The organism is Roseateles aquae (assembly GCF_032337115.1).
GTDB classification, from domain to species: Bacteria; Pseudomonadota; Gammaproteobacteria; order Burkholderiales; family Burkholderiaceae_C; genus Roseateles_C; species Roseateles_C aquae.
This window is the reverse complement of record NZ_JAVXZY010000008.1, coordinates 1-112,186: the sequence shown is the minus strand read 5'-3', so window position 1 is coordinate 112,186 and position 112,186 is coordinate 1. Positions and strand designations below refer to the sequence as shown.

At 65.7% G+C, this 112,186-nt stretch carries 104 protein-coding genes and 2 tRNA genes (1 of these 106 cut by a window edge); 45 read left to right on the top strand and 61 right to left on the bottom strand.

Annotated features, from left to right (window positions below; translation table 11 throughout):
• Window positions 1–171 carry the 3' portion of a twin transmembrane helix small protein gene (locus RQP53_RS18180; RefSeq protein WP_315652096.1) on the top strand. The gene continues 51 nt to the left of window position 1, outside the view, so only the last 171 of its 222 coding nucleotides appear in the window; the start codon falls outside the window, past its left edge; its stop codon occupies window positions 169–171.
• 86 nt (window positions 172–257) lie between these two features.
• Here the strand turns inward: RQP53_RS18180 and RQP53_RS18175 are convergent, their stop codons facing one another.
• The 7 genes from RQP53_RS18175 to RQP53_RS18145 all read right to left on the bottom strand — a co-directional run bounded on the left by RQP53_RS18175 (window position 258) and on the right by RQP53_RS18145 (window position 6,294).
• Entirely contained in the window at window positions 258–1,142 is an 885-nt protein-coding gene (locus tag RQP53_RS18175; RefSeq protein WP_315652095.1) for a cytochrome c oxidase subunit 3, read from the bottom strand.
• A gap of 44 nt (window positions 1,143–1,186) precedes the next feature.
• Window positions 1,187–1,426: a DUF2970 domain-containing protein gene (locus RQP53_RS18170; protein WP_315652094.1), complete on the bottom strand. Its 240-nt coding sequence runs from the start codon at window positions 1,424–1,426 to the stop codon at window positions 1,187–1,189.
• Entirely contained in the window at window positions 1,423–2,037 is a 615-nt protein-coding gene (locus RQP53_RS18165; protein WP_315652093.1) for a cytochrome c oxidase assembly protein, read from the bottom strand. Before RQP53_RS18165 ends, RQP53_RS18170 begins: the two co-directional genes overlap by 4 nt.
• Before the next feature lie 17 nt (window positions 2,038–2,054).
• Window positions 2,055–2,168 carry a cytochrome oxidase small assembly protein gene (locus RQP53_RS18160; protein WP_315652092.1) on the bottom strand — a complete coding sequence of 38 codons (114 nt, stop codon included), beginning with the start codon at window positions 2,166–2,168 and terminating at the stop codon, window positions 2,055–2,057.
• Window positions 2,169–2,179: 11 nt separating this feature from the next.
• Window positions 2,180–3,802: a cytochrome c oxidase subunit I gene (gene ctaD / locus RQP53_RS18155; protein ID WP_315652091.1), complete on the bottom strand. Its 1,623-nt coding sequence runs from the start codon at window positions 3,800–3,802 to the stop codon at window positions 2,180–2,182.
• A gap of 27 nt (window positions 3,803–3,829) precedes the next feature.
• Complete coding sequence (gene coxB / locus RQP53_RS18150; protein WP_315652254.1) at window positions 3,830–5,008, bottom strand: cytochrome c oxidase subunit II; 1,179 nt, start codon at window positions 5,006–5,008, stop codon at window positions 3,830–3,832.
• Window positions 5,009–5,364: 356 nt separating this feature from the next.
• Window positions 5,365–6,294, bottom strand: coding sequence for a biotin synthase (locus RQP53_RS18145; RefSeq protein WP_315652090.1), 930 nt, complete (start codon window positions 6,292–6,294; stop codon window positions 5,365–5,367).
• 365 nt (window positions 6,295–6,659) lie between these two features.
• Between RQP53_RS18145 and RQP53_RS18140 the strand changes: the two genes are divergently transcribed.
• Both RQP53_RS18140 and trmL read left to right on the top strand, forming a co-directional pair.
• Complete coding sequence (locus RQP53_RS18140) at window positions 6,660–7,064, top strand: ComF family protein (protein ID WP_315652089.1); 405 nt, start codon at window positions 6,660–6,662, stop codon at window positions 7,062–7,064.
• 21 nt (window positions 7,065–7,085) lie between these two features.
• Window positions 7,086–7,556: a tRNA (uridine(34)/cytosine(34)/5-carboxymethylaminomethyluridine(34)-2'-O)-methyltransferase TrmL gene (gene trmL, locus RQP53_RS18135; RefSeq protein ID WP_315652088.1), complete on the top strand. Its 471-nt coding sequence runs from the start codon at window positions 7,086–7,088 to the stop codon at window positions 7,554–7,556.
• Between the two features lie 12 nt (window positions 7,557–7,568).
• Here trmL and RQP53_RS18130 read toward each other — a convergent pair whose 3' ends face one another.
• The 8 genes from RQP53_RS18130 to RQP53_RS18095 form a co-directional block, all read right to left on the bottom strand.
• Window positions 7,569–8,567: a Bug family tripartite tricarboxylate transporter substrate binding protein gene (locus RQP53_RS18130; RefSeq protein ID WP_434064120.1), complete on the bottom strand. Its 999-nt coding sequence runs from the start codon at window positions 8,565–8,567 to the stop codon at window positions 7,569–7,571.
• Window positions 8,568–8,571: 4 nt separating this feature from the next.
• Window positions 8,572–9,597, bottom strand: a complete 1,026-nt coding sequence (locus RQP53_RS18125; RefSeq protein ID WP_315652087.1) for an NAD(P)H-dependent glycerol-3-phosphate dehydrogenase — start codon at window positions 9,595–9,597, stop codon at window positions 8,572–8,574.
• 121 nt (window positions 9,598–9,718) lie between these two features.
• Entirely contained in the window at window positions 9,719–10,189 is a 471-nt protein-coding gene (secB, locus tag RQP53_RS18120) for a protein-export chaperone SecB (RefSeq protein WP_315652086.1), read from the bottom strand.
• A gap of 84 nt (window positions 10,190–10,273) precedes the next feature.
• The gene (gene grxC / locus RQP53_RS18115; protein WP_315652085.1) at window positions 10,274–10,534 is read right to left on the bottom strand and encodes a glutaredoxin 3; all 261 of its coding nucleotides are present in this window, start codon (window positions 10,532–10,534) and stop codon (window positions 10,274–10,276) included.
• A gap of 35 nt (window positions 10,535–10,569) precedes the next feature.
• Window positions 10,570–10,983, bottom strand: coding sequence for a rhodanese-like domain-containing protein (locus RQP53_RS18110; RefSeq protein ID WP_315652252.1), 414 nt, complete (start codon window positions 10,981–10,983; stop codon window positions 10,570–10,572).
• Window positions 10,984–11,104: 121 nt separating this feature from the next.
• Window positions 11,105–12,592: a methyl-accepting chemotaxis protein gene (locus tag RQP53_RS18105; RefSeq protein WP_315652084.1), complete on the bottom strand. Its 1,488-nt coding sequence runs from the start codon at window positions 12,590–12,592 to the stop codon at window positions 11,105–11,107.
• 101 nt (window positions 12,593–12,693) lie between these two features.
• The gene (locus tag RQP53_RS18100) at window positions 12,694–13,125 is read right to left on the bottom strand and encodes a type 2 periplasmic-binding domain-containing protein (RefSeq protein WP_315652083.1); all 432 of its coding nucleotides are present in this window, start codon (window positions 13,123–13,125) and stop codon (window positions 12,694–12,696) included.
• A gap of 14 nt (window positions 13,126–13,139) precedes the next feature.
• Entirely contained in the window at window positions 13,140–14,351 is a 1,212-nt protein-coding gene (locus RQP53_RS18095; protein ID WP_315652082.1) for a porin, read from the bottom strand.
• 585 nt (window positions 14,352–14,936) lie between these two features.
• Between RQP53_RS18095 and RQP53_RS18090 the strand changes: the two genes are divergently transcribed.
• Entirely contained in the window at window positions 14,937–15,095 is a 159-nt protein-coding gene (locus RQP53_RS18090; RefSeq protein ID WP_315652081.1) for a hypothetical protein, read from the top strand.
• Window positions 15,096–15,276: 181 nt separating this feature from the next.
• Here RQP53_RS18090 and RQP53_RS18085 read toward each other — a convergent pair whose 3' ends face one another.
• The 9 genes from RQP53_RS18085 to RQP53_RS18045 all read right to left on the bottom strand — a co-directional run bounded on the left by RQP53_RS18085 (window position 15,277) and on the right by RQP53_RS18045 (window position 23,138).
• Window positions 15,277–16,164, bottom strand: a complete 888-nt coding sequence (locus RQP53_RS18085; protein ID WP_315652080.1) for a ribose-phosphate diphosphokinase — start codon at window positions 16,162–16,164, stop codon at window positions 15,277–15,279.
• Between the two features lie 3 nt (window positions 16,165–16,167).
• Complete coding sequence (locus RQP53_RS18080) at window positions 16,168–17,736, bottom strand: thymidine phosphorylase family protein (RefSeq protein WP_315652079.1); 1,569 nt, start codon at window positions 17,734–17,736, stop codon at window positions 16,168–16,170.
• A gap of 159 nt (window positions 17,737–17,895) precedes the next feature.
• On the bottom strand, window positions 17,896–18,432 hold the full coding sequence (locus tag RQP53_RS18075; protein WP_315652078.1) for a hypothetical protein: 537 nt from the start codon (window positions 18,430–18,432) through the stop codon (window positions 17,896–17,898).
• Between the two features lie 6 nt (window positions 18,433–18,438).
• Complete coding sequence (locus RQP53_RS18070; RefSeq protein ID WP_315652077.1) at window positions 18,439–19,179, bottom strand: lysophospholipid acyltransferase family protein; 741 nt, start codon at window positions 19,177–19,179, stop codon at window positions 18,439–18,441.
• A gap of 1 nt (window position 19,180) precedes the next feature.
• Window positions 19,181–20,503 carry a dihydroorotase gene (locus RQP53_RS18065; protein ID WP_315652076.1) on the bottom strand — a complete coding sequence of 441 codons (1,323 nt, stop codon included), beginning with the start codon at window positions 20,501–20,503 and terminating at the stop codon, window positions 19,181–19,183.
• Between the two features lie 48 nt (window positions 20,504–20,551).
• Entirely contained in the window at window positions 20,552–21,514 is a 963-nt protein-coding gene (locus tag RQP53_RS18060) for an aspartate carbamoyltransferase catalytic subunit (RefSeq protein ID WP_315652075.1), read from the bottom strand.
• Between the two features lie 126 nt (window positions 21,515–21,640).
• On the bottom strand, window positions 21,641–22,135 hold the full coding sequence (gene pyrR / locus RQP53_RS18055) for a bifunctional pyr operon transcriptional regulator/uracil phosphoribosyltransferase PyrR (protein WP_315652074.1): 495 nt from the start codon (window positions 22,133–22,135) through the stop codon (window positions 21,641–21,643).
• Window positions 22,135–22,563 (bottom strand): Holliday junction resolvase RuvX, encoded by a 429-nt coding sequence (gene ruvX / locus RQP53_RS18050; protein WP_315652073.1) that lies wholly within the window; start codon window positions 22,561–22,563, stop codon window positions 22,135–22,137. The genes pyrR and ruvX overlap by 1 nt, the downstream gene beginning before the upstream one ends.
• A complete protein-coding gene (locus RQP53_RS18045; protein WP_315652072.1) occupies window positions 22,560–23,138 on the bottom strand; it encodes a YqgE/AlgH family protein in 579 nt (192 codons plus the stop codon). The genes ruvX and RQP53_RS18045 overlap by 4 nt, the downstream gene beginning before the upstream one ends.
• A 32-nt stretch (window positions 23,139–23,170) precedes the next feature.
• Between RQP53_RS18045 and RQP53_RS18040 the strand changes: the two genes are divergently transcribed.
• On the top strand, window positions 23,171–24,631 hold the full coding sequence (locus tag RQP53_RS18040; RefSeq protein WP_315652071.1) for a cryptochrome/photolyase family protein: 1,461 nt from the start codon (window positions 23,171–23,173) through the stop codon (window positions 24,629–24,631).
• A 15-nt stretch (window positions 24,632–24,646) separates the two neighbouring features.
• Here RQP53_RS18040 and RQP53_RS18035 read toward each other — a convergent pair whose 3' ends face one another.
• From RQP53_RS18035 to RQP53_RS17995, 9 genes are all read right to left on the bottom strand, one after another.
• On the bottom strand, window positions 24,647–25,324 hold the full coding sequence (locus RQP53_RS18035) for a hypothetical protein (protein WP_315652070.1): 678 nt from the start codon (window positions 25,322–25,324) through the stop codon (window positions 24,647–24,649).
• 203 nt (window positions 25,325–25,527) lie between these two features.
• Complete coding sequence (locus RQP53_RS18030; protein WP_315652069.1) at window positions 25,528–26,586, bottom strand: alpha/beta hydrolase family protein; 1,059 nt, start codon at window positions 26,584–26,586, stop codon at window positions 25,528–25,530.
• A gap of 158 nt (window positions 26,587–26,744) precedes the next feature.
• On the bottom strand, window positions 26,745–27,782 hold the full coding sequence (locus RQP53_RS18025; protein WP_315652068.1) for a GGDEF domain-containing protein: 1,038 nt from the start codon (window positions 27,780–27,782) through the stop codon (window positions 26,745–26,747).
• Window positions 27,783–27,896: 114 nt separating this feature from the next.
• Window positions 27,897–34,847, bottom strand: a complete 6,951-nt coding sequence (locus RQP53_RS18020) for a hybrid sensor histidine kinase/response regulator (protein ID WP_315652067.1) — start codon at window positions 34,845–34,847, stop codon at window positions 27,897–27,899.
• Window positions 34,848–34,887: 40 nt separating this feature from the next.
• Window positions 34,888–37,194: a methyl-accepting chemotaxis protein gene (locus RQP53_RS18015; protein ID WP_315652066.1), complete on the bottom strand. Its 2,307-nt coding sequence runs from the start codon at window positions 37,192–37,194 to the stop codon at window positions 34,888–34,890.
• A 55-nt stretch (window positions 37,195–37,249) separates the two neighbouring features.
• Window positions 37,250–37,777 carry a chemotaxis protein CheW gene (locus RQP53_RS18010; RefSeq protein WP_315652065.1) on the bottom strand — a complete coding sequence of 176 codons (528 nt, stop codon included), beginning with the start codon at window positions 37,775–37,777 and terminating at the stop codon, window positions 37,250–37,252.
• Between the two features lie 4 nt (window positions 37,778–37,781).
• Window positions 37,782–38,162, bottom strand: a complete 381-nt coding sequence (locus RQP53_RS18005) for a response regulator (RefSeq protein ID WP_315652064.1) — start codon at window positions 38,160–38,162, stop codon at window positions 37,782–37,784.
• 55 nt (window positions 38,163–38,217) lie between these two features.
• On the bottom strand, window positions 38,218–38,619 hold the full coding sequence (locus RQP53_RS18000; protein WP_315652063.1) for a response regulator: 402 nt from the start codon (window positions 38,617–38,619) through the stop codon (window positions 38,218–38,220).
• Window positions 38,620–38,679: 60 nt separating this feature from the next.
• Window positions 38,680–38,832, bottom strand: a complete 153-nt coding sequence (locus tag RQP53_RS17995) for a rubredoxin (protein WP_133604594.1) — start codon at window positions 38,830–38,832, stop codon at window positions 38,680–38,682.
• Between the two features lie 204 nt (window positions 38,833–39,036).
• Between RQP53_RS17995 and thiD the strand changes: the two genes are divergently transcribed.
• The 19 genes from thiD (at window position 39,037) to RQP53_RS17900 (ending at window position 57,588) form a co-directional block, all read left to right on the top strand.
• On the top strand, window positions 39,037–39,996 hold the full coding sequence (gene thiD, locus RQP53_RS17990; protein ID WP_350340394.1) for a bifunctional hydroxymethylpyrimidine kinase/phosphomethylpyrimidine kinase: 960 nt from the start codon (window positions 39,037–39,039) through the stop codon (window positions 39,994–39,996).
• 73 nt (window positions 39,997–40,069) lie between these two features.
• A complete protein-coding gene (hemL, locus tag RQP53_RS17985; protein ID WP_315652062.1) occupies window positions 40,070–41,356 on the top strand; it encodes a glutamate-1-semialdehyde 2,1-aminomutase in 1,287 nt (428 codons plus the stop codon).
• Window positions 41,357–41,378: 22 nt separating this feature from the next.
• Entirely contained in the window at window positions 41,379–42,050 is a 672-nt protein-coding gene (locus RQP53_RS17980) for an HAD family hydrolase (RefSeq protein ID WP_315652061.1), read from the top strand.
• A 20-nt stretch (window positions 42,051–42,070) separates the two neighbouring features.
• Window positions 42,071–43,450 (top strand): UDP-N-acetylmuramate:L-alanyl-gamma-D-glutamyl-meso-diaminopimelate ligase, encoded by a 1,380-nt coding sequence (mpl, locus tag RQP53_RS17975; RefSeq protein ID WP_315652060.1) that lies wholly within the window; start codon window positions 42,071–42,073, stop codon window positions 43,448–43,450.
• Between the two features lie 137 nt (window positions 43,451–43,587).
• Window positions 43,588–44,382 (top strand): flocculation-associated PEP-CTERM protein PepA, encoded by a 795-nt coding sequence (pepA, locus tag RQP53_RS17970; protein WP_315652059.1) that lies wholly within the window; start codon window positions 43,588–43,590, stop codon window positions 44,380–44,382.
• Window positions 44,383–44,785: 403 nt separating this feature from the next.
• The gene (locus RQP53_RS17965) at window positions 44,786–45,871 is read left to right on the top strand and encodes a porin family protein (protein ID WP_315652058.1); all 1,086 of its coding nucleotides are present in this window, start codon (window positions 44,786–44,788) and stop codon (window positions 45,869–45,871) included.
• A 19-nt stretch (window positions 45,872–45,890) separates the two neighbouring features.
• Window positions 45,891–46,325 (top strand): type 2 periplasmic-binding domain-containing protein, encoded by a 435-nt coding sequence (locus RQP53_RS17960; protein WP_315652057.1) that lies wholly within the window; start codon window positions 45,891–45,893, stop codon window positions 46,323–46,325.
• 41 nt (window positions 46,326–46,366) lie between these two features.
• Entirely contained in the window at window positions 46,367–46,951 is a 585-nt protein-coding gene (locus RQP53_RS17955; RefSeq protein WP_315652056.1) for a YqiA/YcfP family alpha/beta fold hydrolase, read from the top strand.
• A 42-nt stretch (window positions 46,952–46,993) separates the two neighbouring features.
• On the top strand, window positions 46,994–49,042 hold the full coding sequence (locus RQP53_RS17950; protein ID WP_315652055.1) for a ribonuclease catalytic domain-containing protein: 2,049 nt from the start codon (window positions 46,994–46,996) through the stop codon (window positions 49,040–49,042).
• A gap of 6 nt (window positions 49,043–49,048) precedes the next feature.
• Complete coding sequence (locus tag RQP53_RS17945; protein ID WP_315652054.1) at window positions 49,049–49,900, top strand: TonB family protein; 852 nt, start codon at window positions 49,049–49,051, stop codon at window positions 49,898–49,900.
• Window positions 49,897–50,748: a shikimate dehydrogenase gene (aroE, locus tag RQP53_RS17940; protein ID WP_315652053.1), complete on the top strand. Its 852-nt coding sequence runs from the start codon at window positions 49,897–49,899 to the stop codon at window positions 50,746–50,748. Before RQP53_RS17945 ends, aroE begins: the two co-directional genes overlap by 4 nt.
• Window positions 50,749–50,762: 14 nt before the next feature.
• A complete protein-coding gene (locus RQP53_RS17935) occupies window positions 50,763–51,503 on the top strand; it encodes a transglycosylase domain-containing protein (protein ID WP_315652250.1) in 741 nt (246 codons plus the stop codon).
• Between the two features lie 33 nt (window positions 51,504–51,536).
• The gene (locus tag RQP53_RS17930; protein WP_315652052.1) at window positions 51,537–52,139 is read left to right on the top strand and encodes a hypothetical protein; all 603 of its coding nucleotides are present in this window, start codon (window positions 51,537–51,539) and stop codon (window positions 52,137–52,139) included.
• Window positions 52,136–52,660: a TlpA family protein disulfide reductase gene (locus RQP53_RS17925; protein WP_315652051.1), complete on the top strand. Its 525-nt coding sequence runs from the start codon at window positions 52,136–52,138 to the stop codon at window positions 52,658–52,660. Before RQP53_RS17930 ends, RQP53_RS17925 begins: the two co-directional genes overlap by 4 nt.
• A 136-nt stretch (window positions 52,661–52,796) precedes the next feature.
• Window positions 52,797–53,258, top strand: a complete 462-nt coding sequence (aroQ, locus tag RQP53_RS17920) for a type II 3-dehydroquinate dehydratase (RefSeq protein WP_434064117.1) — start codon at window positions 52,797–52,799, stop codon at window positions 53,256–53,258.
• Window positions 53,259–53,340: 82 nt separating this feature from the next.
• On the top strand, window positions 53,341–53,805 hold the full coding sequence (gene accB, locus RQP53_RS17915; RefSeq protein WP_315652049.1) for an acetyl-CoA carboxylase biotin carboxyl carrier protein: 465 nt from the start codon (window positions 53,341–53,343) through the stop codon (window positions 53,803–53,805).
• A gap of 132 nt (window positions 53,806–53,937) precedes the next feature.
• Window positions 53,938–55,287: an acetyl-CoA carboxylase biotin carboxylase subunit gene (accC, locus tag RQP53_RS17910; protein ID WP_315652048.1), complete on the top strand. Its 1,350-nt coding sequence runs from the start codon at window positions 53,938–53,940 to the stop codon at window positions 55,285–55,287.
• 131 nt (window positions 55,288–55,418) lie between these two features.
• Entirely contained in the window at window positions 55,419–56,327 is a 909-nt protein-coding gene (gene prmA, locus RQP53_RS17905; protein ID WP_315652047.1) for a 50S ribosomal protein L11 methyltransferase, read from the top strand.
• Window positions 56,328–56,415: 88 nt separating this feature from the next.
• Window positions 56,416–57,588 carry a zinc-ribbon and DUF3426 domain-containing protein gene (locus RQP53_RS17900; RefSeq protein WP_315652046.1) on the top strand — a complete coding sequence of 391 codons (1,173 nt, stop codon included), beginning with the start codon at window positions 56,416–56,418 and terminating at the stop codon, window positions 57,586–57,588.
• A gap of 103 nt (window positions 57,589–57,691) precedes the next feature.
• On the opposite strand, the gene RQP53_RS17895 is transcribed toward RQP53_RS17900, so the two are convergent.
• Together RQP53_RS17895 and RQP53_RS17890 are read right to left on the bottom strand one after the other, a co-directional pair.
• The gene (locus tag RQP53_RS17895; protein ID WP_315652045.1) at window positions 57,692–58,345 is read right to left on the bottom strand and encodes a histone H1; all 654 of its coding nucleotides are present in this window, start codon (window positions 58,343–58,345) and stop codon (window positions 57,692–57,694) included.
• Window positions 58,346–58,576: 231 nt separating this feature from the next.
• Complete coding sequence (locus RQP53_RS17890; protein ID WP_315652044.1) at window positions 58,577–59,776, bottom strand: ribonucleotide-diphosphate reductase subunit beta; 1,200 nt, start codon at window positions 59,774–59,776, stop codon at window positions 58,577–58,579.
• A gap of 15 nt (window positions 59,777–59,791) precedes the next feature.
• Between RQP53_RS17890 and RQP53_RS17885 the strand changes: the two genes are divergently transcribed.
• Window positions 59,792–60,010: a hypothetical protein gene (locus RQP53_RS17885; protein ID WP_315652043.1), complete on the top strand. Its 219-nt coding sequence runs from the start codon at window positions 59,792–59,794 to the stop codon at window positions 60,008–60,010.
• 156 nt (window positions 60,011–60,166) lie between these two features.
• On the opposite strand, the gene RQP53_RS17880 is transcribed toward RQP53_RS17885, so the two are convergent.
• The 6 genes from RQP53_RS17880 to RQP53_RS17855 form a co-directional block, all read right to left on the bottom strand.
• Entirely contained in the window at window positions 60,167–63,088 is a 2,922-nt protein-coding gene (locus RQP53_RS17880; RefSeq protein WP_315652042.1) for a ribonucleoside-diphosphate reductase subunit alpha, read from the bottom strand.
• A gap of 735 nt (window positions 63,089–63,823) precedes the next feature.
• Window positions 63,824–64,414: a 1,6-anhydro-N-acetylmuramyl-L-alanine amidase AmpD gene (gene ampD / locus RQP53_RS17875; RefSeq protein WP_434064116.1), complete on the bottom strand. Its 591-nt coding sequence runs from the start codon at window positions 64,412–64,414 to the stop codon at window positions 63,824–63,826.
• The gene (locus RQP53_RS17870; protein ID WP_315652040.1) at window positions 64,407–65,990 is read right to left on the bottom strand and encodes a sigma-54-dependent transcriptional regulator; all 1,584 of its coding nucleotides are present in this window, start codon (window positions 65,988–65,990) and stop codon (window positions 64,407–64,409) included. Before RQP53_RS17870 ends, ampD begins: the two co-directional genes overlap by 8 nt.
• Window positions 65,987–67,888 carry a sensor histidine kinase gene (locus RQP53_RS17865; protein WP_315652039.1) on the bottom strand — a complete coding sequence of 634 codons (1,902 nt, stop codon included), beginning with the start codon at window positions 67,886–67,888 and terminating at the stop codon, window positions 65,987–65,989. The genes RQP53_RS17870 and RQP53_RS17865 overlap by 4 nt, the downstream gene beginning before the upstream one ends.
• Entirely contained in the window at window positions 67,875–68,144 is a 270-nt protein-coding gene (locus tag RQP53_RS17860; protein ID WP_315652038.1) for a PP0621 family protein, read from the bottom strand. Before RQP53_RS17860 ends, RQP53_RS17865 begins: the two co-directional genes overlap by 14 nt.
• Complete coding sequence (locus tag RQP53_RS17855) at window positions 68,145–68,987, bottom strand: cytochrome C assembly family protein (protein WP_315652037.1); 843 nt, start codon at window positions 68,985–68,987, stop codon at window positions 68,145–68,147.
• Window positions 68,988–69,037: 50 nt separating this feature from the next.
• On the opposite strand from RQP53_RS17855, the gene ffh reads away from it, so the two are divergent.
• Entirely contained in the window at window positions 69,038–70,423 is a 1,386-nt protein-coding gene (ffh, locus tag RQP53_RS17850) for a signal recognition particle protein (RefSeq protein WP_315652036.1), read from the top strand.
• 405 nt (window positions 70,424–70,828) lie between these two features.
• Here ffh and RQP53_RS17845 read toward each other — a convergent pair whose 3' ends face one another.
• Window positions 70,829–72,211 (bottom strand): 3-oxoacyl-ACP reductase, encoded by a 1,383-nt coding sequence (locus RQP53_RS17845; protein WP_315652035.1) that lies wholly within the window; start codon window positions 72,209–72,211, stop codon window positions 70,829–70,831.
• Window positions 72,212–72,302: 91 nt separating this feature from the next.
• Between RQP53_RS17845 and RQP53_RS17840 the strand changes: the two genes are divergently transcribed.
• Window positions 72,303–73,583, top strand: coding sequence for an acetyl-CoA C-acetyltransferase (locus RQP53_RS17840; protein WP_315652034.1), 1,281 nt, complete (start codon window positions 72,303–72,305; stop codon window positions 73,581–73,583).
• Between the two features lie 60 nt (window positions 73,584–73,643).
• Here the strand turns inward: RQP53_RS17840 and ftsY are convergent, their stop codons facing one another.
• On the bottom strand, window positions 73,644–74,900 hold the full coding sequence (ftsY, locus tag RQP53_RS17835) for a signal recognition particle-docking protein FtsY (protein WP_315652033.1): 1,257 nt from the start codon (window positions 74,898–74,900) through the stop codon (window positions 73,644–73,646).
• 175 nt (window positions 74,901–75,075) lie between these two features.
• Between ftsY and RQP53_RS17830 the strand changes: the two genes are divergently transcribed.
• The 3 genes from RQP53_RS17830 (at window position 75,076) to RQP53_RS17820 (ending at window position 77,851) form a co-directional block, all read left to right on the top strand.
• Window positions 75,076–75,152: transfer RNA gene (locus RQP53_RS17830), tRNA-Met, on the top strand.
• Between the two features lie 177 nt (window positions 75,153–75,329).
• Entirely contained in the window at window positions 75,330–75,839 is a 510-nt protein-coding gene (locus RQP53_RS17825) for a hypothetical protein (protein WP_315652032.1), read from the top strand.
• Window positions 75,840–75,847: 8 nt separating this feature from the next.
• Window positions 75,848–77,851 (top strand): alkaline phosphatase, encoded by a 2,004-nt coding sequence (locus RQP53_RS17820; RefSeq protein ID WP_315652031.1) that lies wholly within the window; start codon window positions 75,848–75,850, stop codon window positions 77,849–77,851.
• Between the two features lie 63 nt (window positions 77,852–77,914).
• Here RQP53_RS17820 and RQP53_RS17815 read toward each other — a convergent pair whose 3' ends face one another.
• The 7 genes from RQP53_RS17815 to RQP53_RS17785 form a co-directional block, all read right to left on the bottom strand.
• Window positions 77,915–78,952, bottom strand: coding sequence for an ABC transporter ATP-binding protein (locus RQP53_RS17815; protein ID WP_315652030.1), 1,038 nt, complete (start codon window positions 78,950–78,952; stop codon window positions 77,915–77,917).
• Window positions 78,922–79,710, bottom strand: coding sequence for an ABC transporter permease subunit (locus RQP53_RS17810; protein WP_315652029.1), 789 nt, complete (start codon window positions 79,708–79,710; stop codon window positions 78,922–78,924). Before RQP53_RS17810 ends, RQP53_RS17815 begins: the two co-directional genes overlap by 31 nt.
• A gap of 22 nt (window positions 79,711–79,732) precedes the next feature.
• Window positions 79,733–80,566, bottom strand: a complete 834-nt coding sequence (locus tag RQP53_RS17805; RefSeq protein ID WP_315652028.1) for a hypothetical protein — start codon at window positions 80,564–80,566, stop codon at window positions 79,733–79,735.
• Window positions 80,563–81,372, bottom strand: a complete 810-nt coding sequence (locus RQP53_RS17800; protein WP_315652027.1) for an alkaline phosphatase family protein — start codon at window positions 81,370–81,372, stop codon at window positions 80,563–80,565. The genes RQP53_RS17805 and RQP53_RS17800 overlap by 4 nt, the downstream gene beginning before the upstream one ends.
• Window positions 81,369–82,436: an ABC transporter substrate-binding protein gene (locus RQP53_RS17795; RefSeq protein ID WP_315652026.1), complete on the bottom strand. Its 1,068-nt coding sequence runs from the start codon at window positions 82,434–82,436 to the stop codon at window positions 81,369–81,371. The genes RQP53_RS17800 and RQP53_RS17795 overlap by 4 nt, the downstream gene beginning before the upstream one ends.
• Window positions 82,437–82,440: 4 nt before the next feature.
• Window positions 82,441–83,622, bottom strand: a complete 1,182-nt coding sequence (locus RQP53_RS17790; RefSeq protein WP_315652025.1) for an alkaline phosphatase D family protein — start codon at window positions 83,620–83,622, stop codon at window positions 82,441–82,443.
• A 72-nt stretch (window positions 83,623–83,694) separates the two neighbouring features.
• Window positions 83,695–85,977 (bottom strand): TonB-dependent receptor, encoded by a 2,283-nt coding sequence (locus tag RQP53_RS17785; protein ID WP_315652024.1) that lies wholly within the window; start codon window positions 85,975–85,977, stop codon window positions 83,695–83,697.
• A gap of 255 nt (window positions 85,978–86,232) precedes the next feature.
• Between RQP53_RS17785 and RQP53_RS17780 the strand changes: the two genes are divergently transcribed.
• From RQP53_RS17780 to miaB, 3 genes are all read left to right on the top strand, one after another.
• Window positions 86,233–87,000, top strand: a complete 768-nt coding sequence (locus RQP53_RS17780; RefSeq protein WP_315652023.1) for a DeoR/GlpR family DNA-binding transcription regulator — start codon at window positions 86,233–86,235, stop codon at window positions 86,998–87,000.
• Window positions 87,001–87,119: 119 nt separating this feature from the next.
• A complete protein-coding gene (locus RQP53_RS17775) occupies window positions 87,120–87,500 on the top strand; it encodes a hypothetical protein (RefSeq protein ID WP_315652022.1) in 381 nt (126 codons plus the stop codon).
• Window positions 87,501–87,616: 116 nt separating this feature from the next.
• A complete protein-coding gene (miaB, locus tag RQP53_RS17770; RefSeq protein WP_315652021.1) occupies window positions 87,617–88,960 on the top strand; it encodes a tRNA (N6-isopentenyl adenosine(37)-C2)-methylthiotransferase MiaB in 1,344 nt (447 codons plus the stop codon).
• Here miaB and RQP53_RS17765 read toward each other — a convergent pair whose 3' ends face one another.
• The gene (locus tag RQP53_RS17765) at window positions 88,961–89,233 is read right to left on the bottom strand and encodes a hypothetical protein (protein ID WP_315652020.1); all 273 of its coding nucleotides are present in this window, start codon (window positions 89,231–89,233) and stop codon (window positions 88,961–88,963) included.
• A gap of 155 nt (window positions 89,234–89,388) precedes the next feature.
• On the opposite strand from RQP53_RS17765, the gene hemA reads away from it, so the two are divergent.
• From hemA to RQP53_RS17735, 6 genes are all read left to right on the top strand, one after another.
• Window positions 89,389–90,693 carry a glutamyl-tRNA reductase gene (gene hemA / locus RQP53_RS17760; RefSeq protein WP_315652019.1) on the top strand — a complete coding sequence of 435 codons (1,305 nt, stop codon included), beginning with the start codon at window positions 89,389–89,391 and terminating at the stop codon, window positions 90,691–90,693.
• A 77-nt stretch (window positions 90,694–90,770) separates the two neighbouring features.
• The gene (prfA, locus tag RQP53_RS17755) at window positions 90,771–91,850 is read left to right on the top strand and encodes a peptide chain release factor 1 (protein ID WP_315652018.1); all 1,080 of its coding nucleotides are present in this window, start codon (window positions 90,771–90,773) and stop codon (window positions 91,848–91,850) included.
• Window positions 91,850–92,683: a peptide chain release factor N(5)-glutamine methyltransferase gene (gene prmC, locus RQP53_RS17750; protein ID WP_315652017.1), complete on the top strand. Its 834-nt coding sequence runs from the start codon at window positions 91,850–91,852 to the stop codon at window positions 92,681–92,683. The genes prfA and prmC overlap by 1 nt, the downstream gene beginning before the upstream one ends.
• A 148-nt stretch (window positions 92,684–92,831) precedes the next feature.
• The gene (locus RQP53_RS17745; protein WP_315652016.1) at window positions 92,832–93,452 is read left to right on the top strand and encodes a hypothetical protein; all 621 of its coding nucleotides are present in this window, start codon (window positions 92,832–92,834) and stop codon (window positions 93,450–93,452) included.
• A 129-nt stretch (window positions 93,453–93,581) separates the two neighbouring features.
• Window positions 93,582–93,896: a Grx4 family monothiol glutaredoxin gene (grxD, locus tag RQP53_RS17740; protein WP_315652015.1), complete on the top strand. Its 315-nt coding sequence runs from the start codon at window positions 93,582–93,584 to the stop codon at window positions 93,894–93,896.
• A 6-nt stretch (window positions 93,897–93,902) separates the two neighbouring features.
• Window positions 93,903–94,478, top strand: a complete 576-nt coding sequence (locus RQP53_RS17735; protein ID WP_315652014.1) for a UbiX family flavin prenyltransferase — start codon at window positions 93,903–93,905, stop codon at window positions 94,476–94,478.
• Between the two features lie 115 nt (window positions 94,479–94,593).
• On the opposite strand, the gene RQP53_RS17730 is transcribed toward RQP53_RS17735, so the two are convergent.
• On the bottom strand, window positions 94,594–95,226 hold the full coding sequence (locus RQP53_RS17730) for a lytic transglycosylase domain-containing protein (RefSeq protein WP_315652013.1): 633 nt from the start codon (window positions 95,224–95,226) through the stop codon (window positions 94,594–94,596).
• Between the two features lie 6 nt (window positions 95,227–95,232).
• Complete coding sequence (locus RQP53_RS17725) at window positions 95,233–96,978, bottom strand: proline--tRNA ligase (protein WP_315652012.1); 1,746 nt, start codon at window positions 96,976–96,978, stop codon at window positions 95,233–95,235.
• 125 nt (window positions 96,979–97,103) lie between these two features.
• Here RQP53_RS17725 and RQP53_RS17720 point away from each other — a divergent pair, with 125 nt between their 5' ends.
• Window positions 97,104–97,772 carry an RNA pyrophosphohydrolase gene (locus RQP53_RS17720; protein ID WP_315652011.1) on the top strand — a complete coding sequence of 223 codons (669 nt, stop codon included), beginning with the start codon at window positions 97,104–97,106 and terminating at the stop codon, window positions 97,770–97,772.
• A gap of 55 nt (window positions 97,773–97,827) precedes the next feature.
• On the opposite strand, the gene proB is transcribed toward RQP53_RS17720, so the two are convergent.
• The 4 genes from proB to rplU form a co-directional block, all read right to left on the bottom strand.
• Window positions 97,828–98,982, bottom strand: coding sequence for a glutamate 5-kinase (gene proB, locus RQP53_RS17715; RefSeq protein ID WP_315652010.1), 1,155 nt, complete (start codon window positions 98,980–98,982; stop codon window positions 97,828–97,830).
• A complete protein-coding gene (cgtA, locus tag RQP53_RS17710) occupies window positions 98,979–100,055 on the bottom strand; it encodes an Obg family GTPase CgtA (protein ID WP_315652009.1) in 1,077 nt (358 codons plus the stop codon). The genes proB and cgtA overlap by 4 nt, the downstream gene beginning before the upstream one ends.
• 166 nt (window positions 100,056–100,221) lie before the next feature.
• Window positions 100,222–100,479 carry a 50S ribosomal protein L27 gene (gene rpmA, locus RQP53_RS17705; RefSeq protein WP_315652008.1) on the bottom strand — a complete coding sequence of 86 codons (258 nt, stop codon included), beginning with the start codon at window positions 100,477–100,479 and terminating at the stop codon, window positions 100,222–100,224.
• A 34-nt stretch (window positions 100,480–100,513) separates the two neighbouring features.
• Complete coding sequence (gene rplU / locus RQP53_RS17700) at window positions 100,514–100,825, bottom strand: 50S ribosomal protein L21 (protein ID WP_315652007.1); 312 nt, start codon at window positions 100,823–100,825, stop codon at window positions 100,514–100,516.
• 316 nt (window positions 100,826–101,141) lie between these two features.
• Here rplU and RQP53_RS17695 point away from each other — a divergent pair, with 316 nt between their 5' ends.
• The 5 genes from RQP53_RS17695 to RQP53_RS17675 all read left to right on the top strand — a co-directional run bounded on the left by RQP53_RS17695 (window position 101,142) and on the right by RQP53_RS17675 (window position 105,657).
• Window positions 101,142–102,071: a polyprenyl synthetase family protein gene (locus tag RQP53_RS17695; protein ID WP_315652249.1), complete on the top strand. Its 930-nt coding sequence runs from the start codon at window positions 101,142–101,144 to the stop codon at window positions 102,069–102,071.
• 80 nt (window positions 102,072–102,151) lie between these two features.
• A tRNA-Pro gene (locus RQP53_RS17690) sits at window positions 102,152–102,228 on the top strand.
• A gap of 623 nt (window positions 102,229–102,851) precedes the next feature.
• Window positions 102,852–103,154, top strand: coding sequence for a helix-turn-helix domain-containing protein (locus tag RQP53_RS17685; RefSeq protein ID WP_315652006.1), 303 nt, complete (start codon window positions 102,852–102,854; stop codon window positions 103,152–103,154).
• 10 nt (window positions 103,155–103,164) lie between these two features.
• Window positions 103,165–104,523 (top strand): HipA domain-containing protein, encoded by a 1,359-nt coding sequence (locus tag RQP53_RS17680; protein ID WP_315652005.1) that lies wholly within the window; start codon window positions 103,165–103,167, stop codon window positions 104,521–104,523.
• Window positions 104,524–104,943: 420 nt separating this feature from the next.
• On the top strand, window positions 104,944–105,657 hold the full coding sequence (locus tag RQP53_RS17675) for a 4'-phosphopantetheinyl transferase family protein (RefSeq protein ID WP_315652004.1): 714 nt from the start codon (window positions 104,944–104,946) through the stop codon (window positions 105,655–105,657).
• 12 nt (window positions 105,658–105,669) lie between these two features.
• Here RQP53_RS17675 and RQP53_RS17670 read toward each other — a convergent pair whose 3' ends face one another.
• From RQP53_RS17670 to RQP53_RS17655, 4 genes are all read right to left on the bottom strand, one after another.
• The gene (locus RQP53_RS17670) at window positions 105,670–107,316 is read right to left on the bottom strand and encodes a cyclic peptide export ABC transporter (RefSeq protein WP_315652003.1); all 1,647 of its coding nucleotides are present in this window, start codon (window positions 107,314–107,316) and stop codon (window positions 105,670–105,672) included.
• A 44-nt stretch (window positions 107,317–107,360) separates the two neighbouring features.
• Window positions 107,361–109,073, bottom strand: coding sequence for a hypothetical protein (locus RQP53_RS17665; protein WP_315652002.1), 1,713 nt, complete (start codon window positions 109,071–109,073; stop codon window positions 107,361–107,363).
• Window positions 109,070–109,939, bottom strand: coding sequence for an ATP-binding cassette domain-containing protein (locus RQP53_RS17660; protein ID WP_315652001.1), 870 nt, complete (start codon window positions 109,937–109,939; stop codon window positions 109,070–109,072). Before RQP53_RS17660 ends, RQP53_RS17665 begins: the two co-directional genes overlap by 4 nt.
• A gap of 8 nt (window positions 109,940–109,947) precedes the next feature.
• The coding region (locus tag RQP53_RS17655; RefSeq protein ID WP_315652000.1) for a thioesterase domain-containing protein at window positions 109,948–112,186 on the bottom strand (2,239 nt) is incomplete at its 5' end.

Sequence of the window (112,186 nt, the reverse complement as noted above, 5' to 3'; positions counted from 1 at the left end):
GCCGCCGGCCTGTTCATGCTGAAACGCGGTGGCAAGACGCCCGGCAGCAAACCCAATATGGCCCGCGCGCTGACCGTGCGCATCGGGCTGTCGGTGGCACTGTTCCTGTTCATCCTCGTCAGCTATCTGATGGGCTGGATACAGCCCACCGGACTGCCGGTCGGACACTGAGCAAAGCCCTCAGCCCGGCCTTGCACCACGAAAAAAGCGCCGCAGATGCGGCGCTTTGTCTTTGGCGGGCCAGGCCCGACACCGTCTTACATCCAGTAGACGATGATGTACAGGCCCAGCCAGACCACGTCCACAAAGTGCCAGTACCAGGCGGCGCCTTCGAAACCGAAGTGGCGATCGGCGCTGAAATGGCCCTTCATCAGACGCAGCGTGATGAACAGCAGCATCAGCATGCCCACGAACACGTGGAAGCCGTGGAAGCCAGTCAGCATGAAGAAGGTCGAGCCGTAGATGCCCGAGCTCAGCTTCAGGTTCAGCTCATGGTAGGCGTGCGCGTACTCATAGCCCTGGAAGCCCAGGAAGACGATGCCGAGGATCACCGTCAGCCACATGAAGGCGATGGTCTTGCCGCGGTTGCCGGCGATCAGTGCGTGGTGGGCGATGGTCAGCGTCACGCCCGAGGTCAACAGCAGCGCGGTGTTGATGGTCGGGATCGGCCAGGGGCCCATGGTCTGGAAGGGCTCAACGGTACCGGCCGGCGACGCCGTCATGCCGGCCGCCGAACTGGGCCACAGGGCCTTGAAGTCGGGCCACAGCAGTGCGTTGTCCAGGCTGCCCAGCATCGGCACCGAGTGCTGACGCGCCCAGTAAAGCGCGCCAAAGAAGGCGGCAAAGAACATCACTTCCGAGAAGATGAACCAGCCCATGCTCCAGCGGAAGGACAGGTCGATGCGGTCGCTGTACAGCCCGCCTTCGCTTTCGCGGATGGCGTCGCCGAACCACTGCTTGAGCACAAAAGCCCACCACAGCAGACCGAAAATCAGGGAGTACATGCCCCAATGGTGATCGTTGATCCACTGGCCTGCGCCCAGGATCACGAAGAACAAGCCGATCGCGGCCATCACCGGGTGCCGCGAAGGACCGGGCACAAAATAGTAGGGAGTCTTCCCGTGAGTCGTCGCTGCCGACATGCTTATCTCCTCGAACTCGAACGCTACCGTTCTAACCAATTGCTTCAGTTGCCGGCTACGCCGCTGCCAATCACCCAATTGACCAGCAGCACCAGCACCACCACAAACATTGCCGCCCCGATCACCCCGGCGATGATCACATGCACCGGGTTGAGCTGAGCCACATCTTTCTCATACGCGGCACCCTTGCGAATGCCGAAAAACGACCAGGCCACGGCCTTAAAGGTCTGCAGAAAAGAACCCTTGCGGGCCACGGCCTGCTTGATGTCTTCGCCAGCCTTCATGCGCCGGCTCCCGGCAAGGCCTTGACAGGCGCCTGCGCTGCCTTCTTGCCGGCCACCTCAAAGAAGGTGTAAGACAAGGTAATGGTTTTCACATCCTTGGGCAGCTTGGGATCGATCACGAACACCACCGGCCACTGCTTGGACTCGCCCGGCGCCAACGTGTACTCGTTGAAGCAGAAGCACTCCAGCTTGTTGAAGTGCGGTGTGGCCTGCTTCGGCGCGTAGCTGGGAATGGCCTGGGCCGACATGGTCCGGTTCTGCACATTCTTGAACTCGTACATCACCGTCGTCAGCTCGCCCGGATGGACTTCCAAGTGGCGCACGGCCGGCTTGAAGTCCCAGGGGCCGCGGGCATTGGCATCGAACTCGATGCTGATGCTGCGGCTCCGGTCCACCTGGGTGTTCTTCACATCCTCGGCACGCACCGCATGGTTACGCTCCGACAGCGACAGCACGTTGATGCCCAGCGCCGTACAGACGGCGCGGTACAGCGGCACCAGGGCGTAGGCGAAGCCGAACATCAGCGCCGCCACGACAACGAGCTTGCCGACCATCTGCAGGTTGTCCCTGCGCAAGGCCGTGGCAAAACTCCAGCCGCTGTTACTGCTCATCTTTGCGTCCGACGGGCTCAGAAGCCCAGATAGGCGATCTTGGCCATGAAGCCAATCGCGAACATCGCCGCGACCGAGGCCAGGATCAGCGCCAGCCGGACGTTGCTCTTGCGTTGCACGGGCGTCGTCATGGCCAGGCTCCTCAGCCGATCACCTTGGTGGCGCTGGCATTGAGCTTGGGCGGCTCTTCGAAGGTGTGGAAGGGCGCCGGCGACGGCACTTCCCACTCCAGGCCTTCAGCAGCTTCCCAAGGACGCTGCGGTGCCTTCTCACCCTTGCCGCGCATCATCGGGATGACGACAAAGAAGAAGAAGTAGACCTGCATCAGACCGAAGGCAAAGGCACCGATGGTGGCGATTTTGTTGAAGTCGGCAAACTGCATCGGGTAGTCGGCATAACGACGGGGCATGCCGGCCAGACCCAGGAAGTGCATCGGGAAGAAGGTCACGTTGAAGGCGATCAGCGAGCCCCAGAAGTGGATCTTGCCGCGAGCTTCCGAATACATCACACCGGTCCACTTCGGGCCCCAGTAGTAGACACCGGCGAACAGTGCGTACAGCGAGCCGGCCACCAGCACGTAGTGGAAGTGGGCAACGACGTAGTAGGTGTCCTGGATCTGGATGTCGATCGGCGCCATCGCGCAGATCAGGCCGGTGAAGCCGCCCATCGTGAACACGAAGATGAAGCCCACGGCCCACAGCATCGGCACTTCGAAGGTCATCGAACCGCGCCACATCGTGGCCAGCCAGTTGAAGATCTTCACGCCGGTCGGCACCGCGATCAGCATGGTCGCGTACATGAAGAACAGCTGGCCCGTCACCGGCATGCCGGTAGCGAACATGTGGTGAGCCCAGACGATGAAGGACAGGATGGCAATCGATGCGGTCGCGTAGACCATCGAGGCATAGCCGAACAGGCGCTTGCGGGCGAAGGCCGGCACGATCTGGCTGATGATGCCGAAGGCCGGCAAGATCATGATGTAGACCTCGGGGTGACCGAAGAACCAGAAGATGTGCTGGTACATCACCGGGTCACCGCCGCCAGCCGGGCTGAAGAAGGAGGTGCCGAAGTGGCGGTCGGTCAGCGTCATCGTGATCGCGCCAGCCAGCACAGGCATCACGGCGATCAGCAGATAGGCGGTGATCAGCCAGGTCCAGGCGAACATCGGCATCTTCATCAGCGTCATGCCAGGGGCGCGCATGTTGAGGATGGTGACGATGATGTTGATCGAGCCCATGATGGACGAGGCGCCGAGGATGTGCATCGCGAAGATGCCGGCATCCATCGACGGGCCCATCTGCAGCGTCAGCGGCGCGTACAGCGTCCAGCCGGCAGCAGGAGCACCGCCAGGCATAAAGAACGAGGCGACCAGCATGATGGCGGCCGGGATCATCAGCCAGAAGCTGAAGTTGTTCATCCGGGCAAAGGCCATGTCCGATGCACCGATCTGCAGCGGAATCATCCAGTTCGCGAAGCCGACGAAGGCCGGCATGATGGCGCCGAACACCATGATCAGACCGTGCATGGTCGTGAACTGGTTGAACAACTCCGGATTGAAGAACTGCAGGCCGGGCTGGAACAGCTCGGCGCGGATGCACAGGGCCAGCACGCCGCCGATCATCAGCATCGTGAAGGCGAACAGCAGGTACAGCGTACCGATGTCCTTGTGGTTGGTCGCAAACACCCAGCGACGCCAGCCCGTCGGGGCATGGTGGTCGTGGTGGTCATGAACGTCATGACCGTGGTGGTCAAGCACAGCACTCATGTTGATTCCTTCTCTGACGTCCAGTGATTACTTGCGAGCGGCCACGATTTCGGCGGGCTGCACCACTTGACCGGTCTTGTTCGACCAGTTGTTCTTGGTGTACGTGATCACCGCGGCGATCTCGGTGTCCGACAGGGCCTTCCACGCGGGCATGGCACCGTTGTTGCGGCCATTCAAGAGCACGCTGATCTGGTCTTCATGCTTGTCCGACAACACGATGGCCGAGCCGTCCAGCGCCTTGATCGGGCCAGCGCCCTTGCCGTCGCCCTTGTGGCAGGCCGCGCAGTTGGCGTTGTAAACCTTCTCGCCACGGGCCAGCAGCTCTTCGAGCTTCCATTCCTTGGTCGGATCGTCAGCCTTGGCGGCCAGCTTCTTCTTCTCGCCATCGACCCAGGCGCTATAGGCTTCGGCCGACAGCACCTTCACGTGGATAGGCATGTAGGCGTGTTCCTTGCCGCACAGCTCGGCACACTGACCGTAGAAGTCGCCGGTTTGCTCGGCCTTGAACCAGGTGTCGCGCACGAAACCGGGGATGGCATCCTGCTTGACGCCGAAGGCCGGCACCATCCAGGCGTGGATGACGTCGTTGGCGGTGGTGATGATGCGCACCTTCTTGCCCACCGGCACGACCAGCGGGTTGTCGACCTTCAGCAGGTAGTTGTCAACGTCTTGCGGCGTGCCCGAATCCGAGGCCACACGTTGAGCGACATCCAGCGTGGACAGGAAGTTGATGCCCTCGCCTTCACCCTTGATGTAGTCGTAGCCCCACTTCCACTGATAGCCGGTGGCCTTGATGGTCAGGTCGGCGTTGGTGGTGTCCTTCATCGCGACAACGACCTTGGTGGCCGGCAGGGCCATCAGGATCACGATGATGAAGGGCACGACGGTCCAGGCAATTTCAACCTTCACGCTTTCGTGGAAGTTGGCCGAGACGGCGCCCTTGGACTTGCGATGCTTGATGATCGAATAGAACATCACGCCGAAGACCACCACAAAGATGCCCAGGCAGATGATCAGCATCATGTTGTGCAGCCACATCTGCTCGGCAGCGATCTTGGTGACCGGCGGATGCAGGTTCAGCTGGTTGACCGCCGGACCACCCGGCAGGTCACTCACCGCCAGGGCCGCATGGCTGGCTAGCGTTGCACCCAAGGTCAACGCCAGCTGGCTGATACGGCGCCCCAGCTGATGCACACGTGCGTTCATCATCTTCATGGTCGTCACTTCTGTTTCGGATTCAAGCCATGGGCTTTGCGGCAAGGACCTCTTGATCCCTGCCGCAAGGCCCCAATATGTCAATCAGCCAGGATTCCACCCGCAAGCGCAGCGCTTGCCCATACTGACAAGCCCCCGGTCGCGCCATCGTCAGCGTCTTTGATACACCGCAACAGCGATGTCAGCAAAGTTTGACCATGCTCAAGCCCTCTGAGCAAAGCCGGGCTTATGCTCGAAGCGCTGGGAATCCAACCGGCCGCGGATTTTAGCCCAGGGGTTGAGCCTCGCTGTGGTCTTTGTGCGTCGCCGATGCGGCGAAAAGCGTGCTCAGCGCGCCAATTCGGCGTTCACTGGCCTCCAGGGGGCGCGGTCTTGCCTCGGATCATCTCGCGCATCTGCTCCAGACTGAATTCGGTCTGCGCCGCCAGCGGTACACGCGGCACCGGTTTGAAGGCGTGACCGTAGACCAGTTCGACCGTCAGGTACAGGCGCCCGTCCGCCGCACGCAGGCGCTTGTTCAGCGCCGCTTCCAAGCGGTGGCGCCAGGCCGGCGTGCGCAGCGCCGCATAGCGCTGTGGCGCGGTATTGCCACCCAAGGCACGCAGATCGCGCAACAAGGCCGGCGCATCGGCCCAACTGAGCTTCAGGCGCTCCTGGTCCATCACCGGATCGGCAAAGCCGGCCGCCACCAATTGATCGCCAATATCGTGCATGTCCTGCCAGGCCGGCATCGGCTCGCCCCAGCCCTGCTCACGAAACAACGCGCGCAGCTCGACCAGACTGTCAGGCCCGAAGCAGGAGAACATCACAAAGCCATCAACGGCCAGCAGGCGCTGCCAGGTGGCGAAGGTCGCCGGCAGGTCAGCGCTGGCGTGGAGGTTCATGTTCGACCAGAGCAACTGGGCGCCGCCAGCAGGCAGCTCGCCCGGCGCATGGACAGCTAGCTCTGGACCGGCGCGCCACTTCTGCCACCAGGGGCGGCGCAGCGCATGTGCCGAGCGCTGCCGCAAGCCCGGCTCGCCGTCGACCAGCCACTGGACCGCCTGCGGGTAGGCCTGTTGCAGATGCTCGTGGCTGCCCGACAGCGCCGCGCCCCAGTTCAGCACGGTCGCCGGCTGCAGCTTGATATAGGCCAGCCGCTCAGCCATACGCGCCGACACCTCGGCATTCAACCAGGGCGCTGCCGTCTCGGCAGCCAGGCGGCGCGATTGGCGCTTGACAGCCAGGGCATCAACAGCGGGGGGCGGCGGGGCCGCGGACTCAGGCGAAAAAGACATCGCGGCAGTATATTGAGCCGATGGCCGCCCTGCCCTCCAGCGCAGCAATCCCCTCCATCCGAGCCAGGCTGGGACCCTGGCCACGCCCGGGCCTGTGCCCGCTGTGCGGCAGCTGGACGGCGTCTGCCCTCTGCCACGACTGCCTGGAACTGCACACATCCCGCATCGCGCGCTGCCGCACTTGCGCCCTTCCCCTGGCCGCGAGCCCGGCGAGCCAATATGGCACTGGCAGCGCGCAATGCATCGATTGCCGCCGCCAGCCCGGGCCGCTAAGCCACTGCATAGCCGCCCTGCCTTACGCCTTCCCCTGGAGCACGCTCATTCAGGCGTTCAAGTTCCAGCAACGACTCGAGCTGCTGCCGGCCTTGCTGTCGCAGATGGAAGCGGCGCTGGACGCGGCTCAAGTTCATCCGCCCAAGCTGCTGCTCTGCGTCCCTTTGTCCGCAACTCGTCTGGCCGAACGCGGCTACAACCAGGCCCATGAGCTGGCTCGCCGCCTGGCCGCGCGGCGAGGGCTGGCCTATGCGCCGATGGCGCTTGAACGCATCAAGGATCAGCACAAGCAATCGTTGCTGGACCGCGAGGCCCGCGCCAGCAATGTGCGCCACGCCTTTCTGGTCAACCCGCAAGCGACTGGGCTGCTGCAGGGCCAGCGCGTGGCCATCGTCGACGACATCATGACCACCGGCGCCACGCTGAACGAGCTGGCCCGGCTGCTGCGCCGTGCCGGCGCGAGCGAGGTCCAGGCCTGGGTGCTGGCCAGGGCCTAAGGCAGCACTAAACTTGACGCCATGTTCAATATCGTCCTGGTCCATCCCGAGATTCCGCCCAACACCGGCAATGTGATCCGTCTGGCGGCCAATACCGGCTGCCAGCTGCATCTGATCGAGCCGCTGGGCTTCTCGATGGAAGACAAGCTGCTGCAGCGCGCCGGCCTCGACTACCACGAGTACACGACCCTGCTGCGCCATGCCAGCTGGGAAGACTTCCTGGCCAACGCAAGACCTGACCCCGCGCGGCTGTTCGCCTTCACCACCCGCGGCAGCCATCCGATGACCGAGGTGCAATGGAAAGCCGGCGACTGGCTGGTCTTCGGATCGGAAACCGCAGGCCTGCCCGCCGCGCTGCGCGACAGCTTCGCGCCAGAACAGCGCCTGCGCCTGCCGATGCGGCCAGGCCAGCGCAGCCTCAACCTCAGCAATAGCGTGGCCGTGGCCGTGTTCGAGGCCTGGCGCCAGAACGGCTACGCCGGCAGCGCCTGAGCACGCGAATCGCTATTCGGGCTGGATCTTCAGCGCCGCGATCAGCCGGCCCCAGCGCTCGCGCTCGGCCTTCATCTGCAGCGCCAGGCCTTCGGGCGAACTGGCCGTGGCGCTGAAGTATTGCGTCAGCATGCGGTTGCGCAGCTCATCACTGCGGACGATGTGCTGCAATTCCTGCGACAGCCGCTCGACGATGGCCGGCGGCGTGCGCGCCGGCACCAGCATCGCCTGCCAGGAGATCGCCTCGAAGCCGCTATAGCCGCATTCCTGCAGCGTTGGCAGTTCCGGCAAGGCCGCCACACGGCCGAGGCTGCTCACCGCCAGTGCGCGCAGCTTGCCGGCCCGCACCTGCGGCATCGCGATCGCCGGCACCATGAAGGCGGCCTGCATCTCACCGGCCAGCATCGCGTTGAGCACCTGCGGGAAGCCTAGGTAAGGCACATGGAGCAGGTCAACACCGGCACGCTGCTTGAACGATTCCATCGCCAGATGCGCGGCACTGCCCTTGCCGACCGAGCCATAGTTCAGTTGCCCCGGCCGGCGCTTGAGCAGTTGCACCAGCTCGGCCACGCTGTGCACGCCGAGGCTGGCCTCGACCACCAACACATTGGGCGACGAGGCCACCAGCCCGATGGGCTGCAACTCCTTTTGCGGGTCGTAGGGCAGGCGCTTGCTCAGCAGCGGCGCGGTCACCAGCGGCCCCTGAATCGTGAACAGCAGCGTGTAGCCATCGGGCTCGGCCTTGGCCACCTGCGCGGTGCCGATATTGCCGCCCGCACCCGGCCGGTTGTCGACCAGCACGGTCTGCCCCAGGGCCTTGCCCAGCGCCTCAGCAATCGGGCGAGCGATCAGATCAGGTGAGCTGCCACCGGGAAAGGGCACGACCAGCTTGATCGGCCGCGATGGCCAGGCGGCTACCGCGGCCACGCTTCGCTCGGCCAGCATCACGCCCACCGCGCCCATCGCAGCCATCAAGGCCGCACGCCGTTCCACATCCGGCCAGCGTTTCATGGCCTCAATGCTCGGCGCGCGCGCGCCGCCCCATCAGCAAATCGACCGCTGCAGCCGGGCTCAGGCGGCCTTCGAGCACGGCGACCACGGCTTCGGTGATAGGCATGTCCACCCCCTTGGCGCGGGCGCGGGCCAGCACCGTAGGCGCGCTGTAAACGCCTTCGGCCACATGCCCCAGATCGACGAGGATCTGCGCCAGCGGCAGCCCCTGCGCCAGCATCAAGCCGACGCGGCGATTGCGCGACAGATCGCCGGTCGCCGTCAACACCAGGTCGCCCATGCCGGACAGGCCCATGAACGTTTCGCTGCGCGCGCCGAGCGCCAGCCCCAGGCGCAGCATCTCGGCCAGGCCACGGGTGATCAGTGCCGCGCGGGCATTCAGCCCCGGTGCCGAGCCGACCGGACCTTTCGCCTCGGCCGCCAGGCGCAGCCCATCGGCAATGCCCACCGCGATGGCCATCACGTTCTTCACCGCCCCGCCGACCTCGACACCGACCGGATCGTTGGAGGTATAGATGCGCAGCCGCTCACTATGAAAGATATTGACGGCGGCCTGCGCCAGCGCCTCATCTTCGCTGGCGGCCACCAGGGCCGTCGGCTGATCGGCCGCCACCTCTTGCGCGAAGCTCGGGCCGGACAGGATGCCAACGCGCAGCGCCTTGCCGCTCTGCGGCTGCAGTTCGCGGGCAATCTCATGACCGAGCAGGCCACTGCCCGCCTCAAAGCCCTTGCACAGCCAGAGGCAGCGGCTGCCGGCCGGCAACTGGCCCAACATCTCGCGCAGCGCGGCCATCGGCGTGGCGATGATGATCAAGCCCTCGGCCGCGTGGGCCATGGCCTGCGGCAGATCGGCGCTGATCTGCAGCGCTGCCGGCAGCTCGGTCTCAGGCAGATAGCTGTTGCGCCGACTGGCCTGCATCTCGGCGGCGGCCGAAGGGCTGCGCGCCCACAGCAGCACCTCATGGCGGGCGGCGGCTTGAACGGCCAAGGCCGTGCCCCAGGCGCCGGCTCCCAGAATACTGATCTTCATGGTGTCCATCATGCGCTGATCTGCAGCGCCGCAAAAGACAACGCGCCCGTGTGTCGCTCCTGGCTGGAGTCCCGCACGAACGCGTGGCTGGCAAAGGCCGCGATGCCGCGGCCGATGGCGATCAGTTGACCGTGGCTGCGGCCTGGCCGTTTTGCTGGGCCAGCTGCGCCTGCTGGCGCGCCTCAAACATGGCCTGGAAGTTGACCTCGGTCAGCAGCACGGGCGGGAAGCCGGCGCGGGTGCAGACGTCGGACACCACGGCACGCAGATAGGGGTAAATCATCTGCGGGCAGACGATGCCCAGAATGCCTTCGACCTGGTCTTGCGACAGATTGCGGATCTCGAAGATACCGGCCTGCTTGGCCTCGATCAGGAACAGGGTCTTTTCAGCCAGCTTGGTGGTCACGGTGGCGGTCACCGAGACTTCGAACAGGCCTTCGGCAATGGGCTCAGCGGCAAGCGCCAGATTGATGTCAACCTGGGGCTGAGTCTGATCCAACAGAATCTGCGGCGAATTGGGTTGCTCCAGCGACAGGTCCTTCAGGTACATGCGCTGAATCTGGAATACCGGGGCGTTGTTCTCTTCGGCCATGATGTCTTTCGTCGGTGAAGCCGCAGCGCTGACACGCACCGCGACAGTGGCGCGCATTATGACTCAGCGCGCCGCTCCACCATTTCAGCCGGCCTGCAGCAAGGCCTGCAAGCCACCGCGCTGGTCCAGCGCAATCAGCTCATCGCAGCCACCGACATGGGTGTCGCCAATAAAGATCTGCGGCACCGTGCGCCGCCCGGTCAGCGCGACCATCGCATCGCGCTCCTGAGGATTCAGGTCGACGCGCACTTCTTCAATGCGCTCGACACCGCGCTGGCGCAGCAAGGCCTTGGCCCGCACGCAATAGGGACACACCTGCGTGGTGTACATCTTCACTCGGCTCATTGCCCAAGCTCCACGGCTAGCGACCGGGGCGGCGCTCAAGCGCCCGCCTTCTCGATCGGCAGATTGGCCTCACGCCAAGCGCGCAGGCCGCCGGCCACGGGCAGCACCCGCTCGTAGCCAAGCTTCGCCAGCATGCCAGCAGCGCGCTGCGCGCGCGCGCCACTTTGGCACAGCAGCACCAGCGGCAGGGCCTTGTTACTGGGCAGCTGCTTGCTTTGCTCCAGTGTGGCAAGCGGGATGTTGCGAGCGCCGACCGCGTGGCCAGCCGCATATTCCTCGGCTTCGCAGACGTCGATCAGCACGCCCTTCTCGCGGTTGATCAGCTGCACCGCTTCCGCGGTGCTGATGGCGCCGGCACCGCCAGCACGGGAGAGTGAGGTCCACAGCAGCATGCCGCCCGAGACCAGGGCGGCCAGAACCAGGAACCAGTTGTCGATCAGGAATTTCAAGGCGATACCTCGGGTGCAGGGGAGCGGATTATAGGAAGTGCCTTTGAGAGTGCGGTGCGAACCACAAAAAAGGCGACGGCGCCCGAAGGCGCCGTCGCTGTGCAACGAAGCTCGGTAGCGCTCAGTCGCCATGCCCCAGTTTGAAAGTCGAGACGGCCGACTGCAGCGACTTGGCCTGCTGCTCCAGGCTGCTGGCCGCCGCCGCAGCTTCCTCGACCAAGGCCGCATTCTGCTGCGTCATCTGGTCCAACTGGCCGATCGACTGATTCACCTGCGTGATGCCCTGGCTTTGCTCGGCCGAGGCCGCCGTGATCTCGCCAATGATGTCGGACACCCGCTGCACGCTGGCGACAATCTCACTCATCGTCGCGCCGGCGTTCTGCACCAGGCGACTGCCGGACTCGACCTTGTCGACACTGGCACCGATCAGCGACTTGATCTCCTTGGCCGCTTCCGCCGAGCGCTGCGCCAGCGAGCGCACCTCGCCGGCCACCACGGCAAAGCCGCGGCCCTGCTCGCCGGCCCGGGCCGCTTCCACGGCCGCGTTCAGGGCCAGGATATTGGTCTGGAAGGCGATGCCGTCGATGACGCCGATGATGTCATTGATCTTCTTCGAACTGGCGTTGATCTCGTCCATGGTGGTGACCACCTGGGACACGACCTCGCCGCCCTTTTGTGCCACCGTAGCGGCCGAACCGGCCAGTTGGTTGGCCTGGGCCGCTGCGTCGGCGCTCTGGCGCACCGTCTCGGTCAGCGTCTGCATATTCGAGGAGGTCTGCTCCAGCGACGTCGCCTGTTTCTCTGTCCGCACCGAGAGATCATGGTTACCGACCGCGATCTCGCGCGACGCCACGGTGATCGAGTCGGTGCCGGTGCGCACATTGGCGACAATGGCCGCCAGCCCTTCGGCCATCTCGCGTACCGCCGCCAGCAGGCTGCGGTCAGCACCCGGCGCCACCTCGATACGCTGCGACAGATCGCCCTCGGCCATATGGCGCATCACCTCGGCCGCATATTCAGGCTCGCCGCCCAGCTGGCGCCAGACGCTGCCGATCACCAGATAGGAGCCAATGCCCAGCACCGTCACAACGACCAAGCCGCTGACGACGATCGCCGTCAGGCTGGCCGAGACCCCCGATTTGGCACGCTCCAGTCCGGAATCGAAACCTTCACGCGCATCGGCGCGGGACTCGTTGAGCACGGTTTCAAACGCCTTCAACGCCGCCTGCATCTTCGGGATGGCGCCGGCCTGATCGCCCTGCTTGATGCCCAGAAACAGCTGCGCGGTCTCGACCGAGGCCGCGTAATAGGTTTCGAAGCCCGACTGCAGCTTGCCAGCAATCTCGCCCTTGCCCTGCACCGACTTGATCGTGCCCAGCGTCTTGCGCATGGCAGCCGCACGGTCGTTGGCTTCATCCAGTCGCTTTTTCTCGCCTTCGGCAACGGCACTCTGGATCGTCGCGCTGAGACCATCAAGCTGGGCTGCCAACTGCTCGGTGGCATCGTGATACGGCGCATAGACATCGCCGACCAACTGGATGGCCCCCGAGGTGCGGGTCGAATACACGAGCACCACGGCAATGCCGAGCGCGAAAATCACGGCTGCCATCGCAGGCAACAGCCAGATTCGTGTCTTAACGTTCATCAAGGTCTCCTTCGCTGGACCGCGGGCCGACCTCCAGGTCGGCCCTACACATCGATTCTCTACAGTCAGTCGACGCTCAATACGACCTTAACCGTGGCATCTACCGCCGATTTCTCGATATAGGCGATCGCGTCGGGATTGGCGGCCACAAATTTCTTGGCCTCGGCCGCACTGGCGAGTTCCTTGGGCGGCGTGGCCTTGCCGGAAAACACCAGGCGCGACCAGGCGGCCTTCACCTGCGCCGCCTGCTTGCCAGTCACTTTGCTGTAGAACTGGTCGCGCACCGCCGAGCTTTCGGGCAGGTCCACCGCCTGAGCAGCTGCACCACTGGGCAAGCTATTGCTCTTGCCAAGAAAGATGCTGGCGACCTGGTCGGCGGTCATGCTGGCCGTGGCGCTCTTGGGGTTGACGATCACCGCCACCTGGGCCTGGGCAAGACCTGCCCCCCAGAATGTCAGCAAGAGGCAGACAGTCCTGATCAATGACTTGAACTTCATGCTTGACCTCCCGCTTAGAACACCAGATCCACAGCGACGCTGTAGACATTGACGTTGCCGCCGGCGCCAAAGCCAGGCTGCGGGTTCGCGAACAGGCCCGGCCCATCCGGTTTGATCCGCTCGAACTGGGTCTTGACCGCGATATTGCGGTAAGCATCCCAGCGCAGGCCGATGGCGGTGGTCTTCTGCCGGTTGCTCTGCGCCTGGACCGTGCCATCCACCGTCGCCTTCAGCACATTCAGCTGTGGGCTGACGCCCGCCGGAATCGTGTTGACCACATTGCTGTCGTCCTCCTTCAGTTGCGACAGCGTGACATAAGGCGTGAACTTGCCAAAGCGATGGCCCAGGGTGACATACCAGCCGGTGGTATCCGGCACATAGGACTCGGTCTTGCGCTTGGTGTATTCGGTCATGACCAGCCAATCGTTCTGATCCCAGCTGGCGCCAATGCCGGTGAAGCTGGCCTTCTTGCTGGTGGCGTCAAGCTGATCGCCGACCGAGGCAAACGGCGTCGCACGCAGCACACCAACCAGCTGTGCCAGCGATTCGCTGTGCACCGTCAGTTTGCCCTGCACATGGCCGAAGCGCAGGCTCAGGCCGTTGTCCAACTCGGCCGTCAAGTTGATGCCTGCCAGGCTCTTCATATCGACCTTGACACCCTCGAACTTGGAGTCGGACTTGCCGCCGAACAGCTGCGCGGTCAGCGTCGCCGATCCCACAGGCATTTGGTAGCTGACGTCAGCGCCATCGAAATGGCTGACCGGCACCTGGCCATAGACGTCTTGCGGCGGGCGCAGCCAGGTGTTGGCATAGCCGGCATCACGGAAATCAGACACGGCGAAGAACGGGCCGCCCATGCGGCCTACACGCACTGCCAGCGAAGGCGAAATCTGCGCCTTGCCAAAGGCCCACTCCAGCTCAGGCTTGTAGTTGCCATCGCCGTTCTGCTTGGTCAGCAGCTGCGCGGTGGCCGAAAACATCTGGTTGAACTTGGCCGTGGCCTGCAAACCCAGCTTGGTGTCCACATCACCGCTGACCGACTTGGTCGCACCGCGGGGTTGGCCCGAAATGACGAAGTCAGCATCGTTGCTGTTGGTGCCGACCAGGCCTATCGTGGCAAAGCCGGAAAACGAGAACATCGACTCACCGCTTTGCTGAGCCTGTGCAGCCACTGCCAGTGCGGCAAGGCTCAGCGGGGCGAGTCGCCAGGGTTTGACAAACTTCATCAAGGTCTCCTTTGTTCTGAAGAAAAAAGCACAGCCGGCCCCAGGCACCTTGCCTGCCGCCGGCCATCACCTAAGCGTTCTCGGCACAAATTTGTGCGGCTTGAGCACAAACTGGTGTCGCAGGCGACAGCCAATCTCACTGCGCGCTTCAAGCGGGCCAAGCTTCAGAAGCCTCCGGCGACACACGGCCGGCAAGCGCCGATGACCGGCAGCGTCTTGACCCGAAGCGGGCTCAGTAGCAACACCTCCGCGTCGGCCAAGCCGCAGGGACAGGTGTTCAAGCATGCGGCGCCTGACTTCGATGGGGCTTACACCTCGGTATTCAGCTGTGCACTCTGGACGTTTTGACGCCTTTTCAATCCGCGCCATGCAAGATGGGGCTTGAACGCCCAGAGCAGCCTGCGCGGCGATGGCGCTGAGGCCAGCCGGGCAAGCGAGTCGCGGTCGAATCCGCCGAGCCGGCACCGCGCCTTCGGCAGCAGTGGTGGCGAGCCGATTGGGCCACGCTCGCGGCATGGGGCGCGGCCGAGGTTCGAAGGCCTGCGGCGCAGGCCTGCCCGCAGCCTTCCAACAGGGAGCGAGAGCATGGCGCCCGCCATCAAGGCCGGCAAACGCGTCGACATCGCGGCTCATGGCTGCAGCATACGCGCCCTGCCCCGCGATGTGGACAGCTTCGTCAGAGCCCAGATCGCCCGCCGCAACGACTGCGCGCCTCGGCAGCGACTGCCGGCAAGCGCGACTTGAGGCGTGCTGCAGGCGGATTGCCTGGGAGGCGCACCCCCAGCAGCCTCGGCCACGATCCCGCCGCGCAGCCTGGGCAAGGCCTGACCCCGATTGCTTGTAACAGGCCCGACAGTGTGACCAGCAAGCAACAAAAAAGCGCCCCTGCGGGCGCTGGTCAGGGCATGGCAGGGTCAGGCCTTGCTCAGCCGAGCAAACCCTGAAGCGCTTCGCGCAGCAAGGGGGCGACGCTGACCGCGTTGCTGGCGTGCGGCACTGCATTGCTGCTCCAGACATGGCGCACGCCGGCCGCCTGCAGCGCCGGCAGTGCATCACCATTGAAGAGCGCATGGGTCACGGCCACGTCTACCGAGGCGGCGCCACGGGCCAGCAGGCCCGAGGCGGCGCCGATCAGCGTGCGGCCGGTCGAGGCCATATCGTCCAGCAGCACAACCGGGCGTCCGGCCACATCGATGTCCGGCAAGGCCAGCTCAACCTGATGATCGCCATGGCGCACCTTGTGGCCCACCGCGGCCTGCAAGCCCGCTGCCGCCGCCGCTTCGCGCACCCACTGCCCGGATTCCTCGTCCGGCCCGATCAGCACCGCACCCGGCACTTCGCGGGCGATCCAGGCCCCGAGCACCGGCGCTGCAGACAGCGCAAGACCTGTCCCCGGCGGCATCACCTCATCGAGGCTGGCGATGCGGTGCAGATGCGGGTCTATCGTCAACACATGGTCGAACTGGCTGGCCAGCAGCCGCGCGATATGGCGCTGGCTGACCGCCTCGCCGGGCGTGAACTCAATGTCCTGGCGCATATAGGCCAGGTAGGGCGAGACCAGCAACAGCCGCCGCGCGCCCAGCTCGCGGGCTGCGGGCGCGGCGATCAGCAGCTCAACCAGCTTTTCGTTCGGTTGCTGCAGGCCGCGCAGCAGGATCACCGTGTCAGGCAGCGGCTTGGGCAGCACCAGGCGCAGCTCGCCATCGGGAAAGCGGTGGCGGCGCACAAAGGCCAGCGGCAGGGCCAGCGCCTCGGCCAGCTCGGCAGCCAGCGCGGTTTCATCATCAAAAGCCAGCAGCAAGGAGGTGCTCATGGTTTACATCGAAAAAAGTGAGCCGCTGGCGAATTCGCGCGGGCTTTGTTCAGGGCTGCCGATCTGGTAGCCACAGTCTTTGTCGGCATGATCGCCGGCAAAGCGCAGATCGGCCTCGAATTCGGCGTGAATGCGGTAGAGCGTCTCGCCGCGGCGCACCGGATCGCCAAGCTTCTTCAGCAGATCCAGCCCGGCGCCGCTGACCTGCGGCGCACCGGCCAGCCGGGCGATGCGGGCCAGGCGCAGATTGTCCATGCCGACCACCACGCCATCGGCCGGCGCCGGCACCTCAACCCGCAGCGCGCCGATGGCCGGCACCTCCTGACGGCGCCCCTGGGCATCGATGATGGCGTTCATCTGCGCCAGCGCGCGGCCGGATTCGAGAATGTCCCGAGCAATCGCATAGCCCTGGCCGCCGCGCACATCGGGGTCGAACTCGATCATGCGACCGGCCAAACGCAGCGCCTTCTGCCGCAAATCATGCGGCGCGGCCGGATCGCCCTGCAGCACCTGCATCACATCGCGCGCCTCCAGCACTGGGCCGATGCCGCGGCCAATCGGCTGGCGGCCATCGGACAGCACCACGTCAAGCTGCAGGCGCAGATGGTTGGCGACGAACTCGAACAGCTTTTTCAGCCGCTGCGCCTCGGCCATCGAACGCACCTTGGCGCTGGGGCCGACCGGAATGTCCAGCACCAGATGGGTGGAGCCGGCCGCGATCTTTTTGGACAGGATGGAGGCCACCATCTGCCCTGGCGAGTCGATCGACAGCGGCCGCTCAACCGAGATCAGAATGTCATCGGCCGGCGACAGATCGGCCGTGCCGCCCCAGGCCAGGCAGGCATGGGTGTCGCGGACGATCTGCACCATGCGCTCAAACGGCAGCTCCACCTCGGCCAGCATCTCCATGGTGTCGGCCGTGCCCGAGGGCGAGGTGATGGCACGCGAGCTGGTCTTGGGGCAGAGCATGCCGTGGGCCGCCACAATGGGCACGACCAGCATCGAGGTTCGGTTGCCCGGAATGCCGCCGATGCAGTGCTTGTCGACCACCAGACCGGCGCCGATCTGGTGCTGCCAATCGAGCTTGCGGCCGACAGCAATCATCGCCTCGCTCAGGTGCAGCACCTCTTCGCGGTCCAGCTCGTACTGGTTGGTGGCCACCACAAAGGCGGCCAGCTCGATCTTGGAATAGCGCGCCGCCGCCACGTCGGCAATGATGGCGGCGATGTCTTCGCGGCCCAGGCGCTCGCCATTGATCTTGCGATGCAGGGCCGGGATCGAGCGCGGCGGCTCGGCATGGGCAATCCGCGCCTCATGCCCCTCCGGCACGGCCAGGCGTGCGAAAGCGTCCTCACTGACGCCCAGTTCGCAGGCGCTGACGATGCGCTCATCGTCAACCACATTGAGCACCGCCAGAATGGTTTGCCCGTTGGCATGGATCTCCACCTTGGCCAGGGCCTGAAAGCCGGCGGCGCGAACGATGGGGCAGTCACGGTGCAGATAGGCGACGTTCTCGCGCCAGGTGTCGATGCCGACACGGCGGATTTGCAGCTGCTGAATGGCTTCGGTCATGCGCGGCGCGATCCTGCAAAAAGAAAGTGGTGGCACAACTGTGACACAGCGTCGCCTCGGCCCGGCGCGCAAGACCCCGAATAATTGAGGCGGATCAAGGCTGCCCGTCTTGCCAGGCGGCGCAGCAGTGCCGTGGCGCTGCTGCCAACTCGATCCGGTTCAATCCTTGCCGAAAATCTGCAAGGTCGCCGGCTCGCCGTACAGCGACTCGTAGTGCAACACGATGCGCATGCGCTTGAGCAGCTTGACCAGTTCCTCGGACGACTTCGCACAGCGCCCATCGATGCTGCGCAGCACCTGCTGGCGGCTGTTGACGCGATAGAAATGCACCAGATTGCCGGTGCCGTAGCAGCCCGGCTGCTCGCCCAGCGCGCGCAGCATCTCGTTCAGGTCGCTGACCGGCTTGCCATCGGCGTAAAACTCGGCCCGGGTCGCCTTGGCTGGGCCCAAGCCGCTGTTGAGCACGAAGCTGCTCCAGGCGCCGTCGAGCTCGGTGTTGATCTCGCTGTCCAGGATAGGCTGCACCATCAGGCGGTTGTGCTTCTGGATCGTATAGCCCTGCCACAGCGAGGTGCCGAGCGCGCAGACGGCCACGATCATCGTGCGGGTACGTATCGCCGCCACCGTGGCCAGCCGGCGCTGGACTTTTTGCTTCAGCGATGGGGCCACACTACTGCCCTCGTGGTTCTGACTCATGGTCTGTCACTCTTGCGAAAGCGCCGCAGCAATCAGCTCGCGCAGGTGCTCGGCGAGCAGGCGCCGGTCGGCATGGCTGCTGGCGACGGCGGGCAGCAGTTGGAGATCGATGGCCAGGCCGCGGGCGCACAGCACGCGCCAGAGGCTTTGCAGCAAGGTGGTGTTGCCGATGAAGCGGGCCGAGCTGCTGAAGCGCTCGCCGGGCTCATGCCAGCGCAGCACCAGCGGCTGCACCGGCACCTCGGCGCTGATCGCCGCCTGCAGCAGATTGCCGTGGAAAGGCAGCAGCTCGGGGCCGGCACCGGTCGTGCCCTCAGGGAAAAAGGCGACGGTATCGCCATCACGCAGCGCCGCAGCGGTCTGATGGACGACGCGCAGCGCATCGCGCTTGCTGCTGCGTTCGATGAACAGCGTGCCCACACCCGCCGTCAGCGCGCCGACGACCGGCCAGTGCTTGACGTCGGCCTTGGAGACGAAGCGGGCCTCGGGCAGCAGCGCATGAACGGCGGCGATATCCAACCAGGACACATGGTTGGCCGCCAGCAGCTTGGCGCCTGCATGGGCCCCACCGCTGTGGCTATAGCTGACGCCCAGAATTCGCAGCATCTTGGCCGACCACCATTTCACCCGCACATGGCGCTGCGCCAGGCTGAAGCGGCCGAAGCACAGCTTGATCAGTGCCAGGCCATGCAAGATGTGCAGCGCCAGCCTCAGCAGGCGCCAGAGCGCGATCAGAGCTCTGAACACCTCAGCCCTTCAGCGTCGCAGCGGTGTCATGCGCCACCGTGCCCGCCACCAGCGTGTACTGCACGCGGCCAGGCAGTTCGAAGCCGGTGATCTCGTAGGCAAACGGCGTGTGCTTGCCCTGGCTGACCAGGGCCTCAGGCGCCGCCGACCAGCTCGCGGCCGGATCGAAGATGCACAGATCGGCCACGCCGCCGACCAGCAAACGCCCGGCGCTGGCCGCCAGCGAGCCCAGCGAGCTGCCCAGCACACGCACCGGCTCGCTGGTCACCACGGCCAGCGCGCGGCCCAGCGGCAGGCCTTCGTCCTGAGCCCATTTCAGCGCCAGGCTCAGCAGCAGCTCCAGCCCGGTGGCGCCGGGCGTGGCCTCGGCAAAGGGCACGTTCTTCTCATCCGCGCCGACCGGCATGTGGTCGGACACCAGCGCGTCCAGCGTGCCATCGGCCAGGCCGGCGCGCAGCGCCGCGCGGTCGCGCTGCTGGCGCAGCGGCGGGTTCAGGCGCATGGCCGGGTTGAAGTAGCCGATGTCGACATCGGTCAGATGCAGCGAGTTGATCGACACATCGGCCGTGACCGCCAGACCTTCGCGCTTGGCCGCCCGCACCAGCTCAACGCCGGCCGCGCTGGACAGCCGGCACAGATGGACCCGTGCGCCGGTGGCCCGCATCAGCTCGAAGATGGTGTGCAGCGCCACCGTCTCGGCGGTGACCGGCACGCCAGCCAGGCCCAGCCGGGTCGCGACCGCGCCGCTGGCGGCGACGCCGCCAGCCAGCCAGGGGTCCAGCGGATGCAGCCAGACGGTGTAGTCAAAGGTCGCGGCGTACTGCAGCGCGCGGGTCAGGAACTGGGTGTTCTTGATCGGCCGTTCGGCCTGCGAGAAGCCCACGCAGCCGGCCTCGGTCAGCTCGGCCATCTCGGTCAGCACCTCGCCATCGAGGCCGCGGGTCAAGGCGCCGAGCGGGAACAAGCGGCACAGGCTCAGCTTGCGGGCGCGGAACTTCAGCATCTCGACCAAGCCCGGCTCATCCAGCGCCGGATCGGTATCGGGCGGGCAGACCAGACTGGTCACGCCACCGGCCGCCGCCGCGTTGAGCTCGCTCTCCAGCATGCCTTCATGCTCATGGCCGGGCTCGCGCAGGCGAGCGGCCAGATCGACCAGGCCCGGCGCGACGATCAGCCCCTCGGCATCGATGACACGGCTGGCCTCGAAATCGGCCGGCACCTCGCCCAGCGCGACGATGCGCCCGCCCGCAATCGCCAGATCGCCGACACGGTCCAGGCCCGAAGCCGCATCGAGCAGCCGTCCGTTCTTGATCAAAATCTTCATCTGCAAATCTCCTGTGCAAGCGCATCCGTCACAGCGGAGCGCCTACCCTCATGCCTCGTTGCCGGCCAAAATCGACATCACCGCCATGCGGACCGCAATGCCAAAGGTGACCTGCGGCAGGATCACGCTCTGGCCGCCGTCGGCCACATCGGAGGCGATCTCGACGCCGCGGTTGATCGGGCCCGGGTGCATCACGATGGCGTCGGGCTTGGCCAGCGCCAGCTTCTCCGGCGTCAGGCCGAAGTTCTTGAAGAACTCGCCGGCGCTGGGCAGCATGGCGCCGCTCATGCGCTCGTTTTGCAGGCGCAGCATGATGATGACGTCGGCATCCTTGATGCCCTCGGCCATGTCGTGGCAGACACGGACGCCCATCTCGCGCAGATCGCCTGGCACCAGTGTCTTGGGGCCGACGGCGCGGATCTCCGGCACACCGAGGATGTTCAGCGCATGGATGTCCGAGCGGGCCACCCGCGAGTGGACGATGTCGCCGACGATGGCGACGGTCAGATTGCGGAAGTCCTTCTTGTAGTGCCTGATCGTGTACATATCGAGCAGGCCCTGGGTCGGGTGGGCATGGCGGCCGTCACCGGCATTGACCACGTGCACATGCGGCGCGCAGTGCTGGGCAATCAGGTAGGGCGCGCCGCTCTCGCTGTGCCGCACCACAAACATGTCAGCATGCATGGCCGAGAGATTGGCCACCGTGTCCAACAACGTCTCGCCCTTGGCGGTGGACGAGCGCGCGATGTCCAGATTGATCACATCGGCCGACAGGCGCTTGGCCGCGATCTCGAAGGTCGTGCGTGTGCGCGTGCTGTTCTCGAAGAACAGATTGAACACGCTCTTGCCGCGCAGCAGCGGCACCTTCTTGACCTCGCGGTCGTTGACCGAGAGAAAGGTGCCAGCGGTGTCGAGGATCTGATGGATCACCGCCTGCGGCAGGCCTTCGATGGAGAGCAGGTGCACCAGCTCGCCATGCTTGTTCAGTTGGGGATTTCGTTTACTCAGCATTCTTTCCTCCGGTGCCACGTCCGCGGCCTACTTGCACCAGCGATCCAGCGGGCAGCGCAGATCCGGCTTCGCCGGGCTGCCGCTGACGCCCCCTTGAGGGGGCGCGCGAAGCGCGTAGGGGGTGGTTCATCTCACATCAAAGCTGAAGCGGCCATCGGCGTCGCGCGCCAGGCGCAGGCGCTGCTCGGTGGCCAGATGGACCCGCGCCGCCGAGAACACCGGCTCGATCGGCAGCTCGCGGCCGCCGCGGTCCACCAGCACCGCCAGCGTCACGCTGGCCGGGCGGCCGAAGTCGAACAGCTCGTTGATCACCGCGCGGGTGGTGCGGCCGGTGTAGAGCACATCGTCGATCATCAGAATGTGCTGGCCATCGACGGCAAAGGGCAGCTTGGTGTGATCACTGCTGGCCGACATGCCCTTGGTGCCGAAATCGTCGCGGTGCAGCGAGCTGGAGATCACGCCAGGCTCGCCGGCCAGGCCCAAATCACGCTGCAGCCGTTCGGCCAACCAGGCGCCGCCGGACCAGATGCCCACCAAGGCCATGTCCGGCCGATAGAGGCGTTGCACGCCCTTGAGCAGGTCGGCGTAAAGCGCCTCGGCATCGAGGAGTAAGGTGCTCATCAGCTGTGTTCCCGGAAGAATTGTTCAAGAATCAGCGCCGCCGCGGCCGAGTCGACATCGCGGGCGCCTGCCGCCTCTGCCTCGACGCTGGTGTAGCGCTCATCGACCTCGTAGACCGGCAGCCGGAAGCGGCTTTTCAGCTGGCGACCGAACTTGCGGGCGGCCAGCGTCATCTCATGCTCGGCGCCGTCGGGATGGCGCGGCACGCCGATCACCAGCGCCTCGGGCTGCCATTCCTTGATCAGCGCGGCAATCGCGACAAAGCGCGCCTCACCCTGCTGAGCCAGATGGCGCAGCGGCTCGGCGCTTTTGAGGAAGCCATTGCCGGTGGCCACGCCGATGCGGCGGGTGCCAAAGTCAAAAGCCAATAGCGATTGCGGGGAAGTCGAAAGGGGGCGCGGTGCCGACGGGTTCACGGTGGAACTCATGCGTGGCCCGCCTCCTGGCTCAGCATCCGTGGGTCGATGCCCAGAAGGCCCAGCGCGCGCTCGTAACGCTGCTCGGCCGGGGTCTCGAAGATGATTTCCGGCGCCGCATCGACGGTCAGCCAGCCATTGCGGCCGATCTCTTCCTCCAGCTGCCCGGCGGCCCAGCCGCTGTAGCCCAGCGTGACCAGAATCTTCTTCGGCCCTGCGCCGTTGGACAGCGCTTCCAGCACATCGCGGCTGGTCGTCATCTCCAACCCGCCCGGGATAGCCAGCGTGGCGTTGTAGTGGCCGCCGGTCTCGTCCAGGCGCTCATGCAGGACAAAGCCGCGCTCGGTCTGCACCGGGCCGCCGTAGAAGACCGGGCGGGCGGCGAGATCCTCGTTGTCCAGGCTCAGCTCGACTTTCTCGAACAGATGGCCGACAGTCAGCGAGATCGGCTTGTTGATCACCAGACCCAGCGCGCCCTTCTCGTTGTGCTCGCACATATAGACCACCGAGCCGGCAAATGCGTCATCGGCCATGCCGGGCATCGCGATCAGGAATTGATTGGTAAGGTCTATGCGGGCCTGGGACATCCGGCCATTTTATTTCATCGACACTGTCCCCCATGGAAAAGAGTTTCGCCAGCGCGCTGGTCTGGTTCCGGCGCGATCTGCGCGTCGATGACCAGGCGGCGCTTTATCACGCCCTGCGCCAGAGCCGCCAGGTGTTCTGCGTCTTTGTGCTGGACCGCGCCATCCTCGACGCCCTGCCCCGTGCCGACCGCCGGGTCGAGTTCATCATCGATGCGCTGCGCTCGCTGGATGCAGAGTTGCGTGCACTCGGTGGTGCGCTGATCGTGCGCCATGGCTGGGCGCTGGACGAAGTGCCGCGCCTGGCTGCCGAGCTGGGTGTGGCCAAGGTCTTTTACAACCGCGACGACGAGCCGCAGGCGCTGGCCCGCGATGCCGAGGTCGAGCAGCGCCTGGCCCGCCGAGGCATTGCGATGCAGGGCTTCAAGGACCATGTCGTGTTCGAGCGCAGCGAGCTGCTGACCGGCGCCGGCAAGCCCTATGGCGTGTTCACGCCCTACAAGAACGCCTGGCTGAAGAAGATCGATCCCTTCTACCTGAAGGCCTACCCGGTGCTGCGCCATGCCGGCGCGCTGGCCGACCATGCCTTGGCCCAGGGCGTGCCCACCCTGGCCGAGATCGGCTTCGAGCCCACCGATCTGCATGCCAGCCTGCGTGGCGGCAGCGGCCCGGCCGAGGCCTTGCTGGCCGAGTTTCTACAGCGCATCGACCGCTATGACGAGGCGCGCGACTTCCCGGCGCTGCGCGGCCCCAGCTATCTGAGCCCGCATCTGCGCTTTGGCACCGTGTCGGTCCGCCGGCTGGCGCGCGAGGCCCACCAGCGCCAGATGAGCGGCAGCCGCGGCGCCGAGATCTGGCTGGCCGAGCTGATCTGGCGCGATTTCTACCACCAGGTGATGCATCACCATCCTCATGCGATGCAGAGCGCCTTTCGACCGGAATACGACGCCATCCAATGGCGCAGCGGCCCCGAGGCTGAAGCCGACTTCACCGCCTGGTGTGAGGGCCGCACCGGCTATCCGCTGGTCGACGCGGCCATGCTGCAGCTCAATCAAAGCGGCTATATGCACAACCGGCTGCGCATGGTCGTCGCCAGTTTTTTGATCAAGGACCTGGGCCTGGACTGGCGCTGGGGTGAGCGCTATTTCACCGAAAAGCTGCTCGATTTTGATCTGGCTGCCAACAACGGCGGCTGGCAGTGGGCGGCGTCCAGCGGCTGCGATGCCCAGCCCTATTTCCGCATCTTCAACCCCATCAGCCAGAGCGAAAAGTTTGATGCCGAGGGCCGCTTCATCAAACGCTATCTGCCCCAGCTGGCCAAGCTGCCGCCGAAGCTGATCCACGCCCCCTGGCTGGCGCGCCCGCTGGAGTTGCAGGCCTGTGGCGTCGAGCTGGGCGTGAACTACCCGCGCCCGGTGCTGATGCACGAGGACGCGCGCGTGGCCACGCTGGCGCGCTACGCGGTGGTCAAGTCGCGCGCCATGCCCGAGACCTGAGCACCATCAGGGCGCTCACTTGGGCCGGTAGGCGGGCAGGTCTCGCCATTTGCCGATCTGCTCCCACCAGGCCTCGACCCGCGCCCGACTGGCTGCATCGAGGCGGCGCGATGCGCCCAGATACATATCGGCCACCATGAAGGGCTGGGGCAGCGCCTCGACCGCCAGCTCCGGCAGACGGGCCTGCAAGCCCTCGAACTCCTCGCGGAACAACAGCACCGCGTCAACGCGCCGCGCCAACAGCTTGCGCAGCAGCTGCTCGCCCTGCACGGCGCTGGCGTCGGGCCGCAGGCCGAGCTGCTTCAGCCGGTCAGAGAACACCACCTGGCCCAGTCGGATGCCGAGCAGCGGCGTCGCCGGCTCGAAATGCTGACCATCCCACTGCAAGGCATCGCCACGGCGGCGCACCACCACCAGCTGGATGCGCAAGAGGCGACGATTCGCATCGACCTGCCCCTCGTGCAAGGGGAAATCGTAGTCGGCCAGATTGGTGCTGGAGGCTGCCATTGGCGCGACATCCACCTGACCGTTCTCGATGGATCGCCGGCAGCGCGCCGGTGGCTGGCGCAGCAACTGCAGCGCGATGCCCACGGCCTGCGCGCTGTGCTGCAACAACTGTTCGGACAGCCCGGCCTCAGCACCTGGTTCGCTGACATACGGTGGCACCGCATGATCAGGGATGCAGAGTCGCATCGGCAGGCGTGGCGCTTCGGTTTCGGCCTGCGCAGACGAGCAAACAGCGAGCAACAGGGCCAGAAGTAAGCCGCGAGATTTCAGTCCAGGCCAATCAGCAACACGCATCCCAGCTCCGCACCGCCATGCTTGCCGGCGGTGTGCCGCAAGCCTACACGGCCAGGGCGAGCAGCGCCACCGGCAAGGCGTTCAAAGCGCCGCCGTCAATCGGCAGCGCGCGGTGGCTCCCAGCGCGCCAGCAGGTCGCGGTAGCGCTCCGGCCATTGGCTCAGCTCGCTGCGCTCACCGGCAAAGATGCGGTGCAGAAAGGCCAGCGTCAACTCCCGCGTCGCCGCCTTGACCCGTGGGTTCAGCGCCACGCCACCGGTGCCCGCGCGGTCGGTAAAGATGCTGTGCGAACCGCCCTGAAAGACGGCCAAGGCCTTGTCCGGCCCACCGGTGGCCTGGAAGACCTTGATACGGTCTTCGGCCGCGGAGAAATAGCCGGGGATGCGGATCACATCCTCGGAGGCGGTGATGTGCAGCGTCGGCACGCTGATGCCTTGCAGGATGGCCTCGCTGTCCTGCTGGCCATAGAACGGCGGTGCCGAGATGATGATGGCCGCCTTGATGCGCGGATCGCGCAGCGGCAAGACCTGACCCTCGCGGCTGATTCGGGCGCCGGACAGCAAGAGGCTGGTGTTGGCGCCATACGAATGCCCGGCCGCGACGATGCGCGCCGGATCGAGCTGCTGGCCCCAATCGCTGGCCAGCAGCTGGTCCAGCGCGAAGCTGACGTCGCGCACCCGGTTCAGCGCTTCGTCTTCCCGGGCGGCGCCCTGCAGGCGACCGACCAAGCCCAGCGGATTGCCCATCCACAGACCACGATCGCTGCCGACATGCTGGACGTGCAGGCTGGCCACCCCATGGCTGGCCCAGAAGGAGCCCAGATAGCTGTAACCGTTGCGCGAGCCGCCGATGCCGTGCGAGAACACCACCAGCGGCACGCCGTTCGCCGCCGGCTTGCCGGCATCTGGCTCAGGCCAGTAAAGCTTGGCGGGCACCGCGCGCTGCCGCTGCTCATCGCGCCAGTCCAGATCGATGCTGCTGTAGGCCTTGTCGGCGGCCTTGGCGGTGGATGCGCTGGCGCCACTGGCTCCTGCCAGCGGCTGGGCCGGTGCATCCTGGGCGCGAAGGGGCTGGGCCAGGCCGGCTGCCAGCACGAGCGCGAGCAGAACATGAAGCAGCTGCCGGCTGCTGGTGGCGCGCAAGGCTTGCATCATCGATAGCGTCCTTCGGGCAGGTATTGGGGAGCTGTGTGGGCGACGTCAGGCGTCAAGCGTGAAGGCTGGGCCCAAGCCAGTTCGCGCAGAGTTTGGGGCACTGGCCAGCAATGCCAAGATGCCAGAAGTCAGCCCCCCGCCGAGGTCGGATCGGGGGCTTAGAACAGCTCGACGTCGCTGAGCTGGGTCGCTTCCTGCAAATGGCCGCCAGCCACCAGCTCGGCATGGCTTTGCACCTGGTTGCGACCATGGCCCTTGGCGTGGTAGACAGCCTTGTCGGCCCGCTCGAAGGCGGTCGCCGGCGTGTCGCCATGGCGCACCTTGGTAAAGCCGATGCTGACGGTGATGCGGCCCACCTGCGGAAAAGCGTAGTTCTCGGTGTTCAGACGCAGGCGCTCGAAGGCATGGCCGGCGTCGGCCTCGTCCTCGCAGCGCATCAGCACGACAAACTCCTCGCCGCCGAAGCGGTAGAGCAGGTCGTGGAAGCGGAAACTGTTGCGCATCAGCCGCGACAGCAAGAGCAGCACTTCGTCGCCGATCAGATGGCCAAAGCGGTCGTTGACCGACTTGAAATGGTCGATGTCGATCACACCCAGCCAGTAGCGCGGGTGCTCGACGCCGTGGCGCCGACCATCGTCGTTGCTGGCCTCGGCCGGGCTGCCCTGGGAGTCGGCCAGCGCCTTCAGAAAGCTCTCGTCAAAGGTCTTGCGGTTGAGCAGGCCGGTCAGGGTGTCGCGCTCGCTGTAGTCGAGCAGGCCCTGGAAGTTGTGATAGATGCGCAGAATGCTGCCGACCATGCGCTGCGAGGCGTTCTGCAGGCGTTCGGCCGATTCGATCTCCAGCACGCCCACGACCTCGCGATCGGTGGCGATCGGGAACAGCGTCACCCAGTGATCGCCCTGCTGCAGCTGCAGCACAGTGCGCGTGGCCATCGCCTGCTGGCGATGCGGGAAATCCTGCGCAGCGGGCAAGCGGGCCGGCTCGGCCCAGAGTGAATCGGCGCTGGCCACGGCATCACCGGCGCGCAGCCGGGCTCGCGTCAGCCAGCGCTCCTGACCGGGCTCGCCAACGCAGCGAAAAATCGCCACCGACAAAGGCTCGACCAGATCGCGCAGCGCCGAGACCAGGGTCACATCCATGACGTCCCGGTCGCGGAAGCCGGTCAGTTCGGCGAGATGATCAACAACTTCAGACATGTGGCCCGACAACGAGAGCGGCACCACCATGGCACCGACCCAAGCACTGTTGTTTTGCTGATCGCGAACCACCCGGCCTCCGGCCAGATGGGTCCGCGCCCCTCGTCGCTGGCATCAGGCGCTCGCAACGGCCGCCGCAGTGTATCTGCCAATCAGACCCAGCAGCAGTTCCTCGTCATACGGCTTGCCCAGATAGTCGTCAACGCCGAGCTCATGCGCATAGTCGCGGTGCTTCTGCGCGATCCGCGAGGTGATCATGATCACCGGCAGCTTAGTCAGCCGTGGATCGGCGCGCAGATTGCGAACCAGATCGAAGCCATCCATGCGCGGCATCTCGATGTCGGACAGCACCACCGCCGGCAGCTCGTCGCCGGCCAGGCGCTCCATCGCATCGAGGCCGTCCTTGGCCAGCTGCACGCGATAGCCTTCGCGCTCCAGCAGACGCTGGGTGACACGACGGACCGTCAGCGAATCGTCGACGACCAGGATCAGCGGTGCCTGCGGGTCGCCCTTGCCGACCGCGGCTGCCGCCTGCTTGACCGCCACGATGCTGTGGCGCGCCGCCTCGCGAGCCGGCTCGCCGTAGCGATTGGCCAGCGCCACCGGGTTGTAGATCAGCGCCACATCGCCGGTGGCCAGCAGGCTGATGCCGGCCAGGCCGGGCACGCTGATCAGCTGCGGACCGAGGTTCTTGACGACGACTTCCTGCTTGCCGATCACTTCGTCGACATGCAGGGCCAGGCGCTGCTGCGCGCTGCGCACCAGCACCACCGAAGCGGTGCGGCCATGCAGCTGACCGCGCGGGTCATGGCCCTCACCCTGGTGCATCAGCCCACCCAGCCAGTACAGCGGCAGGGTGTGATCGCCCAGCTTGAGCTCGCCATCGGCATAGCCCTTCTCCAGCTGCGCCAACGGCAGGCGCAGCACCGAGTCCATCAGGTGGGCCGGCACCGCCACGCTTTGCTCGCCGTAGCGCAGCAGCACGACTTGGGTCAGCGCCGTCGTCAGCGGCACGCGCAGCTCGAAGCTGGTGCCCATGCCGGTGACCGACTTGGTCTCGACATAGCCGCCCAGCGTATTGACCTCGGAACGCACCACGTCCATGCCGACGCCGCGGCCGGCCAGTTCGGTCACCGTGGTGGCCGTGGAGAAGCCAGGGGCGAAAATCAGCTGGGTCAGCTGCTCCTCGCTGAGCTGAGCGTCCTTGTCGACCAGGCCCTGGGCAATCGCACGTTCGCGGATGCGCGGCAGATCCAGGCCGGCGCCATCGTCGCTGAAGTGCATCAGCACCTCATTGCCTTCCTGGGTCAGGCGCACAAAGATCGTGCCCATCGCGTTCTTGCCCTGCGCGACACGGACCTCGGGCATTTCAATGCCGTGGATCACGCTGTTGCGCAGCAGGTGCTCGAAGGAGCCGATCATCCGCTCCAGCACCGAGCGATCCAGCTCGACGTGGCCGCCGGCGATTTCCAGCTGTGCCTGCTTGCCGCATTCGCGTGCGGCCTGGCGAACGACACGGTGCATACGCTCGGCCAGGCTGTCGAACTCGACCATCCGGGTGCGCAGCAGATCGTCCTGCAGATCGCGGGTCAGACGCGACTGGCCGGCCAACTCGTCTTCGCCCAGCTGCACATTGCGCTGCAAGCTGCGCTGCACGGTGGCCACGTCGTTGACCGACTCGGCCATCATCCGCGTCAGTTCCTGGAAGCGGGTGTAGCGGTCGAACTCCAGCGGGTCGAAGTCGCGGCCGGTGGCCTTGGCGGCCTCCTGGCGCGAACCCATCTGGGCTTCGGCCTGCAGCTCCAGTTCGCGCAGCTGGCTGCGCAGGCGCTCCAGGTTGTCGTCAAGATCGGACAGCGCATTGCGCATCTGCGCCATTTCGCTTTCCAGCCGCGCGCGGCGGATGCTGACTTCGCCGGCCTGAGCGGCCATCCGCTCCAGCACCGCCCCGCGGACACGCACCAGCGACTGGGCGCCCACAATGGCGGCCGGTTCCAGCTCGGTCAGTTGGCCGTCGAAACGGGCCCAGTCGATCTGGCGGGCCGGCACTTCCACCACCGGCGCAGCTTCGGCCAGCGCGGCGGGCTCAAGCGGCGCTGCGGCGTCAGGCTCAGCGATCGGTTCTGCAATCGCGTCGGCGCTCGGCTCGGCAAGGGCTTCAACGGGCAGTTCGGACGCGCTGTGCAGCGGCTCGACCGAGGCCACCGGCACGACCGGTGCCAGCGGCACGGCCGCCGCCACCTGGGCCTGTGCCGCGGCATCGGCGCGCAGGCTGGCCAACAGGTCTTCGAAAGCTGCATCGAGGGCGTCGCCACGGTGCTGCAGGGCCAGCACATCGTCGGCATGGGCGCGGCCACTGGCCAGCGCGGCCTCGATAGCCGACTCCAGCATATGGGCCTGCTCGCCGATGCGCATCGCACCGGTCAGGCGCGCGCCGCCCTTGAAGGTGTGCAGCGTGCGCATGCAGGCATCGGCACGGGAATGATCGCCCGGGCTGGCCAGCCATTCACGCAGCCGTGCATGCAGCTCCTGCAGCAGCTCGCGACCTTCTTCCTCGAAGATCGGGAACAGCTCGGCATCGATGCGGTTGGGCTGGCCGGTGATGAACTCGGCATCCTCGGCCGATACGTTGCCGATGCGGCCGCTCGGGGTCGAGGGTTCGAACTCGCTGTCGGCCGCGAGATCACGGCGCGCTGCCGGCTCATAAGCCTGCAGGCGTTCCTTCAAACCTTCTTCGGCCGGCTTCAGGAAGCCCGCAGCGAACTGGTGCAGCAGGCGACGGATGTCTTCCGAGGCCTGGACGAAGAGTCGCGCTTCCTCATCGCTGCAGGCCACCGCCTGCGCGGCGCGGCCCAGCGCATGCTCCAGCGCCCGGGCCAGCTCCGACAGATCCTCGTAACCGACGGTGGCCGCATTGCCGGCCAGCGCATGGGCCAGGGCCTCGCTGCCTGCCGGCACCGGCTCGGCCGGCGCCAGCGCCCACTCCGCCAGATCCACATTCAGGCGGCGCGAGAGCTCGTCGGCCTCGTTCAGGAAGATGTTGAACAGGCTGATGCTGATGCGCAGCGGGCCAATGACCTTGACGCTTTCCTCGCTGTCATCCAGCTCGTCATCCAGGGCGTCCGCCGGCGCCTCGGCACCGCCGCTGACCAGCGACAGGTGCGGCGCAGCCGGCGCTGCCTCGGCAGCCAGCGCAGCAATGGCGTCGGCGGCATCCACGTCGTCGGCCGGCGCGTCATGCTGCAGCGCTTCCACCGACTCGGCCTCGGGCAACTCCGCCACGACCTCATCGTCGGAGGCTGCAGGTGCCTGCGTCTCTTGCGTTTCAGGCACCGTCGCCAGCAGTTCCTCGGTAGCCGGCTCGACTTCGGCTTCAGCCACCGGCTCGTCAAGCGCTTCGGGCTCTGCTTCGGGCGCTGTTTCGGCCAGGGTCTCCGCCTGGCTGTCCGGTGCCACTTCGACCAGCGCCGCCGGTGCCTCGGCTGCTTCACCTGCCTCAGCTGCATCTTGCGGCTCCGGTGCAGCCGGCTCCATCAAGGCCGCCAGCAGTTCCGCATCGGCCTCGCTGACCGGCTCGGCCGCGGCCACTGCAAGCAGTTCGTCGGGCAGACTCAGATCCAGCAGTGCATCGGCTGCGGGTGCGGCTGCCGGTGCTTCGGCCGGCTCCAGCTGATCCGGCAGGCCCAGATCAAGCGTGGCGTCGTCCAGCGCCGCTGCGGCAGGCGCTGCAAGGTCGAGATCCAGCTCGACACCTGCCTCGCCCGCACTTTGTGCAACGTCTGCGGCAACAGGCTCGTCCAGCGTCAGATCGAGCGTCGGCAGCATCTCGTCGTGCTGCGGCTGAGCTTCCTGCTTGACGGTGGCCGTGAAGGTGTCGTCGGCCTCGGTAGACAGTCCCAGAGGCAGCTCGAAATCGGGCAGCGAATCGGCGTCGAGGTTCAGATCCAGCACCGGCTCGGCGTCGCCCTGCGACTGTACGGGCAGGGCCAGCGTGTCTTGCATGGCGGCCAGGTCCTGGCCCAGCTCGATACCGGCCTCAGGCGCATCGCCGTGCGTGGCCTCCAGCGGGGCATCAAGCACGTCGTCCAGCGTCAGGCTCGGCAGCGCTTCGGCGCTATGAGCCTCGGCGGACTCTGCATTCAGCGCGGCCAGGGCATCGAGCTCGGGCAGGCCCAAGCCATCGTCGGCGGCCAGATCGAGGCTGATGGGCTCGTCGACGGAGGCCAATTGCTGCTCCTGCGACAAGCCATCCAGCGCCATCGGCACGGTGGCGTGAGCGGGCTCGTGCAGCTCATGCGGCTCATGCACCTCGGCTTCCAACGCCGGCAACTCGGCCGCCTCGCCATGATCCTGCGCCTCAGCAGCGTTCAGCTCGCGCAGCTCAGAGAACTCGGCCAGGTCGGCAGCGCTGGCCGGGCTGGCCTCAGCCAGCGGCAACTCAATCGACTCGATCGATTCCGGCAACGCCTCAGCCGCGACTTCCACCGCGCTCGCTTCGGCGGGCACAGCGAGCGCTGGCAGCGCCTCGCCGCTCGGCTGCCACTGGCCTTGCAGACGCAGTGCATCGGCACGCTCACGCAGGCTGTTGGCACTGCGGCTGCTGCGCCCCTGTGCGTCGATTTCCTCGGCCCAGGCGGCCAACTCATCAAGCGCTTCGCCGCTGAAGCCCAGCAGCAGGGAATCGGCATTGCGCTGTTCGGCCAGCAGCGTGTTGTACAGCTGCTCGCAGGCCCAGGCGGCCTCGCCGAACTCGCCCAGGCCGACCATGCGCGAGCTGCCCTTGAGCGTGTGGAAGGCCCGGCGCACGGTGGTGAGCTCGCTCTGCAGGCTGGCGTCTTCGGCCAGCTGGGCCAATGCCTCGCGGGCGGTGGCAATGACCTCGGCGGCTTCCTCGATGAAGATGCCCAGCATCTCCTCGTCGAGCGATTCGTCCTCGTGCGGAATTGGTGCGCTCGGTGGTGGCACTTCGGCCGCGGCCGGGCTGCGCGCGGCAATGAATTCGTTCAGTGGCTGAGCGGCCTGGGCACGGGCCTGATCGTCGATCAAATCGGCCGGCAGCTCGGATGGCACGGCCAGCGGCTCGACACTTTCCGCTGCTTCGGCCAGGCCGGCATCGAGCAGACGCTGGGCCGACTGCGCAGCGGCCACCAGCGAAGGCTCGTCGGCGGCGCGCGCTTGCAGCGCCAGATGCTCCAGATCGCGGGCCAGATCCTCGGCCGGGCGATCGCCCTCGGCCACCGCTTGCGCGGCCGCCTGCACCTGGCTGAGCAGGCTGTTGGCGGCCGGTGTGATCAGCGTGGCCTGGCGCTGACGACGCAGCACCGAGGCCAGCACACCGGTGCTGTCGTCGAAGGCAAACATGCGCTTGGCCAGCTGCGGCTGGACGCTGAGCATGTCGATCAGGAAACCCATCGCGCCCAGGTTGTTGGCCAGGCGCTCGAACAGCTCGCGCGGCACGGCGCGCTCGGGATCGACCTCGGTATTGGCCAGATCGTCCAGCTCGTCGCGCATGCGCACGCAGGCCTGGGCGGCTTGATCCAGGCCCAGCACACCGAGCACGCCACGCATGGTGGCCAGCTGGTTGGGCACCGGGATCAGCACCTCGCGCTTGCGCGGGTCGCGGAAGTATTCGTCGACCTGACGCTCGACCTCGCTCAGGCTGCTGCGCAGCTCGTGAACCACGCTGCCCAGGGTCTGGCGATCGGAGACCCGGCGGTACAGGTCTTCCATCCAGGATTCGAGTTCCTCCGGCGGCTCGCCGCGGGCGACGGCGGCCACACGCAGGGCCAGCGCACGGACGCGCGCGCCCTGCTCCGGGTGGTCGAACACCGCGTCATCCAGCGCCGCTTCGATGTAGAGCAGGCTGGTGGCAATTTCCATCGCCAGATTCGGCGAGGGCGGCTGGCCGGAGCGCAGCGTGGCCACGACGGCGCGCTGCATCGCATCACCCAGCACCTCACCGCCGGGGAACAGGCGCGCCAGCGATTCGGACACGCCGGCGAACTGCTCGTCCAGGCCGGCCAGGCGTTGCGATTCGCCCTCGGCCGCCGAAGACCAGGATTCCTTGGCCGCGCTGACGCGGCGCTTGGCATGGCTCACCCAGGCCGGATCGATGCGGCCCAGGCTGTCGTCTTCATAATCGCCGCCGCTCTCGCTGCCCAGGCCGTAGCTGATGCGCACCGCCTGCAACCGTGCCGCGTCCTGGCCGGACAGCGGCGCCGCGCTCTGGGCGCAGAAAAACAGCAGGTCTTGGGCCAGGCGCTCGGACACCTGGTTGTCGCCACCAGCGCTGGCGCGCATCTGCGACAGCAGGCGCGAACCGAGACGCTTCACATAGGCGTCAGGCTTGAGCAGACCCAGCGCCTGGGCCTGAAACTGCGCCGCCGCCAGGCGCCACAGCGTGCGGGCGCCACGGGTCGAGGCACTCAGGCCCAGGCCGGCACACAGATCGCTGAGCTGGCGGGCATGGTCGCCGCTGGGCTCACGCATCTGCTTGAGCAGCGCGGCCTCGAAGGCCGAGCGCGCCACTTCGATGCGCACCGGGCGGGCGCTGGGATCGTCGGGCAGCTCGCGCCAGCTGAACTGGTGCTGCCAGAGATCCGCCGGGTGAACCCGCTCGGCGTGGTTGTAGGCCTGCAGCTCACGATAGGTCGGGAACAGCGCCAGGCTGGACACCTTGTTGCCGGCCAGCATGCGGGCGATCAGCGAAAGCAGCGCAAAGTGCGCGCGCTCGACCAGTTCGACTGCACGTAAATCAAGCGTCAGCGGCGCCTCGGCCATGCGGTTGACCGCCAGCTCGGTGGCGCGCAGCACCGCCGCGCCGGCCGTCAGGCCGACCACCGACAGCACGCCGCTGACTTGGTGGATCTGCGCCGCGGCGCTGGTCAACAGCTGGTTCGGCGGTGCGGCATCGCCGCCCATCATCAGCGTCGTGCGGGCCTCGTTGTCGCGCAGGAAGCGGCGCAGCGTCTTGTGCACAGACTCCAGCGAGCGGCGCAACTCCTCCTGCACCCAGGCCAAGGGGCTGAGGTCCGGTGGAAACTCGGAATCGCGCAAGGAATCCATGCCTGATTTGCCCTGTTTTTCTAGATAAGGTCCAGGCCGCTCAAGCGACCTTGAATCGCGCCACCGACTGCTTCAGCGCTTCGGCCGAACGCGACAGCTCATGCACCATCTGGGCAGTCGAACGGGTACCGTCACCGGTCTGCTCGGTCACTGCAAAGATGTGCTGGATATTGGCGGCCACGTTATTGGCGGAACGCGCTTCACCCAGGGCTTCCTCGGAAATGCGGGCAATCAATTCGTCCAGGCGACGCGACACCTCGTCGATCTCTTCCAGCGCGTGACCGGCGGCATCGGACAGCTTGGTACCTTCCACCACTCCGACAGTGGAGCGTTCCATAGCGGCCACGGCATCCTGGGTGTCGGTCTGAATGGTCTTGACCAGTGCGGCAATCCGGCGCGTTGCATCGCCGGAGCGTTCGGCCAGACGCTGCACTTCTTCCGCCACGACCGAGAAGCCGCGACCGGCTTCACCGGCGGACGCTGCCTGAATGGCCGCGTTCAGCGCCAGCACGTTGGTCTGTTCGGTAATGTCGGAAATCAGCTCGGTGATCTCGCCGATCTCCTGCGAGGACTCGCCCAGACGCTTGATGCGCTTGGAGGTTTCCTGGATGTGATCGCGAATCTGGTTCATACCGCCGATGTTGTCCTCCATCGCCTTCTTGCCTTGTTCGGCAGCCTGACGAGACATGCGGGCCACTTCAGCGGTTTCCTGCGCCTTGGACGACACCTGGTTGATGCGTTCGGCCATCTGCAGCACGGCCTCACCGGTCTGGCGAATCTCGTGCAGCTGTTCGGTCGAAGCGGCCAGCAGCTCGGTCGAGGTCTGGTCGACCAGACCGGTGGTTTCCGTCACCCGGGCGGCGGTCGACTGCACCTGGGTCACCAGCGTACGCAGCTCTTCCACGGTGTAGTTCACCGAGTCGGCGATCGCGCCGGTGATGTCTTCCGTCACCGTCGCTTGTTGAGTCAAGTCACCTTCAGCGACCGACTGCAGCTCGTTCATCAAACGCAAAATAGCGGCCTGGTTGGCGTCGTTGACGCGCTTGGCCTCCTGTTCCTGCGCTTCAGCAGCACGCTTCTGCTCTTCAGCCATTGCCGCACGTTGGGCCTGGTCGGCCACATACAGGCGCAGAAAGCCCACCGCGCCATAGATCAGCGCCGCCAGTGAAGCCAGCGTCAGCAACAGCGTCACAGGGCCGGTGCCGCTGGACGATTCCAGTTGCTGCGCGACCTGGTCCAGGCCCTTGCGCAGCGGTTCGCTATCACCCAGGATGGCGGCCTGTGCTTCCCGCGCAGCCACCAGGCCTTGCAGATTGCCCAGAATCGCCGAGGCCTGATTGCGGGTGTCGTCGTACTGCTTGAGCAGCGTCGACAGACGTTCTTTCATCTGCGGATCGCTGGCGCCCTTCAAGCGCAGCTCCGGATTGCCCTTGAGCAGGGCCTCGTTGATTTCGCGGAAGGAATTCAAGTCCTTGCCGAGCAGGAACACGGCCTCGGGGCTCACGCCTTCCTGGGTCAGGAATTCGTTGGCGCTCTTGCCGATACGCTGGGTCAGCATCACCAACTGGCCAACGGCGGAAATCTCGCCGGCCGACGCGCCCTGCTGCAGCGCCAGCGAGGACACCGCCTCGGCGCTTTCCAGCAGGTCGGACGATTGCCGGTTGATCGCGCGCAGCGCGGCGCCAACCTGGGTCAGCACCTTTTCCTGACCGAGCACGACCTTGGTGTTCTTGTCGGCGCGGTCGACCATGGGCGCCAACGCTTCCAGGCCTTGCAGCGCATCGCCGGAAGCCTTGGCCAGATCGCCCTGCCCGGTGCGCATGCTGCCCACCACCGAGGTCAGCACGCCCACGCTCTCACGCAGTTCGGCAAACGCACCGGCATTGCCCACCATGGCGGTCGACACCGCCTTGGCCAGACGCTGCGACTGCATCATCGCCTGACCGGTGCCGCGCACCTGGGCGGCGCTGCGAGCCCCGCTCCAGAGGTTCCAGCCCACCGTACCGGCGGTACCGACCAGACCCACGACCAGCAGCGCCGTCAGCAGGCTTTGCCGGCGTTCACGGGCCTGTGCCGCCTGGGCGACTGGCGTGAACTCCGACAGCGGCTCGGCCGAGGTCGTGTTGGTGAAGGCAGAGACCTGGCTGCTCTCGGCAAACTCGGTGGCCACCGACAACTCGGTTGGCACGGCCTCCGAAATGATCGACGCTTCCTCAGGCAAGCGGCTGAGCTCGGTGTCCTCGGCACTGTCGCGCAAGGCCACGACGTCCGTGTCCGACGGCGTCGGATCCACTGGCGCATCGCCCTCTTGCTTGCCCAGTTTCTTGATCTTGTCCAGGAAGCTCATCTCGCCCTCTAGTACGTTGGTTTGTGATGTCAATACCGGCGCTCAATGCGCCGCATCAATCCACGATGCGCAGGAACTGCTCATGACGGGACAAAGCTTCCAGGTCCAGGACCTGCCAGCGACGCCCCTGTTGGTCTAAAAGCCGGGCACCGGCAAAGCGTGGCCGCGGGCCACTGCTTTCCCCAGTGTCTGGCTGGAAATGCTCATCGCCGCGCAAGCCCAAGAGCTTGTCGACCTGCAAGGCGCAGTTGATGTTCAGCTCGGCATTCAATGCCACCAGGCGCGCCTGCTGGGCTTCCAGCCGATTGCCGGTTTCACGCAGGCCGAGGAACATGGCCAGATCGATGACCGTGTGCAGGCCGCCGCGCAAATTGGCCACGCCCAGCATCCAGGGCTTGGCATAGGGCACCGCCTTCAGCGGCACCGGCGCAAAGATCTCGGCCGCCTGCTTCAGCGGAAACAGCAAAGCCTGACCGGCGCACTCGACGGCCAGCCACTGTACGGTTTGCGTCGTTTCCCTGGCCGCCTGCATTCGCTGTGCGAGGCGGTGCTGCAGATCACGCAGCGCTTGCTTGTTCGCCATGGACTCAGCCCGAGGCCTTGCCGCCAAGTGCCTTGATCTTGGCCAGCAACTCCTCGGCCTTGACCGGCTTGACGACGTAGTCGCGTGCGCCCTGGCGCATGCCCCAGACCTTGTCGGTTTCCTGATTCTTGCTGGTGCACATGATCACCGGCACATCGCTGAAGCGCTCGTCGCGGGTGATCGAGCGCGTCAGCTGGAAGCCATTCTGGCCAGGCATGACCACGTCCATCAGGATCAGATCAGGCTTCTCTTCCTCCAAGCGCTTCATCGCCTCTTCGCCGTTTTCGGCGGTGCGCACGGTGTAGCCGCGCTTGGTCAGCATCTCGCTGAGGTGATGGAGCTCGGTCTTGGAATCGTCAACGAGCAGGATTTTGTGAATCGTCATATGCACTCCTCGCTACGCCGCCGAGCGGCGCGGGCGGCTTGTTGTTGTGTGCCCATCAGGCGCTACGCCGATGCTGGACAACAGCCTGCAGCAATTGGTCCTTGGTAAAAGGTTTGGTCAGGTAATCCTGCGAGCCAACCATGCGGCCACGGGCTTTGTCGAACAGACCATCCTTGGACGACAGCATGATCACCGGGACGGCGGCAAATTGCGGATTGCGCTTGATGATGGCGCAGGTTTGATACCCATCCAGGCGCGGCATCAGGATGTCGCAAAACACCAGGTCGGGCTGATAGTCGCTCAGCTTGGACAGCGCATCAAAGCCGTCCTCGGCGAGCACGACCTCATGACCGGCCTGCTTCAAAAAAATTTCAGCGCTGCGGCGGATCGTGTTGCTGTCATCAATGACCAGCACCTTCGTCGCCGAGCGCCTGTTGTCAGGAGCCTGCAAGTCCAACCGGTGTTCTCCTTGCGCGGAATACCGCAATCAGCTTTGATACATCAGGGCCGCAGCAACTCAGATGCGGACCATTTCAAAATCTTCCTTGCGTGCACCACACTCGGGGCAGGTCCAGTTCATGTCGACATCGGCCCAGGCCGTACCGGGCGCAATGCCATGTTCGGGGTCGCCCGCGGCTTCGTCGTAAATCCAGCCACAGATCAGGCACATCCAGGTACTTGCTTCGCTCACGGTGTATGTCAATCACTCACTACAATGCAAAGATTGTAGCCACGGCATCTGCCAGGCTTCCCTGAGCATATAGGCACAGATGCAACAGCTGACTCGGTGCTTATCCGCACCTGTGACACAAAGCCGGGTTAACACCAAGCAGGCATTTCACGCCCACGCACCAGGCCTCGCGCCCCATCATTCATGAGCAGCCCCGACCACCCCGAATCCGCCCCGGCCGCCACGCTGCCCGACGACCAGGAAGCCCAGGCCCCGGCCTGCGTGATGAGCTTCAACGCCAGCGACCCCAGTGGCGCCGGCGGCATTGCCGGCGATGTGGCCACGATTGCCGCCATGGGGGCGCATGCGCTGCCGGTGATCACCTCCATCATGTTGCGCGACACGGCCGAGGTGTTCGACCAATCGCTGATCGACAGCGACACCATCGTCGAACAGGCGCGCAGCATTCTGGAAGATGTGCCGGTGGCCGCCTGGAAGGTCGGCTTCCTGGGCAGCGCCGAGGGCATCAGCGCCGTGGCCGAGGTGCTCAGCGACTACCCCGATGTGCCCCTGGTGGCCTATATGCCGGCGATCAGCTGGCTCGATGAAGAGCAGCAGCAAAGCTATCTGGACGCCTTCCGCGAGCTGGTGCTGCCGCAGACCCTGGTGCTGGTCGGCAATCACAAGACGCTGGTCGATTTCCTGCTGCCCGACTGGGACGCCGACCGCCCCGCCTCGCCGCGCGAGCTGGCCGTAGCCGCCGCCGAACATGGCGCCCAGCACGTGCTGGTGACCGGCATCGGTCTGGCCAACCAGTTCATCGACAACGTGCTGGCCAATGCCCAGGGCCCGATCAGCGGCGAGAAGTTCGAGCGCTTCGAAGTCAGCTTTGTCGGAGCCGGCGAAACGCTGTCGGCCTCGCTGGCGGCGCTGCTGTCGGTCGGTGCCGAGGTGCACACCGCCGTTGCCGAGGCGCTGTCCTTCCTGGATCAGGCCCTTGACGCCGGCTTCCGCCCGGGCATGGGCAATGTGGTGCCGGATCGCTTCTTCTGGGCGCTGCCGCCTGGTGAAGAAGGCGAGGAAGGCGCGCCCATTGAAATCGGCCCCGGCGCCGACCTGATGGCCGACGAGCCGCCCGGCCGCGGCCCACGCCGCATCCACTGACGCCACCACCCGGCGCCCCAAGGCGCCTGAACGCGCCCATTCAACGCATTCTTCGCAGTTGCTGCGTCCAGCCATGAGCCAGAACCAAGTCCTGTTCGATCGCGCCCAGAAGGTCATTCCCGGTGGCGTCAATTCGCCGGTGCGCGCCTTCCGCGCTGTCGGCGGCACCCCGCGTTTCATCACCCGCGGCGCCGGTGCCTATATCTTTGACGCTGATGCAAAACGTTACATCGATTACATCGGCTCCTGGGGCCCGATGATCCTCGGCCACGGTCATCCGGCCGTGCTGGAGGCGGTACAGAAGGCCGCCGTCGAAGGATTCTCCTTCGGTGCGCCAACCGAACGCGAGATTGAACTGGCCGAGGAAATCCTCAAGCTGGTGCCCAGCATGGAGCAGGTGCGCCTGGTCAGCTCGGGCACCGAGGCAACGATGAGCGCGATCCGCCTGGCCCGCGGCGCCACCGGCCGCAGCAAGTTCATCAAGTTCGAGGGCTGCTACCACGGCCATACCGACTCGCTGCTGGTCAAGGCGGGGTCAGGTCTTGCCACCTTCGGCCACCCAACCAGTGCCGGCGTGCCGGCCGAGGTCGCCCAGCACACCCTGGTGCTGGAGTACAACAACCTGGCCCAGCTGGAAGAAGCCTTCGCCCTGCATGGCGCCGAGCTGGCCTGCGTGATCATCGAGCCGATTGCCGGCAATATGAATTTCGTGCGTGCCGCCACACCGTTTGTGAAGCGCCTGCGCGAGCTATGCAGCGCCCACGGCGCCCTGCTGGTGTTCGACGAGGTGATGACCGGTTTCCGCGTCGGCCTGCACAGCGCCCAGGGCCTCTATGGCCGGCTGATTCCGGGCTTCAAGCCCGATATCAGCGTGTTCGGCAAGGTCATCGGTGGCGGCATGCCGCTGGCAGCCTTTGGCGCCAGCCGCGAGATCATGAAGCACCTGGCCCCGCTGGGCGGCGTCTACCAGGCCGGCACGCTGTCCGGCAATCCGGTCGCCACCGCCTGCGGCCTGGCGACGTTGCGCGAGATCCAGAAGCCCGGCTTCTTCGAAGCACTTGGCGCCAAGACCCGTCGTCTGGTCGATGGCCTGAAGGCGGTGGCCGATGCCAATGGCGTACCCTTCAGCGTCGACAGCGAAGGCGGCATGTTCGGCTTCTTCCTGATGCCCGAGCTGCCGCAGAACTACAAGACGGTGATGACGACCGACAGCGCCCGCTTCAACGCCTTCTTCCACGGCATGCTGGACGCTGGTGTCTACCTGGCGCCGGCCTTGTACGAGGCCGGTTTCGTCAGCGCCGCACACAGCGAGGCCGATATCGAGGCCACGCTGCAGGCCGCCCGCAGCGTGCTGCGCTGAGCCCTGGCGAGGCGTTCTGGCCATGTTTGGCGCACGCCGCTTTCAGGCGGTGGTGTTCGATATGGATGGCTTGCTGCTCGATTCCGAGCGGCCCATCCGCGATGCCTGGCTGCGTCTGTCAGCCGCGGCAGGAAAGCCTCTGTCGGCCAGCGACTACCTGCAGACCGTGGGCCGCAGCCGGCCCGACTGCCTGGCCTTGCTGAGTGAGCGTTTCGGTTCGGTCGCCGCCGCCGAGCAGATGTATGAGGCCGTCGATGCCGCGGTGGCGGCGGAAATTGGCGAGCGCGGCTTTGCGCTGAAACCTGGCGCGCTGGACCTGCTGCTGGCCTTGAAAAGCCGGCGCATTCCCTGCGCCGTCGCCTCCTCAACCCGCCAAGCCGGCGTGCGCGAGCGGCTGGGCCGCGCCGGCCTGCTTGATTTCTTCGGCCCCATTCATGGCGGCGATCAGGTGGCCCGCGGCAAGCCGCATCCCGATCTCTTTGAACTGGCCGCGCGCAGCCTGGGCCTGGCACCGGCGCAGTGCCTGGTGTTTGAGGATTCCAGCTATGGCGCCCAGGGCGCGCTGACGGCCGGCATGGGCGTGGCCCTGGTCCCCGATCTCAAAAACCCTGATCCCAATATCGCGCCACACTGTGCGGTGCTGAACTCGCTGGCAGACAGCCTGCCCCATCTCGACCATTGGTTTGCCGCCTGAACCGCGCAAACCCGACAGCCATGCATATTCACATCCTCGGCATCTGCGGCACCTTCATGGGCGGCCTGGCGGCACTGGCGCGCGAAGCCGGTCACAAGGTCACCGGTTGCGACGCCAATGTCTACCCACCGATGTCGGACCAGCTGCAGGCGCTGAGCATCGAACTGATCCAGGGCTTTGGCAGCGAGCAACTGGACCTCAAGCCCGATCTTTTCGTGATTGGCAACGTCGTCACCCGTTCCAACGATGGCCGCTTCCCGCTGATGGAAGCCATCCTGGACGCCGGACTGCCCTACACCAGCGGGCCGCAGTGGCTGTCCGAGCATGTGCTGCAGGGCCGCCATGTGCTGGCCATCGCTGGCACCCACGGCAAGACGACGACGACGGCGATGCTGGCCTGGATCCTGGAGCACGCCGGGCTGCAACCGGGCTTTCTGGTCGGCGGCGTGCCGCAGAACTTTGGCGTCTCCGCGCGACTGGGCGCGAGCGCACCGGCTGCCCCCTTCGTCATTGAGGCCGATGAATACGACACCGCCTTCTTCGACAAGCGCAGCAAATTCGTTCACTACCGCCCCCGCACGGCCATCCTGAACAACCTCGAGTACGACCACGCCGACATCTTCCCCGACCTCGCCGCCATCGAGACCCAGTTCCATCACCTCGTACGTACCGTGCCAGCCAGCGGCCGCCTGGTCGTCAATGCGCGCGAGGAATCGCTGCAGCGGGTGTTGGCGCGCGGCTGCTGGAGCGAGGTGCAGCGTTTCGGGGCGCGCAAGGAAGAATCTGGCGCCCTGCGTGCCCGCGGCGAACCGCAAGCCTTTGATGTGCTGCGCGGCAGCCTGAAGGTGGCGCGCGTCGAGTGGGCCCTGCTGGGCGAACACAACCAGCTCAATGCGCTGGCCGCGATTGCCGCCGCCGAGCATCTGGGCGTCACGCCCGAGCAGTCAGCCGCGGCGCTGGCCGGCTTCAGCAACGTGAAGCGACGGCTCGAATTGCGCGGCGAGGTGGCCGGCATCAAGGTCTATGACGACTTTGCCCATCACCCGACGGCGATTCGAACCACCGTCAACGGCCTGCGCCGCAAGATCGCACCGGCCGAGCGCATCCTGGCCGTCTTCGAGCCGCGCTCCAACACGATGAAGCAGGGCACGATGAAGGCCCAGCTGCCCTGGGCGTTGGAAGAGGCCGATCTGAGCTTCTGCAACCAGGCCGGCCTGGGTTGGGATGCGACCGAAGCGCTGCTGCCCATGGGCGCCCAGGCCCAGGTGCACGAGGGCGTCGACGCGCTGATCGCGGCCCTGCTAAAGGCCGCCAAGCCCGGCGACCATATTCTTTGCATGAGCAATGGCGGCTTCGGCGGCATCCACGAAAAACTGCTCACCGCGCTGCGCCAGCGCTAAGCAGAGATCAGGGTAAACCCCTAGCACCAAACCCACCCCAAGTTTAGGGGGCTGTCACAACTGCATACGTCAAGAAACGAGTTGGCGTAATAGACTTCACACAACGGCCGCTTTCCGGCCCTGCTTTGGAGCACGCAATGACGTCCCTGACCCATTCCTCCCTTGGCAAGACGCTGTTGGGCCTCGCCCTGGCATCGGCTTTCGGTGCCGCCTCGGCACAACAGCCAGCTTTCACCTTCAATCCGGCAGCTGTCGGTTTGTCGGGGTCAAGCTTCAGCGCTGACAACATCCTGATCTCCGACTTCGCCACGGTGCGCAACACCGGCGGCGGGACCTTCTCAGAGACCGGATATTTGGCGATCAGCGGCTTCCAGCTTGGTGGCACAACGCAGGCGCCGACGGGTCTGAACAGCAGCTACGGCCTGTACATCGCCTTCACCGGCACCGGCACGCAAAGCCCCGGCAATCCGGTCTTGGTGCCGACCTTCGGCACCTTCACCACGCTGAACTTCACGCTGTACGGCTACAACGGCAGTGCCAGCTTCGGCTTCGACGGCTTCAACAATCCGACCGAGTCCGCCAGTGGTGAAGTGGCGCTGGCCACCGGCTCGTTGATCAACGGCAGCGTGGTCAGCCTGCCCACTGGCACCGGCTCGTTCACGCCGAGCGCCAATGCGCAACTGAGCTTCAACGTGCTGCCCAGCGCTTCCGGTTTCTTCAGTGCGCCGTCGAGCTTCTATCAGCAAGCTTTTGCCGCATTCACGAACTCGCCCAATCAAGTCACGCCGATCCAGGGCGGCTTCCGTATTGCACAAGGTGGTGGCGCGATCAACTTCATCGCCACGCAAGTGCCCGAACCCGAGACCTACGCCATGATGCTGGGCGGCCTGATGGCCATCGGCTTCGTGGCACGTCGTCGCAAAGCCGGCTGATCCAGCGCCAACAACGCTTCAGTTCTCAGCGCAAAGGGCTGCACCGCAAGGTGCAGCCCTTTTGCCTTTTTGCGTCCGCTTATCGCGCTTGAGCCGCCATCTCGTGAGACTTCTCACAGTTCTCGCGAGACTCGATTTGGGCTGATTGTGTTTTTATCATTTATATCAATAATAGAACAACACCTGCGGCAGCGCCTGAAGATTCTGCGCAACAAAGCAGTTGTAATCGATTGACAACCCACGGGAAAACCCTGAAAACACGCGCAGTGGCTGACTCAGTCGTCAGGCACAGCTCCCACCCAGGCGCAATCCGATGCGCAGAAAGGCGACGATGTTGGACGATCTTTCAGCAAGCGGACGGGGCTCCAAGACCCCATCACTGCCCCTCAGTCTGGCCTGCTCCATGGCCATTGGCCTCGGCGCCGTGATGCCGGCCAGTGCGCAGGACATCGACCTCAAGGGCTTCGCCACGATCGCCATCGGTGCGGTGCAGAGCGGCAGCCGCGACACGGCACTGATGGATCGCTACGACTGCCCCTGCGCGATTGCGGACTACGCCCATGCTGGCCTGTACAGCAAGTCGGCCAGCATGCGTCCGGAATCGCGCCTCGGTCTGCAATCGACCTGGAAGATCAGCCCACAGTGGTCGGCCACCGGCCAGGTTGTCGTGCGCGACATCGACAAGCTCAGGGCCGGCCTCGAATGGGCCTATATCAGCTATACGCCTGACAGCCACTGGACGCTGCAGGCCGGCCGCAAGCGCCTGCCACTGTTCTACTACTCGGATTTCCAGGACGTTGGCTACGCCTACAACTGGATACGCCCGCCGCAGGATGTCTATGGCTGGGAGGTCGTCAACTTCAACGGCCTGACCGCCGCCTACAGCACGCAAGTCGGCGACTGGACCTTGCGCAGCAGCGCCTTCACCGGCAGCGAGTCCACCAAGGACAACGACGCCGCCAAGATCTACTACCCCGCCAGCCAGGACATCACCTGGAAGGGCATTCTTGGTGCCGACCTGGAGATGGCCAATGACTGGCTGACGCTGCGCTTCACACTGATTCGCAACAAGGTCGATCAATGGGAAACCGATGCCGGCGTGCGCAGCCAGACCACGTTCGGCAAGTCGCAGCTGATCTACGGCGTGTCGGCCAATATCGATTGGGAAGACTGGCTGCTGCGCTCCGAGTACAGCGTCTTCGATCGCTCCAGCTATGCCTACACCGCCCGCGCGTTCATGATCTCGGCCGGCCGCCGCTTTGGATCGCTAACGCCGATGATCACCGTCAGCCAATACCGTGAGAGCAACAGCTTTGCCCCCGACACCGTTCAGCGCGACCACACGCTGAGCCTGTCGCTGCGCTACGAGTTGGGCAAGTCCACCGCGCTGAAGCTGCAGTGGGACCGCTTCAGCGATCGCTCGGGCAGCGCGCTGGACTTCGTCGGCTCGTCGCGCCTGCTGTCAGTCTCGCTGGACACGGTGTTCTGAATCAAGAAGGAGATCCAAGATGACAAGAAACGCACTGATCACTCGCAGCCTGCTCGCGCTGCTGATCGCACTGTTCACACAAGCCGCCTGGGCGGAGATGGTGATCATCGTCAATCCGAAGAATCCAATCGCCACGATGTCGCAAGAACAAGTCAGCGCGCTGTTTCTGGGCAAGTCCAACACCCTGCCCGGCGGCGCCGCGGCAGCGCCGGTGGATCAGGTCGAGGGCGCGCCGCTGTATGAAGAGTTCTATGCCAAGGTGGCCGGCAAGACCAGCTCGCAGGTCAAGGCGGCCTGGTCGCGACTGACCTTCTCAGGCAAAGGCACACCGCCCAAGACCATGAGCAGCTCGGTCGAGGTGCGCAAATTCGTGGCCGGCAATCCCGACGGCATCGGCTACATCGAAAAGTCAGCGGCCGACAGCAGCGTCAAGATCGTGCTGACGGTCAACTGAAGCTGGCTCAAGCCTCGGTGGCCCTGCCCTAGACTTGGGACATGACCGCCACCCACCTGCTCTACCTCCACGGCTTTCGCTCTTCCCCTCAATCGGCCAAGGCCCGGCGCATGGCGCGCTGGGTCGCCGAGCAGCGCCCTGACTTGCAGTGGCTGTGCCCACAGCTCCCGCCCTCACCGCGGCAGGCAATGGGCCTGATCAACGCCTTGCTGAGCGACTGCCCCCACGGCCAGCTTGCCGTCATGGGCAGCTCGCTGGGTGGCTTCTATGCCAGCGTTGTGGCGCAGTCGCGGCCCGATGCGCTCACCGTGTTACTCAATCCCGCCGTCGACCCGGCTCGTGATCTGGCCCGCTACATCGGCGAACACAGCTGCTGGCAGAAGCCGGAGGAGCGCTTCTTCTTCCGCGCCGAGTATGTCGACGAGCTCAGCGCACTGCAGCCGGGCGAATGGCGCCATCCCGAGCGGATGATGGCCGTCATCGCCAAGGGCGACGAGGTGCTGGACTGGCGCGAGATGCAGGCGCGCTATGCCCGCTGCCGCATCAAGCTGCTGGAAGGCAGCGATCATGGCCTGAGCGACTTCGACGACTATCTGGACGAGTTGCTTACCTTTCTGCAACTGTGAAGTGCGGGCAAGCGCTGGCGCATCAGCGACAATGCCGCCCATATGTTTGCCCTGTTCGATGAAGCCGGAAAATTTCTCGCCGGCCGTGTGATGTCCGAAGCCGAGTCCTCGATGCAGATCGAGCTCGAATCGGGCAAGCGCGTCAAAGTGAAGTCAGCCAATGTGCTGATCAAGTTCGACAAGCCGGCGCCTGCCGAGCTAATGGCCGAGGGCCAGCGGCTGGCGCAGGAGATCGACCTCGATCTGGCCTGGGAGTTCGCGCCCGACACCGAGTTCGGTTTCGCCGATCTGGCGCGCGATTACTTCGATGCCAAGGCCAGCCTGGCGCACCAGGCCGCAGCGCTGTTCCGCCTGTTCGAGGCGCCGCATTACTTCCGCCGCATGGGCAAGGGTCAGTTCAAAAAGGCCTCGGAAGAGGTCGTCAAGGCTGCCTTGCTGGGCATCGAGCGCAAGCGCCAGCAGGCGCTTCAGATCGAAGCCTGGGCTGCCGAACTGGTGGCCGGCCAATGCCCGGCGCCGGTTCGCGAGCAGATCTACAAGATACTCTTCAAGCCGGACAAGAACGGTCCCGAGTACAAGGCCGTCGTCGAGGCCACCAAGCGCGCGCAGAAGGCGCCGCTGGACCTGCTGAAGAATGCCGGTGCGATCAGCAGCGCCTACCAGTTCCACTGGAAGCGCTTCCTGTTCGAGAACTTCCCCAAGGGCACCGGCTTCCCGGCGCTGCAGGCGCCCGAGATCCGCGACGAGCTGCCGCTCTCCCCGGTGCGTGCCTTCTCGATTGACGACTCGGCGACGACAGAAATCGACGATGCGCTGTCGGTCCAGGGCCTGGGCAGCGGCAGCATCGTGTTCGGCATCCACATCGCCGCGCCGGCGCTGGCCGTCACGCCGGATTCGCCGGTCGACAAGGTCGCCCGCGACCGCTTCTCCACCGTCTATATGCCGGGCTGGAAGCTGACCATGCTGCCCGACGAGGTGGTGCAGGCCTACACGCTGGTCGAAGGGCGCGACTGCCCGGCCGTCTCGCTCTATGTGACGATGGACGAGGCCACGCTGGAGATCAAGGCCAGCGAAACGCGCCTGGAGCGCGTGCCGATTGCCGCCAATCTGCGCCACGACAAGCTCGATGCCATCGTCACCGAAGCCACGCTGACCGGCGAGGCCGCGGCCGACTATGCCTTCGCGCCCGAGCTGGCCTTCTGCTTCCGCCTGGCCAAGCATCTGAAGGCGCAGCGCGAGCAGGTGCGCGGCAAGCCCGAGACCTTCAACCGACCCGACTACAACTTCCGCCTCGACTCCGGCGGCCTGCAGGAGCCCGAGGGCCATGAGCTGGTCAGCATCAGCACGCGTCAGCGCGGCGCGCCGCTGGACCTGATCGTGGCCGAGGCGATGATTCTGGCCAACTCGACCTGGGGCGGCTGGCTGGCCGAGCTGGGCCTGCCCGGCATCTACCGCAGCCAGGCCAGCCTGGCGCCCGGCGTCAAGGTGCGCATGGGCACCAAGGCGCTGCCGCATGCCGGCATGGGCGTGGCCCAGTACACCTGGGCCACCTCGCCGCTGCGCCGCTATGTCGATCTGGTCAATCAGTGGCAGATCATTGCCTGCGCCCGCCATGGCCGTACCGCCGCGCTGGTGGCGCCGTTCAAGCCCAAGGACGCGCAGCTGTTCTCCATCATCTCCGGCTTCGATGCGGCCTACAGCGCCTACAACGGCTTCCAGTCGGGCATCGAGCGCTACTGGACGCTGCGCTATCTGCAGCAAAACGCCATCCAGGAGCTGACCGCCTCGGTGATGAAGGACGGCCTGGTGCGTGCCGACAGTCTGCCCCTGGTCTTCAAGGCCCTGGGCTGCGAAGGCCTGGCGCGCGGCAGCCATGTGCGCGTGCGCATCACCGGCTGCGACGAGATGACGCTGGATGTGCATGCCTCGCTGATTGAGCGTCTCGACGAGACGCAGGCGCCCGACGACGAGGCCGACGACCTCGACGCCGACGACGCCGAAACCAGCGGCCCGCTGACCCTGGCCATCGACCTCAGCGACGCCGACGCGAACGCTGCCGCCGACAACAAGCCCGAGGCTGCCAGCGCCTGACCGACTGTGCCGAAACTCTCGACGCTGCACTATGCGCTGCTGATCTCCGTAGGCCTGCATGCAGGCCTGCTGACGCTGCGCATCGTGGACCCGGACCGCTTCAACCGCATCTTCCAGGACACGCCGCTGGAGGTGGTGCTGGTCAATGCCCGCACGCTGAACGAGCCGGACAAGGCGCTGGCCCTGGGCCAGGCCAATCTGACCGGCGGCGGCGATGGCGCCACCGGACGGGCCACCTCGCCGCTGCCGCCTTCGCCGACGCTGGAGGTCGGCGAAAGCACCGAGGTGCAGCGCGCCCGCATCGCGCAGCTGCAACAGGTGCAGCAGCAGCTGCTGGCCCAGGTGCGCCGTGAGCTGGCCCTCTTGCCGCCGCCCGATCCGCAGCGCGATCGCGGCAGCGAGCAAGCCCGCGAGCAGGCCGAGAAGCGCCGCCAGCTGGTGCAGCTGCTGGCCGAGATCGAGAAGCGCGTCAACGAAGAGAATGCCCGGCCGCGCAAACGCTATATCAGCCCGGCCACACGGGAAGTCGTCTACGCGCTGTATTACGACAAGCTGCGCCGCCGCATCGAGGAGCGCGGCACGCGTGACTTCCCCAGCTTTCGCGGCAAGAAGCTCTACGGCGAGCTGACGATGAATATCCACGTCGACTACAAGGGCCGTGTGGTCGAGACCGATATGGTGCAGAGTTCCGGCAATGCCCAGCTCGACAAGCGCGCCATTGCCATCGTCCGCGCCGCCGCGCCCTTCGGCAACTTCAGCGCCCAGATGCGCGAAGGTGCCGAAGTGCTGGTGATCACCTCGCGCTTTCGCTTCACCCGTGAAGACGGCCTGGAAACCACGCTGAGCCCGCAGCCATGACACCTGATCGTTATGCCGTGGCCGGCAATCCGGTCGCCCACAGCCAGTCGCCCTTTATTCACACGAGCTTCGCCGAGCAGACCGGCCAGGCCCTGGTCTATGAGCGCCTGCTCTGCCCGCTGGATGCCTTCGAGCCCACGCTGCGCGCCTTCGCCGCCGCCGGCGCGCGCGGCTGCAATGTCACCGTGCCCTTCAAGTTTGAGGCCTTTGCGCTGGCGCGCCGGCACAGCCCGCGCGCCGAGCTGGCCGGTGCCGTCAACACCCTGCGCTTTGACGAGCACGGTTGGTGGGGCGACAACACCGATGGCCTTGGCCTGGCCCGTGATATCGAGCGCAACGCCGGCCGCCCGATGGCAGGGCAGCGCGTGCTGCTGCTCGGTGCCGGCGGCGCTTCGGCCGGCGTGCTCGGCAGCCTGATTGCCTGCCGCCCGGCCGCCTTGACGCTGGCCAATCGCTCGCTGGACAAGGCCGAAGCCTTGGTCCACAGCCACCACAGCTGGGCCCAGGCCCATGGCGTGAGCTTGAGCGCCGCCACGCTGGCGGACTGCGAGGCCCATGCGCAAGGCGGCTTTGATCTGCTGATCAACGGCACCAGCGCCAGCCTGGCAGGTGCCGGCGTGCCGGTGCAGGGTCAGGTGCTGCGTCCGGGCGCCTTGGCGGTCGACATGATGTACGGCCCAGCCGCGCAAGGCTTTCTGGACTGGGCGCGCGCCCAGGGCGCCGAAGGCCGCGATGGCCTCGGCATGCTGGTCGAACAGGCGGCAGAAGCCTTTTGCCTCTGGCGCGGTGTGCGCCCGGAAACGGCCGCGGTGCTGCAGGCACTGCGCGAACGTCTGAACGCCGCTTGAGGCCTGGCACGATGATGAAGTCGCTCAGCCGCCTGGCCCTGCTGCTGCTGCTGGCGCTCGTGGCGCTGCAGCTCTACTTTGCCGGCCGCATTGCGCTGATGAACCTGCTGGCACCGGAATCGACCACCTTCCAGCGCTCCGAGATGCGCCGCATCGTCGCCGAGCGGCAGCAGTTGCTGTGGAGCCAGCAATGGGTGGACGACGCCCAGCTCTCGCGGCAGCTCAAGCGCGCTGTGATTGCCAGCGAGGACGCCGGCTTCAGCGAGCACGGCGGTGTTGATTGGGACGCGTTGGAAAAAGCCTGGGAGCGCAACCAGCAGGCCCAGGCCCGCGCCACCAAGGTGGCCGAGAAACGCGGCACGGCCAACAAGCCCAAACCGGCAGCCAAGGTGGTGGGAGGCTCAACCATCACCCAGCAACTGGCCAAGAACCTCTTCCTCAGCGGCGAGCGCAACTTCGTGCGCAAGGGCCAGGAGTTCGTGTTGACGCTGATGCTGGAGGCACTGCTCAGCAAGCAACGCATTCTTGAGATCTATCTCAACAACGTCGAATGGGGCGAAGGCCTGTTTGGCGCCGAGGCGGCGGCCCGTCATTACTTCCACATTCCTGCCAGCCAGCTGAGCGCCAGCCAGGCGGCCCGGCTGGCAGTGATGCTGCCGGCCCCCAAGCGCTTCGAGAAACGCCCCGCCTCGCCCTATGTGCTGAGCCGCGCTGCCACCATCGAGGCAAGAATGCCGGCCGTCGCCCTGCCCTGACAAGGCCTTGGCGCCGCGGCGACAATCCGCGCCATGCCTATAGAGAATCCCGTCACCGCCGAGATTGCCGCCGCCGCCGCGCGCATGGTCGCTGAAGAAGGCCTGGAGTACGGCCCGGCCAAGCGCCGCGCGTTGCGCCAGCTGGGTCTGCCCAAGCAAGCCGCCCTGCCCAGCAACGACGAGTTGGAAGACGAGGTGCGCGACTACCTTGCCCTGTTCTGCGCCGATACCCAGCCGGGCGAACTGCTGGTGCTGCGCCGGCTGGCCGCCCAATGGATGGCGCGGCTGGCCGAGTTCCGCCCGCATCTCTGCGGTGCCGTCTGGCGAGGCACGGCGACGCGGCTGTCCGATATCCATCTGCAGCTGTTCTGTGATGACAGCAAATCGGCCGAGATCGCGCTGATCAATATGAGTATCGACTACGAGGTCGGCGAGGCCCAGGGCCTACGGGGCGAGGCGGTCGATATGCTGGTGCTGGCCGCACCCTGCCGCGAATTCGGCGAAACCGTCAGCATTGCCCTGAGCATTCTTGACTACGACGCTCAGCGCGGCGCGCTGAAACCCGACGGCCGTGGCCGCAGCGAACGCGGCGATCTGGCGGCTTTGCGCAAACTGCTGGACCAGGAGCCCACATGAACCGACGCCATCTGCTGATGGGCGGCACGGCCGCCGCCGCCGCTGCACTGGGCGCTGGTCTGGCCCTGCGCCACGAACGGGCCACGGCCTTGTCGCCAGCCGCCAGCCAGTTCTGGGCGGCCCGCTTCGAGCGCCCGGCCGGCGGTGAACTGCAGGCAGCGAGCTACCGGGGCCGGCCGCTGCTGGTCAATTTCTGGGCCACCTGGTGCGCGCCCTGCGTCAAGGAAATGCCGGAGCTGGACGCCTTTCGCAAGGGCATCAGCAAGCCGGGCAGCTGGCAGCTGCTGGGCCTGGCGGTCGACAAGGCCGACGCGGTACAGGCCTATCTGCAGCGCGTACCGGTCGGCTTCGACATCGGGTTAGCCGGCTTGACCGGCGTTGACCTCGCCCGCACACTTGGCAACCCGCAGGGCGGCTTGCCGTTTTCGGTCGCTTTTGACGCCGCGGGGGAGATCATCTGGCGCAAGCTCGGGCCCACCAGCCTGGACGAACTGCGTCAAGTGCTGCTGCCCCGGGCCTGATCGGGCAGCCTCAAAAGCAAAAACTGGTCAAGCAGATTATTTTTGGCTAGCTGCCGGGATCTGGCCTCAAAAGGCGTAAAGTTCAGCCTTTCACGCTTCTAGTGTCTTTGCTCTAAACCGCCTCGACACGCCCTTGATGCAGATACTGGTGATTCACGGTCCGAACCTCAACCTCCTGGGAAGCCGGGAGCCGGGTATCTATGGATCGCGGACTTTGGCGCAGATCGATGCTGATCTCAGAGAGACAGCAGCAAAAGCCGGCGCCACACTGGAATCGTTCCAGAGCAACCATGAAGGTGCGCTGGTCGACCGCATTCAGGCGGCTGGTCGCGACGGCAGCGGCTTCATCATCATCAATCCGGCAGCCTATACGCATACCAGTGTCGCCCTTCGTGACGCGCTGGCGGCCGTGGGTCTGCCCTTTGTTGAGGTGCATCTGTCAAACATCCACAAGCGCGAAGCTTTTCGGCAGCACAGCTATTTCTCGGATCTCGCCGATGGCGTGATCTGCGGGCTGGGGCCGCAGGGCTACACCCTGGCTTTGCAGTACGCGCTGACAAAACTGGCAACACAGGCAAGTCTGGCACCCGCCAGCTGAACTCGCCCGAGGGGAGCCCGCCGGACATGCGTCGGCGGTCTGGCACTTAAAGCACAACAAACTCATCCGTTGGAGAAGCCTTATGGATCTGCGCAAGCTCAAGACCCTGATCGACCTCGTCTCCGAGTCGAATATTTCTGAACTTGAAATCACCGAAGCCGATGGCAAGGTGCGCATCGTCAAGTCCGACGGCAGCGTCGCCGTGCCCGTGCTGGCCCAGCCCATGCCCGTGGCCGCCGCCCCGGTGGCCGCCGCTGCGCCGGTGGCTGCCGCAGCTCCCGTGGCCACCGCCCCGGCCGCAGTTGTCGAGACCGGCCATATCGTGAAGTCGCCGATGGTCGGCACCTTCTACCGCGCCTCCAGCCCCAGCGCCAAGCCCTTCGGTGAAGTCGGTCAAGCCATCAAGGAAGGCGAAGCCATCTGCATCATCGAAGCGATGAAGATCATGAACGAGATCGAAGCCGACAAGAGCGGCACGATCACCAAGATCCTGGTCGAGAACGGCCAGCCGGTGGAATTCGGTCAGCCGCTGTTCGTCATCGAGTGAACAAGTCCACCCCCTACCGGCTGCGCCGGCCCCCTCAAAGGGGGCGCTGTCGGCGGCCCGGCCAAGCCGGATCCGCGTCAGCCACTGGAGGGGTCCCTGGCCGCATTGCGCCGAGCGCGCTGAGCAACTGCCATGTTTAAGAAAATTCTCATTGCCAACCGAGGCGAGATCGCCCTACGCATCCAGCGCGCCTGCCGCGAGCTGGGCATCAAGTCGGTGGTGGTCTACTCCGAAGCGGATCGCGAAGCCAAGTATGTGAAGCTGGCCGATGAGGCCGTCTGCATCGGCCCGGCCCCGTCGGCCCAAAGCTATCTGAGCATGCCGGCCATCATCGCGACGGCCGAGGTCACCGATGCCGAGGCCATCCACCCCGGCTACGGCTTCCTGTCCGAGAACGCCGACTTTGCCGAGCGCGTCGAGCGCAGCGGCTTCACCTTCATCGGCCCGACGCCGGACAACATCCGCATGATGGGTGACAAGGTCTCGGCCAAGCAGGCCATGATTCGCGCCGGCGTGCCCTGCGTGCCCGGCTCGGAAGGTGCCCTGCCCGATGACCCGAAGGAGATCGTCAAGATCGCCCGCGCGGTTGGCTATCCGGTGATCATCAAGGCCGCAGGCGGCGGCGGCGGCCGCGGCATGCGCGTGGTGCACACCGAGGCCGCCCTGGTCAACGCGGTGCAGACGACCAAGTCGGAAGCCGCGGCCGCCTTCGGCAATCCCGAGGTCTATATGGAGAAGTTCCTGGAGAACCCACGCCATGTGGAGATCCAGGTGCTCGCCGATGGCCACAAGAACGCCGTCTGGCTGGGCGAACGCGACTGCTCGATGCAGCGCCGCCACCAGAAAATCATCGAGGAAGCACCGGCGCCGGGCATTCCGCGCCGCGTGATCGAGAAGATCGGCGATCGCTGTTCGGCCGCGTGCAAGAAGATGGGCTACCGCGGTGCAGGCACCTTTGAGTTCCTGTACGAAAACGGCGAGTTCTACTTCATCGAGATGAACACCCGCGTGCAGGTCGAGCATCCGGTCACCGAGATGGTCACCGGCATCGACATCGTGCAGATGCAGATCCGCATCGCCGCCGGCGAAAAGCTGCCGTTCACGCAGCGCAATATCGTCATGCGCGGCCATGCGATCGAGTGCCGCATCAACGCGGAAGACCCGGTCAAGTTCGTACCCTCGCCCGGCCGCATCACCATGTGGCATCCGCCCGGCGGCCCCGGCATCCGTGTCGATTCGCATGCCTACACGAACTACTTCGTGCCGCCCAACTACGACTCGATGATCGGCAAGATCATCGCCCACGGCGATACCCGCGAGCAGGCCCTGGCCCGCATGCGCATCGCGCTGTCGGAAACGGTGGTCGAAGGCATTCAGACCAACATCCCGCTGCACCGCGAGTTGATGGCCGATGCCAAGTTCATCGAAGGTGGCACCTCCATTCACTACCTGGAAGGGTGGATGAGCCAGCACAAGCGCTAGGATCAGCCCTGCGCCCAGTGCGCCACGAGGCCCACAGCCTCGTGCAGGCATGATGGCCAAAGCCCGCAAGACCGGAAGCACCGGCCTCGCGGGCTTTGCCGCTGAATAGACAAGAGTTTGGAGTAAAAGCGATGACGTCCCCACAACTGCATGAGCTCGTGCTGATCTGCCGCGAGGCGGATGTAGAGACCGTCAGCGATGCGCTGATGGAGATCGAATCGCTGGCCGTCTCGGTGGAAGACGCCGATGCCGACACGCCGGCCGAGCACGCGCTGTTTGGCGAGCCCGGCATGCCGGCCCCCAAGGCGGGCTGGGACCGCTCCGTCGTCAAGGCCTTGTTCGATGGCGAGCAGGCAGCCACCGAGGCCGCCGCCCTGCTGCTGGCTCAGGACTGGGCCGCTGAGGTCCATGTGCAGGCCATCCAGGCCGTCGTTGAACAGGATTGGGTGCGTCTGACGCAATCGCAGTTCGCCCCGGTGGAGATCACGCCTGAGTTCTGGATCGTGCCCTCCTGGCACGAGGCGCCGCCACAGGCCAAGCAGGTGATGCGCCTGGATCCCGGCCTGGCCTTTGGCACCGGCACCCATCCAACCACCCGCATGTGCCTGCGCTGGATTGCCCACCATGCTGCCGAGGCCGCCGGCTGGGATCGCGTGCTCGACTACGGCTGTGGCTCCGGCATCCTGGCCATCGGTGCCGCGCTGCATGGTGCACGCAATATCGACGCTGTCGACATCGATCCGGCTGCCATCACGTCCAGCCGCGACAATGCCGTCGCCAACCGCGTGGAGCTGCGCACCGCCATGCCCGATGCGGCCCAGGGCGAGTACCCACTGGTGCTGGCCAATATCCTGGCCATGCCGCTGAAGCTGCTGGCGCCGCTGCTGTGTTCACACCTGGCCCCCGGCGCGCATCTGGTGCTGGCCGGCATTCTTGAGCGCCAGGCCGACGAGCTGAAAGCCGCCTATGCGCCCTGGGTGAAGCTGGACGTCAGCGACTGCGAAGAGGGCTGGATCCTGATGACGGCACAGCGCGTCTGATGCCACCACGCGTCACGCCGCCGCCGGCCACCAGAGTGAGCGTCTTCACCGGGGTGGAAGTCGCAACAAGCATGGCATCATCGCGGCCATGAGTCTTGCCACCCGCTGTACCGCCTGCGGCACCATCTTCCGCGTCGTGCAGGATCAGCTGCGCGTATCCGATGGCTGGGTACGGTGCGGCCGCTGTGCCGAGGTCTTCGACGCCCGCGAGCAGCTGTTCGATATGGACCGCGAAGCGCCGCCACCCTGGCCGCCGCGCCGCAGCGGTGTCGATGAAAACGTCGGCCAAGACGTCGATGCGTATGCGCCGCCGCCAGACATCGTCGTACCGCCCGCGCCGGCGAGCCCGCCCGCGCGACCACCTGCCGCGCCGCGCCCGGCCCCGGCCCATTCACCAGCGCCGGTTTCGCACGAAGAGGCGGACGCACCGCTACCCAGCTGGGCGGTGTCCGAGCCCGGCGCGGCGAGTGCAAGACCTGACCCTCACGCCAGCTTCAGCAGCGAGGAGGAGAGGCGCGAACCCTTCTTTGATCCACCGGCCAGCGAACCCGATCCGCGCGCCGATCTGCCCGAGCCCCGTGGCCTGCGCACTGAGCCTGACGAACCGCTGCTGCCGCCGCCCGACAGCCCGGATGTGGTGTTGGCCCCTGGCCTCGCCGCTGCAGCACAGCAGGCTGCCGCGCCGGAAGCCGAGCCTGACGCTCAGAAGAAACGCGCCGGCAAGAACAAATCACGCAAGCCGGAGCCCAAGCCTGGTTTTGTGAAGCGAGCCGAAGGCCAGGCACGCTGGCAACGCCCCGGTGTGCGCATTGCGCTATCGCTGCTCGGCGTGATGCTGAGTGGCGCACTGGCCGCACAGGCAGCGCTGCACTTCCGCGATGCCATCGCCGCGCAGTATCCGCAGGCCCGCCCCCTGCTGCAATCGATGTGCGGCTTGGCCGGCTGCGAATTGCAGCCGTGGCGGCGCATCGATGCCATCAGCGTGGACAGCAGTGCACTGACGCAGGCCAGTTCCGGCAATCACTACAAGCTCAGCCTGACACTGCGCAACAAGAGCCCCTGGGAGCTGGCGCTGCCCGCGGTGGAGCTGAGCCTGACCGACAGCGGCGGCGGCTTGATCACCAAGAAGGCGCTGTCGCCCCAGGACTTCAAGCTCGAGCGCAACAGCATTGCCGGCGGCGCTGAGCAGCCGCTGCAGATCGTCTTCAGCACTGGATCACAGAAGGTCAGTGGCTACACGATAGAGATCTTCCACCCCTGATCGCCATCGCGCTGACAGACTCAGCGAGAGAAAAAGAAAACCCGGCCGAGGCCGGGTTTCTCATGTTCAGCCCCGGGGACGAGGCTGAAGGGCCTTGCGCGACTTAGGGCTTGTTGCCAGTCGGGAAGGGCCAGGCAGCTTGCGGGCTCAGGGCCGTCTTGGCAGCAGGGGCTGCAGGGGCAGGCTTGGCAGCAGGCGCTGCAGCGGCCTTCTTGGCGGCGGCCTTCTTCGGAGCGGCGGCAGCCTTAACCGGGGGCTTCTTGGTTGCAGCGGCCTTGGCAGGAGCAGCAGCCTTCTTCGGTGCAGCAGCCTTCTTGGCAGGAGCAGCAGCCTTCTTCGGTGCGGCAGCCTTCTTGGCAGGAGCGGCAGCCTTCTTCGGTGCAGCAGCCTTCTTGGCAGGAGCGGCAGCCTTCTTCGGTGCAGCAGCCTTCTTCGCCGGAGCAGCAGCCTTCTTAGGTGCAGCGGCCTTCTTCGCCGGAGCAGCAGCCTTCTTAGGGGCGGCAGCCTTCTTCGCCGGAGCAGCAGCCTTCTTAGGCGCAGCAGCCTTCTTCGCCGGAGCAGCAGCCTTCTTAGGGGCAGCGGCCTTCTTCGCCGGAGCAGCGGCCTTCTTGGCCGGAGCGGCCTTCTTTGCCGGAGCAGCAGCCTTCTTGGCCGGAGCGGCCTTCTTCGCCGGAGCAGCGGCCTTCTTGGCCGGAGCGGCCTTCTTCGCGGGAGCAGCGGCCTTCTTAGCCGGCGCAGCCTTCTTTGCAGTTGCCATGTTGTTTCTCCTTGATCAAGTGGAAAGAGCACTGCCTGTGGCGGACCGGTCCGCCTCAACGCAGTTATCCATCGCCCGAGAGTCGCCCAGGAGGAGCGCCTCAGTACGATGAATGGGGGCGCAAGGCCTGGCCACCGCTTCTATGTCGGCAACTGCAGGCATTGCAAAGCTTGATCTCATCGTGAGACTTTCAAACAAGGACTGTTCGGCGCCGCACCCACGTGCGCCCTGTCAATCCCAACTCAGCGCGCCACCGGACTGGTACTCGATGACGCGGGTTTCGAAGAAGTTGCGTTCCTTCTTCAGGTCAATCATTTCGCTCATCCAGGGGAACGGGTTTTCCTCGTTCGGGAAGAGCTCCTCGAGGCCGATCTGCGTGGCGCGACGGTTCGCGATATAGCGCAGATAGCCCTTGAACATGGAGGCATTGAGGCCCAGCACGCCACGTGGCATGGTGTCCTCGGCATAGCGGTATTCGAGCTCGACGGCCTTCAGGAATAGCGCCTTGATCTCGGCCTTGAACTCGGCCGTCCAGAGCTGCGGGTTCTCGAGCTTGATCTGGTTGATCAGGTCGATACCGAAATTGCAGTGCATGGACTCGTCGCGCAGGATGTACTGGTACTGCTCGGCCGCACCGGTCATCTTGTTCTGGCGCCCCATGGCCAGGATCTGCGTGAAGCCGACGTAGAAGAACAGCCCTTCCATCAGGCAGGCAAAGACGATCAGGCTCTTCAGCAGGGTCTGGTCGTTCTCCAGCGTGCCGGTCACGAACAGCGGATCCATGATCGCGTCGATGAACGGGATCAGGAACTCGTCCTTGTCGCGGATCGACTGCACCTCGTGATAGGCGTTGAAGATCTCGCTCTCATCCAGCCCCAGCGATTCGACGATGTACTGATAGGCATGGGTGTGGATCGCTTCCTCGAAGGCCTGGCGCAGCAGGAACTGGCGAGCCTCGGGGGCGGTGATGTGGCGGTAGGTGCCTAACACGATGTTGTTGGCAGCCAGCGAATCGGCGGTGACGAAGAAGCCGAGATTGCGCTTGATGATGCGGCGCTCGTCTTCGCTCAGACCGGCCGGGTCCTTCCACAGCGCGATGTCGCGGGACATATTCACTTCCTGCGGCATCCAGTGATTTGCGCAGGTAGCAAGGTATTTTTCCCAGGCCCACTTGTACTTGAAGGGCACGAGCTGGTTGACGTCGGTCTGGCCGTTGATGATGCGCTTGTCGGCCGCGTTGACGCGGCGCGTGCTGCTGGCCTGGGCCGAGCCGGCGGGCGAGGCAGCATGTTGCGAAGGCAGGGAAGTCGCTGCGGCGACTGCAGCACGAGCGTCCGGCGTGACGGCCGTCGCTGCGATTGAGGGGGCGCCGGATGCAGCGTTCTGCGTGGCGCTTTGAGTAGGCTTCAGGTCTTCTTCCCAAACCAACATGGTGGACTTCCTATCGTGGCGAATTATCAGAGTGTTGTGTTCGAACACCAAGGACTTCTTGACATCAAAGCGACTTCGCTGTTGCTCGATCGCATCGCTAACGTCTTGAATTGGCGTACTGTTTTTCAGACTTTTTCAGCGCTTGCCGGCCGCGCTGCTGGCCTGCCGCTTCAAGCGCCGATCTGCGGCGCAGTGGCTGAGCTTTCGACGCCAGCGTTCGAGGTAAGCGTTTGATGCAAGTGTTCATCGATGTTCTGCCGGGCCTGCCGGTCAAGGCGCTGCAGCGCATCGATGAACACTCGGGGTCCGAGTGCTGCGCCAGACCCGGCCTGAGCCGTGAAAGGCGCATGGGGTGGACGGCACGGCGGGGTGCGCCGTCCACATCCGCTCTTACTGGCAAGCCTCGCAGTCGGGGTTGTCGATCGAGCAGAACTTGATGTCGGTGGCCGGCGTTGCATCGGCCTCGACGGCCGGTGCGGCCTGCACCGGTGCGGCAGCAGCGGGCGCCGCTTGCAGACCAGCCCCCGAGGACACCGCATTGAGCTGACCCGACTTGGTCACCGTGCTCTTCTCGGCGTGGGTGGCGCCCATGGTGCGCAGGTAGTAGGTCGTCTTCAAGCCGCGCAGCCAGGCCAGCTTGTAGGTCTCGTCGAGCTTCTTGCCCGAGGCGCCGGCCATATAGATGTTCAGGCTCTGTGCCTGATCGATCCACTTCTGGCGGCGTGCGGCGGCCTCGACCAGCCACTGCGTCTCGACCTCGAAGGCGGTCGCATACAGCGCCTTCAGCTCTTCCGGCACGCGGTCGATACGGCGCAGCGAACCGTCGAAGTGCTTCAGGTCCATCACCATCACGTCGTCCCACAGGCCCAGCTGCTTGAGGTCGCGGACCAGCGATTCGTTGATGACGGTGAACTCGCCGGACAGATTGGACTTGACCGACAGATTGCCAAAGCAAGGCTCGATCGAGGCGTCGACGCCGATGATGTTGGAGATCGTCGCCGTCGGCGCGATCGCCACGCAGTTGCTGTTGCGCATGCCATGCTGGGCGATGCGGGCGCGCAGCGCGTCCCAGTCCAGCGTCGTCGTGCGGTCGACCTCGACATAGCCACCGCGCTCCTTGGCCAGCAGGTCCAGCGAGTCGATCGGCAGGATGCCGCGATCCCACAGCGAACCGCGGTAGGAGGAATAGCGACCACGTTCCTCGGCCAGCTGGGTGGAGGCCCAGTAGGCGTAGTAGCAGATCGCTTCCATCGAACGGTCGGCGAACTCGACCGCTTCCTGCGAGGCGTAAGGCGTGCGCAGTGCATACAGCGCATCCTGGAAGCCCATCAGGCCCAGGCCGACCGGGCGGTGGCGCAGGTTCGAGTCGCGCGCCTTCTTGACGGCGTAGTAGTTGATGTCGATGACGTTGTCCAGCATGCGCATGGCCGTGGCAATCGTCTTCTTCAGCTTGTCGTGGTCGATGACCTTCTTGCCGTCGTCAGTCATGCGCAGGTGCTGAACCAGATTGACCGAACCGAGGTTGCAGACGGCGATCTCGCTGTCGTTGGTGTTCAGCGTGATCTCGGTGCAGAGGTTGGACGAGTGCACCACGCCGACATGCTGCTGCGGCGAGCGGACATTGCAGGCGTCCTTGAAGGTGATCCAGGGATGGCCGGTCTCGAACAGCATCGACAGCATCTTGCGCCACAGGTCCTTGGCCGGCATGCGCTTGAACAGCTTGATCTCGCCACGGTCAGCCTTGGCCTCGTACTCGACATAGGCCTTCTCGAAGGCGGTGCCGAACAGATCGTGCAGATCGGGGCAGGTCGAAGGGCTGAACAGCGTCCAGTCACCACCGTCCATGACACGGCGCATGAACAGATCGGGGATCCAGTTCGCGGTGTTCATGTCGTGGGTACGGCGGCGGTCGTCGCCGGTGTTCTTGCGCAGCTCCAGGAACTCTTCGATGTCCAGATGCCAGGACTCCAGATAGGCACAGACGGCGCCCTTGCGCTTGCCCCCCTGGTTCACGGCCACGGCGGTGTCGTTGACGACCTTCAGGAAGGGCACGACGCCTTGCGACTTGCCGTTGGTGCCCTTGATGTGCGAACCCAGGGCGCGCACCGGGGTCCAGTCATTGCCCAGGCCGCCAGCGAACTTGGACAGTAGCGCGTTTTCCTTCAGCGCCTCGTAGATGCCGTCCAGATCGTCGGCCACCGTCGTCAGATAGCAGCTGGACAGCTGCGAGCGACGGGTGCCGGAGTTGAACAGCGTCGGCGTGCTGGACATGAAGTCAAACGACGACAGCACCTCATAGAACTCGATGGCACGGGCTTCGCGGTCGATCTCGTTCAGCGCCAGGCCCATGGCCACGCGCATGAAGAAGGCCTGCGGCATCTCGATCCGCTTGCCTTCGGTATGCAGGAAGTAGCGATCGAACAGGGTCTGCAGGCCCAGGTAGTCGAACTGGAAGTCGCGCTCGGCCTTCAGGGCCGCGCCGAGCTTGGCCAGGTCGTACTGTTGCAGACGCTCGTCCAGCAGCTCGGCCTGCACGCCCTTCTTGATGAAGCCGGGGAAGTACTCGGCATAGCGGCTGTGCATCTGCTCCTGAGTCACCTCTTCGCCGAGGATCTCGCGGCGGATGGTGTGCATCAACAGGCGCGCCGTGGCGCGGGTATAGCCGGGATCCTTTTCGATCAGGGTGCGGGCGGCCAGGATGGCGGCCTTGTAGACCTCGTCGATGGGCACGCCGTCATACAGATTGCGCTTGGTCTCGGCCAGGATGGGCTCGGGCTTCACGTCCGCGCCGAGGTTCGCGCAGGCGGACACGATCAAGGCCTGCAGCTTGCCCAGATCCAGCGGCACGCGTTGGCCACCGTCAATCACCGTCAGCGCCGGCTCGGCGGGATGAGCCACCGTCTCGCCCTGGCGTGCGCGCTCTTGAGTGCGACGCTCGCGGTACAGCACATAGGCGCGCGCCACTTCATGATGGCCGCCACGCATCAGGCCCAGTTCAACCTGGTCCTGCACGTCTTCAATATGGAAGGTGCCGCCGCTCGGACGCGAACGCAGCAGTGCACGCACCACCGCCTCGGTCAGGCCGTCCACCGTTTCGCGCACGCTGGCCGAGGCCGCACCGCTGGTGCCATGCACGGCCAGAAAGGCCTTCATCAAGGCGATGGCAATCTTGCTCGGCTCAAACGACACCACCGCACCATTGCGGCGAATGATTTGATAGGCCAGATACGCCGACTGCTTGGGGGCAGTGGCAGTCGTGGCCTCGCGTGCAGTGCCGGCCTCGTGGGCGGTGCTGGCGACAACGGTTTGCATGAATCTTCCTTGTCTTTTTTGCGTTAATGCAGAGAACAAAAAACCCGGGCCCGCCGTGGCAGCGTTCCCAAGTTCTCGGTTCTACGTTGGATAGGGCCCTTCCCCGTGCGCTGACGCGCCGCGCCGTGTGTGGCTCATGCCCTCACAAACAGCGCTCTGCAAATCCTGCAGCAGGTACTTCATCAAGGCTTTTTGGCCAGCCCGCTCAAGCCGATTGCCGCCGTGGATTGCTCCCGCTGAACGCAGCGAAAGCTCATCATGGGTGGCGCAAGCGCGAGGCATATTGATGTGTTTGCCAGGTCAGCAGGATAGCATGAAGAGACACTATATCTGGGGGTACACCCACCTTCAAGCACTACAGATAGCGTTCAAACCCCGTTGACCACGGTGGCGCAAAGCGCTAGTGAAGCGTCCCTAAAAGCGGGCTGACACGGCTGGTTCGCGCGCTTGCCCCGATGCCATCGGGGTCTGCGCGTGCAGGGCCAGATTTGGCGCGGCCTGCGACGATGAAGCGACCGCAAAGCCGCATCAAATCGAGGCCTCTGAAAGCGCCGCCAGATCACATCGCGTCGAAGCGCCCGATCAGCGCGCCAGGTGCGCCAGCCGCAGCTGCGAAAGCCATCCCCAGCTTTAGGGACAAGGCGAGGGAGACGACTGTCCCGGTGGCGCGTAAGCAGCGGCAACAGCGGCGACAAAGCATCTCGCTGAGGCAAGCACCCGACGATGCTGCGTCGCTCAGCCTGGCAGAAAGGGGAAGCGCTCGCGCGGCCAGCCCAGCAGGGCCTGCAGGCGCAGCCAGTCAAAACCTGGCCCCGGATCGCGCTTGCGGCCGGGCGCGATATGTTCATGGCCAGCCACCGCGGCCACCGGGTAGCGCGCCGCCAGGCGCGGCAGCAGCATCGCCAGCGCCGCGTACTGCGCAGCCTCGAACAGACCGCCCTCCAGCCCCTCCAGCTCGATGCCGATCGAGAAGTCGTTGCAGGCCTCGCGTTCGCCAAAGCGCGACACACCGGCATGGCGGGCGCGCCGCTCACAGTCGACAAACTGTAGCAGCGCACCGTCGCGGCGGATCAGGAAATGCGCCGACACCCTGAGGCTGCGCAGCTGATCGAAATAGGGATGGGCGTCGCAGTCCAGCGTGTTGGTGAACAGCCGCTCGATCTCATCGCCGCCAAACATGCCGGGCGGCAGGCTGATCGAGTGCAGCACGATCAGGCTGATCTGTTCACCGACAGGCCGCTCGTCCACATTGGGCGAGGCGCGATGAAGGGCGCCGTCCAGCCAGCCGCCCGACCAAGCACCCAAGCAACCGCCTGGCTCAGCCATCGGCGCCCTCGCCGGCCTCGGCAGCCTCGCCCACATTGACGCCCAGCCGCGCCATCCGGTAGCGCATCTGGCGCAGCGACAGGCCCAGGCTGGCTCCGGCCGCGGTGCGGTTGTTGCGATGCGCCTCCAGCGCGCGCACCAGGATGCGCCGCTCGACCTCATCCAGATGGACCGCCAGATCGGTGGGCAGCGGCACCTCGTTGGCGCCCGGTATCGCGGCGACTGGCATCTCGCTGGCGACCGGCTCCTCCAGCGGCATGGCCTCGCTGACCGGGCTTTCGGGCTGATCGAGCAAGGCTTCGGGCAAGCCCAGATCGACCGCCTCGATGCTGTCGCCGCCGGACAGCGCCAGCGCGCGATGCAGCAGGTTTTCGAGCTCGCGCACATTGCCCGGGAAGGCATAGCGGCGCAGCAGGGCCAGGCCGGAGTCACCGAGCCGCGGTGCCGGCTCGATGCCAGCATCGCGGGCGATGCGCTCCAGCACACGGGCCGAGATCGCCGGCAGGTCTTCCAGCCGTTCACGCAGTGGCGGCACGCGGATCTGAATCACATTGAGCCGGTAAAACAGGTCCTGACGGAAGCGCCCAGCCGCGACCTCGGCGGCCAGGTCCTTGTGCGTGGCGCTGAGGATGCGCACATTGACCGGCGCCTCAACCACCGCGCCCACCGGCCGCACCGAGCGCTCCTGAATCGAGCGCAGCAGCTTCGATTGCATGGCCAGCGGCAGATCGCCGATCTCGTCGAGAAACAGCGTGCCGCCATGTGCGGCCTGGAAGAAGCCCTCGCGGTCTTCGGCCGCGCCGGTGAAGGCGCCCTTGCGATAACCGAAGAATTCCGCTTCCAGCAGCTGCTCGGGAATGGCGCCGCAGTTGACGGCGATAAACGGTTGCGGCGCGCGCACGCTGACCTCATGGATGGAGCGCGCAACCAGCTCCTTGCCGGTGCCCGACTCGCCTTGCAAGAGCACCGGCGCCATGCTGCGCGCGACCTTCTCGATCAACGAGCGCACCTGGCGCATGGCCTCCGAATCGCCGGCCAGCCGCGGCACGGCGTTGGGCGCCGGCGGCGGACGCACCGGCTTGCTCGGCGCCGCCGGGGCACGCACCCCTTCCGACGATGCCTCCTGCGCCGCTTCGGCCGATGCCGCTGGCCGTTCAGACGGCAGCTGCGAAGGCACGACCGAAGGCATCGCATGCGGCAGGCGGCCCAGCGCCGCGGCGACGACCATGCGGAACTGGCGCAGGTCGACCGGTTTGGTCAGGTAGTCATACGCGCCGGCCTTCAGCGCCTCGACCGCGTTCTCGGCCGAACCAAAGGCGGTGATCACCAGCGCCTTCTCGCGCCGGCCCTGCGCCTCAAGCCAGTTCAGCACGTCCAGGCCCGAGCCGTCAGGCAGGCGCATATCGGTGATCACGGCGCTGTAGGGGCGCTGCTGCAGCCGGGCAATCGCGTCCTCGACGCTGCCGGCGCTGTCCAGCTCATAACCCTCACGCAGCAGGGTCAGCTCGTAAAGCGTGCGCAGATCGGGCTCGTCATCAATGACGAGCAGGCTGTAGCTCGGGCTGTTGGCACTCATGCGGGCCGGCTCCTTGGGTCGGGGCTGCGCACGCTGCCCACGCGGGGCAACAAGACGCGGAATTCATTGCCGGGCGGGGTGCGCTCACGGGCACTGCGGTATTCGATGCGACCGCCGTAACGCTCACAGAGTTCACGGCAGATGTAAAGCCCCAATCCCGAACCGCGGCTGCGCGTAGAGAAGAAGGGCTCGAACAGATGCTTCTCGATCTCGGCGGGAATCACCTCGCCCTCGCTGAACACGCTGAGCAGTGCCCAGCTGTCGGACTGCGGCGCCAGCCGCAGCTGCACCGTACGCAGGCCGCGCGGCGCATGGCGCAAGGCGTTGTCAAGCAGATTGACCAGCACGCGGCGCAGGTGTTCGGGCTCGAAGCTGACCATCAGCGGCTGCGCGGGCAGCTGGCAATCGAGCAGGCCGCCGGGCGAGAGCTGGTTGGTGCTCAGCCAGTCGGTGCAGGTCTCGCTGATCAGTTGCGCCGCATCCAGGGCCACGGGCTCGGGTACGGCGCCCGGCGCCACTTCCATCACATCGTCGACGATGCGCTTGAGCCGCTGCACATTGGAGGCGACCATGCGCGTCAGCTGCTGCGAGCGGCTGTCGTTCAGATCCTCGCCGAGCAGAGCATTGGCCTGGTCGATCGCCGCCAAGGGATTGCGGATCTCATGCGCAATGCCGGCCGACACCCGGCCCATCGCAGCCAGCTTCTCCTGCCGGCTGCGCGCCTGCACGGTGCGGTTGTCTTCGATGAAGAGCACACAAAGGTCTTCATCGGTGCTGGCGTCGCGACGGCGGGTGAAGCGCATGCGCAGGCGCAGGCTGCGCTGCGTGCCGCCCTCGAAGCTGAGCTGCACATCACGGCCCTCCTCGGGCCAGCCGCCCTGGGCGAAAGCTTGGTCCACCGCCTGCACCAAGGCCCCCCAAGCCTGTGCGCTGCGCAGCTGGAAGGGCGCGGAGCGCACCGGCTGCCGATCGGCCAGCAGGGTGCGCGCGGCCGGATTGGCGGCACGCACGCGGCCGCGGCGGTCCACCACGAGCACGCCTTCCTGCATCTCATCGATCACCAAGCGATTCAGTTCGGCCTGCTGGCGGGCCAGCTCCATGCTGCCGCGCGCTGCACGCTCCTCGCGAGCCAGCCGGTTGGCCAGCTCGCTGGCCAGCAGGCTGACCACGAAGAAGCCGGTGCCGGCCAGACCGGCCTGCGTCATCCGCAGCCCGGCATCGGCGCCCCACCAGAGGTTCAGCGCCACCACGCCCAGCATGATCAGCGCCGCCAGCGCCGCCGTCGCCAGCGCCGAAAGCCGGGGCGTCAGCACGCCGGCCATCATCACCGGCAGGATAAAGAGCGCGCCATAGCTAACACCGGCACTGCTGTCCAGCGCATGCAAGAGTCCGAAGAAAGTCAGGTCCAGGCCGATGCAGGCCCACCACTGTGGGCTGCTGAGCCGCATCCGGCCCTGACCATCGCCACGCTTGCGCATCGGCGGCCAATTGGGCAGCACCCACAAGAGCGTGGCCTCGGCGGCATAGCCCATGCACAGCAGCAGGGTCCATTGCGGCGCATGGCCGCCCAGCACCAGCGATACGATCTGCGCCGCCACCAGGGCGAGGCCCAGTGTCAGCCGGGCGGCGAGAAAAGCCCGGTAAAGCCGCTGAAAGCCACTGTCGCCCTGCGTCAACCGCCGGGCGTGGCGGAAGAAGAACTGCGACGCCTCGCTGTCCAGTGTCGCGGTGGCAGCCACGGCCTCGGGCAACTCAGCCGTCCACTCCGCTTCCCATTGGTTGGGCCCGAACCAGGACTGCGCATCGTCGCTAGCGCGGCGCGAACGGCGCTCGGCGCCGCGGCGGTCGCTGCGACGGCGGTCGCCATGGCGACGCTCACTGGCCTCAGCTTCGCTCACCGCCACGCGCCTCGTAGGCCGCCCGGTGAGCGGCCGAGCAAAACTGTCCGCCGCGCCCCGGCAAGGCCTCGGCCGCGGGCAGATGCAGCCCGCACTCGGTGCAACGCAGCATCGCCTGCGGGGTCGGGTCTTGCGCCGGCTTGTTAGTCCCGGTCGAGCCCGCCTGCCCCGCGCCCGGCGTTCCATCTCGGCCGCGCTTGAAACCAATCAGGAACACCGCCAGGGCCAGCAGCAAGAGCATCAGCAGAAATTTCATTCAGCCTCCGCTCGCGCGTTGCAGCACCACTTCCAGCACAAAGCGGGTGCCGGCATAGGACAGCAGCAGCAGCGCCGCGCCAAAGTACAGCCAGCGGGTCGCCCGCCGGCCGCGCCAACCAAACACCCGCCGCCCGAGCAGCAAACCACTCAGCACCAGCCAGCCCAGCACCGACAGCAGGGTCTTGTGATCCCAGCGCCAATGCGGTGTGAACCACCAGCCCAAGAGCAGCGCCAGTGAGAGCACGGCAACACCTGCCCCCACGAATTGAAAGGTCAGCCGCTCCAGGCGCAGCAAGGGCATGCCCAGGGCCAGCGGCGCGCCGGCCACAGCCGTGGCGCCCTTGCCACGCAAGCGCATCTGGCTCTCGGCGCGGTTCAGCATCGCCGCATGCAGCACGGCCACGCCAAACAAGCCATAGGAGGCCAGGCCCAGCACCCAGTGCAGCGGCGCCCACGGCGAGGCGGCGGCCGGCCGGCTCTCGCCAGGAAAGGCCCAGGCCAGCAGCACCGTCGCCGCGGCCAGGCCCGACAGCACCCGGCGCACGCCCGGCAGCGGCACCAGCCGGCTCTCGACCAGATAGACGGCCAGGATCAGCCAGGTCGTCATCGACAGCGCCGGCGCGAAGCCGAAGCGCGCACCTTCCTGCGCCAGGCCCAGGCCGGTGATGTCGATCAGCAGCGCCAGCAGGTGCAGCCCGAAGGCCAGCGGCAGCACGCCGCCGAGTCGGCGCTGGCTCGATTCGGCTGTCGCCAGAGCGATCAGATAGGCCAAAGCGGCGATCACGCTGCCGGCGCCGAGCACCTGTTGCGCCGCCTCTGGAGACACGAACGATAAAATCATCGCCACAGTGTACTTTTGCGCGCTCACTTTGACGGTGACGCGAACCCTCGATGGCATCCACCCTGACCGACCGCCTGAGCCAGCTCGTGAAAACGATGCGTGGCCAGGCCCGCATCACCGAAAGCAATGTGCAGGACATGTTGCGCGAAGTGCGCATGGCCCTGCTGGAGGCCGACGTGGCCCTGCCCGTCGTGCGCGACTTCATCGCCCGCGTCAAGGAAAAGGCGCTGGGCACCGAGGTGGTGGGTTCGCTGAACCCCGGCCAGGTGCTGGTCTCCATCGTCCACAAGGAACTCGCCGCCACCATGGGCGAGGGCATTGCCGACATCAATCTCGCCGCGCAGCCGCCGGCAGTGATCCTGATGGCCGGCCTGCAGGGCGCCGGTAAGACGACGACCACCGCCAAGCTGACCAAGCACCTGATCGAGAAGCGCAAGAAAAAGGTGCTGACCGTCTCGGCCGACGTCTACCGCCCCGCCGCCATCGAACAGCTCAAGACCGTCACCGCCCAGGCCGGCGGCGAATGGTTTGCCTCCAGCCCCGATCAGAAGCCGCACGACATCGCGCTGGCCGCGATAGACTACGCCAAGAAGCATTACTTCGATGTGCTGCTGGTCGACACCGCCGGCCGCCTGGCCATCGACGAAGCGTTGATGGCCGAGATCCGCGATCTGCACGCGACGCTGAACCCGGTCGAAACCCTGTTCGTCGTTGACGCGATGCAGGGCCAGGATGCGATCAACACGGCCAAGGCCTTCAAGGAAGCCCTGCCGCTGACCGGCGTAATCCTGACCAAGCTCGATGGCGATTCACGTGGTGGTGCCGCGCTGTCGGTGCGCCAGATCACCGGTGCGCCGATCAAGTTCGCCGGCACCTCGGAAAAGATCGACGGCCTGGAGGTCTTCGATGCCGAACGCCATGCCGGCCGCGTGCTGGGCATGGGCGATATCGTCGCCCTGGTCGAGGAAGTGACCAAGGGCGTTGACATGGCCGCCGCCGAGAAGCTGGCCAACAAGCTCAAGACCGGCGACGGCTTCGATCTGAACGACTTCCTGGCCCAGATCTCCTCGATGAAGAAGATGGGCGGCCTATCCAGCCTGATGGACAAGCTGCCGACCCAGATGGCCGCCAAGGCCGGCCAGGCCGATATGGACCGGGCCGAGCGCGATATGAAGCGCATGGAAGGCATCCTCAACGCCATGACCGCCAAGGAACGCGCCCAGCCGGCCCTGCTGATGGACGGCAAGAGCAAGGCCAGCCGCAAGCGCCGCATCGCCGCCGGTGCCGGCGTGCAGATCCAGGAGGTCAACCGCCTCCTGAATCAGTACGACCAGATGCAGTCGATGATGAAAAAGATGAGCGGCGGTGGGCTGTTCAAGATGATGAAGAAGATGGGCGGGCTCAAGGGCATGAAGGGGATGATGGGGGGTATGTAATGTGCCCCCGGCTCGCGGGTACGCGAGCCACCCCCTTGGGGAAGGTCTGCATAAGTCGGCGTGGGCCGTGGTTGAGAGAAAAGGTGCGGCCACGTAGGCGCGCTGCGAAGGTCGGGCTGGTGGCCCGACAGCCGAGCAGCGCAACACCCGTGGGGGCCCCTTTTCTCTCAACCCGCAGGGCAAGCACCAGCCAAGCCCTGCCGGTGTTGCGAGACTTGCGCAGGCCACCAGCCTGAGCTGCGTCTCGCGCCTAGGCAGGCCTAGGCTGGTGCTTGCCACGACCCACGCCGACTTATGCAGACCTTCCTTTGGGGTGAAGTCAGTGCGGGGCGGTGGCCCCGGCGCTGGCTTCCTCGGCGCCTCGCCTTGGGGCGGCCCGGCGGCGGGCGCGGCCTGGATCCGCCCTCATGCGCCCAACAAGGCCTGCCCGCAGACGCGCAGCGTCTGCCCCGTCACGCCAAGCGATTCCGGCAGCGCCAGAAAGGCGACGGCCTCGGCCACATCGCGTGGCTGGCCGCCCTGTGCCAGCGCATTCATACGCCGCCCGGCCTCGCGGATCAGCAGCGGAATGCGCCGTGTCATCTCGGTCTCGATAAAGCCCGGTGCCACCGCATTGACACTGATGCCGCGTGGTGCCAGCAACGCCGCGCGTGCCGCCACGTAGCCGATCAAAGCCGCCTTGCTGGTCGCGTAATTGGTCTGGCCCAGATTGCCGGCGATGCCGCTGATCGAGGACAGGCAGATCTCGCGGCCTCCCTCGTTCAAGAGCCCACCCGCATCCAGCGCCGCGTCGATGCTGAGAATGGCCTGAAGATTGACGGCCATCACCTGCTGCCATTCGGCCTCGCTCATCTTCAGCAGGGTACGGTCGCGGGTGATGCCGGCGTTGTGCACCAGCACATCCAGGCCGCGGCCTTGGGCGCACAGCCAATCGCAGAGTGCCGCCGGCGCCTGCGCCGTGCTGATGTCCAGGGTCAGCGCCTCGCCATTCAGGCGCCGCGCCAGCGCCTGCAGCGGCTCGGCCGCAGCGGGCACGTCTACACACAGCACCCGCGCGCCCTCCTCGGCCAGACGCTCCGCCGTGGCGGCGCCCAGGCCACGCGCCGCCCCGGTGACCAGCGCCAGGCGGCCTGCCAGGCGCGGCGCGGCGAGGGGCTCCGCCACACCGCCCGGCAATGCAGCGCTGAGCGCCAGCACCCGGCCCGACACATAGGCGCTGCGCCGGCTGCAAAAGAAACGCAGCGGCCCGAGCAGCCGATCAGCGGCTTGCCCGTCGGCCCATCGCGGCAGCTGCAGTGCATTGGCGGTGGCGGCCAGCCGGCCCACCTCCTTGGCCAGGCTGCGCACAAAGCCTTCGATGGCGCGCGCCACAGCGGCCGCTTCGGCAGAGCCGGCATCGGCCGGGTCTGGCGCCAAGACCAGCAGCCGCGCATGCGGCGCGAGCTGGCGCAGCACCGGGCCGAAGAAGCCGCGCAAGCCGGCCAGTGCGGCCACATCGCAGCAGCCGGTGGCGTCCAGCACCGCCAGTTCGATGCGCTCTTGCGTGGACCACACCGGGCCCGGTTTCAGGCTCGCTCCCAAGGCCTGCAGCGCCGCCCTTGCCGCATCGCCCGCATGGCCACCGGGCAGCGTGCCCCAGGCCACGGCGCGGCCGGCCAGCTCGTCGCTGCGGTAGCCGCCGGCCTCACGGCGCAGTGGGCGCGGGCTGGGCAGGCCCAGCGCCCGGATCAGCGGGCCACTGAAACGGCCAGCAGCCAGGCGCAGCAAGGTGTCGTGTGCATCGGTCATCGTGAATTCCTTCAGGGCGATACTGAACTGGTCAACCGTCCTGCTCATTAAAATTCGCGGCTCCCCATCAGCCGCCACCAAGGACACGCCCATGCTGACCGGAACCGTACGCAGGGTCGCCATTGTGGCGGCCAACCGCACGCCGTTTGCGCGCTCCAACACCGCCTATTTCGAGCTGAGCAATCTGCGCATGTTGAGCGATGTGCTGCAGGGCCTGGTGCAAAAGACCGGGCTGCAGGGGCAGCGCCTGGGCGAGGTTGTTGGTGGCGCGGTGATGAAGCATTCGCGCGACTGGAATCTGGTGCGCGAAGCGACGCTGGCGAGCGGCCTTGACCCGGCCACACCGGCCTTTGATGTGCAGCATGCCTGCGGCACCGGCCTGGAAGCCGCCATCCTGGTGGCCAACAAGATCGCGCTCGGCCAGATCGAGGCCGGCATCGCCTGCGGCACCGACACCACCTCGGACGCCCCCATCGCCGTCAACCGCGGCCTGCAGCGCGCGCTGATGCGCGTGAACGCGGCGCGCAGCACCGGTGCGCGGCTGGCCGCTGCGTTGCAGCTGCTCAAGCCCGGCCATCTGAAACCCGAGTTCCCGGTGAATGCCGAGCCCAGCACCGGCCAATCGATGGGCCAGCACGCGCAGCTGACCGCCGACCGCTACCGCATCGGCCGCCGCGAGCAGGACGAACTGGCCCTGGCCAGCCACCAGAATCTGGCCCGCGCCTACGAGCAAGGCTTCTTCAAAGACCTGGTGATGCCTTATCACGGCCTGGAGCGCGACAACAATCTGCGCCCCGACTCCACGCTGGAGAAGCTCGGCAAGCTGCCCGGTGCCTTCGCCAAGGGCGGCAGCATCTCAGCGGCCAACGCTTCGCCGCTCACCGACGGCGCCTCCGCCGTGCTGCTGGCCTCGGAAGACTTCGCCCAGCGCCATGGCCTGCCCATCCTGGCCTACTTCGCGGCGGCTGAAACCGCGGCGGTGGACTTCCGCGACGAGCGCGAAGGCCTCTTGATGGCGCCGGCCTATGCGGTGTCAAGAATGCTGGATCGCCACGGCCTCGCGCTGCAGGACTTTGACTTCTACGAAATCCACGAGGCCTTCGCCGCCGTGGTGCTGTGCACGCTGGCGGCCTGGGAATCGGCCGAGTTCTGCCGCGAGCGCCTGGGCCGCAGCGCGCCGCTGGGCGCGATTGATCGCAGCAAGCTCAACGTCCGCGGCAGCTCGGTCGCGGCCGGCCATCCCTTCGCCGCCACCGGCGGCCGGGTGCTCGCCACCTTGGCCAAGACGCTGGCCGAAGCCGGCCGTGGCCGCGGCTTGATCTCGATCTGCGCGGCCGGCGGCCAGGGCGTGACCGCAATTCTGGAACGCTGAAACGCCGAAGGGCGCGACCATCAAGCCGCGCCCTTCGTTCGTTAGCGCCTTGCGCGGTCTTTACTCCAGCAAGGCCTGCGCAAACTCGCGCGCGTTGAAGGTCTGCAGGTCTTCGAGCTTTTCGCCCACGCCGATGAAGTACACCGGGATCGCCCGCTCGCGCGCGATGGCGGCCAACACGCCGCCCTTGGCCGTGCCGTCGAGCTTGGTGACGATCAGGCCGGTCAGGCCCAGCGCATCGTCAAAGGCCTTGACCTGGGACAGCGCGTTCTGCCCCGTATTGCCGTCAACGACCAGCAGCACCTGATGCGGCGCATCGGCCTGGGCCTTGCCGATCACCCGCTTGATCTTCTTCAGCTCTTCCATCAAATGCAGCTGGGTCGGCAGGCGGCCGGCGGTGTCGGCAATCACCACATCGCAGCCACGCGCACGGCCGGCCGTGACGGCATCAAAGGTCACGGCCGAGGGATCACCGCCCTCCTGGCTGACGATCTCCACCCGTGTGCGATCGGCCCAGACCGACAGCTGCTCGCGCGCTGCGGCACGGAAGGTATCGGCCGCGGCCAGCAGCACTTTCTGATCGGCATCGGCCAGATGGCGGGTCAGCTTGCCAATGCTGGTCGTCTTGCCGGCGCCGTTGACGCCCACCACCATCATCACCGTCGGCGTGTGCTCACCAACGGCCAAGCCCTTCTCCAGCGGGCGCAGCAACTCGGTCAGCGACACGACCAGCATGCCACGCACGGCCGTCGGATCAGTGGCCTTGGCCTCCTTGACGCGCCGCTTCAGATCCTCCAGCAGGTACTCGGTCGCCTTGACGCCGGCATCGGCCATCAGCAGCGCCGCTTCGAGCTCTTCGTAGAGTGCATCGTCAATGCGGGTGCCGGTGAAGACCTGGGCGATGCTGGAACCGGTCTTGCGCAGGCCCTGGCGCAGCTTGTCCAGCCAGCTCTTGCGCGGCGCCTCGGCGACCGGGGCGGGGACTGGTGTAGCGACAGGCGCGGCAGCGGGGACTGGAGCAGTTGCTGCCACCGGCTGCGGTGCTGCCGGCGCCTTGACGGCGGCGCTCGCTGCAGATGCCGGGGCAGCGACCGCTGCAGCCACCGGCTCAGGCGCCGACACCGGCGCCGCCTCGCTCACGCCTTGAGCGGCAGCGACGGGCGGCTCGGCAGGCAGCGTCACTGCAGCCGGCATGACCGGCGGCGTGGCGGGCGGAGGCACGGGCGCCCCTGCCTGCGGCAGGTCCACCGCGGCCACCGGCGCAGGCGTCTCGGCCGCCTTGCCACCACCAAACTTTTTCTTGAAGAAACTGAACATGCTGCTCGACTGTGCTGTGCGATCACCCGACCGCGGCGGGGCTTGGCGACGCACAAGCCCCGGGAGATGCTGAGGGTAGCGCCGGCAAAAAACCGGGGCCCCATCGACGCGAAAAACTTTTCTCGCCGAAACGCTTGCATTGTCTCCGAAAAGCTCGTTAGAATAGAGGGCTTGAGGCGCTTTAGCTCAGCCGGTTAGAGCGACGGAATCATAATCCGCAGGTCCGGGGTTCGAATCCCTGAAGCGCCACCAAATACGAGAAACCCGCTATCGCAAGGTAGCGGGTTTTTTCTATTTCCGCGGCCAGGAATTCGACCACTCCGACCACTCGTGTAGGCCCCGCAGCCTTGCGCCCTACACATGCCTGTCACCAGCCCCTGTCAGCATCACTGACCCTGCCAAGCTGGCGGCTGTTGTACGGAATTCATCTTGCTCCCCTCCTCCTTCGCCCGCGGTCTGGCCCGAGCGGCTGGCGTGCTGCTCCTGTCAGGCGCAGCCTTGCTGGCCAACTCGGCGCCGCTTGAACCGCCGAGCGCCACGCCCCAGGAACTGAAGTTCCGCGATTTCTTCAAGCTGCCCATTGGCCCGGCCGGGCTGGAGCCGACGGCGCGCTTGCTGGCGCTGGACGGTCAGACGGTGCGGCTGCTGGCTTACATCGTGCGGCAAAACGCCGAGGACGCCATTCCCGGCCTCGTGCTGCTGGCCCCGCTGCCGGTGACGCTGGGCGATGAGGACGAGCGCTATGCCGACGATCTGCCGGCCAGCGTGGTCTATGCCCATCTGCCGGCCGAATACGCCGCCCACCCCCTGCCGCATCGGCCTGGCCTGGTGGCCGTCAGCGGCCGGCTGGAGCTGGGCTCAGCGGCGGAAGCCGATGGCCGCCGTTCGGCCGTGCGCCTCTTTCTTGATGCGGCCAGCGCCGCTGCACTGCAACCTTGATGATCGCCGTGAACCCCTCCTTCCGCCTCGCCCCTCTGACGGCCAGCCTGCTGCTGACCGCCCTGTTCAGCGCCTCGGCGCTGGCCGCGCCACAGATCAGCCGGCTGACGCCGCCGAGCGAGCTGTTCGCCTCGGGCAATCCGAACCCGCCCTATATCGCCCGCTTCCTGCCCGGCCAGCGCTTTGATCTGCAGGCCACCGTGCGGCTCGATGAAGGCCAGACGCTGGCCAACTTCGAGTTCAGTGTTGACGGCAAGCCGGTGCAGGCTGCGGCGGCAACACGCAGCATCGTCACCACCGGCCTCTCGCTGCCTGCGGGCACGAATGCGGCGGTGCTCAACCAGCGCGCCTTCTCGCTGAACACGCCGGGTGTGCACAAGCTCACCGTCACCGCCACGCAGAGCGATGGTCAGCGCGTCACGGCCGAGGGCAATTTCGAGATCGTGGCGCTGCAGCGCGGCGGCCAGCCGGTCAAGAACGTGATCATCCTGCTGGGCGACGGCATGGGCGCCACCCACCGCACGGCGGCGCGCATCATCGGCCGTGGCTATGCGCAGGGCAAGGCGATGTCGGCACTGGCGATGGACACGGCGCCCTTCACCGGCCTGGTGATGACTTCCTCGCTCGATGGCATCGTGACCGACTCGGCGCCCGGCATGTCCAACTACGTGACCGGCAACAAGGCCAACAACAACCAGGAAGGGGTGTTCCCCGACGACACGCTGGACGCCTTTGACAACCCGCGCGTCGAAAACCTGGCCGAGTTCCTGCATCGCACCCAGGGCAAGTCGCTGGGTGTGGTGACCACCGCCGACGTGTTCGACGCCACGCCGGCCGCGATGGCCGTGCACACCTCCGACCGCGGCCGCGGTACCGGCATCGTCGATCAGTTTCTCGACGACAGACACCTCACCGGCCTGCGCGTGCTGCTCGGCGGCGGCCGCAAATGGTTCCTGCCCAATGGCGATGCGCTCAAGCCCGATGGCTCGCGCGCCGGCCAGGCGCTGAACGGCTCGCAGCGCGATCGCAAGAGCGACTACCTGCTGCCCGCCGACATCGTCGCCGGCTGGGGCGCCAGTGCCGGTGCGCTGGACCCGCAGCGCGATCTGCTGCAGGACTTCCGCCAGGCCGGCTTTGCCTATGCGCCCGACCGCGCCAGCCTCGCCGAGGCCGCCCGTGCCGACAGGCTGCTGGGCCTGTTCGCCTACTCGAACATGAACGTGGCTTTCGACAAGATAGCCAAGCGCCGCGGCAGCTCGACCATCGTCGACGACTACGGCTTCCCCGACCAGCCGATGCTGGACGAGATGGCCAGCGCCGCGCTGCAGGTGCTGTCGCGCAACAAGAAGGGCTTTGTCGCACTGATCGAGGGCGCCTCGATCGACAAGCAGGCCCATCTGATGGACACCGACCGCTGGCTGCTCGAAGTGATCGAGTTCGACCGCGCGGTGCAGGTGGCCAAGGACTTCGCCGCCCGCCATCCGGACACGCTGGTCATCGTCACCGCCGACCATGAATGCTCGGGCGCGGCCATCATCGGCGCCTCGACGCGCACGGTCGATCAGATGCGCGCCGCCACCGCCACACCCACCGCGGCCGCGCTGCGCGACCAGCAGGTGGGCACCTACCAGGCCTCGCGCTTCCCCAAGTACACGATCGCGGCCGATGGCTATCCGCAAAGCACCGACGTCGACTTCAAGATGCTGATCGGCTATGGCGCCAATGCCGACCGCTATGAAAACTGGCTGGCCCACCCGACGCCCACCCAGGACAGCCAGCAGCCCTTCTACAAGCAGGCGCCGCAAAGCAGCTACCCGGCCAACCCGACGCTGCGCAATGCCGGCAGCGGCTACCTCGTCAGCGGCCAGGTGCCGGGCGACCAGGCGGTGCACACGGCCACCGATGTGCCGCTGTCGGCCTTTGGCCGTGGCGCCCGCGCCTTCACCGGCGTGATGGACAACACCGATGTGTTCTTCAAGATCGGCCAGGCAGTGCTGGGCGGCGTGCGCTGAGTCGTAACCTCCCAGCAAAAAGGGCAGACCGCGGTCTGCCCTTTGTCTTTCAAGGCCTTGAACTCAGTCGGCCAGATACTGCATCGCGGCCAGCGGCAGGCCCAGCTGCAGCCAGTCGCCCACGGCCGGCAGCGGCTCGTGATGCTCGCGCCACAGCTGCAGGCTCTCACCACCCTCGCCGCGCAGCTGGACGCTGATGCGCTGCTGGCCGATATAGCAGGCCTCGACCTGGGCGCGCAACACACAATGCTCGCCACTGCCGGGGGCCAGGTCTTGCGGGCGCAGCGCAGCGATGGGTGCGATCCAGCTGCCGCCATCGCGGCGCAGCGGCTCCGCCAGCTGGCGGGCATCAAACTGGTTGAAGGCACCGAGGAAGTCGGCCACGCGCCGTGTCGCCGGGCGCTGCCACAGCGTCAGCGGCGCACTGCATTGCTCGATGCGGCCATCGAACATCACGGCCACCTGATCGGCCAGCTCGAAGGCCTCCTCGCGGTCGTGGGTGACCACCAGGCAGGTCTGGCCCAGCGACTGCTGCAGGCGCCGGAACGAACGGCGCAGCGGCACGCGGAAGGATTCATCGAGCGCCGAAAAAGGCTCGTCCATCAGCAGCAGCGAGGGCTTGCGGGCCAAGGCCCGGGCCAGAGCCACACGCTGGCGCTGGCCGCCGGAGAGCTGGCCGGGCAGCTTCTGCGCATGGGCCTGCAGCTCGACCAGCTCCAGCAGCTCGGCCGCCCGCGCCTCGGCTTCGGCCTGGCTGTGGCCCTCGGCCAGCACGCCGAACTTGATGTTCTCGCGCACGGAGAGATTCGGGAACAGCGCGTAATGCTGGAACACCACGCCCACGCCGCGCTGCTGCGGCGTCAGCCGCGTCACATCGCGCCCGCTGATGCAGACCACGCCCTGGTCCAGGCCCGCCAGGCCGGCGATCACGCGCAGCAAGGTGGTCTTGCCGCAGCCCGAACCGCCCAGCAGGGCGAGCAGCTCGCCCTTGCGGATCTGCAGGTCGACGCCCTTCAGCACCTGGCGGCCGCTGTGCTTGTCGCCCAGGCGCAGCTGTGCGCCGCTGACGCTCAACGCGACGCCGGCTTCTTGCTCTTCCATCCCATCACTCCCTGCAGCGCCCCGCCCAGCAGGGCGACAACGGCAAAACTCAGCACGATCAGTGCGGCGGACTGGTGTCCGTTGACATTGCGCATGCTGTTCATCAACGGCTGCAGCAGCTCCACCGTGCCGCCCAGCAGCAGATTGGCAATCGCGAATTCCATCGCCGCCGTCACCCAGCACAGCAGCAGCGCGCTGATCAAGGTGGGCAGCAAGAGCGGCAGCAGCACCAGGCGCAGCGTGCGGCCATCGCTGGCGCCCAGCGTCCGGCCAGCTTCCAGCAGCGCCGGCGCATCGAGCTGCTCAAAGGCCGCGCCGATGGCCTTGTGCACCAGCGGAAACAGCAGCGGCGTGACGACGCCGATATAGACCCAGCGCACATCCAGCCAGGCGCCCCAGCGGCCCACGAATAGCTCCAACGCGCCGATGGCAATCACCACCGGCGGAATCGCATAGGGCAGCAGCGCCAGCGCATCGAGCAGGGCCAGCAGCCGCGGCGCAGCCAGCCGCGCCAGCAGGCTGGCCGGCGTGCCGAGCAGCAGCGCCAGCAAGGCGCTGGCCAGCGACAGGGCGAGCGTGTTGATCACCGCGGCCTGGCTGCGCGCATCGCCGAGCAGTTCCAGCAGCCAGTGCAGCGTGGCGCCCTCGGGCAGCAGGCTGCGATCCCAGCGCTCGCTGAAGCCATAGAGCAGCACCGCCAACGGCGGCAGGCAGGCCAGCAGCAGGAGCAGCAGCAGCGCAAGGCGTGAAGGCTTCATGAGTGACTTCATCCGCCGCCCCTCAGCCCTGCGTCCGGCGCCAGCGCGCCGCCAGCCAGCGGCTGCCGGCGATCACCAGCACCAGCATCAAAAACATCAGGAGCGCCAGCAGCGAGGACAGCTCGGGCTGGGCAAAGATGTCGCCGCTGACCAGCGCCGCCACCCGCACCGCCAGCACATTGGCCGCCGTGCCGGATAGCGCAAACGGCGTCGCGTAGGCGGCCGCCGCGTTGGCGAACAGCAGGCTGCCCACCTCCAGCAGCGCCGGCGCCAGCACCGGCAGGCCGACCCGGCGCCAGAACAGCCGGGGGCCCGCACCCAGCGTGGCCGCCGCTTCCTGCAGGCCGCTGCCACCGCTCACCAAGGCCTGCACCGGCGACAGCAGCAGCAAACAGGCCAGCGGCAGCTGGAAGCACAGATAGGCCAAAAGCAGGCCGGAATTGCGGTAGAGATCAAAGGGCAGCCCATCGGCGCCGACCAGCAGCGTCACCACGCCCTGGGCGCCAAACAGCAGCGTTAGGGCCAGGGCCAGCGGCACACCGGCAAAGTTGGCCGCCAGGCTGGCCAGCATGGTCGCCGGGCCGCGCCAGCGCGGCAGCTCGGCCACGGCGATGGCCGCGCCCAGCCCCAATATCAGCGCCAGCGCGGTGGACAGCGCCGAGATCCAGACGGTGTTCCACAGGGCCATCAGGTAGTAGTCGTCGGCCAGCAACTCCTGCGTGGCGCAGGCACTGCCCTGCAGGCACTGGCGCAACAGATCGGCACTGCGCCAGGCAAAGGGCAGCAGCACGGCCAGTGCCACCAGCAGCAGCAAGGGCAGCGCAGCCCAGCGGGCATGGCGCGGGTTGAGCGTCATGCCGGCGCGCCCAGCAGCTGCGTCAGCGCAAAGTCACGCAGGCCCAGCTGGCTGGCCGGCAGCACGGCCTCTGGCGCTGCCGGCACGCAGGGCAGCCAGACCAGCGGCACCTCGCGCTCGACGGCCAGGCTGCCGCCATGCATATGGTCGGCGTTCATGCCGTGGTCGCTGGTCAGCAGCAGGTCGTAGCCGGCCGCCTGCCAGCGCGGAATCACCAGCGCCAGCAGCATGTCCAGCTTGCGTGCGGCCATCGCATAGGCACTGGATTCGCCGCCGTGCACATGGCCGGCATGGTCCAGGCCCATCGGGTGGACGAAGAGCAGATTGGGCGCATGCTGCTGGCGCAAGGCCTCGGCATCGGCGAGCAGGTGCGAGTCCGGGTATTCGTCTTCGTAATACCAGGCGGCGCCAGGCACGTTCAAGGCGGGCAGCGCGGCGTGGCGATGGCGCAGCGGATCGAACACCTCGCCGGCCAGCAGCTCGTAGAACCAGTGGTAGGCAGCGATGCAGCTGCTGCGGCCGGCGGCGGCCAGCGCGTCGAAGATCGACGTGCCGCAGCGCAGGCCCGGCTGCATATTGCTGACGATGCCATGCTCCAGCGGCGTGCGGCCGTTGATCACCGTGGCATAGAGCGGCCGCGACAGGCTGGGCAGCTCGCAGCTCAGCGTGCGCCATTGCGCCCGGCCGGCCTCGCGCTGCGCCTGCAGATAGCCCATGTAGTCGCGTGCGGTGTCGGCGCGCAGGCCATCCACCAGCACGACGACGAGCTTGCGCTCGGCAGGCTGCGCTGCCGCTGCCCCGCTCATTGCGCGGCTCCCACCACCTCACGCTGCCAGGCCCGCGGCAGCTTCTTCACTTCCTCGGTCCACAGCGCCGGGCGCAGCGCGCGGGCCGCCTGGTACTGGCTGCTGTCGACCAGCTTCTTCTTCAGCTCCTCGGGCAGCTTGATCTGGTCCACGCGAATCGGCCGGGCGTTGCCGCGCGCCAGATTGATCTGGCCCGCGTCACTGAACAGGTATTCGCGGGCCAGCATCGCGGCATTCGGATGCGGCGCGTTCTTGTTGATGATGGTGGTGTAGCCGCTGGTGATCGAGCCATCGGAGGGGATCAGCACCTCGTAATCGGCCGCATTGGGCAGCTTGTCGCGGTAGCTCAAGCCATTGAAATCCCAGAGCAGGAACACATCGGCCTCGCCGCGCTCCATCAGCGCCGGCGCCGGATTGGTGGTGATCAGCCGGCGCTGCTTGGCCAGCTGCGCAAAGGCCGCCAGCGCCGGCTGCAGCCGGGTTTCGTCACCACCCAGGGCGATGGCAGCGGCCAGCACCGCCGCGTTGGCCTGCGAGGCGCGGCCGACCTCGCCGATCAGCACCCGGTAGTTGCCGGCAAACAAGGCCTTCCAGCTGCGCGGCACGCTGGCCACCCGCTTGGTGTTGACGGCAAACGCAATCGTGCCGGTGTAGGCCAGCGCCCAATGGCCCTCGGCGTCCTTGGCCCAGTCGGGGATCTGCGCCCAGGTCGAGGGCTTGTAGGCCCGCGTGATGCCACGCGACTTGGCAATGGCACCGAACTCAAAGCCGACATCGCCGAGATCCACCGTCGCATTGCTGCGTTCGGCTTCGATCTTGGCGATTTCCTCGGCGCTGCTCATATCGGTATCGACATGGGCCAGGCCGTAGAGCCGCTTCAGATCGGCCCACTGGCCGCGCCAGTTGGCCCAGTCGTCGGGCATGCCCACGGTGGCCAGCTTGCCCTCGGCGCGGGCGCCGCGCTCCAGCTCGGCCAGGGTCTGCGCCGATGCCAACTGCGGGGTCAGCAACGGGGTCAGGCCCAGGGCGGCCAGCAGCAACAGTCGTCGTGTGCAAGCAATCATCAAATCAACCTTTCTTGGCCGCCTGCTCGGCGGGGAATTTCAGGGCACTCAGCGCCAGCGTCTGGCTCAGGCGCTGGCGGCCTTCAACATCGCAAATGCTCAGCCGCAGCTGCGATTCGCTGCCACCGAGCTCGATATCGACCAGGCCAAAATTGCGCTCGGCCAGCACGGCGCTGCGGCGTTGGCTGTTCGGTGTGGGAATCTCCCAGACCTCGGTGAGCCCGCTGGAGGTGATGTCCCACAGCGGGTAGGCCGCGCCCTGCTCCCAGCTGGACAGTTCAGCGTAATGCATATCGCCGCTGAGAAAGACCACGCCCTCGGCCCGCGTGTCGGCAATCAGCCGCAGCAGGCGCTGGCGTTCCAGCGGGAAATTGGTCCAGCCCTCCCAACCGCTGCCTTCGGCGGCGAACTGCACGCTGGAGCCGATCAGGCGCACATCGGCCGGCTCGCGCAGCTGCTGCTCCAGCCAGGCCCATTGCTCGGCGCCGAGCAAGGTGGCGGCCGGATCGGGGTTGGGCACATACCAGCCCTTCATCGGCTTGCCGCTGCGCTGGGCACGCTGCACCATCGCGTGGTAGCTCTCCTGCAGCGCCGGGTCGGCGACCAGGGGGCTGCGATTGAAGCGCAGGTCCAGCATGATCAGCTGCACCGTCTTGCCCGCGCACTTGAAGCGATAGCTCTCGTAGATGCCGCTGCGGCTGCGCCGTGGCGAATCGGCCGGTTCGGCCCATTCATCGCAGAACAGCTGTTGCGAGAGGCGGCGCAGCGCGTAATCGGCACCGACATCGTCGTCGCCAAAGTCGTGGTCATCCCAGATGGCCAGATGGGGCGTGGCGCGACGGAAGTCCTGCAAGGGCTTGACCGCGCGGAATTCGGCATAGCGCTGGCGCAGCGTGGCCTCATCGCGGGCATCGGCGTAGAAGTTGTCGCCGAGGAAGAGGAAGAGATCCGGCTTCTTGGCGGCGATCGCCTGCCAGATCGGTTGCGGTTTGTCTTGCCGGGCGCAGGAGCCGAAAGCGATGCGCAGCCGCGGCGCACTCGGCTCGACCAGCCCCGGCTGGCGCGATGCTGCCCGGGCCGGGCCGGCGAAGCCGGCGGCCGTCAGGGCCACGCTTGGCGCCAGGCTGGAGGCCAGGCCTGAGGCCATCAGCTGGCGGCGCGTGTTGTTCTTGGGTATAGCAGTCATCAAGCAACTCGAAACGTACAAGGCCACGGAGCGCCTGGCGCCCCGTGGCCGGTTTCATTCAAGCCGATCGCTTCAGAGCTTGGCCGAGAAGGTGATGAAGAACTGACGCGGCGCGCCGGTCAGCAGGGTCTGCTCATTGCCCTTGGGGTCGCTGTTCACAAAGCCGTTGCTGCCGATCGTCGAGATGTACTTCTTGTCGAACAGATTGGTCACGCCGGCCTGCAGGCTGCCTTCAGACAGGAAGCCGCCGATGTTCTTCAGGCGCCAGCCACCGCTGACATTGAACAGGGTGCGCGAGGGCACGCTGCCGTCGTTCAGATAGGTGTAGTAGCGCTTGGACATGAAGTCCATGCCGGCCGAGCCGAACAGGCTGCCCTGGTCATAGCTGAAGATGGACTTCAGCATGGTGTTCGGCGCATCGGTCACATGCTTGCCCGAGGTGGCGACAGCCACACCGTTGCTGACCACATCGTTGCGGTAGGTCGAGTTCGTCAGGCTCAGGCTGTTGTACCAGCTGAAGCCAGGCGCCAGGCGGAAGGACAGCGCGCCTTCCAGGCCCAGCGTGCGCACGCCGCCGACGTTGGACAGCACCGTCGGGTTGCCCTGGATGCCCGAGCCCACTTGCACGCCCAGCAGACGGTCCTTGAAGTTGACGACATAGGCCGTCAGCGCGCCCTCGTACAGCTTGCCCTGGGTGCGCCAGCCGGCTTCGAAGTTGTCCGAGGTCTCGGGGCGCAGGCTGCTCTTGATGGCGGCAAAGCCGGCAGCCGTGGTGGCAAACGGCGTCGTGCCGGTGGCCGCGCCCTGGTAGGCGCGCATATTGCGCGACACGCTGGCGAACAGCTCATCGCTGGCTGACAGCTGATAGTTCAGGCCGACCTGGGGCAGGAAGCCCTTGTTGGCGCTGATGCTGCCGCTGGGCTTGTTCTTGTCGGCGTCGACCAGCAGATTGCCGTCGATATTGACGCGCAGCGACTTGAAGCCCAGGCCCAGGGTCAGCTGCTTGGACAGCGTGATCGCGTCGGCCACCGAGAACTGGTCGGTCTTGGTGGTAAAGCCGTACTGCCACTGGGTGAAGAAGGGGTTGCTGGGGAAGTCGTAGGGGCTGGGCACGGCGGTCGGCGTCGTCGCGTAGAAGCGGCGCGCCTGGTCGAAGTCGTTGCCCTCATGCCAGTAGCCGAACTTGAACTGGTGCATGCCGAGTTCGAGATCCAGCGTGGCGACCAGACCATTGCGCTTGATCGCGTACTCGGTGGTGCGCAGCGAGATGGGCGTCTTGTTCGGCGAGGCCGGGTTGGCGTCCGGCGACGACACATAAGGCGTGTACCAGAGGCCGCGGCCGTCGTTGTTGTGGCGATAGCCGGTCAGCTTCAGGCGCAGCTGCTCGGTGAGCTGGGTGTTGACCGTCACGCCCGCCAGCGTGTCGTCGCGCAGGCCGGAGCCGGCGTAGTAGGCGTCGTCGCACTGAGCGGTGTAGGGCTTACCGGCGACATTGCCGCAGTAGTTGTTCGAGGCGGTGATGGCGGCGCTGAAGTCGGGATAGAAGTTGTCCCAGTGGTAGCCCAGGCGATCGATCATCGCCAGCGACATGTCCTGATAGTCGATCTCACGGCGCTTGGACGTGTTGACGAAGGCGCTGACGCTGTGCTCGCCCTTGGCGCCGAACTGGTTCTCGTACTTCAGGTTCAGCTGCTGCTGGCGCTGCTCGCCATGGCCCTTCCACTTCTCGGCGTTCTGGTGGGTATAGCTGGCGTAGAACTGGCCGATGCCGGTGGTGCCGCTGTCGATGCGCACATAGCTGCGGCGGTTCGAGTCGCTACCCACAGTCTGTGCGGCCTGCACGCCAAACTTGTCGCTGGCGCGGGCCGAGTAGAACTGCAGGGTGCCGCCCAGATTGCTGGACGAGGCGGTGTCCAGCGAGCCGGCACCCTGCGACAGCGTGGCACGGGCCACGTTCTCGCTGGAGATCGCACGGCTGATGTGCAGGCCATTCAGATTGCCGTAGGACATATCGCCCAGCGGCACATCGTCCAGCGTGAAGCCCAACTGGTTCTGCGAGAAGGCGCGCACGGTGAAGCGGGTGGACCACTCGTAATTGCCCAGCGCATCGGCCGATTGGAAGTTCACACCAGGCAGGCGCGACACCGTGGCCAGCGGGCTGGTGCCGGAGATCGCGTTCTCGAATTCCGCCTTGGTCAGGCCCTGCACCGAACGCAGCTGGCCGCGGCCGGTGGTGATGGTGACGCGCTCCAGCTCCTGGACTTCGCTGGTTTGTGCCAGCGCCGGGGCGGCGCCGACAAAGGCCAGGGCGAGGGCGCTGGCCAACTGGGTCAGGGAGAGTTGCTGCTTGTTCATGGTGCTTTGCTGCGGTTGAGGAGCCCCGGTCAGGCTCGGCTTGGAATGAGCGCACTCTCACAAAACTCCAAGACAAAACAATGAATTCCACAAATCCAAGCCGAATGCGCATGCTATCCACAACGTCACACACAAATCCTCAAAACGTCACAAAGCTGTCGCCGCCGGCATGCCTCAATGCCTCCCGATGCCGGCAAGCGAAGGCGACCCATCCGGGGCCGCCCGCTGCCAGAGCGATAGCACTCGACTGCTCCGATGTGGCTGCACGAACGACACAAGAAAATCATCGCCCTGCTCAATGAACGGCAGCGGCTGAGCACCGAGATGTTTGCCGCCGAGCTGCGCGTCTCGCGCGAGACGGTGCGCCGCGATCTGATCGAGCTCGAGCAATCGGGCCAGCTCAGCCGTGTGCACGGCGGCGCCATCCCGAATCAGGCGCCGGCCGAGCCCAGCTATGTGGAGCGCTCGCGGCTGTTCCAGGCCGAGAAGCTGGCCATCGCCAAGCGTGCCGTCCAACTGGTGACGCGCGGCCAGTGTTGCTTCATCGATGCCGGCTCGACCACCCATGCGCTGGCCCATGAACTGGCCAAATGCGAGCAGCTGCAGGTCATCACCAACTCGGTCGACGTCGCCGCGGCGCTGAGCCGCAACGCCAGTCTGGAAGTGCTGTTGCTGGGCGGACGCTTGGAAAGCGATGTGCCGGCCACCTATGGCGAGCAGACGATTGCCGAGATCAAGCGCTTCCAGGTCGATCTGGCGCTGATTTCACCGGTGGCCATCAGCGCCGATGGCGGGGCGATGGACTATGCCTGGCATGAGGCCTGTGTCGCCCGCGCCATGCTGGCTCAGGCCAAAACGCGGGTGCTGATGGCTGACGCCAACAAGTTGGGCGTGCAGAGCCGCGTCCAGATCTGCAGCACCCAGGCCATCGATGTGCTGGTGACCGATGGCCGCGCCGAGCCGGCACAACTGGCTGAGTTGCGTGCCGGCGGTGTCGGCGAGATCCTGCAGGCAGCGCCATAGCGGCTGGGCACGGCTGCCCTGTTAAACTGGCGGGCTACGCCTGGGGGCCGCCGGCCCCCTGTTCATCGGGCCTGCCGCCTTACGCGCCGTGCCCCTCACGCAGCCACTGGACAGATACCATGTACCGCTGTGCCTCTGTTGCGGCGCTTGCCGCCGCCCTCTGCTCTGCCGCCCTGGCCCAGGACGTGCGCTACTTTCCGCGCGACGCGCTGCGCGGCGAGCTGCAGATCACCCAGCCGCCCGATGCGGTGCTGAACGGCCAGCCGGCCCGCCTGGCGCCGGGCAGCCGCATCCGCGGCGCCAACAATATGCTGGCCCTGTCGGGCAGCCTGGTCGGGCAGAAGCTGGTCGTCAACTACACCATCGACAGCTCGGGCCTGCTGAAGGATCTGTGGGTGCTGACCGAGGCCGAGCAGAAAATCTCGCCCTGGCCGCGCAGCCCGTCCGAAGCCGCCGCCTGGCGCTTCGACAACGCCACCCAGACCTGGGCCAAGCCCTGAGCCCCCCCTGAGCGCAACAGCGCTCATCTGAACCCGGGGCGCGCGAACGCCCCCCCTACCGAACCGATTCCCCACCGCCTCCCGCGTGTCCGATCACGCCTGGAGGCCTTGAGAGCATGGCCATGAGCACCAGCACCAAAAAAGTTTTCATCAAGACCTTCGGCTGCCAGATGAACGAGTACGACTCGGACAAGATGGCCGATGTGATGGGCGCCGCCGAGGGCTATGAGCCCACCGACGATGTCGAGCAGGCCGACCTCATCCTGTTCAACACCTGCTCGGTGCGCGAAAAGGCGCAGGAGAAGGTGTTCTCCGACCTCGGCCGCGTCAAGCACCTGAAGGCCAAGGGCGTGATGATTGGCGTCGGCGGTTGCGTGGCCAGCCAGGAGGGCGAGGCCATCATCGAGCGCGCGCCCTATGTCGACGTGGTGTTCGGCCCGCAGACCCTGCACCGGCTGCCGGCCATGTTGGCGGCCCGCCGCGAGCAGGCGCGCCCGCAGGTCGACATCTCCTTCCCGGAGATCGAGAAGTTCGACAATCTGCCGCCGGCCAAGGTCGAGGGCGGCAGCGCCTTTGTGTCCATCATGGAAGGCTGCTCGAAGTACTGCTCGTACTGCGTCGTGCCTTACACCCGCGGCGCCGAGATGAGCCGGCCCTTTGACGATGTGCTGACCGAAATCGCCGGTCTGGCCGATCAAGGCGTCAAGGAAATCAATCTGCTCGGCCAGAACGTCAACGCCTACCGCGGCGCCATGGGCGGCACCAGCGAGATCGCCGACCTGGCCCTGCTGCTCGAATACTGCGCCGAGATCCCCGGCATTGAGCGGCTGCGCTTCACCACCAGCCACCCGAACGAGTTCAGCCAACGCCTGATCGAGGCCTATGGCAAGGTGCCGCAGCTGGTCAACCACCTGCACCTGCCGGTCCAGCATGGCAGCGACCGCATCCTGATGGCGATGAAGCGCGGCTACACGGCGCTGGAGTTCAAGAGCATCATCAAGAAGCTGCGCGCGATCCGCCCGGACATCCGCATCGCCAGTGATTTCATCGTTGGCTTCCCCGGCGAAACCGAGGACGACCACGCCAAGCTGATGAAGCTGGTGCACGACGTCGGCTTCGACGCCTCCTTCAGCTTCATCTTCAGCCCGCGCCCCGGCACGCCGGCGGCCAATCTGGAAGACAGCACGCCCTACGAGACCAAGGTGCGGCGCTTGCAGGAGCTGCAAGCGGTGATCGAGGCCAACACGCTGGCGCTGAGCCAGACCATGGTCGGCCAGACCCAGCGCATCCTCGTCTGCGGCCATGCCCGCAAGGACCCGACCGAGCTGATGGGCCGCACCGAATGCAACCGCATCGTCAACTTCAAGGGCAATGCCCGGCTGATGCACCAGCTGATCGACGTGCGCATCACCGAGGCCTTCCCGCACTCGCTGCGCGGCGAGGTGCTGGTGCAGGACTGATCAACGTTTGAGCGTCAAGGCCCACTGCGGCAGCACCACGCCCAGCAGCAGCAAGGCATAGCCGGCCATCTTGCCGTCGTGCCCCAGCAGCAGCAAGGCCAGCACCAAGGCCAGCGTGCCGCCCAGCCCGCCCCACAGCGCCAGCCGCCGCCAGGCCATGGCCTTGAGCTCGCGGCGCCAGATCAGCTTGTGCAGCAAGGCCAGCAGGGCCGACACCACCCAGGCCGGTGCAAGAAAATTGGCGAGATGCCAGAAGGCGTCAAGTGCGGTCACGGCGGGCAGGCCTTGTCTGGCGTTGATCGGAAGCTGAAATGGGGCAGCTACAAGCTGCCAGGAAATGAGGCGTTCTTGACGCGCATCAATCGCTTATTCACTGAACGCAGACCTTCAAGCCCGCTGGCAGTGCCGGCAAATTTTATAATCGCCCCATGACGGTCTTTGCCCTCGGCCTGAACCACAACTCCGCGCCCCTGGATTTGCGTGGCCGTTTTGCGTTCTCGCTCGAACAACTGGCGCCCACCCTGCTCGGTTTTCGCAGCCAGGTGCAGGCGCAGGCGCCCAAGGTGGCGCTGAAGGGCGCGCCGGAAGCGGCCATGCTGTCCACCTGCAACCGCACCGAGCTTTATGTGGCCGGCAGCCCGGCGTTGGTGCAGCCGACGGTCGACTGGCTGGCCCAGGTCGGCGGCGTCGGCGCCTCGGCGCTGATGGACCATGCGTATGTGATGGAAGGCAGCGCCGCGGCGCGCCACGCCTTCCGTGTCGCCAGCGGCCTGGACTCCATGGTGCTGGGCGAGCCGCAAATCCTTGGCCAGATGAAGCAGGCGGTGCGCGAGGCCGATACCGCCGGCACGCTGGGCTCGACCCTGCATCAGCTGTTCCAGCGCAGTTTCTCGGTTGCCAAGGAGGTGCGCAGCAGCACCGAGATTGGCGCCCACTCGATCAGCATGGCCGCCGCCGCGGTGCGCCTGGCCGGCCAGCTGTTTGAAGACCTGGCCGAGATCAAGGTGCTGTTCGTCGGCGCCGGCGAGATGATTGAGCTGGTCTCCACCCACTTTGCGGCCAAGACGCCGCGGGCGATGGCGGTGGCCAACCGCACGCTGGAACGCGGCGAAAAGCTGGCCAGCCATCTGAGCGCCGAGGCCATGCGCCTGGCCGATCTGCCCGACCGCCTGCATGAATTCGACGCGGTGATCTCCTGCACCGCCTCCAGCCTGCCGCTGATCGGCCTCGGTGCCGTCGAGCGGGCCTTGAAGAAGCGCAAGCACAAGCCGATGTTCATGGTCGATCTGGCCGTGCCGCGCGATATCGAGCAGGAAGTCGGCCAGCTGGACGACGTCTACCTCTACACCGTCGACGACCTCGCCCAGCTGGTGCAAAGCGCCGGCGAAAAGCGCCAGGCCGCGGTGCAACAGGCCGAGGCCATCATCGAAACCGGCGTGCAGAGCTTTGTGCACTGGCTGGGCCAGCGCCACACGGTGCCACTGATCCAGGCCCTGAATGCCCAGGCCGAGGACTGGCGCGCCGTCGAGATCCAGCGCGCCCGCAAGCTGCTGGCCCGCGGCGAAGACATCGATGCGGTGCTCGAAGCGCTGTCGCGCGGCCTGACGCAAAAGATGCTGCACGGCACCCTCGCTGAGCTGCATGCCAGCGATGGCGAGCAGCGCATGCAGCTGGCGCAGACGGTGTCGCGCCTGTTCCTGCGCAAGAGCAGCCGCGACCCAGCCGAGCATTAGCGGCGGCACCTGCCCGCCCTCTGCCCCGGCACGCCGCTGCCGGGGGCTTGCTCCACGCTGTGACCGGACCCGCCGCCATGAAAGACTCCCTGCGCCAGCAGTTTGACCGCCTGGCCTATCGCCTCGCCGAACTCGACACCACCTTGGCCGACGGCAACGTGGCCGCCGACATGAAGCGTTATCGCGCCCTGACCAAGGAGCAGTCCGAGGTCTCCGGCCTGGTCGAACGCTACCGCCGCTATCTGCAGCGCGAGCAGGATCTGCTGGCCGCCCGCGAGATGCTGGACGACGCCGAGATGGCCGAGATGGCCCGCGAGGAGATCGCCAGCGCCGAGGCCGATCTCGCCCGGCTGCATGAAGAATTGCAGCTGGCCCTGCTGCCGCGCGACCCGGACGACGAGCGCCCGGCCTTTCTGGAAATCCGCGCCGGCGCCGGCGGTGATGAATCGGCGCTGTTCGCCGCCGATCTGGCCCGGATGTATATGCGCTTTGCCGAGAGCCAGGGCTGGAAGACCGAGGTGCTGTCGGCCAATGAGTCCGATCTGGGCGGCTACAAGGAGCTGGTGCTGCGCATCGAGGGCGAGCAGGTCTACGGGCGGCTGAAGTTCGAGTCCGGCGGCCACCGCGTACAGCGGGTGCCGGCCACCGAGAGCCAGGGCCGCATTCACACCAGCGCCTGCACGGTGGCTGTGATGGCCGAGCCCGACGAGGCCGAGGACATCCAGCTCAACCCAGCCGAGCTGCGCATCGACACCTTCCGCGCCAGCGGCGCCGGCGGCCAGCACGTCAACAAGACCGATTCGGCCATCCGCATCACCCACCTGCCCACCGGCCTGGTGGCCGAATGCCAGGACGATCGCAGCCAGCACCGCAACAAGGCCAAGGCCATGGCCGTGCTGGCCGCGCGGCTGCGTGACAAGGACCGCAATGAACGCGCCGCCAAGGAGGCCGCTCAGCGCAAGAGCCTGATCGGCAGCGGCGACCGCAGCGATCGCATCCGTACCTACAACTTCCCGCAGGGCCGGCTGACCGACCACCGCATCAACCTGACGCTTTACAAGCTCGGCGCCATCATGGATGGCGATCTGGCCGATGTGCTGCAAGGCCTGCAGCAGGCCCAGGCTGCCGAGCAACTGGCCACGCTGGAAGGCCGCTGATGGCCGCCGCCGCCCTGCCCCGCATCCACGAGGCCCTGCAGCAGGCCCGCGCCGCCGGCCTGGCCGCTCAGGAGGCGCAATGGCTGCTCGCCGCCCTGCTGCAGCGCGACCGCGCCTGGTTGATCAGCCACGACGATGCCGCGCTGGAGCCCGCCCAGGCCGAGCGCTGGGCCGAGTGGCTGCAGCAGCGACTGGCCGGCGTGCCGCTGGCCTATCTGGTCGGCGAAAAGGAGTTCCACGGCCTGCTGCTGCAGGTGACGCCCGACACCCTGGTGCCGCGCCCTGATACCGAAATCCTGGTCGACTGGGCGCTGGAGCTGCTGCCCGAGGGCGTGCCGACCCGAACCATCGACCTGGGCACCGGCAGTGGCGCCATCGCACTGGCCCTCAAGCACCGGCGCCCGGCTGCCGAGGTTCATGCACTTGACCTCAGCGCAGGCGCGCTGGCGGTGGCCCAGGCCAATGCCAGTCGCCACAAGCTGGACGTGCATTTCCACCAGGGCAGCTGGTGGCAGCCGCTGGCCGGCGAACGCTTCGGGCTGATCGTCTCCAACCCACCCTATATCGCCGGTGATGACCCGCATCTGGCGTCCCTGCAGCATGAGCCGCTGGGCGCGCTGACGCCGGGCGGCGATGGCCTGGCCGATCTGCGCACCCTCATCGACGGGTCGCCGGCACACCTGCTGCCGGGCGGCTGGCTGCTGCTGGAACACGGCTATGACCAGGCCGCCGCCGTGACGGCGCTGCTGCGCGAACGCGGCTTCGACGCGGTGGGCTGCCGCCAGGATCTGGCCGGGCTGGACCGGGTTTCAGGCGGGCGCTGGCCGGGCTGAGCTTCTCGAACGCCGGCAAGGGAAGCGACAGAAACTCACAACAGAAAGCCCTTCTGCACCCAAATCGGGCTGCACAAGCTGGCGCCAGCGTCGTAGCATGGACTCCCGAGGGTGGCAAAGCGTCGCCCTTGCGTTTCGGGAGACTGTCATGCCTGCCACCGCTCTTGTTTCGCGTTCACTGATCGCCTTGCTGCTGGCTGGTGCCGCCGGTAGCGCCCTGGCCCAGGGCAGCAGCCTGCAGCTCGATACATCGACGTTCGGCCGCTGGCAGGCCCGGCTGCAATTGAGCAGCAGCTATGCACCCTCCGCCTACGACAACCAGCGCCAGCAGCCCTCGCGCCTGCTCAGCGCCAATCTGCTCGGCGACTATTACCTGACCGGTTCCGGCCTGGGCGCCTCGGTACAGGGTGGCCTGCGGGCCACCGGCGGGCTGCTGCTCGGGCCGCTGTCGCTGTCGCAAAGCAATGCCGGTCTGGCCCTCGGCAGCCAGGCTTACGGCCTGAGCCCGAATTTCGCGTTCGGCCAGCGCAGCTTGGGGATGGCCGGCAACTACAACGACCGATCCGATCCCAGCACCAGCTTGTCCTATCTGGGCATCGGCTATACCGGCCAGTCTCTGCGCGGCGGTTGGGGCTTCAGCGCCGATCTGGGCCTGATCGGTGGCGGTGGCCTGCGCCTGGGCAATAGCAACTCGCAAAGCGTCGACGATCTGCTGCGCGATATGCGGCTGAAGCCGGTGGTGCAGCTGGGCGTCAGCTACAGCTACTGAGTCCACCCGGCACCGCCCTTGCCCTGCCAGACGCCGGGGCATTGGCCAGCAACGATAATGGCCGCCATTGCCGCGGCCATTTTCTTTTTCTGCCGCGTGCACCCTGAAACTGCTGAGGAGAGCAAGACGATGAGCGACGTCCAACAACGCATTGACGCCCTGGTGAAGAACAACCGCGTCGTGCTGTTCATGAAGGGCTCGGCCCAGTTCCCGATGTGTGGTTTTTCCGGCCGTGCGGTGCAGATCCTCAAGGCCTGCGGCGTCAGCGACCTGAAGACCTTCAATGTGCTGGAAGACGAAGAGGTTCGCCAGGGCATCAAGGAATACGCCAACTGGCCGACCATCCCGCAGCTCTATGTGAACGGCGAATTCGTCGGCGGCTCGGACATCATGATGGAGATGTACGAAGCCGGTGAGCTGCAGCAAGTGCTGGCCGGCCAGTAAACCGGCATGAGCGCACAAAGGCTGGTCGTCGGCATCACCGGCGCCACCGGGGCGGCCTATGCGCTGCGCCTGCTGCGCCGCGGCCGCGAGCTGGGCCTGGAAACCCATTTGATCATCACCCCGGCCGGCGTGCTCAATGCCCATCACGAGCTGGGCCTGAGCCGCGAAGCGCTGGAGGCCGAGGCCGATCGGGCCTATGCGCCCGGCGATGTCGGCGCCTGTGTGGCCAGCGGCAGCTTTGCCACCGCGGCCATGGTCATCGCGCCCTGCTCGATGAAGACGCTGGCCTCGGTCGCCCATGGCTTTGGCGACAACCTGCTGACCCGCGCCGCCGACGTGACGCTGAAGGAACGCCGCCGCCTGATCCTGATGGTGCGCGAGACGCCGTTCAACCTGGCCCATCTGCGCAATATGACGGCCGTGACCGAAATGGGCGGCATCATCTTCCCGCCGCTGCCCGCCTTCTACCACCACCCGCAGAGCATCGAAGAGCTGGTCAACGACAGCGCCGAACGGGTGCTGGAACTGGCCGGCGTCAAAGGCGCCAGCCCCCAAGTCTGGCAAGGCCTGCGCCAGTCCTGAGGGCTGCTAAGGCGGCCACACCACCGACTGCCCCAGCAAAGCCCGCAGCTCCGGCTCCGCCGGGCTGCCGGGCTTGCCCCCTTGAGGGGGCGGCCGCAGGCCGTAGGGGGTGGGCCTACTGCTCTCCGGGCATCAACCACTTCCGCCGGTTCGCGAACACCGCGTTCGGATACTCGGGCCGGCCGCGGCTGCCGTTGTAGCGGCCCAGGGCCATGAACATATCGCCACGCTCGATATCGAGGTAGTGGCGCAGGATGACGCAGCCAAAGCGCAGATTGGTCTGCATATGGAAGAGCCGGGACGGCTCGCCGTCGCCAATCGAACGCGCCCAGAAGGGCATCACCTGCATATAGCCGCGGGCGCCGGCAATGCTGATCGCGTACTTGCGAAAGCCGCTCTCGACCTCGACCAGGCCCAGCACCAGGGCCGGATCCAGCCCGGCACGCTTGCTCTCGTACCAGAGCGTTTCGAGGAACTCGATCCGCGTCATTGCCTCGGTCTTGCGCGGCTTGAGCCGTTCGCTCATCACGCCCAGCCAGCGCAGATAGGCCAGGCGGGCATCGATATTGTCGAAACGGGGCTTGGGCGGCGCGCCATTGGCAATCGCTGCCGATAGCGCCGAGCGCACCGCATCGATCAGCGGCTCTTCCTGCTGCGCTCCCGCCGACGCCAGACGCGGCAAGCCGGTCGCGGCAAGCCCGAGCCCCGCCGCGAGCAGCGCGCGGCGGGCGCTGGACCTCTCAAACATCGGTGTTCAACGACCCAGCTTGGCCTTCAGATGCGCGACGACATCGCCCAGCGCCAGCTTGCTGGCCTCGGCGTCGCGGCGGCCCTGATACTCGACCTGGCCTTCCTTCAGGCCACGGTCGGACAGCACGACGCGGTGCGGCGCACCGATCAGCTCCCAGTCGGCGAACATCGCGCCGGGGCGCTCACCGCGGTCGTCCAGCAGCACATCGATGCCCAGCGCCAGCAGCTCGTCATAGAGCTTGGTGGCGGCCGCCTTGACCTCTTCGCTGCGGTCCATGCCGATCGGGCAGATCACCACGGTGAACGGAGCAATGGCGTCTGGCCAGATGATGCCGCGTTCGTCGTGGTTCTGCTCGATGGCAGCGCCCAGGATGCGCGTCACGCCGATGCCGTAGCAGCCCATCTCGAAAGGCTTGGGCTTGCCGGTTTCATCGAGGAAGGTGGCGTTCATCGCGGCCGAGTACTTGGTGCCCAGATAGAACACATGGCCGACCTCGATGCCGCGCTGGATGGCGAGCACACCCTTGCCGTCCGGCGACGGATCGCCGGCAACGACGTTACGGATATCGGCGACCAGATCGGGCTCGGGCAGATCGCGGCCCCAGTTGGCGCCCGTGTAGTGGTAGTCCGCCTCGTTGGCGCCACAGACGAAATCGCTCATCTGCGCGACGGTGCGGTCGGCAACGATCTTGACCGGCTGCTTCAGGCCGATGGGGCCCAGATAGCCCGGCTTGCACCCGAAGTGCGCGTCAATCTCGCCAACCGTGGCGAAGCGGAAACCGCCCTTCAAGCCTTCGACCTTGCCGGCCTTGACCTCGTTCAACTCGTGATCGCCACGCACCAGCAGCAGCCAGACCTGCGTCTTGATGATCTCGCCGTGCTCGTTCAGTTCGTCGGTGGCCAGCACCAAGGACTTGACCGTTTGGCTCAGCGACAGGCCCAGGAGTGCCGCCACATCCTCGCAGGTGCTCTTGCCCGGCGTGGGCGTCTTCACCAGTGCAGCGCCAGCAGCGCCTCGCTGAGCCAGCAGCGGCAGCGCCTCGGCTAGTTCGATATTGGCAGCGTAATCGCTGGTCGGGCAGTAGACGATGGCGTCCTCGCCGGTCTCCGCGATGACCTGGAATTCGTGCGAACGGTCGCCACCGATGGCGCCGGTGTCGGCGGCCACGGCACGGTACTCGAGGCCCAGGCGATCAAAGATCTTGCAATAGGCCTGGAACATGTTCTCGTAGCTGCGGCCGGCGCTCTCGACGTCACGATCGAAGGAGTAGGCGTCCTTCATCGTGAACTCGCGGCCACGCATGATGCCGAAGCGCGGGCGGCGCTCGTCACGGAACTTGGTCTGGATGTGATAGAAATTCTTCGGCAGCTGCTTGTAGCTGCGCAGCTCCAGCCGGGCGATGTCGGTGATCACCTCTTCCGAGGTCGGCTGGATGATGAAGTCGCGGCCATGGCGGTCCTTCACGCGCAGCAGTTCGGGGCCCATCTTGTCGAAGCGACCGGTCTCCTGCCACAGCTCGGCCGGTTGCACGACCGGCATCAACAGCTCGACCGCACCGGCGCGGTTCATCTCTTCACGAATGATGCCCTCGACCTTGCGAATCACCCGCAGCCCCATCGGCATGTAGTTGTAAATGCCGGCGCCCAGGCGCTTGATCATGCCGGCGCGCATCATCAGCTTGTGGCTGACAACTTCGGCGTCGGCGGGGGCTTCTTTCAGGGTCGAGACAAAGAACTGCGAGGCTTTCATCGGCAAGGCTTGTTGTGCCCGAACTCCTGGAAAAGGAGCTGGTGCGAGTCTGAGGGTAAGCGAGGATCATGCGCGGGCGACTGCCCAATGCAATAATCGATCCAACTATAGATTTGAGGTTGATTATGCTCGACCGTGAAGGGTTCCGGCCCAACGTCGGCATCATCCTGCTCAACCACAGGAACGAGGTGTTCTGGGGCAAACGCATCCGGACCCATTCCTGGCAGTTCCCGCAAGGGGGCATCAAGCATGGCGAGACGCCAGAGCAGGCGATGTTTCGTGAGCTCCACGAGGAAGTGGGTCTCAAGTTCGAGCATGTGCGCATCATTGCGCGCACGCGCGATTGGCTGCGCTATGAGGTGCCCGACCACTTCATCCGCCGCGACGCCCGAGGCCATTACCGCGGCCAGAAGCAGATCTGGTTCCTGCTGCAGCTGACCGGCCGCGACAGCGACATGAATCTGCGCGCCACCGACCATCCCGAGTTCGACGCCTGGCGTTGGAACGATTACTGGGTGCCCCTGGAAGCAGTGATCGAGTTCAAGCGCGGCGTCTACCAGATGGCGTTGACCGAACTGGCCCGCTTTCTGCCGCGACTGAACCATCACAACCGCTATTTGCGTGCCGGCATGCGGCCGCAGCATCGGGCCGATGGCACCCGCTCGCATGAGGACGACCACGGGCACCATGATGGGCAGCATCACGGCCAGCACGAGCCCCCGCCAGCGGCAGCCGATGGCAGTACACCGCTTCAGGACGCTGCGCCCGATCTGACGCCCGACAAGCTCGGTTGAACGTTTGAGCGTTTGAGACCGACGGCACGGCGTTACCGCCAGGCCGTCGCCTCGCTCAGGCCAGCACGAGGTTGTCGCGGTGGATCAGCTCCGGCTCGGCAGCATAGCCGAGCACACGCTCGATCTCGAAGGACGGCTTGCGCGCAATCAGGCGTGCCTCAGCGCTGGAGTAATTGCTCAGGCCGCGCGCCAGCTCGACGCCGGCGGCATCGCGCACCGCGATCACATCGCCGCGATGGAATTCGCCGACGACCTCGTGCACACCGATGGGCAGCAGACTCTTGCCCTCCTCGCGTAGCTTGAGCGCCGCGCCGGCATCGACCTGCACCGCACCGCGCAGCTGCAGATGGTCGACCATCCATTGCTTGCGCGCCGCCAGCTTGGCCGTGCTGGCCATCAGTGCCGTACCGATGGCCTCACCGGCCGCCAGCCGCAGCAACACATCGGGCTCGCGCCCCCACGCAATCACGGTGTTAGCACCACTGCTGGCCGCCCGCTTGGCAGCGAGGATCTTGGTGATCATGCCGCCGCGACCGATAGCGCTGCCGGCGCCACCCGCCATCTCTTCCAGCTCCGGCGTGCCGGCGATAGCGCTATCAATAAAGCGCGCGTTCGGGTCCTTGCGCGGATCGGCCGAATACAGGCCACGCTGGTCGGTCAGGATGACCAGAGCATCGGCTTCGACCAGATTGGCGACCAGGGCACCCAGGGTGTCGTTGTCACCAAACTTGATCTCGTCATTGACGACGGTGTCGTTCTCGTTGATGACCGGCAGCACGCGATGCTGCAGCAGCGTCAGCAAGGTCGATCGCGCATTCAGATAGCGCTCGCGGTCAGCCAGGTCGGCGTGAGTCAGCAACACCTGGGCGCTGCCCATGCCCTGCTCGCGCAGCTTGCTCTCGTACATCTGCGCCAGGCCCATCTGGCCGACGGCCGCTGCCGCTTGCAGCTCATGCACTTCCTTGGGCCGTGTCGCCCAGCCGAGGCGCTTCATGCCCTCGGCAATCGCGCCGCTGGACACCATCACCAGTTCGCGCCCCTGGCCGGCCAGCGCTGCCAATTGCCGACACCAGTTGCCAATGGCCTCGGCATCGACGCCACGGCCTTCGTTGGTGACCAGGCTGGAGCCCACCTTGACGACGATGCGCCGCGCGCCCTTCAGCGGCCCCGATAGGGCGGCAGTCTGGGCATCAAGCTGGCCGGCCGTCATGCCGACTCCGTATCGCCCTGCGCCTCCGGTGCGAAGCGCGGGTCAACCTCGACGTGGACGCGCTGCTCGGCGGCGACGTGGTCGTAGATGGCATGAATCAGCGGCTGGCAGCCCTCACGGGTCAGCGCAGAGATCTCGAACACCGGGCCCTTCCATTTGAAGCGCTTGACGAAGTCCTTGACGCGCGCCTTGCGCTCTTCTTCGGGCACCATGTCCAGCTTGTTCAGCACCAGCCAGCGCGGCTTGTCGTGCAGGGTCTGGTCGTATTTCTTCAACTCGGCCACGATGGCCTTGGCCTCGGCCACCGGGTCCACGGCCGGATCGAACGGGGCCAGGTCAACCACATGCAGCAGCAAGCGCGTGCGCTGCAGATGGCGCAGGAATTGATGGCCGAGGCCGGCACCTTCGGCAGCACCCTCGATCAGGCCGGGGATGTCGGCGACGACAAAGCTCTTTTCGGGCGCCACACGCACCACACCCAGGTTAGGGTGCAGGGTCGTGAAGGGATAGTCAGCAATCTTCGGGCGGGCATTGGACACCGCGGTGATCAGCGTCGACTTGCCGGCATTGGGCTGGCCCAGCAGGCCGACATCGGCCAGCACGCGCAACTCCAGCTTCAGCTTCTTGGCTTCACCGGGCCAGCCGGGCGTCTTCTGCCGCGGCGCGCGGTTGGTACTGCTCTTGAAGTGCAGATTGCCAAAGCCACCGTCACCACCCTTGGCGATCAAGATTTTTTCGCCCGGCTCCAGCAACTCGGCGATCACCACATCGGTTTCCAGGTCGCGGATGATGGTGCCCACCGGCATGCGCAGCACGATATCGTCGGCGGCAGCGCCGTACTGGTCGGAACCGCGGCCGGCCTCGCCGTTGCGCGCCTCGTGGCGGCGGGCATAGCGGTAATCGATCAGGGTGTTCAGGTTCAGGTCGCCGACGGCGAACACACTGCCGCCGCGGCCACCATCACCGCCATCCGGGCCGCCGAAGGGAATGAATTTTTCGCGGCGAAAGCTCGCACAGCCGGCGCCACCATTGCCGGCCACAACATCGATAGTGGCTTCGTCTACGAACTTCATCTGGAATCCCTCTGGCCCCGGGAGGAGCTATGGTAAGCCAAGCCTCAATCAGGCCTGGCTCTGGTGCAGCCGCAGAAAAACAAAAGCCCCGGACTAGCCGGGGCTCTGGTCACGCGGTGTGGCCGGCTGCTGCCACCGCACCGCGAACACGGGTCGAGTCAGAAACTCAGACCGGCGTGACGATGACCGTCGAACGGTTTTGCTCGCCCTTGACAGCGAACGACACCGTGCCGTCAACCAGCGCGAACAGCGTGTGGTCCTTGCCCATGCCGACATTGGTGCCAGCGTGGAACTTGGTACCGCGCTGACGCACGATGATGGAACCTGCAGAGATGGTTTGGCCGCCGTAGACCTTCACACCCAGCATCTTCGGTTTGGAGTCGCGGCCGTTTCGTGTGGAACCGCCGCCCTTTTTCTGTGCCATGGATTACTCCTTGAACTGTTGGCGAAGCGAGGGATCAGCCGTTGACCGCGCTGATTTCCAGCTCGGTGAACGTTTGACGATGGCCCTGGCTCTTCTTGTAGTGCTTGCGACGACGCAGCTTGAAGATGCGCACCTTGTCGTGCTTGCCATGTGCCACAACAGTGGCTTTGACGCTTGCGCCAGCAACCAAGGGAGTGCCAACCTTCAGTTCAGCGCCGTTTCCGACAGCCAGAACTTGGTCGATCACAATCTCTTGGCCAACATCCGCAGCAATCTGTTCTACCTTGATCTTTTCGCCAGCAGCAACTTTGTATTGCTTGCCGCCGGTTTTTATGACCGCGTACATATCAGCCCTTTCAGTGAAACACCTGCGATTCGCCAGCCCAACTTCTCGACCGGCAATGCAGGAACATCTACGCCAAATGCGCAGAGCCCGCGAGTTTAGCATGCGTGCTTTCCCGAAGCAAGTGGACACAGAACGACGCCGCCTACCTTCAAGGCGGGCACACATCAACAACAGAGCGCTCACCATTGGTGACAGTTTGCGATGGCACTAGTGCAAGCTTTCTATAATCAACGTTTCGCCCCAAAGTGAGCCGAGAGTGCAAGACCTGTCTGCCTCCTCCCCTGTTGCCGATGTACTCGCCACCCTGAACAAGGAAATGGGCGAGGTGGACGCGGTGATTGCCCGCCGCCTGAGTTCGGACGTTGCACTGATCAACCAGATCGCCGGCTACATCGTTCACGCCGGCGGCAAGCGGATGCGACCGAAGCTGGTGCTGCTGTTCGCCAATGCACTGGGCTTCACCGGACCTGAGCGATTCGAACTCGCTGCAGTTGTCGAATTCATCCACACCGCCACACTGCTTCACGACGACGTGGTTGACGAGTCGTCGTTGCGGCGCGGCAAGCAGACGGCGAACGCCTTGTTTGGCAATGCGGCCAGTGTGCTTGTCGGCGACTTCCTGTATTCGCGCGCCTTCCAGATGATGGTGTCGACGAACCGGATGCGCGTGCTCGACGTGCTGGCCGAGGCCACCAACATCATTGCAGAGGGCGAGGTTCTGCAACTGATGAACATGCACGACCCAGACATCAGCGTGGACGCCTACTTGCGCGTGATCCGCTACAAGACCGCCAAGCTGTTCGAAGCGAGTGCGCGCCTCGGCGCCGTACTTGCCAATGCCGACGCCGAGACCGAGGAGGCCTGCGCCGGCTATGGCCGCGCCATGGGCACCGCCTTCCAGTTGATTGACGACGTGCTTGACTATGAGGGCGATCCTCAAGCCCTGGGCAAGAACGTGGGCGACGATTTACGTGAAGGCAAACCCACCCTTCCGCTGCTGCTTGCCATGGAGCGCGGCAGCGAGGCGGATCGCCTTCTTATCCGTCACGCCATTGAACATGGCGAGGTCGAACGCCTGGCCGACATCGTCACCATCGTTCGAAAAACCGGCGCCCTGGACGCCACACGAGCGGCCGCCCGCAAGGAAGCAGAGCTTGCTCGAGACTGCCTAAATAAAATTCCTCTTAACAAGTGGCGAGAAAGTCTGCTAGAATTCGCAATTCAGTCAGTTGAGCGATCTTTTTGATAAACAATTAAGACGCTCACTGGCTTCACAAGCTGAGGCGGCACAACTTGTTGGCCATGATTCCTCAGCACTGTGATCATCGGGGTGTAGCTTAGCCTGGTAGAGCGCTACGTTCGGGACGTAGAGGCCGGAGGTTCGAATCCTCTCACCCCGACCAGAATTTTCCTTGTTCATCAAGGACTTGCAGAAGCCGCGGACTCCGCGGCTTCTTGCATTTCGGGGGTGCTTGCACCAATTCTGTGCCACGGAACAGCTTTGCTTGGCACAGAACGCCCAGAGTGCGCGAAGGCGTCCGGTACCGCGTAAGTCTAGAACAATGACTTGACCTAGGTACCAAGCGTCAGGTCCGAGACCTTCTCAATGTTCGCGACCCGCTGCACGTCCAACGTGTCGACCGGCCTGCCCAATTCATGGTGTGCCAGCAGCGTCTACATCAGCCGCTCGCACTGCTGCAGACGCAGCATGCACCGTCTTCTCGGCCAACGCTGAACGTCAAGCTGTCCTTCAGGCCTGTGTTGGTCATTCATCGCGAGCCCCTGGTCAATGTTCCGGTCATCGAGTTGCAGCCCGCACTTGAAGGTCCTTTCTCAAAGGGGCCGCACCCGACAACAATATGTTTCGGAAATACAGAAACATACCTGCTTGTGCGCCATCCATTTCACAAGTTTCCGATTTTCCGAAACTCTAATTGATGAGTGGACGCAAAAGCACTACATTTCGGATTATCAGAAATCAGTTCATGCAGCCCTGCTCAAAGGGAATCTCAACTGAAACTCCGAAATGACCAACACATCCAGCCGCCGACCGACCCTTCTGAAGTCCGCTCCTGAGTTGGGCCCGGTTGTGCGCGAGCGCCGCAAGTCACAGTCATTGCGCATCGACGATGCCGCTGGTCTGCTGGGCGTGTCGGTGGACCTGATGTCCCGGCTCGAGAACGGCCAAGGGTCGGTGCGCTTGGACAAGGCGCTGACCGTGCTCGACGGTCTGGGCCTGGCGCTGATGGTGCTGCCCAAAGAGCACCCCTGGGCCCGCGAGGCTGCCACAAACAGCCCGTCGATGCCTGTCAGCGACCCTAAGGCGTGAGGCGACAGGCATGACCCACGCACTGCATGTCTGGGCGGAAGAGACCCGAATTGGCAGCATCGAACACGAGGGGCGCGATGACCGCTGGAGCCTGAGCTATGCCGAGCCCTGGGCTGCCGACGCCCAGTCCTACCCACTGTCACCGACCCTGCCCTTAAGGCGTCCGCCGGCCGACTACCCATCTGCTTCCATCAAGCGCTTCATCGAGCATCTGTTGCCCGAAGGCAGGGCCCTGGATGTGGCGGTCGCCTACAACGGCCTGGCCAAGACCAACATCTTCGGTCTCATCTGGGCACTGGGCGCCGAGACTGCGGGCGCTCTGCGCTTCACAGGAGATGCTGGCGCGGCACAGCCGGCGGGTGAACCCGTCCTGCGAGAAGTCTCCCGGCAGGAACTCGACCAACGCATCGCCGAGCGAGACCACGTGCCGCTGACGGTCTGGGATGGCAAGGTGCGCATGTCGGTGGCCGGCCTGCAGGACAAACTGCTGGTCTACCTCGACCGACCACTGAACGACGGCGGGCGCCTCTTCCTGGTGGATGGGCAGCGCCTGGCATCGACGCACATCCTCAAGCCCGACACCGACAACCCGAAGACGCCGCACCTGGCGGTCAATGAGCATTTCTGCATGTCACTGGCCCGCCGCATGGGCCTGCCAGCTGCTGAGGTGGCTCTGCTGCGCACGCCCCGGCCGGTGCTGGTGGTGCGACGCTTCGACCGCGAGGTCGAGAACGCCGGCGGCCAGCCACAGGTTCATCGCCGGCACATCATCGACGCTGCCCAAGCCTGCGACCTGCCCGTGGCCTACAAGTACGAACGCAACCTGGGCAGTGCAGAAGCGGTGCGCCACATCCGAGACGGCGTGAGCTTCGAGCGCCTGTTCGGCTGCGCCGACATCACGGCCAACAAAGCCGCCGCCAGGCTGGCCATGCTGCGCTGGGCACTGTTCCAGTTCCTGATTGGCAACAGCGATGCGCACGGCAAGAACTTCTCGTTCTTCGTCCGCCCGGGCGGCCTGCTGGAACCGACGCCTTGGTACGACCTGGTGAGCGTCCTGCAATACGATGGGTTCGACACCGAACTGGCCATGGCCTTTGGCGACGTGTTCAGCCACGCCGAGGTGTCGCCCTTCGCCTTGGCAGACTTCGCCGCACGATGCGGCATTGACCGCAAGCTGATGCGCCGGGAAGGCCAGCGGCTGGCAAAGCTGGCCGAAGCGGCGGCCCTGGCTCAGGCTGAAGCCGCCGACTACGAAGGCGAGGCCGAGCGCGCCTTCGTACACGGCATCGCCGGTTTTGTGGCGGAACAGGCCCAGCGGCTCACACAGTTGGTGGCGGACGCCGCGAGCTTGAAAGACGAGTACCTTTGAGAACAGAGCGAAGGCCCCCGCAGCTTGCGCTGGCAGAGGCCTACACCACGGGTCGAATTGCACCTGCAGCCCACGGGAGCAGGTCGGACTGTCCCTGGCTGGTTACCTCGTTACCAGTGCCGCGACCGAAACGGGTTTGGCAATCTCGGCCGCCTCGAAAGCGTAGCGTCTAGGACGTGCATGCTGACCAGCATTGCTCGGCATGCAGGCTGCAAGACTGGCGCGCCTCAAGAACCAAGCGCTGCACCCGAGGTCTTCAACCGCTTTCGCGTTGCCGCCTTCCCGGCGGCAAGGTTGATGCAGCCACGAGCCAAGCTTGATGCGCCGCGCTGCTGCAGCATTGCGGGAACGCCGCGAGCCTGGCCAGATGTCCCCTTGAAACCATGGTTCTCCGTTTGCGCCATCTAACATCGCGAAATCATGTCCACACGCGCCCCCGAATCCTCTCTCTGCCCCTTCAGGCTGCTGCTCCCAGACGACGTCGCGATCGCGCAGGCGGATCGCGAAGAACACTGGGACCGCGGCCTGATGCCGGAAGAACGGGCGCTCGTCGAGCGTGCCGTCGCCAAACGTCAGCGCGAGTTCACAGCCGGGCGCAATTGCGCGCGGACCGCCATGCGGACGCTGGGACTGTCTGAAAAGGACTTGGGTGCCATCGGCGTTGGGCGCCATCGTGAACCACTCTTCCCAAGCGGCGTGATCGGTAGCATCACGCACACTGACGACTTTTGTGCGGCGGCAATGTCACGCACCGGAGGGGCCATCGCCAGTCTCGGCATTGATGTGGACGCAAACACGGCCCTGGATGCCGCGCTCGTGCCCATGGTCATGCAGCCCGACGAGATGGCAGTTTGGCAGGAGGCCGTGCCGACCACTTGCCATGCAGCAATCCTCGCCTTCAGCATCAAGGAAGCCTTCTTCAAGGCCTTCTTTCCGCTCTGCCAGTGCTATCTCGAGTTTGGTGACGCACGGCTCGTCCCCACCAGCAGTGGCACCGGCGCCGACGGCATCGGCCGAGTCACGCTCACGGTACCTGACCGGCGGCTGGCAGCGCTACTCGACGGCCTGCGCATCGACGGCCGCTACACGTTCGACGCACTGCGCGTCTACAGCGCGGTAACGCTGCTGCGCTGATGTGCGTATGCCTCAGGCAGCCGCTGCAGCGTAGTCACGATGCTGGCGGCGATCGGCACGGATGTGGCCTTCACTGAGTTCGACGATGCGATCAGCACAGCCAAAATAGGCATCGTCATGGCTGATCACAATGACCGTCTTGCCCTTAGCCTTCAACTCGGGTAGCAATGTTTGGTAGAAGACTTTCTTGAATGCAGGGTCCTGGTCGGCCGCCCATTCGTCGAACAGGTAAATCGGCTTATCGTCGAGGTAGGCGGTCAACAGTGCGAGCCGCTTCTTCTGACCGCTTGACAACTCAATCGTTGAGAACTTGCCATCGGCCAGGCGCACCTTGCGGTCCAGCCGCAGCTTCTTGAGATAGTCGTCCGCCTGCGCGGTGATCGCTGCCGGATCGATGCCGAGTACGTACTCCATCAGATGGAAGTCGGCAAACACTGCTGCAAAGTGATTGCGGTAATCATCGACATTGCCTTCGTGGACAGACTGTCCATGCAGAAACACCCCGCCTGATTCGGGCTGGTACAGCCCAAGCAACAGCATCGCAAGGGTCGTTTTGCCACTCCCATTACCGCCACAGATGAACAAGACCTCGCCTTTGGCGATCCTGAGGTTGACTGGTCCGAGCATGAACGGGGTCTCGCCAGATTCGTTGTGATAGTGGTGGCAGACATCACGCAGTTCGACAAGCGTCGCAGTCGAGCTGCCCGGCTGGGGCTCGAGAATCACTTCGCGTTGAAGCGGCTGGGCTTCAATGTCGCTTTCGAGTTGGCGGATTTTGCGCAAGGCGACCGAAGCCTGACCGAGTGCAGGCACGGCGTTCATCATCTGGCCGATGGGCCCCACCAAATAGAGCAGCAGCACGGTGACCGTCGCCAGCGTCTGCGCATCTTGAGGCAGCCAGAGCGGAACAACAAACAGCATCACGCCGATGACGATGTAGAACATCATGTCGCCAACGTTGGTGATCAACGTGTAGCTGGTCCCCCCCTTGATCGAAAGATCGCGCAGCGCGCGTACATCTGCGGCAAGCACCTGATCAACGAACAGATGGCCGCGCTGCTTGTTCAACTGCAGTTCGCGACTGCCCTCGATCAAATCACGGAAATGACGAAAAACGCGATCCAGGCGCTCGCGCATCTGCCGCAGCAGGGCAAACGGGATTTGCTGGGCAACGCCAAAAGCGACCACGCAGACGATCAGCGTGGCCAGCAAGATGCCAAACAGGCTTGGCGCCAGCCAGCCGAGATAGGCAAAGCACGCAATCACGATGATGCCGTCGGTCAGGATATGGGGCGCGATCTGCAGCGCGCCAACAAATGTTTCGATATCCCGTGTGAGGATGGCCATCAAGGCCGGTTTGCCGAGCTTCTGCAGTTTCTGCGGCGGCGTATCGAGCAGCCGCTTGCTCAGTTCGATACGCATGCCGAGCACGGCATCCTGGGCCATGCGCAGCATCGCGATCTGAGAGATTGATCGCGTCAACAACAAGGCCAGACACAGGCCAAAGAACTTCGGCGCGAGACTGGCCACGCTGCCGCGCATCCCCTCGTTGATGACGGCGATAAGGCTCGCACCACACAGGCCGCTTAACGCGGCAAACAGCCCGGCCGCGAAAAACAACTGTTTCGATTGTCGAAACAGAAACTTGATCAGATCCATGAGGTCAACCCTGATTGAAAGACAGATTGGGGCACCGCAGCGCTTCAAGTGCGATGGCGAACGGCTAGCTGGATGAAATACCCGGCCATTGCCAGGCCGGCGGCTACCGCCAACTCGGTCACCAGCATCGCTGTGGAGACCGGGTGGCGGCTGCCGAGCCAATCGAGCGCCGGCAGCTCACTGAGACGATCAAGAATCAAAGCCCCGAGCAAGAGCAGGAACAAGAACGGCCGCGGCACGCCTGCGAGTCGGCCGAGCAGCGTGGCGGCCGCAGCAACAGCCGTGAGTACTGCCAGCAGCGCCAGCGCCGCGACCGGATCGCGCAGCAAACGCGCGAGCAGGAAGGTCGCAGAAAAAGCGACGCCGAACAGCAGCGCTGCCAAGAGCTGGCGCCAATGACGACGCCAGGTTCCTCCCGGTGCGCAGGCGCTCAGCGGCGACCAGCCGTCTTCGTGTTCGCGGGTGCTGACTGTGCTGATCGCACATCCCCACAAGACCAGGCAAATGAGCAGGGGGCCACCCCCACCGGGCGCGCTCTCGTCGCCCGTCCCGCCAAACGCCGTGAGACCCAGCAACCAGCACGCGGGCAACAGCAGCATGATTGCAGGAGAAACTGCCAGCGTCAGCGCCATCTCTGCCACCACCTGGCCGGCCAGACCACTGCTGGTGCTGAGCCGCGAAGCCAGGCCAAACAGCGGCCGCACGAGTCTCAGCAATGGCGTCAGCAGCCGGTTCAGCAGATCGAGTGGCGCATTGAACTGCCCGAACGCCGCCAGCAGCCGCTGCCATGGCACAGCACGGGCAGCGCCCAGTCGCGTCATGACGCCTGGGCCATCCCGCTCAGCCGCCATGAAATTGCCGCTGCCGCGCAGCCGGTCGTTCGAGTAGCGGTGAAAGACAGACGCGGCGAGCACCAGCGGGATCAACGCAAGCAGAGCGCACAAGGCACGCTGCTGTATCAGAGCCATTGTCCAGAACGTATCCGGCAACTGCACGAAGGCCAGGCCAGGCTCGACGGAACTGCGACCACCCAAACTGATATCGACGGTGCCGAACAGCTGTGTCAGCTGAACCGCCGCGCTGTAGTGCCCGGCAAAATCAAGGAGCAGCAAGGGATTTGAAGCTGCTGCCGCACCACGCCAGAATGGTTCCATCGCAAACGCGCTCATGAACCACAAGGCAAAGAACAGCAGGTCTCCGAGCCGTCCAATCAGGGCGGCCCACGCGTCGCAAAGTACCGCCATGCTGGCTGCGAACAAGATCGCCGGTGTGCCCAACCAGCACCAGGCCTGCAGATAGGCGGCCGCCTCGGCGGGCACTTGCTGCCAATTCAGCTGGCGGCTGTGCAGGACCAGCACAGCGGCAAGTGAAGCCAGGCTGAGCATTGACACAGCGAGTACCGCAGCAAGCCAACGCCCGAACAGCAAGCCAAGGTTGCCAACCGGCAAAGCCGCGACGATGGCGCCCAAGCCGCTGGTCCAGTCCTGCCTCACCTGCCCGCGAACGACGATGAAACCAAACAGGCCTATCCATAGCGGCAACTCAGAGCCATAGGCCAGCGCGAGCATGGCCGAATTAGGCGCCGCGCTGGCCGAACCGACACGCAACATCGTCGCGCCATCCTCGGGTGCTATCCACAGCAGATGAACAAGCACAGCCAACGCGACGACAGCGAGCCTGAAGTGCCAGCGCCCAAGGTGGCGCCGCAAGTCGTGCCCGATGATCGCGTGCGTAACGCGAGCGAGGTCGGTCCTCATGCGGTGCTCTCTCGGTTCAACCTCGGGAAAGCCAGCAGCGCATCTTCCAGACTCGGTTCTAGCGGCAGGGCCTGGGCACAAGGGCGCTCGCGATGCGCCAGGCGCAGGTCAACGCCGCCGCTGTGTTGCAGCACATGCAAGACATGCACTGATTCACGCAGCTCCTCGTAATGCTGTTGCGTCGTGCTCAGCGACCAGATGTTGCCGCGCAGCTGCGCGAGCAGACGCTGTGGCTCGGTCTGTGCAAGCAACTTGCCACGATCCATCACCAGCAGTGCACTCGCGATATTCTCGATGTCCGAGACGATGTGGGTCGAAATCAGCACAAGCTTCTTGCGCCCCAACTCAGCCATCAAGGCACGAAAGCGCATGCGTTCGTCAAGGTCCAGACCGGTCGTCGGCTCGTCGACAACAACGAAGTCCGGGTCACCGAGCAGCGCCTGGGCGATGCCCAGGCGACGCCGCATGCCGCCCGAAAAATCGGTCATGCGACGCCGCGCGCAGTCTTGCAGATTGACAAGCTCAAGGCACTGCCGCACGCGAGCCGGATCGCGCACACCCTTGAGCGCCGCCAGATAGGCCAGGAAGTCCTGCGCGGTCAGATTGGCCTGCGCGCCGAAGTTCTGCGGCAGAAAGCCCAGACGCTGGCGCATCGCATCGGGTCTGGCAACGATATCGACACCGTCGAACAGGATCTGACCCGCCGTCGGCCTGCTCAGTGTGCACAACATATCGAGCAGCGTTGTCTTGCCGGCGCCATTGTGGCCAATCAGCCCGACAACACCACGCTCGAGCGTCAGCGACACATCGTCGACGGCCCGGACGTTGGGCGGATACACCTTGACGAGATTCTTGATGTTCAGCATGGCTACTTTCAGATCGATCGACTGCTCTCGAAGGCGTCACGCAGCAGAGGTCCGATGTGCTCGGCCAGCGCTTGTACATGAGGCGCGGATAGCAAAGTCAGGTGGTTACCCGGAGCGTGCCAGAGCTGCAGCTGAGGCGCATAGTCGCGCCAGCGGCGCGCGACCTCAGCGTGATCGCGTTCCGCGTCCGCCGGCCCGCTTCGGCTGACAGCATTGGCGACCACGACATGAACCGGCCGCGCATACCCGGTCGGCGGGCACCAGCTCGTATTGATGTTAGCGAAAAACACCTGAGCAACGCCGCGCAACAGCGTGAGATCGGTGCGCGCCGGGAGCACCCGCCGCTCGATCAAGCGCTTGCGAAGCAGCTCGAGCCGCTCACGTTCGCCGAGTGGTTCGAAGTCGCGTGCACTCAGGCCGAGCGGCTTGTCCACGGTCAGGTCGTACAGGGAGACGAGCCGCTCGAGCGCCTCCGTCGGCGTGTGGTAATGCACATCGTCCTTGTCGCGAGGTCCGCGCGAATCGAGGATGAACAGTGATGCCGGCGGCCGTCCGATCGCTTCGAGTTGCCGCGCCATCTCCGCAGCAATCCAACCACCAAAGGAATGCCCGAGCAGATGCACAGGCCCGCTCGGCACGATCTCTTCGATCGCGCGCACATAGGCACGCGCCGCCGCTTCAACACTGCTGTACGGCACCTGCGTGCCGCACAGGCCGCGCGCTTGCAGGCCGTAGACCGGCTGATCGGGCCCGAGCGCTTGGGTCAATTGCGCAAAAGATGTCACGCTAGCACCGGCACCAGGCATGCAGAACAGTGGCACGCGCCCTGCACGACCACGTTGAATGAGCACGAGCGGCTGATGCGCCGGCGCTGTCATGCACTGCCCCGCGGCGTCAACAAGCGCCGCCGTGATCGCCGTACCGAGCGCGTCGATGTGGCCCTCTTCCATCATGCTGCGATGGTCACCTGGGACCGTGCACTGCCGCAGTGCGGCACCGTGGCGTGCGCCCCAACCAAGCGTACGGTCATCGCGTTTTTGTTCCCGCGCAGCAAACAGGGTGAAGGGCAAGGGCAACACCGGCGCAACGTAGTTCCACACGGCTCGCGCCAGGCCATGGCGAACTGCCAAATGCCGGTGCAGCACGTCGATGTCGACCTCGGCTGGAAACAGGCCGGCGTGCTGGCACGTCTCCAGCATTGCGTCGAGATCGCCAGCATCACGCATCGCGACCATCGGCTTGACCGTCTTCGCCGGCAGTTGTTCGACGGCCGCATGGTAGAGATACCAGGCCGGGTCGACCAGCTGACGCGCGTCGCGCAACTTGTCGCGGTAGTTGGCGAGCGTATCCATCACACCAAGGAACTCGACGCTCTCATCGGCGCCAAGCAGCTGGTGGCAGATCTCGAACGCGATGGTCCCGCCAATCGACCAGCCCGCGATGCGGTAAGGTCCATGCGGCTGAACGCGCTGGATCTCTCGCACATAGTGATGCGCGATCTCCTCAACTGACTGGCGCGCCGGTTCGCCGCGCAAGAAGCCGCTGGCGGCAAGACCGTAAACGGGCAGATCGCTGTCGAGTACGGCCGCCAGACGCCGCGCATAGTCGACCTCCCCCTCGCCAGGATGAACGAGGAACAATGGCAGTTGCCGACCTTGTCCACGAATCGTCACCAGGCTTGTCGATTCCTCGCCGAGGCGCCGCCCACCGATGTGCTGAGCGAAGTCGGCCAGCACCGGTGCAGCGAAAAGCGTGCGCAGCGGCACCTCGATTGCCAGCACCTTGTCGATACGCGCCATCAGTTGAACGGCCAGCAGCGAATGGCCACCGAGTTCGAAGAAGTGGTCGTCACGGCCGACTTGGTCACGCCCCAGCAGTTCACACCAGATCGCCGCGATGGCGGCCTCCAACTCGCCTCGCGGCGCTTCGTAGGCACTGGCAGGGACTGCTTGCTGATCCGGCGCCGGCAACGCCTCCCGGTCCAGCTTGCCGTGCGCCGTCAGCGGGAAGGCCTCGAGCACGACGAAGGCACTCGGCACCATGTACTCGGGCAGCTCGCCCGCCAGTGCGGCGCGCAGCCTGCTGATCTCGATGCCCTCGCCCGTCACATATCCCACAAGTCGCTTGTCAGCGCCTGCATCCTGACGCGCCAGCACCGCCGCCTCGCGCACGCCCTCACAGGCCGCCAGGCGCGTCTCGATCTCACCCAGTTCGATACGGAAGCCGCGAATCTTGACCTGATGGTCG

What these genes read in the sequence shown, in the direction of transcription:
- prfA (WP_315652018.1), top strand. Translation starts at nt 90,771, where the DNA reads ATGAAAGACTCCCTGCGCCAGCAGTTTGACCGCCTGGCCTATCGCCTC.
- RQP53_RS17860 (WP_315652038.1), bottom strand. Translation starts at nt 68,144, where the DNA reads ATGAAATTTCTGCTGATGCTCTTGCTGCTGGCCCTGGCGGTGTTCCTG.
- RQP53_RS17790 (WP_315652025.1), bottom strand. Translation starts at nt 83,622, where the DNA reads ATGACTGCTATACCCAAGAACAACACGCGCCGCCAGCTGATGGCCTCA.
- RQP53_RS18010 (WP_315652065.1), bottom strand. Translation starts at nt 37,777, where the DNA reads ATGGCGAACAAGCAAGCGCTGCGTGATCTGCAGCACCGCCTCGCACAG.
- RQP53_RS17855 (WP_315652037.1), bottom strand. Translation starts at nt 68,987, where the DNA reads ATGATTTTATCGTTCGTGTCTCCAGAGGCGGCGCAACAGGTGCTCGGC.
- cgtA (WP_315652009.1), bottom strand. Translation starts at nt 100,055, where the DNA reads ATGAAGTTCGTAGACGAAGCCACTATCGATGTTGTGGCCGGCAATGGT.
- RQP53_RS17800 (WP_315652027.1), bottom strand. Translation starts at nt 81,372, where the DNA reads ATGAGCGGGGCAGCGGCAGCGCAGCCTGCCGAGCGCAAGCTCGTCGTC.
- RQP53_RS17995 (WP_133604594.1), bottom strand. Translation starts at nt 38,832, where the DNA reads ATGTGCCTGATCTGTGGCTGGATTTACGACGAAGCCGCGGGCGACCCC.
- pyrR (WP_315652074.1), bottom strand. Translation starts at nt 22,135, where the DNA reads ATGAGCACCTTACTCCTCGATGCCGAGGCGCTTTACGCCGACCTGCTC.
- RQP53_RS18095 (WP_315652082.1), bottom strand. Translation starts at nt 14,351, where the DNA reads ATGAAGTTTGTCAAACCCTGGCGACTCGCCCCGCTGAGCCTTGCCGCA.
- coxB (WP_315652254.1), bottom strand. Translation starts at nt 5,008, where the DNA reads ATGAACGCACGTGTGCATCAGCTGGGGCGCCGTATCAGCCAGCTGGCG.
- aroE (WP_315652053.1), top strand. Translation starts at nt 49,897, where the DNA reads ATGACACCTGATCGTTATGCCGTGGCCGGCAATCCGGTCGCCCACAGC.
- RQP53_RS17870 (WP_315652040.1), bottom strand. Translation starts at nt 65,990, where the DNA reads ATGAGTGCCAACAGCCCGAGCTACAGCCTGCTCGTCATTGATGACGAG.
- ampD (WP_434064116.1), bottom strand. Translation starts at nt 64,414, where the DNA reads ATGGCTGAGCCAGGCGGTTGCTTGGGTGCTTGGTCGGGCGGCTGGCTG.
- RQP53_RS18100 (WP_315652083.1), bottom strand. Translation starts at nt 13,125, where the DNA reads ATGAAGTTCAAGTCATTGATCAGGACTGTCTGCCTCTTGCTGACATTC.
- RQP53_RS17925 (WP_315652051.1), top strand. Translation starts at nt 52,136, where the DNA reads ATGAACCGACGCCATCTGCTGATGGGCGGCACGGCCGCCGCCGCCGCT.
- RQP53_RS17665 (WP_315652002.1), bottom strand. Translation starts at nt 109,073, where the DNA reads ATGAGGACCGACCTCGCTCGCGTTACGCACGCGATCATCGGGCACGAC.
- RQP53_RS17695 (WP_315652249.1), top strand. Translation starts at nt 101,142, where the DNA reads ATGGGCGAGGTGGACGCGGTGATTGCCCGCCGCCTGAGTTCGGACGTT.
- RQP53_RS18130 (WP_434064120.1), bottom strand. Translation starts at nt 8,567, where the DNA reads ATGAAACGCTGGCCGGATGTGGAACGGCGTGCGGCCTTGATGGCTGCG.
- RQP53_RS17890 (WP_315652044.1), bottom strand. Translation starts at nt 59,776, where the DNA reads ATGTTGGTTTGGGAAGAAGACCTGAAGCCTACTCAAAGCGCCACGCAG.
- RQP53_RS18005 (WP_315652064.1), bottom strand. Translation starts at nt 38,162, where the DNA reads ATGACGATTCACAAAATCCTGCTCGTTGACGATTCCAAGACCGAGCTC.
- hemA (WP_315652019.1), top strand. Translation starts at nt 89,389, where the DNA reads ATGACGGTCTTTGCCCTCGGCCTGAACCACAACTCCGCGCCCCTGGAT.
- RQP53_RS18165 (WP_315652093.1), bottom strand. Translation starts at nt 2,037, where the DNA reads ATGAGCAGTAACAGCGGCTGGAGTTTTGCCACGGCCTTGCGCAGGGAC.
- RQP53_RS17785 (WP_315652024.1), bottom strand. Translation starts at nt 85,977, where the DNA reads ATGAACAAGCAGCAACTCTCCCTGACCCAGTTGGCCAGCGCCCTCGCC.
- RQP53_RS17780 (WP_315652023.1), top strand. Translation starts at nt 86,233, where the DNA reads ATGTGGCTGCACGAACGACACAAGAAAATCATCGCCCTGCTCAATGAA.
- RQP53_RS18020 (WP_315652067.1), bottom strand. Translation starts at nt 34,847, where the DNA reads ATGGATTCCTTGCGCGATTCCGAGTTTCCACCGGACCTCAGCCCCTTG.
- rpmA (WP_315652008.1), bottom strand. Translation starts at nt 100,479, where the DNA reads ATGGCACAGAAAAAGGGCGGCGGTTCCACACGAAACGGCCGCGACTCC.
- RQP53_RS18080 (WP_315652079.1), bottom strand. Translation starts at nt 17,736, where the DNA reads ATGACCGAAGCCATTCAGCAGCTGCAAATCCGCCGTGTCGGCATCGAC.
- RQP53_RS17935 (WP_315652250.1), top strand. Translation starts at nt 50,763, where the DNA reads ATGAAGTCGCTCAGCCGCCTGGCCCTGCTGCTGCTGCTGGCGCTCGTG.
- RQP53_RS17980 (WP_315652061.1), top strand. Translation starts at nt 41,379, where the DNA reads ATGTTTGGCGCACGCCGCTTTCAGGCGGTGGTGTTCGATATGGATGGC.
- RQP53_RS17960 (WP_315652057.1), top strand. Translation starts at nt 45,891, where the DNA reads ATGACAAGAAACGCACTGATCACTCGCAGCCTGCTCGCGCTGCTGATC.
- grxC (WP_315652085.1), bottom strand. Translation starts at nt 10,534, where the DNA reads ATGAGCCGAGTGAAGATGTACACCACGCAGGTGTGTCCCTATTGCGTG.
- grxD (WP_315652015.1), top strand. Translation starts at nt 93,582, where the DNA reads ATGAGCGACGTCCAACAACGCATTGACGCCCTGGTGAAGAACAACCGC.
- RQP53_RS18025 (WP_315652068.1), bottom strand. Translation starts at nt 27,782, where the DNA reads ATGTCTGAAGTTGTTGATCATCTCGCCGAACTGACCGGCTTCCGCGAC.
- RQP53_RS17965 (WP_315652058.1), top strand. Translation starts at nt 44,786, where the DNA reads ATGGCCATTGGCCTCGGCGCCGTGATGCCGGCCAGTGCGCAGGACATC.
- trmL (WP_315652088.1), top strand. Translation starts at nt 7,086, where the DNA reads ATGTTCAATATCGTCCTGGTCCATCCCGAGATTCCGCCCAACACCGGC.
- RQP53_RS17815 (WP_315652030.1), bottom strand. Translation starts at nt 78,952, where the DNA reads ATGGAAGAGCAAGAAGCCGGCGTCGCGTTGAGCGTCAGCGGCGCACAG.
- RQP53_RS17725 (WP_315652012.1), bottom strand. Translation starts at nt 96,978, where the DNA reads ATGAAAGCCTCGCAGTTCTTTGTCTCGACCCTGAAAGAAGCCCCCGCC.
- accB (WP_315652049.1), top strand. Translation starts at nt 53,341, where the DNA reads ATGGATCTGCGCAAGCTCAAGACCCTGATCGACCTCGTCTCCGAGTCG.
- RQP53_RS18085 (WP_315652080.1), bottom strand. Translation starts at nt 16,164, where the DNA reads ATGAGCACCTCCTTGCTGCTGGCTTTTGATGATGAAACCGCGCTGGCT.
- rplU (WP_315652007.1), bottom strand. Translation starts at nt 100,825, where the DNA reads ATGTACGCGGTCATAAAAACCGGCGGCAAGCAATACAAAGTTGCTGCT.
- RQP53_RS17730 (WP_315652013.1), bottom strand. Translation starts at nt 95,226, where the DNA reads ATGTTTGAGAGGTCCAGCGCCCGCCGCGCGCTGCTCGCGGCGGGGCTC.
- ftsY (WP_315652033.1), bottom strand. Translation starts at nt 74,900, where the DNA reads ATGTTCAGTTTCTTCAAGAAAAAGTTTGGTGGTGGCAAGGCGGCCGAG.
- secB (WP_315652086.1), bottom strand. Translation starts at nt 10,189, where the DNA reads ATGGCCGAAGAGAACAACGCCCCGGTATTCCAGATTCAGCGCATGTAC.
- RQP53_RS17895 (WP_315652045.1), bottom strand. Translation starts at nt 58,345, where the DNA reads ATGGCAACTGCAAAGAAGGCTGCGCCGGCTAAGAAGGCCGCTGCTCCC.
- RQP53_RS17720 (WP_315652011.1), top strand. Translation starts at nt 97,104, where the DNA reads ATGCTCGACCGTGAAGGGTTCCGGCCCAACGTCGGCATCATCCTGCTC.
- RQP53_RS17950 (WP_315652055.1), top strand. Translation starts at nt 46,994, where the DNA reads ATGTTTGCCCTGTTCGATGAAGCCGGAAAATTTCTCGCCGGCCGTGTG.
- RQP53_RS18170 (WP_315652094.1), bottom strand. Translation starts at nt 1,426, where the DNA reads ATGAAGGCTGGCGAAGACATCAAGCAGGCCGTGGCCCGCAAGGGTTCT.
- RQP53_RS17880 (WP_315652042.1), bottom strand. Translation starts at nt 63,088, where the DNA reads ATGCAAACCGTTGTCGCCAGCACCGCCCACGAGGCCGGCACTGCACGC.
- prmC (WP_315652017.1), top strand. Translation starts at nt 91,850, where the DNA reads ATGGCCGCCGCCGCCCTGCCCCGCATCCACGAGGCCCTGCAGCAGGCC.
- RQP53_RS18075 (WP_315652078.1), bottom strand. Translation starts at nt 18,432, where the DNA reads ATGAGTCAGAACCACGAGGGCAGTAGTGTGGCCCCATCGCTGAAGCAA.
- RQP53_RS17670 (WP_315652003.1), bottom strand. Translation starts at nt 107,316, where the DNA reads ATGGATCTGATCAAGTTTCTGTTTCGACAATCGAAACAGTTGTTTTTC.
- RQP53_RS18040 (WP_315652071.1), top strand. Translation starts at nt 23,171, where the DNA reads ATGGAAAAGAGTTTCGCCAGCGCGCTGGTCTGGTTCCGGCGCGATCTG.
- RQP53_RS17840 (WP_315652034.1), top strand. Translation starts at nt 72,303, where the DNA reads ATGCTGACCGGAACCGTACGCAGGGTCGCCATTGTGGCGGCCAACCGC.
- RQP53_RS17900 (WP_315652046.1), top strand. Translation starts at nt 56,416, where the DNA reads ATGAGTCTTGCCACCCGCTGTACCGCCTGCGGCACCATCTTCCGCGTC.
- RQP53_RS17680 (WP_315652005.1), top strand. Translation starts at nt 103,165, where the DNA reads ATGACCCACGCACTGCATGTCTGGGCGGAAGAGACCCGAATTGGCAGC.
- RQP53_RS17745 (WP_315652016.1), top strand. Translation starts at nt 92,832, where the DNA reads ATGCCTGCCACCGCTCTTGTTTCGCGTTCACTGATCGCCTTGCTGCTG.
- RQP53_RS18160 (WP_315652092.1), bottom strand. Translation starts at nt 2,168, where the DNA reads ATGACGACGCCCGTGCAACGCAAGAGCAACGTCCGGCTGGCGCTGATC.
- miaB (WP_315652021.1), top strand. Translation starts at nt 87,617, where the DNA reads ATGGCCATGAGCACCAGCACCAAAAAAGTTTTCATCAAGACCTTCGGC.
- RQP53_RS17795 (WP_315652026.1), bottom strand. Translation starts at nt 82,436, where the DNA reads ATGATTGCTTGCACACGACGACTGTTGCTGCTGGCCGCCCTGGGCCTG.
- RQP53_RS17675 (WP_315652004.1), top strand. Translation starts at nt 104,944, where the DNA reads ATGTCCACACGCGCCCCCGAATCCTCTCTCTGCCCCTTCAGGCTGCTG.
- pepA (WP_315652059.1), top strand. Translation starts at nt 43,588, where the DNA reads ATGACGTCCCTGACCCATTCCTCCCTTGGCAAGACGCTGTTGGGCCTC.
- RQP53_RS17660 (WP_315652001.1), bottom strand. Translation starts at nt 109,939, where the DNA reads ATGCTGAACATCAAGAATCTCGTCAAGGTGTATCCGCCCAACGTCCGG.
- RQP53_RS18030 (WP_315652069.1), bottom strand. Translation starts at nt 26,586, where the DNA reads ATGATGCAAGCCTTGCGCGCCACCAGCAGCCGGCAGCTGCTTCATGTT.
- ctaD (WP_315652091.1), bottom strand. Translation starts at nt 3,802, where the DNA reads ATGAGTGCTGTGCTTGACCACCACGGTCATGACGTTCATGACCACCAC.
- hemL (WP_315652062.1), top strand. Translation starts at nt 40,070, where the DNA reads ATGAGCCAGAACCAAGTCCTGTTCGATCGCGCCCAGAAGGTCATTCCC.
- mpl (WP_315652060.1), top strand. Translation starts at nt 42,071, where the DNA reads ATGCATATTCACATCCTCGGCATCTGCGGCACCTTCATGGGCGGCCTG.
- RQP53_RS18175 (WP_315652095.1), bottom strand. Translation starts at nt 1,142, where the DNA reads ATGTCGGCAGCGACGACTCACGGGAAGACTCCCTACTATTTTGTGCCC.
- RQP53_RS18060 (WP_315652075.1), bottom strand. Translation starts at nt 21,514, where the DNA reads ATGCTGAGTAAACGAAATCCCCAACTGAACAAGCATGGCGAGCTGGTG.
- RQP53_RS17685 (WP_315652006.1), top strand. Translation starts at nt 102,852, where the DNA reads ATGACCAACACATCCAGCCGCCGACCGACCCTTCTGAAGTCCGCTCCT.
- ruvX (WP_315652073.1), bottom strand. Translation starts at nt 22,563, where the DNA reads ATGAGTTCCACCGTGAACCCGTCGGCACCGCGCCCCCTTTCGACTTCC.
- RQP53_RS17810 (WP_315652029.1), bottom strand. Translation starts at nt 79,710, where the DNA reads ATGAAGCCTTCACGCCTTGCGCTGCTGCTGCTCCTGCTGCTGGCCTGC.
- RQP53_RS18090 (WP_315652081.1), top strand. Translation starts at nt 14,937, where the DNA reads ATGGCGCCCGCCATCAAGGCCGGCAAACGCGTCGACATCGCGGCTCAT.
- RQP53_RS18045 (WP_315652072.1), bottom strand. Translation starts at nt 23,138, where the DNA reads ATGTCCCAGGCCCGCATAGACCTTACCAATCAATTCCTGATCGCGATG.
- RQP53_RS18145 (WP_315652090.1), bottom strand. Translation starts at nt 6,294, where the DNA reads ATGTCTTTTTCGCCTGAGTCCGCGGCCCCGCCGCCCCCCGCTGTTGAT.
- aroQ (WP_434064117.1), top strand. Translation starts at nt 52,797, where the DNA reads ATGCAGATACTGGTGATTCACGGTCCGAACCTCAACCTCCTGGGAAGC.
- RQP53_RS18015 (WP_315652066.1), bottom strand. Translation starts at nt 37,194, where the DNA reads ATGAGCTTCCTGGACAAGATCAAGAAACTGGGCAAGCAAGAGGGCGAT.
- RQP53_RS17735 (WP_315652014.1), top strand. Translation starts at nt 93,903, where the DNA reads ATGAGCGCACAAAGGCTGGTCGTCGGCATCACCGGCGCCACCGGGGCG.
- RQP53_RS17805 (WP_315652028.1), bottom strand. Translation starts at nt 80,566, where the DNA reads ATGACGCTCAACCCGCGCCATGCCCGCTGGGCTGCGCTGCCCTTGCTG.
- RQP53_RS18035 (WP_315652070.1), bottom strand. Translation starts at nt 25,324, where the DNA reads ATGCGACTCTGCATCCCTGATCATGCGGTGCCACCGTATGTCAGCGAA.
- RQP53_RS17845 (WP_315652035.1), bottom strand. Translation starts at nt 72,211, where the DNA reads ATGACCGATGCACACGACACCTTGCTGCGCCTGGCTGCTGGCCGTTTC.
- RQP53_RS17775 (WP_315652022.1), top strand. Translation starts at nt 87,120, where the DNA reads ATGTACCGCTGTGCCTCTGTTGCGGCGCTTGCCGCCGCCCTCTGCTCT.
- RQP53_RS18065 (WP_315652076.1), bottom strand. Translation starts at nt 20,503, where the DNA reads ATGAAGATTTTGATCAAGAACGGACGGCTGCTCGATGCGGCTTCGGGC.
- accC (WP_315652048.1), top strand. Translation starts at nt 53,938, where the DNA reads ATGTTTAAGAAAATTCTCATTGCCAACCGAGGCGAGATCGCCCTACGC.
- ffh (WP_315652036.1), top strand. Translation starts at nt 69,038, where the DNA reads ATGGCATCCACCCTGACCGACCGCCTGAGCCAGCTCGTGAAAACGATG.
- RQP53_RS18105 (WP_315652084.1), bottom strand. Translation starts at nt 12,592, where the DNA reads ATGGCAGCCGTGATTTTCGCGCTCGGCATTGCCGTGGTGCTCGTGTAT.
- RQP53_RS17955 (WP_315652056.1), top strand. Translation starts at nt 46,367, where the DNA reads ATGACCGCCACCCACCTGCTCTACCTCCACGGCTTTCGCTCTTCCCCT.
- prmA (WP_315652047.1), top strand. Translation starts at nt 55,419, where the DNA reads ATGACGTCCCCACAACTGCATGAGCTCGTGCTGATCTGCCGCGAGGCG.
- RQP53_RS18125 (WP_315652087.1), bottom strand. Translation starts at nt 9,597, where the DNA reads ATGAAGATCAGTATTCTGGGAGCCGGCGCCTGGGGCACGGCCTTGGCC.
- RQP53_RS17930 (WP_315652052.1), top strand. Translation starts at nt 51,537, where the DNA reads ATGCCTATAGAGAATCCCGTCACCGCCGAGATTGCCGCCGCCGCCGCG.
- thiD (WP_350340394.1), top strand. Translation starts at nt 39,037, where the DNA reads ATGAGCAGCCCCGACCACCCCGAATCCGCCCCGGCCGCCACGCTGCCC.
- proB (WP_315652010.1), bottom strand. Translation starts at nt 98,982, where the DNA reads ATGACGGCCGGCCAGCTTGATGCCCAGACTGCCGCCCTATCGGGGCCG.